Here is a 115,343-nt window from a genome sequence, read left to right on the forward strand (position 1 = left end):
CGCGCATCAACAAGCAATGAGACGCCGCCGCTTAATGAAAAATCCCCCACCGCTTTGAACTGAGGTAAAGCAATGACTTTATGCAACCTCCTGAAAACCATGTCAGCGCCCGCTTTCCCAGCTAATGACGCAGTAGTACTAAAGCGGTGGGATTCAGGCTGCCAGCCTGCGTGGCGCATACTGTCCGGCGATCGCGGTAATCGCCTCCTGCGCTTGCGCAATCATTCGCGCCGCGGTCTCGCACAACTGCCGGGATTCCGCTGTTGTCATGGTCTGCATGCGCAGCGCCTGCTCCGTCATCTCGAGCACATCGCGTTGCAGCAGACGCAGAGCGCTGCGGTGCTTTTCCGCCTCGCCGAGAATTTTTTCATGGAGCGTGTCGGTGACGGGCGTGCGCTCTTCCTGCGCTTGCGCCAGTTGCCTGACCACGTAGGCGAAAGACTGGACTGTCAAATCGATATCAGACTTGGTTTGAATATTCATGAATGATCCTGAGGCGACTGGTTGACACAGGATATTTAACGGCCTGCATCAATATTCGGCCGACTTTCTAACAATTATTTACAGTTTGCCGCAGGCATGAATGACAATCGGTAAGATTTTATTTTTAACCCGGGAATCCGGTTGTCAGGAGGGCGACGAATTGCTTCGACTTCCAGATCAACTCATGTACTGCCCGCCATTCACCGCAAACGTCGCCCCGGTGATGAAGCCCGCGTTGTCATCCACCAGAAACGCCACCATGCGCCCCACATCCGCCGGCACGCCCAGATGCCCCACCGGGATCTCCGCCACGATCGACTGCAGCACATCCTGCGGCATGGCAGCTACCATGTCGGTGTCGCTGTAGCCAGGTGCAATCGCGTTGACCGTGATGTTCTTGCGAGCGCCTTCCAGCGCAAGCGCCTTTGTGAAACCGAGAATGCCTGCCTTGGCGGCGGCATAGTTGGTCTGGCCGAACTGGCCCTTCTGCCCGTTGACGGAACTGATGTTGACGATGCGTCCGAACTCGCGTTCGCGCATGCCTTCGATGACGTGGCGGCACATGTTGAACACCGCGCCGAGGTCGTTGTTGATGACGCGCCACCATTGGTCGGGTGTCATGTGATGCAGCACGGCGTCGCTGGTGATGCCGGCGTTATTGACGAGGATGTCGACGTGGCCGAATTCCTTCTCGATGTGTTCGATGCCGCTGCGGCAGGCATCGTAATCCCCGACATCCCATTTGAAGACGGGAATCGATGTCTCCTCGCACAGTTCCAATGCCGCGCCGACGTTGTTGCAGCAGACGGCCACAACCCGGTAGCCCTTGTCGCGCAGCGCGAGCGATATCGCCTTGCCCAAGCCACGCGTTCCACCGGTGACGATTGCTGTGCGACCCATGAATCCACCTCCGTGCGCGCGATGCTTGTCATGCCGCAGGCCGCGCGCCGACATGCAGCGATGTATTGCTCCGGAGATCGCTTGTTGCAGCGCATCCAGAGCGTCCGGTACCAGATTAGTTGTCGCGTCTTCAAGTTCAATTGACTCAAGTCAACGAAAACCGAACAGCTTTGGTTGCCGTCCGGCATAACTCAAAGCATCTCGGAGCATTTTGATTCAAATCAATCAAATAAACCGGACGGATCCCTACACTCTGCTTGCTGGTTAGCAATTAATACTACCCCAGCGAGACCCGCGCATCTGACCGGCTGCGAGACATCGCGGTCGCCGTGCGCTTATCGAAAGCACACCGCCTCGTGACCAAAAGTCATTGACAGTGCGTGGCAACGAGGGTGCGCTCATAGGAGATTCGCATTGAAGCCAACTGATACCGGCCATCCCGACTACTTCCACCAGGTAGTCAACTGCCAATGGTCCTGCCCCGCCCATACTCCCGTACCTGAATACATTCGCATGGTTGCATCGGGCCGCTACAGCGATGCCTACATGCTGAACTGGGAGGCCAATGTGTTCCCCGGCGTGCTCGGTCGCGTCTGCGATCGTCCGTGCGAAACCGCATGTCGCCGCTCCCGCGTCGAGACCGATGCGAAGAAGGATCCGGTCGCGATCTGCCGCCTCAAGCGCGTGGCGGCCGACTACAAGAGCGATGTGCGCGGCCGCATGCCCAAGCCCAATCCGAAGAACGGCAAACGCATCGCCTGCGTGGGCGCAGGGCCGGCATCGCTGACCGTTGCGCGCGATCTTGCTCCGCTCGGCTACCAGGTGACCGTGTTCGACGGCGAGAAGAAAGCCGGCGGTTTCATGCGCAGCCAGATTCCGAAATTCCGCTTGCCCGACGAAGTGCTGGATGAAGAAACCGGCTACATCCTCGACATGGGTGTCGAATTCCGTGCCGGCGAACGCATCGACAGCCTGCAGGACTTGATGAGCCAGGGCTACGACGCGATCTTCGTCGGCAGCGGCGCGCCGCGCGGTCGTGATCTCGACGTGCCCGGCCGCAAGGAAGCGGCGGCGCATATCCATCTCGGCATCGACTGGCTGGCCAGCGTGTCTTTCGGCCACATCGACCGCATCGGCGAGCGCGTCATCGTGCTCGGCGGCGGTAATACCGCGATGGATTGCTGCCGCTCCGCGCTGCGCATGGGCGGCGAAAAAGTCAAAGTCATCGTGCGCTCCGGCTTCGACGAAATGAAAGCCAGCGCATGGGAAAAGGAAGATGCGCAGCATGAGGGCATCGAGATCTTCAATTACATGGTGCCGAAGTCCTTCACCCATGAAGACGGCAAGCTGACCGGCATGTGGTTCGAGAAGGTCAAGGCGGTGTATGACGAGAAAGGCCGGCGCAACCTCATTCCGACCGGCGAGCCCGATCAGTTCGTGGAGTGCGATGATGTCCTCGTCGCCGTCGGCCAGGAAAACGCCTTCCCCTGGATCGAGCGCGACATCGGTTTGCAGTTCGACAAGTGGGACATGCCGGTCGTCGATGCCAAGACCATGCAATCGACGCTGCCGCAGGTCTTCTTCGGCGGCGACGCGGCATTCGGCCCGAAGAACATCATCACGGCCGTCGCGCACGGCCATGACGCGGCGGTCTCGATCGATCGCTTCTGCCATCGCGAAGACGTGGCGCAGCGTCCGCTGCCGAAGGTCAACCTGATCAGCCAGAAGATGGGGATTCACGAGTGGAGCTACGACAACGTGGTCTCGCTCGACCATCGCCATCCGGTGCCGCTGTCGGACTTCAAGGTTGCGTTGAAGAGCATCAAGATCGAAGTGGAGCGCGGCTTCTCGCCGCAACTGGCGACGAAGGAAGCACAGCGCTGCCTCAACTGCGACGTGCAGACCGCCTTCACGGCCAGCCGCTGCATCGAGTGCGACGCCTGCCTCGACATCTGCCCGATGGATGCGCTGACGCTCACGGAGAACGGCGAGGAAGCCGATCTGCGCAGCCGCCTGAAGGCGCCGTCGCTCCATCCCCAGCAGAACCTGTTTGTGTCCGCGCCGCTCAAGACCGGCCGTGTGATGGTCAAGGATGAAGACCTGTGCCTGCACTGCAGCCTGTGCGCGGAACGCTGTCCGACCGGTGCCTGGGACATGCAGAAATTCATGCTGACAATGACCCATGCCGGCCCGGGTTGCCGCGATCGCCACATCCCCAAAGCCGTACCCACCAAGGAGCCTGCGTAATGATCCAGAAAATCCAGGCGAACAATGATTTCGTGGTCAAGTTCGCCAACGTCAACGGCTCGGGCTCGGCCTCGGCCAACGAACTTTTTGCACGATCCATCCTGCGCATGGGCGTACCCGTCAGCCCGCGCAATATCTTCCCGTCGAACATCCAGGGCATGCCAACGTGGTACGAAGTGCGCGTGTCCGAAGACACCTATCTCGGACGCCGCGGCGGATGCGACATGATGGTCGCGATGAACCCGCAGACCTGGGATGCGGACGTGAAGGAAGTGGATCCGGGCGGCTACCTGTTCTATGACAGCACGCGTTCCATCCCTTCGTCGAAATTCCGCGAAGACCTGACCGTGATCGGCATGCCGCTCACGCAGATCGTCAACGATACCTACAGCGACGCGCGCGAGCGCCAGCTGTTCAAAAACATCATCTATGTCGGCGCCCTCGCCGCGCTGTTCGACATCGATCCGAAAGTCATCGAACAATTGTTCAGCGAACAGTACAAGGGCAAGGAAAAGCTGCTTGCGTCGAACGTCAAGGCCTTGCACATGGGCCGCGATTACGCGCTGGCCAATCTCGACTGCGCCAACGTCGGACTGAAGGTGAAGCGCGCCGACAAGGTCGGCAACCGCATCTTCATCGACGGCAATCAGGCGGCGGCGCTCGGCTGCGTGTGGGGCGGCGCCAATGTCTGCGCCTGGTACCCGATCACGCCGTCCTCGTCGATTCCGGAAATGTTCGACAAGTACTGCAAGAAGCTGCGCATCGATCCTGAAACCGGCAAGCACAATTACGCCATCATCCAGGCGGAAGACGAACTGGCATCGATCGGCATGGTGATCGGCGCCAACTGGAACGGCGCGCGCGCGTTCACCGCGACGTCCGGCCCGGGCATCTCGCTGATGACCGAATTCCTCGGCCTCGCCTACTTCGCGGAAGTGCCTGCCACCTTGATCAATGTGCAGCGCGGCGGCCCGTCGACCGGCATGCCTTCGCGCACGCAGCAATCCGACCTGTTCTCCTGCGCCTATGCCTCCAACGGCGACACCAAGCACGTGCTGCTGTTCCCGCAGGATCCGAAGGAAAGCTTCGACTTCTCCGCCGCCGCACTGGATCTTGCCGACCGCTTGCAGACGCCGGTGTTCGTGATGCTCGATCTCGACATCGGCATGAACACGCGCCTGTGCGATCCCTTCGAGTGGGACGACGAGAAGCGCATGGATCGCGGCAAGGTGATGAACTTCGACGACCTCGAGTCGGGCCGCGATTTCGGCCGCTATCTCGACGTCGATGGCGACGGCATCCCGTATCGCACCTACCCCGGCACGCATCCGACCAAGGGCGCCTTCTTCACGCGCGGCACCACCAAGGACCGTTATGCGCGCTACAGCGAGGAAGGTCCGGTCTACGTCGACAACATGGAGCGCCTGGCGAAGAAGTTCGAAACCGCCAAGGAGCTGGTGCCGAAACCGATCGGACGGCTGGCTGCAAAACCGACCAAGTTCGGCGTGATCTACTTCGGCTCAACCAGCCCCGCCATGCATGAAGCGCTCGACGAACTGGAACAACAGGGCATGTATGTGGACGCGCTGCGCGTGCGCGGCTTCCCCTTCCATTCCAGCGTGGTCGACTTCATCGAGGCGCACGACCATGTGTTCGTGGTCGAACAGAACCGCGATGCGCAGCTGCGCAGCATGCTGAGCATGGAATGCGGGCTCGATCCCGCGCAACTGATCCCGGTATTGCACTATGACGGCACGCCGATCACCGCACGTTTCATCACCAAGGCCATCGCATCGCGCCTGGCGTTGTTCAGCCCGCTGAAGGAGGTGGCGCAATGACTTATATCGCAAAACCCAAGCTGCACCATCCGTCGCTGCAGACCAACAAGATCGGCTACACCCGTCGCGACTATGAAGGCTCGGTATCGACCCTGTGCGCAGGCTGCGGACACGATTCGATCTCGGCCGCGATCGTGCAGGCCTGCTTCAACCTGAACATCGAGCCGCACAAGGTGGCCAAGCTGTCCGGCATCGGCTGCTCGTCCAAGGCGCCGACCTACTTCCTCGGTGGTTCGCACGGATTCAACACGGTGCATGGACGCATGCCGTCGGTGCTGACCGGCGCCGCGCTCGCCAATCGCGACCTGATCTACCTCGGCGTATCGGGCGACGGCGACTCGGCCTCGATCGGCATCGGCCAGTTCGCGCACAGCATGCGGCGCGGCGTGAACATGACCTACATCGTCATGAACAACGGCGTGTACGGTCTGACCAAGGGCCAGTTCTCGGCAACGGCAGACTTCGGTTCCAAATCCAAGAAAGGCGTGGTCAACACCGATTCGCCGGTGGACCTGGTGGCGCTGGCGCTGCAGCTCGGCGCGACCTATGTCGCACGCAGCTTCTCCGGCGACAAGGCGCAACTGATTCCGCTGATCGAAGGTGCACTGGCGCATCAGGGCGCGGCTTTCATCGACGTCATCTCGCCCTGCGTGACCTTCAATAATCACGCCGGTTCGACCAAGAGTTACGACTATGTGCGCGAGCACAATGAAGCGGTCAACCGCATCGACTTTTTCACTCCCGGGAAAGAGATCACGGCGGATTATGCGCCGGGCACCATGCAGGAAGTCACGCAGCACGACGGCTCGGTCCTGCGCCTGCGCAAGCTGCACGAGGACTACGACGCCAGCGACCGCGTGGCCGCGATGAACCATTTGCAAAAGCATCACGCGATGGGCGAGATCGTGACCGGTCTGCTGTTTGTCGATCCGAAGGCATGCGATTTGCATGTGCACATGAACACGGTCGACGTGCCCTTGAACACGCTCGATGAGCGTGCCTTGTGTCCGGGATCGGCAGCACTGGAGACGATCAACGCATCGCTCCGCTAGGCATTTCCAGCAGTGCTCCCGCTTCCCCACAAAGGAAACGGGAGCGAAGCACGTGACGATTATCAACAGTCATCAGGAGCGCACATGCTATTTCAGGTCCGAATCCATGGCCGAGGCGGCCAGGGTGTGGTGTCTGCCGCCGAAATGCTTTCGGTTGCCGCCTTCCTAGAAGGAAAACACGCGCAAGCCTTTCCCAGTTTTGGTTCAGAACGCATGGGCGCGCCGGTGATGGCATTCTGCCGCATCGACGACAAGGAAATCCGCCTGCGCGAACCGGTCATGCGTCCCGACGCCCTGATCATCCAGGACCCGACCCTGCTGCACCAGGTCGATCTCTTTTCCGGCGTCTCCCCCGACGGCTACATCCTCATCAATTCCACTCGCAGCTTCGACGAACTCGGCATCGGCGAGTTCGTCAAAGGCTATCGCGCCGAACACCTGTGTACGGTGCCCGCCACCGAACTGGCCTTGAAGCATGTCGGACGACCCTTGCCCAATGTCGCATTGCTGGGAGGCTTCGCCGCCATCAGCGGCCGAGTGCAAATCGACTCGGTCTGCGCCGCGATCCGCGACAAGTTTCCGGGCAAGATTGCCGAGGGCAATATCGCCGCCGCGCGTGAAGCCTATCGCTACGTACAGGCAGAAATGGAGGCCAACCATGCTTAAGCAAACCGAAGGCTCTCATGCCATGGCGGAAGCCATCGCGCTATGTCGTCCGGAAGTCATTTGCGCCTATCCGATCACACCGCAAACCCACATCGTCGAGGGCCTGGGCGAGATGGTGAAATCGGGCGAACTCAAGAATTGCGAATTTATCAACGTCGAGTCGGAATTTGCCGCGCTATCCGGCGCGATCGGCGCCTCCGCCGCCGGCGTACGCACCTATACCGCGACCGCCAGCCAGGGACTGCTGTTCATGGCTGAAGCCGTGTACAACGCCGCCGGCCTCGGCTTGCCGATCGTCATGACCATCGGTAACCGCGCGATCGGCGCGCCGATCAACATCTGGAACGACCATACGGATTCGATGTCGATGCGCGACGCCGGCTGGATCCAGATCTTCGCGGAAACCAATCAGGAAGCGGTCGACCTGCATATCCAGGCTTTCCGTCTTGCCGAAGAGTTGTCCATGCCGGTGATGGTCTGCGTCGACGGCTTCATCCTTACCCACGCGTACGAGCGCGTCGACGTGCCGACGCAGGAACAGGTCGATGCCTATCTGCCGCGCTTTGAGCCTCAACAAGTGCTCGATCCGCGCGACCCGGTGTCGATCGGCGCCATGGTCGGCCCGGATGCCTTCATGGAAGTGCGTTATCTCGCGCATCAACGGCAGATGCGGGCGCTGGAGCTGATTCCGGCATTGTCGGAGGAATTCAAGCAGGTGTTCGGCCGCGAATCCGGCGGCCTGATCAAGACCTACCGTTGCGAAGATGCCAAGACCATCGTGGTCGCGCTCGGCTCGGTGATGGGCACCATCAAGGACGTGATCGACGAAATGCGCGAGCAAGGCAATTCGATCGGCGCGGTATCGATCTGCTCCTTCCGCCCCTTCCCCAGCGAGGAATTGCACGATGTGCTGTCGCATGCGAAGCGCATGGTGGTTCTCGAGAAATCGCTTGCGGTCGGCATCGGCGGCATCGTGTCGCACAACCTGCGCATGGCGCTGTCCGGCATTTCTCTGCACGCCTACACGGTCGTCGCGGGCCTTGGCGGCCGCGCGATCACCAAGTCCAGCCTGCGCAACCTGTTTGACAAGGCATTGAAAGACGAGCTCGAAGCGCTGACTTTCCTCGACCTGAACCAGGAAGTCGTCGACCGCGAACTGGAACGCGAGGCGCAACAGCGCCGTTCCGGTCCGACCGCGGAAAACGTGTTGCGCCAGATCGGCACCGTCGGCGCGACCTTGCGATAGGAGCCCACCATGGACAAGCAACCCATCAAGTTCTACCAGACCGGCACCTTCACCGTCGGCAATCGCCTGCTCGACCAGAACCAGCGTTCGGTGCAGGCCAACATGACGCGCACCAACTCGCTCAATTCCGGCCATCGCGCCTGCCAGGGCTGCGGCGAGGCGCTTGGCGCACGTTACGCTATCGATGCGGCAATGCGTGCAGCCAACAACCAGGTGATCGCAGTGAACGCGACCGGCTGCCTGGAAGTGTTCTCCACGCCCTATCCTGAAACCTCGTGGCAGATTCCCTGGATTCACTCGCTGTTCGGCAATGCCGCAGCCGTTGCCACCGGCGTGGCGGCCGCGATGAAGGTCAAGGGCCGGCGCGAGGTGCGCGTGATCGCGCAGGGCGGCGACGGCGGCACCACCGACATCGGCTTCGGCTGCCTGTCCGGCATGTTCGAACGCAACGATGATGTGCTTTACATCTGCTACGACAATCAGGCCTACATGAACACTGGCGTGCAGCGTTCATCGGCCACGCCGCCGGCCGCGCGCACCGCAACCACGATGCCGGTCGGCGAGGAACCCGGCGCGCCCTTCGGCCAGGGCAAGAACGTGCCGCTGATTGCCATGGCGCACGGCATCCCCTACGTCGCCACCGCATCGGTCGCCTACCTGCGCGACCTGGAAGCCAAGGTGCGCAAAGCAATGTCAGTGCGCGGCGCGCGCTACATCCACATCCTGGTGCCTTGCCCGCTCGGCTGGGGAGCACCGTCGCAAGATACCATTCGCCTCGCGCGGCTGGCGGTGGAAACCGGCATCTTCCCGCTGTTCGAAGCCGAACACGGCGAGGTGACACACTCGCACAAGATCCGCCACCGGGTGCCCGTCGAGGATTACCTGAAACTGCAGAAACGTTTCGCGCATCTGTTCGGCAAGCAGCCGGCCGTGGAAACGATCGCCCGCATTCAGGAAATCGCGGACAGGAACATCAGGAAATTTGACTTGCTGGAGGACCGCTGAGATGGACAAACCGTTTGCAATCACCCTCGACGTCGGTTCGTCGCTGGCGAATCACACCGGTTCCTGGCGCACCACCCGCCCCGTGTATGTCGATCGCCTGCCGCCCTGCAACAACGCCTGCCCGGCAGGAGAAAACATCCAGGGCTGGCTGTTCCATGCCGAGTCGGGAGATTATGAAAAAGCGTGGCGCGAGCTGGTGAAGAACAATCCGATGCCGTCCATCATGGGACGCGTCTGCTACCACCCCTGCGAATCCTCCTGCAATCGCGGCAAGCTCGATGACACCGTGAATATCCACGTGGTCGAGCGCTTCCTCGGCGATGAGGCCTTGCGGCGCGGCTGGAAGGTCGAGATGGCGCCGGATAGCGGCAAGCATGTACTGGTCATCGGCGCCGGACCCTCCGGCCTGTCGGCAGCCTATCATCTGCGCCTGCTCGGCCATGCCGTCACCATTTACGAAGCCGGCCCCTTGACCGGCGGCATGATGCGCTTCGGCATTCCGCAATACCGCTTGCCGCGCGATGTGCTCGATGCCGAAGTCAAGCGCATCGAAGACATGGGCGTAACCATCAAGCTCAATCACAAGGTCGACGACGTGCAGAAATCGATGATGGAAGGCGGATTCGATGCCGTGTTCCTCGCGGTCGGCGCGCACCTCGCCAAGCGCGCCTACATCCCCGCCGGCGACGCCAACAAGATCCTCGACGCCGTCTCGGTCCTGCACAGCATGGAAGGCGAAGAAAAGCCCCTGCTCGGCCGCCGCGTCGTGGTGTACGGCGGCGGCAATACCGCCATCGACGTCGCGCGCACGGCGCGCCGGCTTGGGGCAGAGGAGTCGATCGTGGTTTATCGCCGCACGCGCGACAAGATGCCGGCACATGACTTCGAAGTGGAAGAAGCCTTGCAGGAAGGAGTGATGATGAAGTGGCTTTCCACCATCAAGGAAGCGGGCGAAACCAGCTTCACGGTGGAGAAGATGGTGCTGGACGAAAACGGTTTTCCGCAGCCGACCGGCGAGATGGAAGCCATCGAAGCCGACTCGCTGGTGCTGGCGCTCGGCCAGGATGTCGACCTGTCCCTGCTCGACAACGTGCCCGGCCTCGTCATTCAGGACGGCATGGTGCAAGTCGATCGCACGATGATGACGGCGCATCCCGGCGTGTTCGCGGGCGGCGACATGGTGCCCTCGGAACGCACCGTGACGGTGGCCATCGGCCATGGCAAGAAAGCCGCACGCAACATCGATGCATGGCTGCGCGGCACGACGCTGGAAACGCCCCCCAAGCATGAACAGGCGACCTTCGACAAGCTCAATACCTGGTATTACGCCGATGCGCCGAAGACGGTGCAGCCGGTGCTCGATATCATCCGTCGTCAATCGACCTTCGACGAAGTGATGGGCGGTCTGGACGAGCACAACGCCCTGTTCGAGGCACGACGCTGCCTGTCCTGCGGCAACTGTTTCGAGTGCGACAACTGCTATGGCGTCTGCCCCGACAACGCGGTAATCAAGCTCGGCCCCGGCAATCGTTTCCAGTTCAATTACGACTACTGCAAGGGATGCGGCATCTGCGTCTCGGAATGCCCCTGCGGAGCGATCAAGACCGAGCCGGAAACGATCTGACCCGTCCTGCAAGTTCGAGCTGAAATGCCGCTCCCGCGCGGGGCGGCTACAGTCTCGACTTTTTCCGCGTTTAAGCAAAAGCAAGCGCCAAGGCTCCTGAACATCAGCGGTTTGTGCCATCATTCAAGCAGCTTGAGCCGATTGGAATGATGACGCCAAAGGAGTCGCCAATGAATCAGGTTTTCCTTTTCAAGGCCGCAGGATGCCTTGCCTGCCTTTCTGCGGCAACGCTGTTTGCGGCGGAACTTCCGCAGCCGCAGCCGCTGCCGGAGACGAACGGACCGACCACCGTCTACCGCCAAATCACCTCGGATGGCCGCATCGTGTATTCGGACAAGACCCTCCAGGGTGCGAAGGTCGATCACACCATTACCGTCGAGCCGCCGATCAAGGGGAATTTATGGTCGACCGAAGCCGGATCGAAACCGGTTGCCCCACAGCAATCGGAACGCACGCCGGTCAACAAGGTGCCGTCCATTCCCGTTCCCGGCAAGACGAAAACGATCGAGCAAGCGAACTCGGATGTCATCAAGGCCGAGATGCTGCTGGAGGACGCAAGGAAGCGGCAACAGGCCGGCGACGCCCGCTTGCCCGGTGAACCGGATGCAGCCTACGCCGCGCGCAGAAAATCGCTGGCGCGTGATGTGGCGGATTCGGAGGCGATGCTCAACAAAGCCCTCGCGGATCGCAAGGCATTGCGCAGCGTGCGTTATGGTCAGCTTCCCTAGTGCCCCGGCTGCGGTCAGCTTTAGCCCATTCATGACGTCAGCGTTTGTCCTACCGCAACGAGCATTAAGATCTTTCATCTTGTCGGCACCCGATTGCGACGTGCGAATGCTAGGAAAACAAGGGCGATTCCGTTATTCTTGACGCCTTCGCGCTCGCGCAAGGCCCGCTCAATCATCCATCGTCCCACCATATGCTGTCGCAGACGCTCTTCTCCGAACGCCGGTTCCTTAGTCAGAAAATCAGGGATGTCGTGAATGCGATTCCTGCCGCATTCTTCGTCAAGGACAGCCATAGCAAGATCATCCTCATGAACCAGGCGTGCGAGGAGCAATGGGGATTGGCATTCGACGATGTCTATGGGACAGATGCCAGTCAGTTCTTTCCTGCCGAACAGATGCAGTGGTTCCTGGAGAAGGATCGCGAAGTCTTCGCCGGCGGGCGGCAAATCGACTTTGAAGAAAATTTCTGGAACGAAAAGCGCAAGGAAAACCGCATCGGCCATACCGTGAAAAGGCCGATCTACGATAGCGATGGCAAGCCCCTCTATCTGGTCGGCATTACGGTCGATATCACGGAATGCAAGCAGGCCTCGGAGCGTCTCCGCGCCAGCGACGAGAAATTGCGCAGCCTCTTCGAACTGGCGCCGGTCGGCATTGCCCTGAACGACATGCAAGGTCGCTTCATTGAATTCAACGACGCGTTCCAGCGCATTTGTGACTATCCGCGCGATGAACTGCGAGCGCTCGACTATTGGGCGCTCACGCCCCGGGAATACGGCGAGCAGGAAGCCCTGCAATTGAAGTTGCTTGCCGAAACAGGCTGTTACGGCCCCTATGAAAAGGAATACATCCGAAGGGATGGAAGCCGGGTCCCGGTTCGCCTGAACGGCGTCCAGGTGCAAGGCACCGGCGGCCAACCCTGCATCTGGTCGATCGTCGAGAACATCACCGAGCACCGGCGCGTCGAAGAATCGATGAAACTTGCGTCGCTGATCTATCAGTCCAGCAGCGAAGGCATCATGGTCACCGACGAACTGAACCGCATCGTCGATGTCAATCCTGCATTCACCCGCATTACCGGCTACGAGTTGGCGGAAATCAAGGGGCGCAACCCCAGGCTGATGCAATCGGGCATGCACAGCACGGAGTTCTATCAGCAGTTCTGGAATGCCATCCACGGGCGGGGAAGCTGGCAGGGTGAAATATGGGATCGCCGCAAGGACGGCCAGTTGATGGCCAAATGGGTCAACGTCAGCGTCATTCGCAGCGAGGATGGAAAGATCTATCGCTACGTTGCGCAGTTCTCCGACATTACGGAAAAAAAGCGCATGGACGAACTGATCTGGCGCCAGGCGAATTTCGACCAGTTGACCGACTTGCCCAACCGGCGTCTGTTCCGTGACCGGCTGGAGCAGGAAATCAAGAAGGCCAACCGCACCGGATTGCCGCTGGCGCTATTGTTCATCGACCTCGACCATTTCAAGGAAATCAACGATACGCTCGGTCACGACAAGGGCGACATCCTGCTGACCGAAGCGTCGCAGCGCATACGGCGCTGGGTGCGCGAGACCGACACGCTTGCGCGCCTGGGCGGCGACGAATTCACCATTGTCATCCCGGACTTCGGCAATGCGGCGACCATTGAACGCATTGCCCACCATATCATTCAGGAACTCAACGCGCCGTTCAATCTCGGGAGCGGGCAAGGACAGATCTCGGCAAGCATCGGCATCACGATTTATCCAGCCGATGCCGACACCCTGGAAGACCTGCTCAAGCAGGCAGACCGGGCGATGTATCTTGCCAAGATGCGTGGACGCAACTGCTATGCCTACTATTCGGATACTCCACATGCCGCCAGTGGCGCGGCGGCCGGCGAATAGAGCGGGCGATCAATGATGATGCGACCAGCTGCCGTCCTCTGAAGACAGGTAGGATTCCACCGCGTCTTTTTGCCCTGTGGCATGGCGCATCACTTCACCGCAGCTGCAGATGCCTTGATAGGGCTGAATGTGCGAACACGCGGACACCTTCTGCAGAAATACCGTCACCGGTTTTGAACATTTTTTGCATTTGAACGTGAGCGTGCGGGATGGTTTGTTGCGCATGTTGTCGGTTGAGCCAGGCAAGAAATACGGGAGCGCAAGTGTAGCAAAAAAGAAGCAGCCTGTTCCGTGCCCCCACATCCGACCCGCGTCCACCCGCCCCCTCTTCCAACGCTGTCCATTGCGGCAAGACACTCTGCCAACAGCGAAGTAAAAATGCCAAGAAACATCCAGAATCCGGGCCGCAAATCGAAAATTTTCGCCAAATCCGGGAATTTAATCTTTGATTGAGGCAACCATTGCGCATGCGCTCTGTCGTATAAATGCTCGATCGAAACGTATGCGTGGCAGGCTCTGTGAGCTATCACCCATGCAGATCCTTTCAATGTACCAGGACAGACAATGCCAAGTTTTTCAAAAGTCTTTGAATCCACCAAAAACCTCTACGTCCGGCTCGCCCTTATCATTCTGGTAGCGCTTGTCGCGGTAGCGGTTGCCTATAAACCGATGGTGCTGCCGGAGGCCAATCCGGTCGTGCAGTCGCAGGACATTTCCGAAATCACCAAACTGGCCGCGAACAAGAACCGGCTGGAATACCTGCTGCTGGCGAATCCGCTGTCGAACTTCCCGCGCTATGTCTTCAAGTACAAGGACGCGCCGCAGATTCACGTGGTGAAGGTGCCCAGCACTTCCCACGCCAATCTCGAGCGCGAAGTGCTGCTGAAGAATGCGATTCCGTACGCCATTGCTCAGGAAGAATATCTCAACGCGCACAAGGAAGTCCTGCACGATCCGGAGGCCGACTCCAGCGCAGCCGTGGAAATCGGCGGCTTCCTCGCACGCAATGCCATCGGCCTTCTGCTGCTGGTGGCCATGTTCGTCGGCCTGCGCAAGCATCTGCCCGGCATGGGCGGCTCCAGCGCATCCGTGGTCAAGCCGGAGAACCTCAAGGGCAGCATGGACGACCTGGTCGGCATGGAAGACATCAAGGCCGAGGTTGCGCATCTGGAAGAAATGATCGCCAACCGCGACCTGTACCGCTCGCATAATATCGACAAGCCCTTCAACGTCATGCTGACCGGCCCGGCCGGCACCGGCAAGACCAAGCTCGCGGGTTATCTCGCGAAGAAGCTCGATATTCCGCTGATCCAGGCGTCCGGCTCCGGCCTCGAATCCGGCTTTGTCGGCGGCGGCGCCAAGGCGCTCAACGCGATCTACAAGAAGGCCTGCGCACAAGGCCGCTGCATCATCTTCCTCGACGAAGCGCAGAGCCTGTTCATGCCGCGCGGACGCGGCGACAAGAAGTGGGACGACGATACCGCCAACACCCTGCTCGGCCTGCTCGACGGCATCAAGAGCGACCAGGGCGCAGGCGTGATCTGGGTCGTGGCATCCAATTTCGATGATGCCAGCATGCAAATGGACGAAGCCATGCTGCGCCGCTTCGCGGTGAAGATCAACTTCCGCCTGCCGAACAAGGCCGAGCGCCGTGAGCTGATCAACGTCTTTCTGTCGCGCAAGGATGTGGAATGCGTCGACTGGGGCAACCTGAACCTGGACTATGTCGCCGAGATCACCGCGAACCTGAGCCCGGCCTTGCTGGAAACCGTGGTCGATCGCGCCAGCATGATCGCCATCCAGGAGAAAATATTGATCACGACCGACGTACTGTTCCGTGCCTTCGAGCGCGCCTCGATCGGCCTGACCGACCGCGCCACCACGGCGGAGAAGAACAAGGAACGCGAGCGTGTCGCGCTGCACGAGCTGGGCCATTTCTTCATGCAGATCGATCCGTACGTGCGCCAGGGTATGAGCTGGGACGAGGTGAAGGCGAAGTCGAATCTGTTGAAGATCAGCACCGAATCGGTGTCCAAGATCGGCGCGCTCGGCTACGTGCTGTCGGCCCAGCACGACGTCTCGCTGCGCACGCTGGAAGAACTGGAGCAGGACGTGATCCAGCTCTACGGCGGTGTCGCGGCCGAGGAGCTGTTCTACGGCGCGCGCGGCATTTCGACCGGCAGCCACAACGACATCCAGAAAGTCACTTCGCTGCTGGACACCATGGTCAACCGCCTGTCCATGTATTCGCATTCCAAGCTCGACTACAGCCAGCTCAAGCGCGAAGGCGCGGCGGAGGAAGCCATGCGCCAGGTGGAAGCCAAGGCAGACGAACTGTACAACCGCACGCTGGAAGCGATGAAGGGGTACAAGGACCTGATTGGCGTACTGGCAGGCACCTTGCTGGAGCGTTATGTGTTGTCCAAGGATGAAGTGTTCGCCCTGCTGGCCGAATTGACCGAACCACGGCGCAAGGCGGCCTGAACAAGTCCTTCCTGAACCCTTCGGACAAAAGCCTCGGCGTCGGTCTGCATTTTTCACTTGACGATTTGCTGGCGGTGAAGTGCATTGCCTTGCCTGGCGCGGTCGCACAAATGGGGCCGACCACCGCCCTGTGTATGCTGAGCCGGACCAGGTTCTCAAGCGTCGAACCCGGCAAGAACCGTCCCGGGGTTTCGTTATCGGACATCCCGGTGACGGCGAGTCCGGACTGCGTGCTGTCCGCCGTTTTCCGCATGGTGGCAGTCGTATCCTCGCTGCGCACGAGACGTAGCGCCGTGGCAAATTTGCCGTCGTGAGGTCCTGGGCGAGCTGTTGTCGTGCTACACATGCAAGATTTGTTCGTCGTTCGCCCCGCTCGCCCAAGCCAGCGCCTGATCGGGAGAGGCCGCGGGTTCGAGCACGTGCAACACCACCTGTTCGGCATGCCACTCATTGGCTAACTGGGCGCTCCGGTCCAGCGCACGGTCGCATCGTGCACTCAGGTGTTCTCGCCCAGACGGGCGTCGTTGCACAGCACGCCAGCGCGAACTGCCATCGCCAGACACACGCTGCACCGTCATTTCGTTGCGCGTCAGCGTGACGGTCTTGCCCGAGCAGATGACCGTCACCGATCCCAGCGCTTCCACCGCAGGCAGACCTTCGGGAACGGCCGAGGCGGCCAGGGCCACCGCCATCATGAACATTTCCGATGGGCTGTAATTCCGCCACAGCGTGCCAAGCACAAAGGTTGCCGCGGACACACTCAGGATGGCCAAGTCCAGTACGCGGCCGAAACGATCCACCTGACGCTGCAGAGGCGTGGTCAGGTTGCGGATGCCCGACAGCATCTGGTTGATCTTGCCCAACTCGATCGCCCGAGGCCAACACCACCACGTCGCCGGGTACCAGATCGGCGGCATCGATCTCCTGGCGCCGGCCGTTGCGAACCACGTTGGCGTGCGGCGAGAGCATGGCGCGAATGGCGTCGAGCGCCGACTCGGCATTGCCTTCCTGAATGAAGGCAATGATGGTGTTGACCACCACCGCCATTATCAGGACGCCCGCATCGATCCAATGCCCGAGCAAGGCTGTGATCACGGCGGCCCCAATCATCACGTAAATCACGTAAAGCAGGATATTGTTGAACTGCGTCAAGAAGGGCAACAGCGGGCCACGCCGCTTTGGCGGAGCCAATCGATTCGGGCCGTATTGATCCAGTCGCGAACGAGCTTCGTCCTCGATCAGACCGTTTGCGCCGGTGCACAGCTTGAGCGAGCCGATAGCAAAGATCCTCATTGAAGTATTAGGATGGGCACATAAAACTTTAACTACTGCCTGACATCCCTGTGGTCGATATCGTCAACCTTGAGGTGAATATCGTGAATCAATCAACTCGCATTCTGGCGGCAACAGACTTGTCCGCCCCGGCCCGCCATGCTGTCGAACGCGCGGCCCTGGTCAGCAAGGAAATGAGGAGCACGCTTGATCTGCTGCACGTCGCCAACCTCGCGCCTCTGGAGCGTCTGCGACAACTTATGGGTGCAACGCCGGCCGACATGGAACGGCGGCTCCTGGATACCGCATCGCAAAAGCTCCGCGACCTCGCCGCTACACTCCAGCAACGCTTTGGCGTCACGGCCGATACCCATGTGGTCGCCGGCTCGCTGCTGGCCGAACTGACCAAAAAAGCCGACAGCCTGGCGGCGGATCTGCTGGTTTGTGGAGCCAAGGGGGAAAGTATCGTTCGCCACTACACGCTGGGAACCACTGCCGCGCGCATGTTGAGCAAGGCGAAATGCCCTGTGCTGGTGGTAAAACAGCCGCCTCGCGAGCCCTACCGGAGGCTGCTGGTGCCGGTCGATTTCTCGCCCTCGTCGCTACCGGCCATCCGACACGCCCGCAGCATCGCACCATGTGCCGGCATCGTGTTGCTGCATGTCTTTGATGTGCCTTTCGAGGGGTATATGCGCTATGCCAGCGTAGACGAAGACATCATCAATGACTATCGGATCGCTGCCAGACAGGAGGCGACTCAAAAGCTCAATGACCTCTGCAACGAAGCCGAACTGGATTCCTATTGCGTCAATCAGGTGGTAATGCACGGCGATCCGCCCTTGCACATCATCGAGCAAGAACAGGAGTGGGATTGTGATTTGATCGTCATGGGCAAGCACGGAGAAAGCCTGTTAGAGGAGTTTCTGCTCGGTAGTGTTACCAAACACGTTTTGTCCGAATCCCAAGGTGATGTATTGGTTTCGGTGTGACTTCTCCACGTATTCCAAGTCAATCGCATTCGCCTTTATTCCCGAAAACGAGATTCGACTCCCCGATTTCGGGAGAAATCAGTGTCGAAGCAGGGCTATTCCCGCCTCCCGCGCGACAGACAGTCAGGTACACGGCCGATTTGATCTGGCTGGCGCGAAAGATGCTTCAGGATAAGCTTGACGTGGATCACTCCACGCACGGACGTGCGCGTCCATTTTCATTGACTCGGGAAAAACATCAAAATGAAACTCGCTAATGCCCTGTTCGCACTGACCGCTCTATTCGCTTCCGCCGCCGTCAACGCTGCTCCCCTGCCCGCCGGCCATCCCGCGCCGTCCGCGGCCGATGCGCAAGGCTTGCCGGAACTGACGCAGACCGGCAAGGTGGTCAGCACGCTCGACGCCAAGGAATATACCTACATCGAAGTTGCGCAGGACAAGAAAACCATCTGGCTTGCCGCGCCGGCGACCCAGCTGAAGAAGGATACGGTGATCCGTTTTGAAGATGGCGCGGTGATGACGAATTTCCGCAGCAAGCTGCTGAACCGCACCTTTGACAGCGTCATGTTCGTCAACCGCGTCGTGGTCGCAAACAAGAAATAAGCATTGTGGGCGCGCCGCGCCCTTTCAGGCTGCCGATGCGGCGAGTGCTTCCTCGAACCTTGAGCGCATCTCGCGCGCCACCGGCAGCAAGCCTGCTTCGGACAAGTCGTCGAGCATCAGCGTCGGCGATTTGTCGATTTCCGGGTAGTTGCGCTTGATCGAGCGCTGGTAGCTCGGGTCGTAGTGATTGCGCATCAGGCGTTCGAACAACTCCGGCACCTGGCGGCGTTCCGCCAGCGCTTTCCATTCATCGAATTCCGGTCCGCCAACCAGCGGACGCAGGTGAACAAGCCGTTCGATCAAGGCTTCCGGATCCTGCTCGAAGTGGCGGTAATCCTCCAGCAAGAGCTGCACGCGTTGCGACATCGGCGCGCTCACCGTCACCGTCATGCCCTTGCGCATGGCGTCGAGCAAGGCCTGCGGCACCTGCACCTGCCCGATCTTCTTGCTCTCGGACTCGACCCATACCGGTCGCGACGGATCGAACTCCGAAAACCGGCGCAACAGCAAACTGTCGAACATCTTCTGGCTGGGCTGGCTCTTCCCCGGCACGGCGCCGATGATGGAACCGCGATGGATCGCAATGCCCTCCAGGTCGAGCACCTGGGCGCCCTCTTTTTCCAGCGCGGTCAGCAGACGCGTCTTGCCGCTGCCTGTCGATCCGGTGACCACGATGTAACGGTAATCGGCGGGAATCGCTGCCAGTTGCTCATTGACCCAGTGCCTGTAGGATTTCCAGCCGCCCTTGAGCTTTTCGACGCGGTAGCCGATGGTGTCGAGCACGTCGAACCACACCCGGCTGCGCTTGCCGCCACGGAAGCAGTACACCAGGATCTTGCTTCGCGGGGGGAGTTTCGAGATATGCGTCTCGATGTGGCGCGCAATATTGCGCAAGGAATAGCATGCGCCGAGTTGATAGGCTGCCAATGCATCGGTCCGGTGCAGCGTACCCACTTCGGCGTATTCATCGTTGTCCACGACAGGCAGGTTGATGGCGCCGGGGATGTGATCTTCCTCGTACTCGCGCGGGCAGCGGGCATCGATGATCAGGTCATAAGAGTTGAAATCGTACATGGCGACATTTTACGGCCAAGAAGCCGCTTTTCGGCAGGTTTCATACAAGCGGCTCAAGGCGATTGCATGAAGCCACTGCGCTGTCCACGGAAATCACGGAAAGAACTGGTGTTGCATCTTTTCCGTGTCTTCCGTGCCTTCCGTGGACAATGTGTTATTTTGCCTGCTCAGAGCCGGCCTTTGTGCAAGCGCCGTGACAAGCGGCCGAATTCTATCCGTGCCGTGCGCCTACAGATGGGGGATAATTTCACCCTTCACAAGAAACCAGACCGCCACCTCGGAACCAAGCGCCATGACCATCCAAACTGCCCCTGAAATCAAACTCACCTCCTTCTCGCACGGCGGCGGCTGCGGCTGCAAGATCGCACCCGGCGTGCTGGCCGACATTCTCCGGAAATCGAGCGGGTTTCCGGTGCCGAAGGAACTGATGGTCGGCATCGAAACGTCCGACGACGCGGCCGTGTACAAGCTCAATGAAGAGCAGGCGCTGATCGCCACCACCGACTTCTTCATGCCTATCGTGGACGATCCCTACGATTTCGGCCGAATCGCCGCGACGAACGCGATTTCCGATGTGTACGCGATGGGAGGCACGCCCATCATGGCGCTGGCCCTGGTCGGGATGCCGATCAATCAGCTGCCGATCGATGTCATCGGCAAGATCATCCAGGGCGGCGAATCGATTTGCGCCGAGGCGGGTATCCCGATCGCGGGCGGGCACACCATCGATTCGGTGGAACCGATCTACGGTCTGGTGGTGATGGGTCTGGTGCATCCGTCGAAGGTCAAGCGCAACGCCGACGCGAAGGCCGGCGACAAGCTCATTCTCGGCAAGCCGCTCGGCGTCGGCATCCTTTCCGCCGCGCTGAAGAAGAATGCGCTGGATGCCGCCGGCTATCGCGCCATGATTGACAACACCACCAAGCTCAACAAGCCTGGCAAAGCCTTGTCCGAGATGCGCGGCGTTCACGCACTGACCGACGTCACCGGCTTCGGGCTGCTGGGTCATCTGCTGGAGCTGGCACGTGGCGCGAAGCTGAGCGCACGCCTGAACATGTCGCAGATTCCCTTGCTGCCCGAGGTGCACGAACTCGCCGGACAAGGCTATGTGACCGGCGCTTCCGCGCGCAATTGGGCCGGTTACGGGCAGGATGTCAGACTGGCGGACGAGATCACCGCGACGCAGAAGGCGCTGCTGACCGACCCGCAGACCTCGGGTGGTTTGCTGGTGTCATGCGAGGAGAGTGTCGTACCGGACGTGCTCGCCCTTTTTCAGCGCGAGGGCTTCGGTCATGCGGCTGTGATCGGCGACATGCTGGCAGGCCCGGCCGGTGTGCGGGTCGAACGCTGATTGCGGAAAATCGCGATCTGACGATCTAGCAGGCTGTTGAAAAACGTAGCGAGCAGGCCCCAGGATCGGCCCGCGCAGTAGTTTTTCAACAGCCTGCTAGGCCGCAGCGGCATTCTGGCTCGCATCCGGTGTTATTTCCGGATGCGGACGGCCATCCAGCCGCGGAAGGAGCTGTGTGCATGTGCGGCGCGCGGCATCGAGCGCCAGGTGGTAATGGTCGGTGTCGAAATCGTCCACCTTGTAGGCCCGCAGCAGGGAGAATTTGCAGAGCACGGCGAGTTCGTTCCAGTATTCTGCGATCCGGTTCGCCGCCTCGCCGTTGCCCTTCTGCCAGAGCATGTCGCTCATTTCGCCATAGATGCGCACAGCATTGAAGTGCTTGCACGCACGTTGAATGACATCGACACCATGATCGCGAAAACGAAACCATTGCGGCATGCCGTTGGCCATCACGGCCATCAGCGAGACGTCGGCATCAACGATGCGAAGCTGGCCGCGCAGGACCACGTCGACCAGATCGAAACCCTTATGCATCACCAGCCGCCCTACCAGGAACGCCCAACGCGCCGAAGACGCCACGACAACGACCGCTTTCCCCATGCGCAATCCTTCGGCGATGAAATAACTGACCGTCTCCGTCAACTGATCGTCATGGCGATAAAACTGGACAATGTGATCGCCGGCAACCGGCCGGCTCAGCATTGTCTGCCATGGAGTAGCGTCGCTCATGTTTGTGTCCCTGATTTCATTGTTCTTGGCGTGAAGCTCGCACCGCGGCACACCGAATCTCGCATTGGCGGCGACCCGAAGACTTGGCCACCGGAAAGAGACAACGCTTATGTGAATTCGTTCCCGGCGACGTTGTGAAAACAGACTCTCACGGACGTGATTGGCAACGCAATTGCAGCCACGGGGACGAATCGCAAGGATTCAACGTCTTGAACGTGCGTGGATGAGAAAGCCTTGATCTAGCCTAATACAAATTTCTTGCGGTTTTGCCAATAATGACGAGATGAATATCTTCGTGCGGCGAGTTTACCAAACCCGTCATCATACCGATCCGCGACTGCATTCGCCATGCTTGCCGAGCCCGCGTCCGAACAAATAAACATGAAGGGATATTGTGCTGCGTAGTGGCATCTTTGCCTGGATATTGCTGCTGATGCTGTCCCCGCTTCTTGCTTGCGCGCAAGTCGAGCAAGGCTATTCACTGGAGATCAACGGCGCCGGCGACTTGACTCCTCTCTTGAGCAAGCATCTCGACATCAACATGCGCAAGGAGGATACCAATCTGTCGGCCACGGAAGTGCAGCGACTGGTCAACAGCACTCCCGATCAGATCCGCGAACTGCTGGCGACGGAAGGTTATTTTTCGCCGCGCATACGTTCCGAATTCGACCGCAATGCGTCCCCGTGGCTGGTTCGCTTCGATGTTGAACCGGGACCGCCGACGCATATTGCGAGCGTCGATATCCGCTTCAAGGGCGCCATCGCGGAAGGGCCGCATGCCGACCAGCAACGAATGAACCGACTGCGCCGTCGCTGGCGGCTCGACAAAAACCAAGTATTCCGCCAGGCGGACTGGAACGAAGCGAAGAGCGAATTGCTGAAGGGTTTGTTGAACAAGGATTTTCCGGCCGCGACCATTGCCCATAGCGAAGCACGCATCGATCCCGCGAGCAACAGCGCGGCGCTCACCGTGGAAATCGACTCCGGCCCGGCCTTCACCTTCGGCGAGCTGGATATCCAGGGACTGAGCCGCTATTCGCGCGCCATGATCGACAGCATCAATCCGATTCATCCCGGCGAGCCCTATTCGCAGGAAAAACTGAACGAGCTGCAAGCGCGCGTGCAGGACACCGGTTATTTCCGCTCGGTGTTTGCCACCATCGACGCGGACACCGCGCATCCGCAGCAGGTACCGGTTCGCCTTGATTTGTCGGAAAATCCGCGCAAGCGTCTCGGCCTCGGCCTCGGCTTTTCCACCGATACCGGCGCACGCGCGCAGATCCGCTGGCTGGACCGCAATTTCCTGCTGCGCGACTGGCGCCTGGAATCCCAGTTGCTTATCGATCGCGAGACACGGGTCATCGGCGGGGATGTCTTTCTTCCGCCGATTTCCATCGGCTGGCAGCCCAGCGTCAGCGCGCATTTCGAGCGCACCGAAAGTGCCGGCGAAATCGACGACAAGCTGCGCGCCGGCGCCCGCCTGACCAGCCCCAACCGCTTCGATGAAAAAGCTTGGTCCATCGCATTCTTCGGCGACCGGCAGCGTATCGGCCCCACCTACCGCAACAACCGCCAGGCCTTGATCGGATCCTTCATCTACACCAAGCGCCGCCTGGACAATCCGCTCATGCCGCGACGCGGCTATCTCGCCTCGGTCGAACTCGGGGCAGGTCCGAGCGGACTCATCAACGAGGTCAACATCGGCCGCGTCGTCGGGCGCGGCGTCTATGTCCGGCCTATCGTGCGGCGCTGGCGTGCCGTCTTTCGCGGCCAGGTCGGACAAGTCTTCGGCGGCAGCCGGCTGACCGTTCCGTCCGATTTGCTGTTCCGCACCGGCGGCGATCAAAGCGTGCGCGGCTATGGCTATAACGAGCTGGGCGTCGCGCAGGATGGCGCGATAGTCGGCGGCACCGTCAGCGCGGTGGTCAGCGGCGAACTGATCTATCAAGTGACGCCGAAATGGGGCGCCGCCGTGTTTACCGACGCAGGCAACGCGGCCGACTCCTGGAAGGATTTCCGCTTCAAGCGCGGCAGCGGCATCGGCGCGCGCTGGAGCAGTCCGATCGGCCCGGTCAGCATCGACCTCGCGCATGGCCAGGCGACCGGCGAGACCCGTCTTCATTTTTCGGTCGGCTATGGCTTCTGAGCGCAAATTCCGCTGGCTGCGCACGACTCTGTTGCTTCTGCTCGGCATTGCCGGGCTGTTGATTGCCAGCGTCGCGTGGCTGGTGGCGACGGAAAGCGGTGCGCGTACGGCATTCGTCCTGGCGGATTCGCTGGCGAGCGGCCTCCCGCAAACCAGCGGCATTCACGGCCGCCTGATCGGCCCTTTGCGCATCGAGCGCGTGATCGTGGACAGTGCCGGCAATCGCGTGAGTCTGTCGGATATCACTTTCGATTGGCGCCCATCTGCACTGCTGAAGCGGAAGCTGCAGATCGATACGCTGCACGTCGCGCAACTCGCGATCACCGGCAAGATCGACGCCAAGCAAGAGCCGCCGAAGCTGCCGCAACGCATCGCCCTGCCCTTCGCCATGGAGGCAGACGATGTGCAGATCCGAAGCGGAGAATTCAACCGCGGCCCCGTCAACCTGGCGCGCTTCGGGCCGATCGCATTCAAGCTTGTCTTCGACGGCGCGGAGTACCGGCTGGACTTGCGCCAATTCGCGGCGGGCTCGACATCGGACCAACGTTCGGTCACAACCAGCTTCAACGGCACAATGCGCTTGTCCGCGGAGAAGCCCTACCCGTTGGACGCCCGGCTCGCGAGCAGCAGCAATGCCCTGTTCAAGGAGCAACGTCTCGGTGTGACAGGAGGAATTGCACTGAATGGTTCCTTGGCGGAACTCGTCGCCAAGCTCGACCTGACCGTCAACCAGGCGCCGATCAAGGGCCAGGCCACACTGCGGCCATTTTCGCCGCAAGTCCTTGGCGCGGCGCAGCTCGACACCCATGCGCTCGACCTGTCCGGATTCGACGCCCGACTGCCACAGACCGCGCTCGACATCGCGCTCACTTCAGCAGAAAACGGTGCCGGCAATTTGAAGCTGAACAACAACGCTGCCGACACCTATGACGAGCACAAGCTGCCGCTGTCGGCATTGGCCGTCTCGTTCCGACAAGACGCCGGTCAATTCGAGTTCAGCGACATCACGGCGCGGCTCGGATCGGACAAATCGCCTGCCGGCACGATCAACGGCGACGGGCGTTATGTCGGCGGCGCGCTGACACTGGCCTTGCGTACTGATGCGCTCGACCTCAAGCGCATCGACCGGCGTGTTCGTTCCACCCGTCTCGCCGGCAGCGTCAATATTCGCCATGCATCCGGGAGGCAGGAAATGACCGTCGCATTGAGCGAGCCATTGAAAGAACGCCGCATCACCCTCGACGCCCATGCCGTCCTGGCGGATGCCGAACTGTCGTTCGACAAGGCGCAACTGCAAGCCGGTCATGGACGGATCGATGCCTCCGGAAGTGTGACATTCAGCGGGCGGCAAGGCTTCAAGGCACAGGGAACGATCACGGATTTCCGTCTGCAGGAACTCGGCACCTTTCCCGATGCGCCCGCGCTGGAATTGAACAGCAGCTTTTCCCTGAGCGGCGTGCGCGTACCGCAGCTCGAAGCCGATCTTTCCTTCAAGATCACGGACAGCCGACTCGCGGGTCAGGCGCTTAGCGGCGACGGCGAGGCACAACTGCGCGCCGACCGTCTGCTGGTGCCTAGATTCTTGCTGCAAAGCGGTGTCAATCGCTTGCAGGTGGAGGGACAGCTGGCGCAAGCCGGCACGCAAGAGTCGAAACTCACCTTCGTGCTGAACGCGCCGCAATTGGCGCAACTCGGGCCGGGCTTTGATGGCATTCTCCAGGCTAGCGGCGTCGCGCGCGGAAGCCTTGTGCGGCCGCGCATCGAAGCCGAGTGGAATGCCAGCAAGGTGCGCGCGCCCGGTGCGCTGCAGATCGACACGATGCAGGGCAAGGCCGATGTACGCCTCGACCGCAGCCGCCCGTTCATTCTCGATGCAGCGGTGGCCGACGTTTCCGCAAGTGGCCTTCACTACGGCAGTGACGGAGTGGCAGCGATGACGACACAAGTTCGCTTCGCGCCGCAAGCCGATGCGCCGCTGAACGTGACCATGCAGGCCGATGGCATCGCGGCCGGGCAGATTCGCGTGCAGCGATTCAACACGTCCGCACAGGGAACGACAGGGCGTCACACACTCAATGCTGCGGTGGACGAGGATGGCCAGTCCTGGTCGCTGAAAGCCGAGGGTGGTCTCGACAAGATCGCCAGCGATGCGCGATGGCAAGGCAGTATCAATACCTTCGATGCGACAGGTCGATTCGCCGCGCATCTTGCCTCGCCGGCCACCTTGCTGCTGTCGGTACAACGTGTGCAGCTCGATCGTTTCGTGCTGGACGCCGACAGCGGCCGGATCGCCGTCGATCAGTTTGCGCGTGATGCCGGCGGTATCGCCACGCGGGGCCGCATCGAGCGTTTGCGACTGGCGGAAATACTGCAACATGTTCATCCCTCGCCCCCGGTGAACACCGATTTGCAGATGGGTGGCGAGTGGGATGTCCGGATCACGGACGCCTTGTCCGGCAGTATTAGATTGCGCCGGGATAGCGGCGATGTCACGGTGCTGGGCAACGCGCCGGTCACGCTCGGACTGCAAACCCTGACGGCAGAGGCCAATGCGGCCAACGGCCATCTGCAGCTGCAGTTACGCGCGGAAGGCCGCCAGCTCGGGCGCATCGACGTGGATGCGAGGAGCGGCATCGGCACGGCAGACAGCAAGATCGCGATCGCGCAGAATGCCCCGATTTCCGGAAGTGCGCACATTGTCCTACCGGCCCTCGGGGCCATCCTGCCGCTGGTTTCGCCGACGCTGGCCGCCGACGGTCGATTGCAGGCCGAGATCAGCGCCGCCGGGACCTTCGGCGATCCGAGGCTTTCGGGCCGGGTCGACGGCGATGCGTTGCGACTGGCGTTTGCGGATCTCGGCATCGATTTGCGCGGGGGCAGTTTGCATGGCGAGTTTCAGGGAAATCAGCTTCTGCTGCAGGAGGCCTCCTTCCAGGGCGCGGAGGGACGGGTTTCGGCGTCCGGCCCCATCAGCTTCAGCGGCGGAGACGTTGCCGCGCAACTGACTTTGCATGCGGAACACTTTGCCCTGCTCAACCGCATCGACCGTCGGGTGGTTGTGAACGGCGACAGCCAGGTCGCGCTGCGCGAGCGGCATCTCAAGGTCACGGGCGCGCTCGACATCGAGCGCGGTTTCTTCGATCTCGGCCGCGCCGACAAACCCCGGTTGTCGGATGACGTGGTGATTGTCGGTCGCACCGACAAATCCGCCTCGAAGATGGTGGCGGAAATTGACGTCGCACTCACCTCCGACGGCGGTATCGTGCTCAAAGGTCGAGGCCTGAATGGATCGCTGGGCGGAAAAATCCGCCTCCTCAGCGCTCCGGGTGAAAGACTGCACGCGCAGGGAACCCTCAGCATCATCAAGGGAACCTATACGGCCTACGGCCGCGAACTGGCGATCGAGCAAGGACTGTTGCGTTTCAACGGCGCGATCAACAATCCCTCGCTCGACATCCTTGCCATGCGGCGCGGGCAGGAAGTCGAGGCCGGCATCTCGGTGCGCGGCACCGCGCTTGCCCCGCGCGTGACGCTCGTGTCCGAACCGACCGTGCCGGATGCGGAAAAACTCTCCTGGCTGGTGCTGGGGCGCGGCCTTGCCTCGGCCGGCGAGAACGATGTCGGCGCCCTGCAAAGCGCGGCCAGTACGCTGCTATCCGAGAGCGCCGCGGCCGGCGTGCAGTCCGGCATCGCCAGCGCATTCGGGCTCGACACCCTCAGCCTCGGTACCAGCCAGGATAATTTGCAACAACGCATCATTACCGTGGGAAAACAGCTTTCGTCGCGGCTCCATCTGGCCTATCAACAGGGGCTGCAAACCGCCGAGAGCGTTGTCCAGCTGCGTTACGTGCTGTCGCCGCGGCTTTCGCTGGAAGCCGAAGGCGGCACACGCAGCGCGCTGTCGATCTTCTACAACATCACGTTTGATTAGCTTTCAAATCGCAGGATTGAACGATCAACCGCGATTTGTGACAAAGAAAGAAACCTCGTCCCGTCTTGAACCAACTTCCCGGAGGCAAGCCGCATGCATATCCCGTCGTCCGCTGTCTGCTGGTGGTTCCAATCCATGGACCGTACTCGCCGGATACGCGGCGCAACAATGGATCAGATGGGATACGGCCCAATCGAAAGTCCTTACCAGACCAGACTCACGCGGCCGGGCATGCGTCTTCGCTTCTATGGCGGCGCGGCATCGAGCCAGCAAATTGCGCTGATCATTCCCGCACCGATCAAGCGTCATTACATCTGGGACATGGCGCCCGAATGCAGCGTGGTCCAGCGCGCGCTGGCCGCCGGCATGCAGGTCTACTTGATTGAATGGACCACGCCTGAGGCTGCACGGGCAGAATTCGGCCTCGCCGATTACGGCTATCGATTGATCGATGAGTGCGTGAACGTGATTCTGTCGGCCACGCCGCACGGAAGGATTTTTCTGCTGAGCCACTCGCTTGGCGGCGTTCTCGCGGCAAGCTATGCGGCACTCCGGACGGAGCGCGTCAGCGGCATGGCGTTGATCGAGTCGCCCTTGCATTTCGCCGAGGCGAACGGCTCCTTCGCGCCATTGGCAGTATTCGGCCCGCCCGCGCACAGGCTCGTCGAGGTATTCGACAATGTTCCCGGTTCGGTGCTGAGCATGGCCAGCGTGGCGGCATCGCCGGCCACTTTCCTGGCCGAGCGCTATGCCGATTTCGTCGCAAGCCTGCAGTCGGACGAACTGATCAGGCGGCATCTGCAGGTCCAGCGCTGGACGCTTGACGAAGCACCCATGTCAGGCCGCTTGTTCGAGGAAGTGGTGGAACTGCTGTATCGCGAGGACCGCTTCATGCGCGGCTCGCTTGTCGTCAACGGGCGACGCCTCGGCCCCGCAGATATCGTCGCGCCGTTTCTCGCGGTCTACGATCCGCGCAGCCTCATCATCCCGCCCGCGTCCATCACGCTGTTTCAAGCGGCCACAGCAAGCAGCAACAAGCGACTGCTGCCTTATCACGGAGATAAGGGAGTTGCGCTGGCGCACGTCGGCGCCCTGGTCGGGGATAACGCGCACAGGCAGATTTGGCCGGAAATCTTCCGCTGGATCAGCGCGGTCTGCACCGATGAAGTTGTCGCCACCCGGCACTGAATTCAGGAAAGGTGGGCGCAGGCGCCCGCCTCCTGTTGCTGACCGATTACTTGTTGGTGCTATCCGATCCGGGGCTCTTTTGAGAATCGCCGCTGCTCGATCCCGACGTGCCGCTGCCGCTCGATCCGCTGGCGTCACCCGACTTCGCCTTGTGCGACTTGGATGTCTTCTTCTTCGCGTGCATGCGCTTGCTTGCCTTCTTCGACGTCCCGCTGTCGCCCGAGGTCATCTGTTCGGACGACTGTTGACGTGACTGTAACTCGGCTGCGTGCCGTTCGACTTCTGCTGCCTTGTCCGGATCCGTGCTTTCGCGGATTTCCGATGTTGCTTGCGCAAACGATGCGCCAGCCATTGCCATCAATGAAACGAAAATCGCCAGAGATGTTTTCCTCATTGTTGCCTCCTTTAACGAGTCGAATGGAACCGCTTGCCGCACAGAATGGTTCGCGACGATTCACGTTGCCGCGAAAATCTGCGCGGTCGCTCGAAATAGGACTCCTGGAAGCTGTTTCAGTTTCGTCAAGGTTGAAGATTATTATCAAATGAGGGAGCGTCCGGGGGTAAGTTGTGCATTTTGGCGGTCGTGGCGGGATGCGATGCTAGGCGCCCGGCGCGCCGCAGTGCGAGCACTGCTAGCGGTGGGCAACACCGCAGCGCGCCCGCGACGACCAGCAAAAATGTGCAACTTACTCCCGGACGCTCCCTCAATAATTTGTTGCATCGGAACTTGATGTCCCTGTCACCTTGCCGCTCGTCATGTCGAAATGGACGTTGAAGAAGCGTGGCGTTTGCATTGATCTATCTAGGTAGCGCCAGTCCCATACTTCTTCGTTCTTCAGCTTGAATTGCACCACGCTGCGCGGCTTGCCGAGCATCCGGCGCACCTCATCCTTGCTTAGGCCGGCCTTGACGCGTGCGAAGTTCTCCTCGATAAGAACCTGCTTGTAGTCACGCAACTTTCCGTCCGTGCCGATCGTGAAAAACCAGGTGCGCACACCTTCCGGTCCTTTCGGATATTCCAGCGTGCGCTCCCCGCTCTCCTCTTCGCGCACGATTTCTGGCTGGCCCATGACGTTGCGCACATCGCCTTCGGTGGAGACGCCCCGCTCCAGCTTGTCCAATCCGAATTCCTCGATGGGACGACCCTGCTTGTCGCAGCCGAAAAGCAGCAAACCTGAAAGAAGCAGGATCAGGGATCGAATCCATGGTGTCATTTGCATTCCTCGGTTATCCGTTAAATTGCCGGCTTGTTCTCGTTAGGAGCGCCAAGACGCGCGATATGTTCATCATTACTGTCGAGAAGAGGCTTCAGTTGCCGTGTGAAAAATGAAATATACGGGAATAGCAGATCACCCCGCCTCCTGGCAGACCAAGCGCGCAGCGCGCGGACGCCTGTGGCAATCACCGGATCCGGTATATTGCATTCTACTGCCGCCGGCGGCCCATCGTGCGTGGCGGCATTTCACGGCCACGCTGAACCACTGCGCCGACGCAGCACTCCTACTCCTGGCAAATCACTTGGGAGTACTCATGGAACAACTGGACCTGCTCGATCTGCCGCGCATCGACACATCGGATAGCTGGCTGAAAAATCCGCGCGCCGCCTTCGAAAACTGGCAACGCAATACGGTGCATTCGGACGGCTTTCTGTATTCGGAGCGTTCGATCCGGCAGCACTGTGCGATGTGGCACCGCTTCGTCGATTACCTTGGCGGATATGAACTCGACGTGCGTACTATCCAGTCGGACAAGCTCGCGCATTTCCTCGACAGTTTGCTCGGCAAGGACGGCAGTCCTGCAGAGGACTCGACCAAGCGTCGATACCTGAAACTGCTGTCCGCCGTTTTCGAGCATCTGCAGGAAGCCGGCGTGCGGCGCAGTGCCAATCCGTGCACCGTGCTGTTCAAGTATTTTCGCCCCGCGCCCGATCGGAGCCCGGTCGCCCTCGCCTCGCAGGACGACGAGAAGTTCGTCGCGATGGTGCTGGCCGAACCGGCGCGCTTCTGGCGCGACTATCGCGATCAGGCAATGATGGTGCTGATCATCGGTTCCGGCCTGTATGCGAGTGAAGTGATCAACCTCGAAATGGACCAGATCGTGCTGGACGCGGATCCGCCCTATATCAATGTGGCCGCTCACGGCAAGGTGCCGGAACGCAAGGCGCCGATCGTGCCCTTCGCGCGCGAACCCTTGCGCCAATGGCTGGCGCTGCGCGCCACGCTGCCGGCCGCTTCCGAACAGATCGTTTTCATCTCCGGCAAGGGCGGCAAGATGTTGCCGGCGACCCTGTACCGCAAAGTGCAATCCATCCTGAAGGCGAACGACACGACATTGCACCCGCGCGGCGGCTTCGGCCCGCAGGTCTTGCGCAATTCCTTCCTGATGCGCCAGCTTGCCAAGGACAAGCCGATCGACGTGGTGAAGCAATGGGCAGGACATGTCGAAACCAAGTCGACGCTGCGTTATCGGCGGCTGGTGGTCAATCCGGGCGGCGTGGAAGCGGAATGAAGGCCGCTTCCGCAAGGATCAGAAACCGATCTTGCGCTTGCATGGATCCGCCTTGAGGCGGACGTCTTCCGGCGCCAGCGAAGCGCGCCCGGCCGCAACCGCATAGCCGAGTCCGTCGAGCAGTGCCTTGCGCATCTCGCGCGGCGATACCTCGGATAATTTGTCGAGGACGCTATCGCCAAGGTCTTCGTCCATATTCTGCAGCTTCAACTCACGCAGCAATCCGACATATACGCGCCGTGCGATGCCGGCGGCCTGATCCGGCGTAGGTGTGGGAATCTCGTAAATCGCCATCCGGCTCAGCAAGGCCGGGGGAATGCCGTCCAGGCTGTTGGCGGTCAGCACCCAGAATACCTGGCTGGCATCGAGATCGACATCGATGAATTCATCATGGAAGGCGCGCGAAGTCTCGGGCTCCAGCAATTGGTAAAGCGCGGACATCGGGTCTGACTGGGTGGAACCGGTAGCCTTTTCCACCTCGTCGAGCAGGACCACCGGGTTGGCGAACTTGCCGCGCACCAGACGTTCGGCCACCTTGCCGCACTTGGCGCCTTTCCAGGTGGATGAACTCCCGGTGATGACGAAACCGGCCGACAAGGCATTCATGCTGATGAATTCGAATTCGGTGCCCAGCACTGCAGCGAGACGCTTGCCGAAATGGGTCTTGCCGACGCCGGGATCGCCAAGGAGCAGCACAGGCATCACATTGACACCGGCGCCGCCGGCGATCGACAGCCCGAGATAGCGCGCCAGGTCGTCCAGCACCTCGCCGAAATTCGGACAATCTTCATAGAGAGGGTCGAGCGCCTCGGTGGAGGAAGGGGTGGTGACGAAACGTTCCGCACCCAGTTCCAGCATGTTGTCGTAAAAAGCTTCCAGCTCTGGCGATTTCAGTGCACGCGCCCTTTCCTGGGCGCTTTCGACTGCTTTCATGCTGTAGATCGTATGAGAGCGGGCGAGTGTGATCGTCATGGTGAAAGCTCCTGATGCATGCCGGCTTCCGCAGATGCAGCATGCAAAAACGACAGTTATCCGTGCACTGTTACAAGCATTATCGAGTTCCAACGTGAAAACTTGATAATGCAGCCGCGTACCGCCGGCCAGATGCTATCGCTTATGCAAACTCTGTTCCATCCGCAGAAGATTTCCAACGACTAACTACCTTGATTATTGCAGCGAAAATGGAAAGCGATGTCAATTGTCTGCGGCACCGTTGCAGCGCGGCCACAGGAGTGCGGCCATCAGGACAGTTTATTTTTTTGCCGCCCTCGTCGCCGGAGTTTTTTTCGGCGTGGCCGGCTTGTCTTTCTCGCCTTGATCGAGGGATAACAAGGTCTCTGTGTAGGACATGAACCGGTTGAGATAATCGGGCGAGATTTCGCGCATCAAGGCCAGCGAGCGCAGCACCAGCATGTGGGAATTGATCGGTCCGGCATTCGCAGGAGCCTGTTCGAGTGCTTGTGTTACCTGTTTGTCAGCGCTCAGTTTTGACCAGGTATTTCTAAAATTCCGAATGGTCTTCAGTTCGGAACGCGCTCCGGGATTCCCTCCCGGCCGCGCGTCGGCATGGTCCGGCGAATGTTGCTCAAGCTGATGCACCAATGCTCTCAAAGCTGCGCATTGTTCACCGGCCTTCAGCTTGGCGATCAATTGTTGCAATCCTTTGAAATCACCGGCGACGAAGAACCGCTCCAGTTCCTTACCAGCGTGCGGATATTCCAATGTGCTTCGCGCGACGCTTGCCCTGGCTTCGCATCGCGCCTGGTCAAAGCGCTCCTGGAACGCTGTCAGCGTCTGCGCCAGCCTGGCGTCGAGCATGCGCTTGACGCTTCCCTGATGCGCACTCGCGCGTTTGGCCAGCACTTCAATATAGTGCAAGCGCACGGCGTCAAACCGACCCGCCCCCGCCGTGCGCAGGGAAGCGATCAGGGCGTTGAAATCAAGTGGGGAATCCGGTGGCGCCTCCCCGATTTCCCGGCGATCCGACTCATTCATGAAGCGGTGCTTTGGTATTGGAGGTTTTCGGCACGGGTGCCATTTCCACCCGCCGGTTTTGCGCACGCGCGGCGTCATCGGTATTGGGCTTGACCGGCTGTTCGGAGCCAAAGGCCGCCGCAAACACCATGGAAGACGGCATTCCTTCCTCGATCAAGGTGCGGGTGACGGTCAATGCGCGCTGCGCCGATAGCTCCCAATTGTCAGTGAAGGGGCCACCACGGATCGGCTTGTCGTCGGTAAACCCGCTTACCATCAGCAGTTCGCCGCGCGCAGTCAGATAAGCGCGCAGCGGCGTGACCAGGCTGTTTAACAGTTGCCGGCCTTCCGGTTGCAACCGATCCGAATTGAGCGCGAACAGCACCTGGCCGCTGATGCCGATGCGCCCATTGTTCAAGGTAATGCGTCCCGTCGCCAGCGGAATCGCCAGGGCTTTTTCCAGGCTCATGCGGCGCTGCTCTTCGAGCTGGCGTTTTTTCACCTCGTCTTGCAGGTGCGATGTCAATTCCATCTGCACGCCCACCACACCCACCAATATCAGCACGAAGGCGCCCAGCAAGCCCGACATCAAGTCGCCAAAAACAGCCCAGACCGGCGCGGTGTGCTCAACACCTGCGTCACTGTCATCCATTACCTGGCCTCTTCGTCAAACACGGCTTGCTTCACCGGTAGCTGGCGCAACTCTTCGAGCACTTCTTTTTGCGACATCATGCTGAGGTCGATGATTTCACGCGCCTGGGCCACGTAATAGGCGAGCTGCTCGTCGCTTCTCGACATCGACTTGTCCATTGCGCCTTCAATGCGCTGCAAGTTGGCGATCAGCTTTTCATTGGCTTCATTGAAGGACTGCACAGCAAAGCCAAAGGCATCGGACAGGCTAGAGACATCGACCGCACTGCTGGTGACGTGCGCAGCAATGTCAGTCAGTTTGGCGGCTTCCGCGGCAACATTGCCCGAGAATGCGCTGGCAGTGGCGTCGAGGGTCGTCGCGGACGAAGCGACCAGGGAATCGATTACGCTGCGCTGCTCCTGTGAAGCGTGATTGATCGCCTCGAGCAGTGCATTGAGCGTCTCCATGATGCGGCTGCGCTCTTCAAGCAGCGCATTGTCGCGCGCCACGCTGTTGGAGATTTCCTGGCGTAATTGTCCAATGACTTCTGCTGCGGCGCGCGGTGCTTCCGAGGCCGTATGGATGAGTCGCGTGATCGGCTCTTCCAGCGCGGTGCCAAGCGTTGTCAGATGACTTGCCAACGCCGCCTGCAATTGCCCCAGGCGTTCGACCGCCGCATTGCCACGCGTGGCTTCGTCATCCCTGAGCGCGCCGAGTTCTGACCGCAGCAGGCCGGCCAGTTGATCCATGCGTTCGCGATGCTGCTCGATCCATTGCGCTTCAGACGCAATGCGAGAGCGCATCAACTCTTCCGCGGCAGCAACCAGGCGCGTCGTTTCGGCGAGCGTATTGCGAGCACCGGTCTGCAACTGACTTGCCAGCTCGGTTTGCCATTGCTCCAGCCGTTCGACCGCTGCGTTGCCACGCGCAGTTTCCTCGTCTCTGAGCGTGCCGAATTCGGAGCGCAGCAGGCTGGCGAGTTGATCCATGCGTTCGCGATGCTGTTCCATCCATTGCGCTTCTGAAGCGATGCGGGAACGCATCAATTCTTCAGCACCGGTGATCAAGCGCATTATCTCGGCGAGCGTATTGCTGGCGCTGGTCTGCGCCTGCGCAGTGATATCCTGCGCGGTCCGGGTCAAGGTGTCGCAGATTTCCTGCTGTTGTAAAAGTGTTTGCGTGCCCGTTTGTTGCAATTCGCGAGCGAGCGCCGCTGCCATGGATTCCAGGGACTGCGTCCACGCCTGTTGCCGTTCTTTGTCGCGCTCGGCCTGATCGGTCTGCAGGCTGGCATATGCCTCGCCAACCTTGGCGACGAGCGCGCCCGAGCGCTGCTCGAATGTTTCGTTGAAGGCATCCAGTGCACGGTCCACGCCCGCGACAACGCTGGCGCTTGCCTGTTCATGGCTCTTCAGTGCCCCTGTCCAGGTTTCGGCCACGGTGGCGGCGGACTGGCTGAATCGCGCAGACAGCCCGTCGAGTTGCATCTGCACTGTATCGGCCACGCGTTCATGCAGCAACTTCGCTTCACGCGCGATCCCGTTCATGGCGGCCTCGACCACAGGTTTGATGCTTTCCCCGGCGGCATGCGCGCCTTGGCTCAAGCTTTCGCGCAGAGATTTATCAACCGCGCCCGCCAGATCGGTGTAGACGCCTTTGACATTGCTGTGAAAGTCTTCTTGATTGCTGAGCAAGCGCTGGTTCAATTGCTGACTCATGCTTTCCATCTGCGCCATCATCGTCTGCAATTGATCGACCACCGCAGGCAAGGCCTGCGATTGCAACTGCAGCGCCTTGAAGGTTTCCTGACGCTGATGTGTGAGTGAAAAGCGGCGCAAAACCGTGGCAATTCTGGTATCCAGCAATTGCGCCGTCAGCATTCTTTCGCGCCGGCTGAGTGCCGACATCAGGCCCAGCATGGCGGATGCGGCCACCCCTGCCACCGAGGTGCCGAACGCCAGCCCCAGTCCCTTGACCGGCACCGCGAGCGCGGAACGGATCGCCTCGAGATCGGTCGTTTTTTCCAGTGCGAAAACCGCTCCCTTGAGCGTGACGACCATGCCAAGAAACGTACCGAGCATCCCCAGCATCACCAGCAGCCCGACCAGATACGGCGTGAGAGCGGGTCCGGGCAAGCCAACACGTTCGCCCTCGATGCGCAAGCGCACCGGGTTTTGCAAGGAAGCATGCACGCTGGACAGCCACTCATTGAGGTCGGCGAGGCTTTCGGGAATCGCCGTCAACGCGGTTGCCAACGAGGACGTAGCCTGACGAAATCGATGAAGTTCGACTGCGCCAAACAGGTAGACCGCACCAATCATGGCGGTCATCAACATCGCCAGGAAGCTGGAGTCGATAAACCCGACACCTACCCAAACGATTCCGATGAAGCCCAAGAGGAAGGCGACGGTAAATAAATGTCTATTCATTGTGTATCTTGTCTGAATGCTTCGATGAGTCCCATCGCCGGTTGCAAGCGAAGCTCCACTTCGGCCAGCAGCAGCATTTGCATGTCATTGCAAAAGCGTGCCAGCCAAGCTCCCGGCTGCGTCCAGCTGGCGGGGTTGTCCGCCTGCTGTTCATCAACAAGCTTCTGCTGATGTGCCTTGAACAGTTGCTCGAAATGTTTTTTAAGAAGCACCGGTATCTTCGAGAGCAATTTGCTCTCTCGATCGCGCAGCACTCTCTCCAGCGTTGCGTCCAGCTCGGCTAGTTTCTTGAGCCGTGGCGATGCCTTTGCCAGCGATGCCCGGATATTGGTCCGCAACGGCTGCACGCTCGATTCCATGTCGCGTTGGTGCGATTCATAGAAGCGGCGATACTGCGCATAAGCCGCCCGGAGATCCAGCGGCAGCTCAAGCAGCGGTGTGGGCAAACTGATATGCGTCCTGCCCAGCCTGGGTGAAAAACTCCGCATGACGGAATTCACCAGGAAGGTCTGTATCCGCTCCAATTCGGCGCTGGCTTCAGCACACGCGGCGACGTGCCGATCATGATGCATGCTGACCTGCACTTTTGGCGGATTTGCACTGCTGTCGCTGTGCACGGCAGACAGGCTGATCGCGTCGGCAAAGTGAATCCACAGGCCCAGTTTTTCAGCAAACGCATTCCCGGGCTCGACGGCGTCTACAAGAGCCAGGTCAGCGAGGCAACGAATGAGTTTTGAACTGTGGAAATTTGTACGCGGCAACACTCGCGTCATATGCAGGAGTAATCAAAATCGAAAAAAGCAAGAGGAACTCGTTATTCACGCCGTTATCCGCATGAACACTTGTTTTCGCCAAGCCCCAGCTTTCGGCGACCGTTTCATTGCATACATGCAAGCGGCATTATATCGCGGAGGAGTAGAAACTCAAGCGAGCGGGAAATGCATCCCGCGCCCGCATGGCTTGACATATTTGTCCGATTACAGATTGCCCACTCTCATGTGTGCGTGTGCGTGTCCTGCCCGATCAAACATTCCAACCTGGCTGAACTCCCATCGGGGCAGCAGCAATCAGCGAGGCAGAACTCAGAGATTGATTGGCAGAATGGCCATCAATTCGACGGCCGCCACCGCAATCGCGTCGCTCAGGTCGATCTGATTGGACGGATGCGCGATCGTGTTGCAGCTGACGATGCGCTCGACGCCGGCGTTCTGCAAATCCTGATAGGCATTGCCAGCAAAAATCGGATGCACCGTGATGCACATCGGCGGCGGCAGCCCCGCAGCCTTCAGGCAATTCGCCGCCGCGATCATGGTTTGCGCGGTGGACGTGATGTCGTCCACCAACACCGGCGTGCCTCCCTTCCAGCCGGACATTTCGGGAGCCGCGACGGCTACATCGCGATCGCCCTTGCGGGTCTTGCTCAATACCGTGTAGCGGCAACTCACCGATTTCGCCACCCTGGCGGCCCATTGCTCACTCTCCGCATCCGGGCCGACGATGACCGGCTCCTCGACATGCTCGGCAATCCAGTCGCCGATGACGGGTGCGGCCCGAACCACCTTGGTGGGAATGCTGTAGATTTCGTTCAGCTTGTGATGCCGGTGCAGATGCGGGTCCACCGTGACCAGCCAGTCGCAGAAGTCCGACACGAAGCGCGCGAAGTGCGCCGAGGTCACGCCCTCGCCCTCTTGGAAACGCGCATCCTGCCGCATGTACGCAAGATAGGGCGCGACCAGTCCGATGCGGCGCGCGCCGAGTTCGCGCGCGATGCTGATCGCCAGGTACAGGGAAATCATCTTCTCGTCCGGATGGTCGAGCGTGCAGACGAAGATCACGTCGCGCCCACGCACCGGCGACAGCAGGCGGATGTAGGATTCGCCATCCGGAAAGTGGCGCATCTCCATCTGTCCCACTTCGCACGAGATCGCCCTGTCGAGATGCAAGGCGAAAGTTTCATTGCCTGGCATGGCAAAGAGGATCGGTATCATTATTGTTCACTCCAATCAATAAACGCCTGTCAGGCGAGAGAAATTCTATCTTTCCTGCAAGAGAATCATGTCCTCCTGCGCTTCCGCGTAGGTACACGCATAGGCAAGTTCGCCGGGCGACTCGGCATGAATCGTCATCAGCGGCTGCCCGACTTCGACCATGGTTTCCAGCGGCGCATGAAATATAAGGCCCGCGGCATGCGCCTTCGGCGCACCAGCCAGCTTCGCGATGCGCGCCAGCCGCCGATTGTCGATGTCCGCCACCTTGCCGCGATGCTTCGAAACGATCACATGCGTATGCTGCGCATGCGGCGGCTCGCGCATACCTCCCTGCGCCTCGCAGATCGCCTGAAACTTGTTCCACGCCAGCCCGCTCGCGAGTACCTCACGCGCTTTTTGCATTCCGCTTCCCGGCGCCACCTTTCCGCCCAGTTCGAGTACACGCCCCGCCAGCAGCAAGGCGCGCTCGCGCAGATTCTCCGGCGCACCCGGTGCGTTTTGCAGGACGGCGAGCACGTCCAAGGCCTCCAGCGCCGGTCCGATGCCCCGGCCGACCGGCTGCGAACCGTCGGTGATGATGGTTTCCAGTTGAATCCCGAGCGAATGCCCGACTGTAATCAGACGCGTGCTCAATTCTTCCGCCGCTTCACGCGATCGCACTTTCGCGCTCGGTCCAACGGGAAGATCGATCAATGCATGCGTGGAACCCGCCGCGATTTTCTTCGACAACACCGATGCCACCATCTGGCCGTCGCTGTCGAGACCGAGCGGCCGCTCGACGCGGATCAGGATATCGTCCGCAGGACTCAGGTTGACCGCCCCGCCCCAGGCAATGCAGCCGTTCTCGCGTTCGACCACGCGGCGGATCTGCGGGATGTCGAGGTCGACTGGCGCCAGCACTTCCATCGTGTCGGCGCTGCCGGCCGGCGAGGTAATCGCGCGCGAGGAAGTCTTGGGGATCGTCAAGCCGCAAGCGGCGACGATGGGCACCACGATCAGCGTGGTGCGATTGCCCGGCAAGCCACCGACGCAATGCTTGTCCACCACAGGATGCGCGCCCCAATGCAGGCGTTTTCCGACATTGATCATCGCCTGCGTAAACGCTGTCGTCTCAGCGATGTCCATGCGGTTGCCCGCGCAGGCGGCGATGAAGGCAGCCATCTCGATGTCCGAATACCGGCCATCGACGATGTCGCGCATGATCGCGTTCGCTCCCGCCATGGTGATCGGGTGACCGTACATCTTGGCGCGAACCTCGGAAAACGATTGCATCGGCGCGGGATGGAACAGCCGGATGCGATCGCCGTCGGCGCCGCCCAGCGCGCGCCAGGCCGCTTCCGACAGACCTGCCTCATCGATCTCCAGAAACGATGCCTTCACGACATTGAGCGTCGCGATGATGCGCTTGTGGTCGCGCCAGATTTCCACGCGGGAGAACGCCTCGAAACCTTCCGACTTGCAGATATGGCAGTCGTCGCGCATGAAGATCACCGGCTCCAGGTAGGTATCGATGCCGATGCGCCGCATGCGCAGCACGTTGCCTGCGCCGTGAGGCTTGCCATGACCTGGATGACCGGAATGCTGCTTCATTTACTTGAGTTCCACGGTTTCGAGATAATCGGGAACCGTGCAAGGCCACTGCAGTTTTTCCTCGATGCGCTTGCGCAAGGTATCGGCGGCCTCCGGTTCACCGTGGGTGATGAAAATGCGGCGCGGCGGATGCTGAAAGTGCGACAGCCAGTTCATGATCTCATCGCCATCGGCATGCGCCGAGAGGTTTTCAATCTGCAGCACCTGGGCACGAATCGGCACGTACTCGCCATGGATCTTGACCGCATCGGCGCCGCCAACCATCGACGCGCCGCGCGTGCCGCCCGCCTGAAAACCGGCGAACAGAATCGTGTTGCGCGGATCGGGGGCGAAGGCCTTGAGATGATGCAATACCCGCCCGCCGGTTGCCATGCCGCTCGCGGCGATGATGACCATCGGCATGTGCTGCAGATTGAGCGCCTTCGATTCCTCCACCGAATTCACGATCTTCGCCGCGTGGCACATCGCCCGGCATTCCTCGTCGTTCAGACGATGGTCGTCGCGATAGTGTCGATAAAGCGCCGTGACGTCCGCCGCCATCGGACTGTTCAGATAGACCGGCAACACATTGGATATCGCGCCGGACTGCTTGAGCAGGTGCATGTAGTAGAGCAGGATTTGCGCGCGACCGACGGCGAACGAAGGAATGACGACGATGCCGCCGCGATTGACTGTTTCCTGGATGGTCTTGCCGAGCAGGATCATCGGGTCGGCGGGATCGTGATGCCGATTGCCATAGGTGGATTCGACCACCAGGTAGTCCGCACGCTCGATCGTCGATGGCGGTGCCATCAAGCGATCCTCGGAACGTCCGAGGTCGCCGGAGAAAGCGATGGTCGTCTTGCCGTCGTCGAGCAGCGCGATCGCGGCACCGAGAATATGGCCTGCGCGGGCGAGCTCGGCATTCACGGTGCCCGCTACGCGAAAGCGATGTTTGAATTTAACGGGAGAAAAAAACTTCAGGCAGCGTTCGGCATCATCCTGCGTATAGAGCGGCAACGCTGGATGGTGCTTGGAAAAGCCATGCTTGTTCGCATAGCCGGCTTCTTCTTCCAGCAAGTGGCCGCTGTCCGGCAGCAGAATGCGGCACAGTTCATAGGTCGCCTCGCTGCAGTAGATCTTTCCGCGGAAACCGTTTTTGACGAGCAGAGGAATGTAGCCGCTGTGATCGAGATGGGCATGCGTCAGCACGACGGCATCGATAGCGGACGGCGCCACCGGCAGGTTGGCCCAATTGCGCAGCCGCAATTGCTTGAAACCCTGGAACAGCCCGCAGTCGACCAGGATCTTCGTGGGGCCTGCGGAGACAAGGTATTTTGAGCCGGTGACGGTTCCTGTCGCGCCGAGGAATTGAATCTGCATGTGTCTGCCTTTCGCATCTGAACTGTTGACCGCCCGTCTCCCTCCCGAATGTCATTGCGCAGCGGCAACCACAACAACACTATCCACAATATCGAATTTCCGACCATTGATGTAGATCAACCATTCCCGAGGCGCCCTCTTCGTCACTTCCGAGTGCCTCTGCAGTTATCTATCCAAACAGCGTCGACGGTGTTTGCGCATGTAAATTTTTCAAACAGGCGATATTCGTCGGACCGCGCAACGACTCGACAAACGCACATTCTCTCGCAGCAGACCATGTATTCATCATGCAGATCCTGTTTTCTCCAATTTCAGGCGTTCGTGCGCGCCAAGCATGCCCGCAGTTCGATGGCACATATGCTTGCATGCATCTTGCTACCTTCCCTTGTGCATAGGGCGCGTTTAGCGAGATCGAGCGAGTTGAATTCATTGACCATCCTCATCAATCACTCTTTTGCACGCGCCCTATACTTAAACCGAGTCCTTTGAATCGAGAGCGAGAGAAACGTAAACCGATTTCGGATGTCCATCTTTCAGGAAGCACATTCGATAACCTTACGGGGAGCACATGTCATGGCCACACATAGCGACGTCAATCATACTGAGCAGCAAGAAGATATCCTGCAGAGCCTGGTGGCTTTCGCCAAGGATCATCGCGCCGCCCACTGGTCCGGATCACTCTCGCAATTCCTTGAGCGAGTGCTGCCCGCCGATCCGCAAGGTGTGGCGCGCACCTCGCATCAATACATGTGGGACATGATTCGCTGGATGGGCGGCGAAGACCAGGACGGAAACTTCCGCTGCAAGCTGTTCGATCAGGAATTGTTCGGCGTTGATGAATCCATCGACCGCGTCGTGGATTATTTCAAGGCGGCCGCAGCCGGCTCGGAAGTCGGCCGCCGTCTGCTGTTGCTGCTGGGCCCGCCGTCCGGCGGCAAATCCACCCTGGTCATCCTGCTCAAGCGCGGCATGGAAGAATACAGCCACACCGAGGCCGGCGCCATTTACGCGGTGCAGGGTTGCCCGGTGCATGAATCGCCCTTGCATTTGATCCCGCATTCCGTGCGGCCACGCTTCCGCGAAACCTACGGCGTCGACATCATCGGCGAGGTCTGCCCGCATTGCCGCACGCGCCTGGAAAACGAATACAACGGCGACTTCCTGCGCATGCCGGTCGAACGCATATTCATTTCCGAAGCGGGACGCGTCGGGATCGGCACTTATGCGCCGCACGATCCGACCACCGCAGACCTGGCCGATCTGGTCGGGTCCGTGGACCTGTCGAAAGTCGCCGAGTATGGCGACGAAGGCGATCCGCGCGCATGGTCCTGGTCCGGCGCGGTGTATGCGGCAAGCCGCGGCATGCTGGAGATGATCGAGATCCTGAAGGTCAAGCGCGAATTCCTCTACCTGCTGCTGACGCTCACGCAGGAAAAGAATGTGAAGGTGTCGCGCTTCCCGCTGATCTATCTGGACGAAACCATTCTCGCGCATACCAACCTCGCCGAATTCCGCAAGTTCCTGCAGGAGAGCGAGAATGAAGCGCTGCTCGATCGCATGGTCATCATCCAGGTTCCTTATACGCTGAATTACAAGGACGAGGCGCGAATTTACAAGAAACTGATTTCCTCGGCTGCGCCCGCATTCCGCGAAGTGCACCTCGATCCGCATGTGCTGCACGCGGCGGCAGTATTCGCCATCTTCACGCGTCTGCATGAAGCGGACGACAAGGAACTGGAACTTAGCAAGAAAGTACGTCTCTACGCCAGTGAAGAGGTGGAAGGTTACTCGCATGCGGAAGCTGATCGGATGAAACAGAGAATGCCGGACGAAGGACTGGCCGGGATCTCGCCGCGCTTTGTCATCAATGCCTTGTCGAACGCGATCATCCAGACCAACGTGAAGAGCCTGACTACCATGGACGTGCTGCTCGCGCTCAAGGATGCAATCGAGAATGACGCGCGCATCGATCCGAAACGCAAACGTAAATGGATTGATTACCTGGTGCTCGCGCGCAAGGACTTCTACAACCGCTGGGTCAAGGAAGACGTGCACAAGGCGCTGTTCGTCTCCTTCGAACAGGAAGCGCAAGATTTGCTCGACAAGTATCTGGACGAGGTGGAAGCGATGCTCGACAACCGCCAGATCAAGGATCCGATCACCAACGAGGAGCGCAAGCCGGATGAACGCTTCCTGCGCGCGGTGGAGGAAAAGATTCACATCTCCGAATCCGGCAAGCAGTCCTTCCGCCAGGAGGTCGTGCGCAAGGCGATGGGCGCCTACAAGCGCGGCGAGAAATTCACGCTCGACAGCCACGCGCAACTTCACAACGCTGTTCAGCAATACCTGTTCGAACAGCGGCGTGACGTGCTGCGACTGGTCAGTTCCACCACGAGGCCGGACGAAGAAGTGCGGCAAAAGATTTCCGTGGTCGAAAAACGCCTGGTCGACGAATACGGCTACGACAGCCACAGCGCTCGCGAAGCGCTCAACTATGTCACGACACTGATGGCGCAGGAGTAATGCCACAGGAACTCATTTATGACTGATCACATCACGATCTCTGCTGAAACACCCTGGTACGACCTGTTCTCACGCGGGTCACGGGATTGGCTGCGCCACAACGAGAAGGTGCGCGAGGCGGTGCAGCAGAATCTGCCCAACCTGGTTGCCGGCCCGGATGTCATGACCGGCTCCCAGGACCGCACCGTGCAGGTGCCGGTGCACTTGCTGGAGCACGCACGTTTCCGGCTCGCCGATTCGGCGTCGCAGACCTATAGTAGTGCGGGCCAGGGCCAGGGCAAGCCGGGTGATGTCTTGCGCCAGGCGCAACCCGATTATGGCGAAGAAGAAGGAGAAGGCGGCAACAACGATGGCGAAGTGAAATTGCTGCTGGAATTCAAGGTCGACGACATCATCGACTGGCTGTGGGAAGAACTGCAGCTGCCCGACCTGCAACCCAAGCGCAACACCGCCGTGACCGACGACGAGTATGTGCGCGAAGGCTGGGACAAGCACGGCGCGCGCGCACGCCTCGATCGCCGGCGTACCGTGAAGGAAGCCGTCAAGCGGCGCGTGACGCAGGAAAAGACGACCGAACACCCGGTGCCTTTCACGAATGAAGATTTGCGCTTCAAGCAACTGGTGCAAAGACGCAAGCCGGCGACCAACGCGGTAGTGATCTTTGCGCTCGACGTATCGGCCAGCATGACCGATGCGGAACGCAAGCTGGCGAAGAGCTTCTTCTTCTTCGTGCTGCAAGGCATACGCCGGCGTTATGGCAAGGTCACCACGCGCTTCATTGCGCATACGACCCAGGCATGGGAGTTTTCCGAGAGTGAATTCTTCAATGTCAGCGGAACCGGCGGCACCGGTGCGTCGACCGCGTTCAAGCTCGCGCTCGAACTGATCGAAACGGAATATGACCCGTCGCAATACAACGGCTATCTGTTCTATGCATCCGACGGCGAGAACTTCACCGAAGACCGCGCCGCCGCCACCGAATATCTGACCAGGCTGGGCAAGCTGCTCAACTACATCGGCTATGTCGAGACCGTTCCCGGTTCGCCACGCACCAGCGAGACCGAAATGAAGATGCTGTGCTCCGATATCGAGCGCACCGGCGCACCGATCGGGAGCAGCATCCTGACACGCCATGAAGACGTGTGGAAGGCCATCCGCAAGTTCTTCGTTCAGCAAGAATCGGATTAAGGAAGAGCGCGCCATGTGCGACATGATTACCACCGCGGAAGCGGTCGACGACCTGAAGCAGTACGCCACGCGCATCGAGCAGTTGGCGCGCGACCTCGGGCTCGACTATTACCCGGTCGATTTCGAGCTGGTACCCAACAACTTCATGATGGAAATCGCCGTCTACGGCTTGCCGGTGCGCATGCATCACTGGTCGTTCGGCGTGCGTTACATCCATCAGCTGATCCGGCAAGGCATGGGCCATTCGCGCATCTTCGAGGTGATGTTTCCCGGCGACCCTTGCCGCGCTTATCTGGTCAACGGCAACACGCTGCCTGAAAACACGCTGGTTACCGCCCATGTGCTCGGCCATGCCGATTTCGCGAAGAACAATCATCTCTTCGCGCACTTCATGGAGATGGCCGGCGGACATATTCTGGAGCAGGCCGCCGCGCGCGCCCATCGCATTGAAACCGCCATCCAGGATTTCGGCCAGGAACGCGTGGAAGCGGTGCTTGACGCCGCGCTGGCACTGGAACCGCACATCGATATCAACCGCGAATTGCATCGGCCGCTGTATCCGCTTGAGCCGCCCAAGGCCAAGGACGAACCGACGCTCGACCAGTTTCAGCAACGCTTCCGCCAGCTTCCCGGAGAAAAGCTGCACGCCTTGCATGCCGGGTCGAAACGGGTTTCCATCCCGCCGCAACCGGAATACGATTTGCTCTGGTTCATTGCCAACTACGCGCCGGAAATGGAAGGCTGGGAGCGGGACATTTTCCTCGCCGTGCGAGAAGAATCTTTCTACTTCTATCCGGTCTTCGCCTGCCAGATCATGAACGAAGGCTGGGCATCCTACTGGCACGCGCGCCTGCTGCGCGAGGCGGATTTCCTTCCGCACGACCTGTATTTGTCAGCCATCAAGGCCCACTCCGACGTGGTGCGTCCCTATGCGGCCGAACGCCAGCTCGCCCTCGCAGTGAATCCTTATCATCTCGGCTTTTCGATGTGGGAAGACATCATCGAAAAACATGGTCTCGAAACGGCGCGCCGCATCGTGAAGGAAGAAGACGACTTCGGTTTTATTCGCAATTACCTGACCAGGGATCTGATCGAGAAGCTGGAGCTGTTCGTCTACGAAGCGCGCGACGACGGCGACATCCGGATTGCCGACAACGGCGTCCACGCCGTGCATGAAGCCATTCTTGCGCCGAAATTCAACTACGGCGCGCCGCGCATTGCCGCCAACCACCTGCATGTGGACGGCAGCCTGCAACTGGTGCACGACCACCAGAGCGATGGCCGCGGCGTTGACCTGTCGCGCGCCGAACGCGTCCTGGAATACATCGGCCGGGTCTGGCGCCGGCCGGTCACGCTGCATACCGTCGGTGAACGCGGAGAAGCCCGCGTGGTGACAAGCAAGCGGCTTTAGGAGTCTGCGCGGTGGAAGGATTTCGGGTAAAACCGCGCTGAATCCTCAGGTTCGCCACACTTGTCATTCAGATCATTTTTCGCAAGTTTTCACTGGGAAAGCCGCCGCGCGCAACCGGCCTCGCACGGCGGCTTTTGCACGTTTGTCGCATCTGACGCAGTCAATCCTGGCTCAAATACCTATTTCCGCTTTTAACATATATAATGGATCTATCTTATGTAACCAGAGGCTGATCATCATGCGCCTGACCGATTACACCGACTACTCCCTCAGGGCTCTCATGTATCTCGGCATACACCGCGATCGATTGGTGACGATTCAGGACATCGCGGATGCCTATGGCATCTCGAAAAGCCATTTGATGAAAGTGGTGCACCAGCTCGGCGTCGCCGGCCTGATCGAAACGACACGCGGCCGCAGCGGCGGCTTGCGCCTTGGCAAAGAACCGGAAGAGATCAATATCGGCGAAGTCGTGCGCGGCACCGAGCCGGACTTCATGATGGTCGAATGCTTCAACCGCGATCACAATGAATGTGTGCTGGCCCCTTCCTGCGAACTGCAGTCTGTGCTTGGAAAGGCGACCAAGGCTTATCTCGCCGTACTGAGCGAAGTGACGCTGGCCGACTTGCTGCGCAAGAGCGCCAGCCTGCAGAAGCTGGCGAAGGTGCAGATTCATTCCAGGGAAAAGGCGAAGGTCGCCTGATCCGCCACTCCCCACAACGACTCGGGCGTGCCGCAATCAAATGCGGCACGCCCGATGTCTTTTGCACGTCGGGTCAGATCAGGTCACAGCGAATCGTCGCCGGCTCGCTCCGCAGCTTCTGCAACAGATCCGCCGAAATGCCGTCGTCCACGTCCGTGACCACATAACCGATCGGTCCGCGCGTCTGCAGGTGCTGCGCGACGATGTTCAAACCGGCCTGAGCGAAATCCGCATTCATGCGCGCGATGACGCCAGGCTCGTTGCGATGAACGTGCAGCACCCTGCTCTTGGTTTCCTTCTCCAGGTACGGAATCTCCGGAAAATTCACCGCCCAGCGGGTGGTGCCGGCTTTCAGGAAGCGCGCCAGTTTCTGCGCCACTTCACGACCGATGTTCTCCTGCGCTTCCTCGGTGCTGCCGCCGATGTGCGGCGTCAGGATCACATTGTCCAGACCGCGCAGCGGCGAGACGAATTCTTCCTTGTCGTTGCGTGGTTCGACCGGGAACACGTCCAGTGCCGCGCCAGCCAGGCGCTTCTCGCGCAGCGCGGTATTCAAGGCATCAATGTCCACGACACCGCCGCGCGACGCATTGATTAGCACCGCGCTCGGCTTCATCACGGCCAGTCGCTCCGCCGTGATGAGGTTCTCGGTCGACTTGCCACCCGGCACGTGCAGAGTGACGATGTCGCACTTCTCCAGTAAGGCTTCCAGCGACGGCTCCGGCCTGGCATTACCCAGCGGGAGCTTGCTTTCGACGTCGTAATAATGCACGCGCATGCCTACGCTTTCCGCCAGGATGCCGACCTGCGCGCCGATGTTGCCGTAGCCGATGATGCCGAGTGCCTTGTTGCGCACCTCGTTGGCGCCGACCGCACTCTTCTCCCACTTTCCGCGATGCGCCCGCGCGTTCTTCTCAGGAATGCGCCGCAGCAGGAGGATCGCCTGCGCAATGACGAGTTCCGCCACCGAGCGTGTATTGGAAAACGGTGCATTGAAAACCGGGACACCATGCGCAGTCGCCGCTGTCAAATCGACTTGATTGGTGCCGATGCAGAAACATCCGATCGCCTTCAGGTGCGGCAAGCTCTTCAGCGCGTCCGCCGTGATATGCGTCGCCGAACGGATACCTACCGCATCCGCGTCGGCCAAGGCAGTTTTCAGGTCGTCAGCCTTCAGCGCGGTCGGCAGCTGCACGATGTCGGTAAAACCTTCCGCCTTGAGCAGCTCTGCTGCGCTGGCGTGGATTTTTTCAAGGAGTACGATTTTTGCCATCTCTAAGCCTCTTTTAAAAGATTCATTTATAATATATCTTAAATTCAATTTCCGTGCAGGGGAACCTCACGACCGAGGGCCAAATGCTGATCGATCCAAGAACCGCAGAGAAAGCAACGGTGGAATCCGTCACCAGGCTTGAATGGTGGAATAGCAAGCTGCTGACGTTTACGACCACGCGACCGGCAAATTATTCCTTTGCGGCCGGACAGTACGCACGTATCGGCTTGCAGGACGCTCACGGCATCATCTGGCGGGCGTATTCAATGACCTCGGCGCCGAGCCAGGACTTTCTCGAGTTCTACGGCATCCTGGTTCCCGACGGACTGTTTACGACGCAGCTGAAAGAACTCGAGCCGGGCGGCGAGTTGCTGATCGAAAAGCAGAGCTACGGTTTCATGACGCCGGATCGCTTTCCGGACGGCGACGAGCTATGGATGCTGGCCACCGGCACCGGCATCGGCCCCTTCCTCTCGATGTTGCGCGATACCTACGTCTGGCAAAAATTCCGCAGGCTCATCCTGGTGCATTGCGTACGCCAGGAGAATGAATTTTCCTATCAGGACGAATTGGAAAATCTGCGCCGTCACCCGCCAGCACCCGGCGGCGCGCAGTTGCATGTTGTCCGCTCCGCCACCCGCGAAGCGCAAACGGCAAATGGACCGCTGCATCTGAACGGGCGCATCACGACGCTGCTCGAAAACGGCGAGCTGGAAAAGGCGGCCGGACTTACGCTCAGTGTCGAATCTTCGCGCGTCATGATGTGCGGCAATCCGGACATGATCGAAGACATGCGCAAGCTCCTGCACCAGCGCGGGATGCGGCCGGTTCGCCGTACCTTGCCTGGACAGTTCGTGACGGAAAATTACTGGTGATGCGTCTTCAGCGCTCGCCCCGAATATAGTGCTCCAGCTGCTCGATGATGAATTTCTGCTCCGAGATAATGTCCTTGACCAGGTCGCCGATGGATACCAGGCCAACCAGCTTGCCGTCGTTCATCACCGGAAGATGACGCAGCCGGTTTTCCGTCATCAGCGCCATGCATTCTTCATTGGTCTGTTCCGGGCGCACGTACATTACCGGAGAACTCATGATCGCGCGTATCGGCGTCTTGTCGGACGATCGCCCCATGAGCACGACCTTGCGGGCATAGTCGCGCTCGCTGATCACGCCCACGAGTTTCTCGCCCTCCATCACCAGCAAGGCGCCGACCCCGCGTTCGGCCATCTGCTTGACCGCGTCGAGCACGCTTGCGTCCGGTGAAATCGTGAAAACGGTCTTCTGGGGTTTTTCCTGCAGAATGTGTGCAACGGATTTCATGGCAACTCTCCCTTTGAAGTCAAGCATACAGTCCAAGCCGGCACCGGACCTTTATGAATGCGAGGCCGATATGCGACGGTCCGGCATCATCCTCCTGTCGCCGTGTGTGCCCCTGCTTCGCGCCCGCAAGCGGATCGAAAGCGCCAACAGCAGCACACCGGTGACCACGGCATAAAGACTGATCCACCAGATCAGCGCCAGCGCGCCGGCGCCGGGGAAAAGAAACACAAGCGCGCCGAAAACGATTGAAGCAATTCCACTCAAGACCAGCATCCACTCGTCGCGCATCACCTTTCGCAACCGGATTGCGGCAGCGATATCAAGCACGCCGCCGACCAGCGCATTCGCGCCGATGACCAGGACGAAGATCAGCGCAGTCAGGGCCGGGTGCAGCACGGCGATGACGGCGGCACCGATGCTGACCAGCCCGAACAGCAGCGGCAGCCACCAGTCCTCATCCTGCTTCCGGTTCTGCACCGCGCCGACCAGCGACACCACGCCAGCCAGCAAGGCATAGGCCGCAAACAAGGCAACCAGGCTCAGCAGAGTCACGCCGGGCATCATCAATGCGAGCAGACCGAACGCAAGGGCAACGACGCCTCGCAACGCAAACACCCACCACGAATGCAATGCCATATTGCTCATCATCGTACCCTCCTTCCGGACAAATGTCACACTGCCATCATGGGCATTGCGAGCCATCATGATGTGATTTGATCGATCTCCAGCTTTGCGTGTTCGATGCTGTCGGTGCGGGCGGCGCCCAAATGGAAAAACCCGGGAAAGATCTTCCTGCGCACCCTGACCGTGATGCCGCGCTTCGCGATCTCGTAGCCGCCGTACCAGATATCTCCGTTTCCAACCATCGGTATGGGAAATATCGTGTAGCCCTTGTACTCCAGATGTTCGTCATTGTCGTTCATGTTGCATTCCATGGCGAAGAGCCAGGGAAACCTCACTCTCAGCAGCATCACTATGACGTCCCGCGCTTGCGCGCCTCCACCACTGCCTTGGCGGCATTCACCTTGCCGTGCCCGAACCAGTCGCAATGCCCGTCGTCATCCGCCGCAAGCGGAAATCGCACCGGCATGAATGCGCAACCGTGCGCGACGCCGACCACGCCACGTCCATTGCTTTCCGCGATGGCGACGCCCGCGCACGGCGTTCCGTGATAGTCGTCGTGTGCGGCTTCCGGGAAAGGATTGGCATTGCCATCCACATAATCCTTCGGCGAGACGATCTTGCCCGGGCCGTCGAAATCCGGATGGGAAAGATCGAATCCATCGTCGATCAGGGCCACCACGATGCTGCGCTCGCCGCGCGTAACGTTTTCGTGCACCCCCGGCGCCGTGCGCAGCTTCTCCAGCTGTTGCGGGCTGGACGGAATCACCGTAAAGCGATCCGTCTCCTTTTCCAGCACGATTTTCTTGCCGCCGCGCCAGACGTAGGAATCGAGGTCAGCAGTGCGTGATGAAGGTGCGTGTTGCATGTCGGGTTCCTTGAGTCACGGCCTCATGGTCGGTCCAGCCCCCAGAAACGAACGATATGAAAACTGGAACAGATGCCGGAGGCAAGAATGAATGGCGCGACCTTGCCGGATCGACAGGCGTGCCATGTCTCATACCGTTGATCAGAAAAGTTTCGACCATCGCATTGCCGTTCTGGTCCTGGTACACCTTGTGCGCATGGCCGTTGATCGTCTCATCCACCGCGGGCGTCTGGTTCAGCCCGTGCACATTGGTCCACTGCTCCATCAGTTCGACGGCGTCCTTGGGTTGCACGGTGGTGTCGCTGCTGCCGTGCCAGATGGACACGCGAGGAAATGGTCCTGCATGATTTGTCGCGGCGCGCACCAGATCGCCCCATTGCACCGGCGTCAAATCCTTCTCGGGTGCCAGCGCTTGTCCGAACAGGCCGCACTTTTGCTGCGCCTCGGATTCACTCGCCGCACATTGGTACGGAATGCCTGCAATGATCGCACCCCCGGCAAATACGTCCGGATACACCGCCAGCATCACCGCGGTCATGCCACCACCGGCGGACAGGCCCGTGATATAGATGCGATGCGCATCCACCTGATGGTCGGTTTTCATTTTCTCGACCATTTGCCTGATCGACATCGGCTCGCCCTGATCACGCTGGATATGTGCCGCATCGAACCATCGGAAGCACTTGGCCTGATGCACCTCTTCCTGCGGCAACAGCAACGCGAAGCCGTACTTGTCCGCAAACTTGATCCAGCCGGTTTCGTCGTCATACGCGTCAGCCTTCTGGGTACAACCATGCAGCGCCACGACCAGCGGACGGGAAGCGCCGAGCTGTTGCGGCAGATACTTGAACATGCGCAGCTTGCCCGGATTCTGGCCGAAGGAAGTCACCTCGGTAAGCTTGCTCAGTTGGCCTGGCCAGTTTCTCCACGCAAAAGCAATGGCAGGCACCAGCAGCAACAGGAGTAGCCAGAAGCGGGGGCGCCGCCTCCCCGCCGGCTTGCCGGACGAACGCGTCTTTAAGCGTGGAATTGCAGTGATCATCTCCGCCCCGCGATTGACTGTTCAGTCTATGCACCGCACTGTCTGGCGGTTTGCGGTAGATCACGGGCGCTGATCAGCGCGCCATCACCTGCACGGCTTCTGCTTTCATGCGACGCTGGCAGCGGCGCTGCGATAGGACTTCAGAAGCTTGCTGATACGCAGCGACAATTCCCACCGGTCCACCGGCTTGTTGATGAATTCGTCCGCACCGCAGCTCAGCATGCGTTCATGCGCGGCGACATCTTCCAGGGCAGTTGCCAGGATGACAGGAATCGCGCGGGTCGCGGGATTGTGTTTCAACCAGCGCGTGACTTCGAAGCCATCCATGTCGGGCATCACCAGATCCAGCAGGATCAGGTTGGGCTGCTCGGTCACCGCCAGCGCCAGCGCCTCTTTGCCATTGTTGGCGCTGAGGGTCAGATAGCCTTCTTCCCTGGCAAGGTCTTCCAGCAGTTTACGCTCGTGTTCTTCATCATCGACGACCAGAATTCTGGCAGGTACTGGACTATCCATGGCTTGCACCTCCTTCTTGCTATTCCGAATCCGCCACAGTGAAATGGCCTGTTTTCATGTTAGCAATCGCGGGGCATTTGACCAGATCTGTTTGACGATTCATCGTCAGAAAGCAAGTGCGGAAAGAATTCTGCGCGGGAACTGAAATGGTTAAGTGATCGGCGCGCTCGATTTGCAGTGAAATCGAAAAATCGAAGCCCCGCTTGCGAAGTCCAATCGACTCGCCGATGAAATTCGTTCTCTAAAAGAAATGTTGGCAACCATCGATTAAACGTTCACGCATCACAAAGTAAAGATTGACTTGATGCGTTGTTCGTCCATTTAGCCCCTCTGAAAACTTCATCCAAAGTGACCTCCTGCCGACCGTCGTCCTTGCACAATTTTGAACGATTCGACTAGTTCCACCAGGTTATTGGCCTGTGCGCGAAGCGTCTTGGCACATGATGCGGCGCTGTCCACCAGTGCCGAGTTCTTCTGCGTCACCTCGTCCATTTCGCTCACTGCCAGGCTGACCTGTTCGATCCCGGTGCTCTGCTCGTGTGCCGCCTGGCTGATTTCCGCAATGATCGAGGCGGCTTCCTGCACGACAGCGACCAGTTCCTGTATCGATGATCCCGCCTCGTCCACGACAGCGCTGCCCTCTTCGATCTGCGACACGGTGTCGCCGATCAGGATCTTGATCTCCTTGGCCGCCTGCGCCGATCGGGTTGCTAATCCGCGCACTTCATGTGCGACCACCGCGAATCCCCGTCCGTTCTCGCCTGCACGCGCCGCTTCAACCGACGCGTTCAGCGCAAGGATGTTGGTCTGGAATGCGATCCCGTCGATCACGCCGATGATGTCGAGAATCTTTCGCGATCGTGTCTTGATTTCATCCATGCTGTTGACGACGCTTTCCATTGATGCACCGCTCGCTTGCGCAGTCCGCGTGGCGTTACCCATCCGGGCCGTCGCATCCGCTGCATTCGCGGCGCTGTTCTTGACCGTGCTTGAGAGTTCATCCATGGAGGAAGCAGTTTCTTGAAGGGCACTCGACTGACTTTCAGTCCGGCTCGCCAGATCGTCGTTTCCTGTGGCGATTTCCGCCGCGCGCTGGTTCACGATGTGCGACGATTCCTTGATCTGACCGACAAGCAGTTTGACGTTTGTCTGCAGGATGCGCAGGGAATGCAGAACCATTGCGATCTCGCCCTGCCCGGCAGGAATGCGGCCGGAGAGGTCGCCGGAACTCATTTTGTCCATCTCCGCACGCACGGTGTGGAGCGGGCTCAAGAGTGTTGCACGCAGCCACCAGGGGATGAAGGCTGCGCAACCGATGCCAAACAGGGCGCAGATAGCGGCAACCATGTCGGCTTGCCCTCCAGATGCAAGAGTGTGCAGTAACGGTAAAAGAAAAAGAAGCACGAAAAGGGTAGCCAGAACCATGAGCTTGCGCTGTAAAGATATCCTCCCTAGGGCAGCAACATAGCCGAGCAGGCCACGCTGAACGACGTGCCCCTCGCACAGCGCGATCGCGGACCTTGATTCCGAAAGCTCAGCGTATATTTTGCTCGCAGCCTTTACGCTTTCAGCGGAAGGTTTGGTGCGCACCGAGGTATAGCCGACGATCTTTCCATCTTTGATTGTCGGCGCGGCATTGGCTTCGACCCAATAGAAATCGCCATTCTTGCAGCGGTTCTTGACGATGCCACTCCAGGCTTTACCCTTTTTAAGGGTATCCCAGAGATCGCGATAGGCCTCGGGCGGCATGTCGGGATGACGCACGATATTATGTGGGGCGCCAAGTAGTTCGGACTCGCTGAAGCCGCTGATGTGGACAAACGCATGGTTTACGTATGTGATCTTTCCCTTGACATCAGTCTTTGAAACGATCGTTTCATCATCTTGTAAAACATGTTCTGTTGTTGTTACCGGAAGATTTTTTCGCATAAGGCACTTTCGGTGAAGGAAGTCAGATAAATGAACAAATAAAGTCTGGTTCGGAGGAACCAAGATGCATTCATTGAGTAGCCGTATTTCGGCCGCAGGTGCACGTCATGGTTGGCTCATCCTTATGAGATCGCCGAAATGCGCTCGAACCACCGCCACAACTTCCCCGTCAAGCGCACCTCCGCTGACAAACTGGTCTAGAAGCGCAAGTGCAGCAGTTCTTGTCATTCCAGACCGATAGGGGCGGTGCTCCGAAACAGCAGTGAATACATCGGCGGCGGCGATGATGCGCGCTTCCAACGGAATTTCACTTCTTCGGAATGGGTAGCCTTGTCCGTCGAGCCGCTCGTGATGTAGCGATGCGAACGCATTGACCTCCTCTAAACCGGGCACCGTCGACAGGATGCGGTGTGTGTAGTACGGATGCTGTTTGACAATGAACATCTCCTCTCGCGTGAGCCTTTCCGGCTTGTCGAGAATCTCGGTTGGCACTGCCAGCTTGCCAAGGTCATGTAGGAAGCCGGCAATTCCAATGATTTTCGTCCGATAGGTATCGACTCCCAGCAGTTGTGCGATCCGCTCCGCACGCGCGGCAACCATGCTCGAGTGGATAGCCGTAAAGGGGCTGCGAAAGTCGATGATGCGACCAAAGAGTCGTGCGAGTTCGTACAACTCGTCGAGATCAAGCACCACATTGTGCTGCCCGAATCGTTCACGAATAATTTCTTCCTTGTGTTGGCTAACAACGTCGAGCCAGAATGCCTCCGACAAGGACACCGCGTCGAATGCTGACACGACCCGCGGGTGAAACCGCAAGTGAACGCCGTCAACTATCTTCCGGCGGATATTGTCGCACTGCTGCAGGATATGCACACCGCTCTCAGGCAGCACCGCAATCCGGTCTGCGAGGTGGAGGATATGACTTGCCAGCGGCACAGGTTCACCGTTGAACTCGCTTCCCCGCTCATTGTTCCATTCGACGTGATGGTACCGGATCGCTTCCGCCGCCCTGGTAAACGGCGGGAATTCACGAAGTAGAAGATAGCCCTCCATGCCATGGACATGGATGTTCTCAAGTTGGTCGCCGACGGCATAGTCCTGCAGTGCAAGGCGGTATGTCGTGGATAAGGCCCCGACGTCGTGGAGCGCTCCGGCAATTACCACGTCCTGCTTCTCCACGACGCTCAAGCCGATCTCTTCCGCCAGTCGAGCGGCCACATACGCGGTCCTTAAATGATGATCCGAAAGGTGGGGAGAAAGGAGATCAAGGGCTCGGGAGACGCAAAGAACGACGTCGAAAAACCGCACGTTAATATTGCTTGCGTTCATTCCTGATATTGCCTCGATTGTGAACAGCTTCGGAATTTACGCGAAGTTGATGCGGATCAATATCTCAACCGCATTATTTGTCAGGGAGATTTGACTCATGTCAAAAAAGGAACCTTGCGTGAAGTTTGCGTCAGAAAATCACCGACGACGACAAGTTGTTTGCTCTCATGATTGATTGCGACTTTGTCTTTAACGAATTGCTCTTCGTCGTCGACACGCCACGCCATAATCATTGCAAACAGATAGTTGGCGACAAGGTGCTGAATTTCAGTGAATGTCCACCGGGCATCGTCGAGCCGCGAGGTGTATCTGGCATTGTTGAGCCAAGATTTAGGCATCAGCGACATAATGGCGCCGAAAACAAAAAAGCCCGGAGGATTTCCACCGGGCTTTTTGGGATAGCAGAAACGCGATCAGTTGAAAGTCTTGCCTTCGGCTGCCAGTTTTGCCAGCAGCGGAGCCGGTTTCCAGGCGACGCCTTGATGACCCTTCGCGTATTTTTCGATCGACATCATCACGTTCTGCAAGCCGACGGTGTCGGCGTAGAACATGGGGCCGCCGCGGAACAGCGGGAAGCCGTAGCCGGTCAGGTACACCATGTCGATGTCGGAAGCGCGCATCGCAATGCCTTCCTCCAGGATGTTCGCTCCTTCGTTCACCAGCGCATACACCAGGCGCTCGACGATTTCCTGATCGCTGATCTTGCGGCGCTCGATGCCGAGGTCGGCCGAGTGCTTGATGATCATGTCATTCACCACTTGCGAAGGATACGGCTTGCGATCGCCCGGCTTGTAGTCGTACCAGCCGGCGCCGGTCTTCTGGCCGAAGCGTCCCATCTCGCACAACAGGTCGGCGGTCTTCGAATAGGTGACCTCCGGCTTCTCGATGTAACGGCGTTTGCGGATATACCAGCCGATATCGTTGCCGGCCAGGTCGCCCATGCGGAACGGACCCATTGCAAAGCCGAATTTCTCGATCGCCTTGTCCACCTGCTCGGGCAGGCAGCCTTCTTCCAGCAGGAAGCCGGCCTGGCGACTGTACTGCTCGATCATGCGGTTGCCGATGAAGCCGTCGCAAACGCCGGAGACAACGCCGGTCTTCTTGATCTTCTTCGACAGTTGCAGCGAAGTCGCCAGCACGTCCTTGCCGGTCTTCGCACCGCGCACGATTTCCAGCAGTTTCATCACGTTGGCCGGGCTGAAGAAGTGCAGGCCGATCACGTCCTGCGGACGCTTGGTGAAGCTGGCGATCTTGTCGACGTCCAGCGTCGACGTATTGGATGCCAGAATCGCGCCCTGCTTCATCACTTCATCCAGCTTCTTGAACACCTGCTCCTTCACGCCGATGTCTTCGAACACGGCTTCGATCACGATGTCGGCCTGGCCGATCTCTTCATACGAGAGCGTGCCCTTGATCAGGCCGACGCGCTGTTCGAACTTCTCGGGCGTGAGCTTGCCCTTCTTCATGGTGTTTTCGTAATTCTTGCGAATCGTCGCCAGGCCTTTGTCGAGCGCTTCCTGTTTCATTTCCAGGATGGTGACCGGGATGCCTGCGTTGGCGAAGTTCATCGCAATGCCGCCGCCCATGGTGCCGGCACCGATGACGGCTGCCGACTTGATCGGACGCGTCGGCGTATCTTCCGGAACGTCCGGCACCTTGCTGGCAGCACGCTCGCCGAAGAATGCATGGCGCAGCGCCTTCGATTCGGTGGTCTGTACCAAATCGACGAACAGGTCGCGCTCGAACTTGATACCGTCGTCGAACTTCATCGTCACGGCAGCAGCAACCGCTTCGACGCACTTGAGCGGCGCCGGGAACGGACCCGCCATGGCTTTGACGGTGTTGCGGGAGAACTGCAGGAAACCTTCGTAATTCGGATAGTCGATCTTGATGTCGCGTACCTTCGGCAGCGGACGCACGTCGGCGATCTTGTTGGCGAACGCGATGGCAGCTTCCATCAGGTCACCTTCGGCCAACTGGTTGAACAGTGCGGTCTTGGCCAGCTTCTCCGACGGTACCGGAGTGCCGGAGACGATCATGTTGAGCGCCATTTCCAGTCCCACCACGCGCGGCAGGCGTTGCGTACCGCCGGCGCCCGGGAGAATGCCCAGCTTGACTTCCGGCAGCGCGATCTGCGCACCCGGCGCAGCAACGCGGTAATGGCAGCCGAGCGCAAGCTCAAGGCCACCGCCCATTGCGACGCTGTGGATTGCCGCGACCACCGGCTTGCTGGACGTCTCGATGACGTTGATGACGGTGTGCAGCGACGGCTCGGCCGATGCCTTGGGCGAATTGAATTCCTTGATGTCCGCGCCGCCGGAGAATGCCTTGCCGGCACCGGTGATCACAACTGCCTTGACGGCGTTGTCGCTCAACGCCTTTTTCATGCCTTCGACGATCGCGCTGCGCGTGGCGTGGCCCAGTCCGTTGACGGGCGGATTGTTGAGCGTAATGACGGCTACCGCGCCGTTAACCTTGTATTCGGCAGTCATATCTCTTCCTTTTAAATTAGATGTAGTGGGACGCTGAAGCGGGTTTTGAATTGTTCGAGTGCCTTACTATACCCCAAAATAGAACGATCGTATTATTTTTACATAAAAAAATCCGGCACGTCCTGCAACGTGCCGGATAGCTTGTCTGCAACGCTCTTTATTGCGCTTTGAGCCGTAGCAGCGCGCCGCGTTTCTGATCATCAGCATAGGCGTAATCCACCCGCCCTGCCGACACCACGCCCATCAGCAACATGTTTTGCGTGATTGCATCGTGGTCTTCCTTCGAGAAGGGACGGCTGTAGCTGGTAATGACGCCCTGATAGCGGCTCTTGAGGTTTTCCAGCGCCTCCTTGATCCGTACTCCGTCGGTCGAATTGGCCTGACGCAGCGCGAGATACAGCAGGTGCATGCCGTCATAGCCCTGCGCCGCGCTCATGGGCGAAGCAATCAGACTGGTCTTGAAGACACGCTTGTAGGCAAGCAGAAAACTGTTCTTGCTGCTGGAACCGAGATCCTGGATGAAGGTTTGTGGCATCAGGGCACCCTCGCCCGCCTTGCCGGACTGCTCGATGAAATTCCGCATTGAAAAGGTCCAGCTGCCCAGCATCGGCACCTTCCAGCCCAGCGATTCCTTGTTGCGCGCGATCACCGCCAGTTCCGGTCCGATTCCCCATACGACAAGAGCGTGCGCGCCGCTGGCCTTGGCATGCCTGACCTGCGCGCCCATGTCCTGCTCGCCGATCTTGAAGCGCTCCACGGAGCTGACCTCCACGTCCGCCAGCTTTGCCTGTTCCTGAAAGGCCTTCAGGCCGGCATCGCCGTACGCGGTGGTGTCGGCCAGTACCGAAACCTTGCCCAGTCCCTTGCGCTTGAGATCGGCCGCCACCACCTTCGCCTCCAGATCGAGCGTCGGAGAAATCCGGAAGATATAGTTTTCCGTGGCTGCCGGCGGCGCATACTTCTTCGTAAGAGAGGTGCCGGTCGACACCGCAATCAGCAAGGGAATCCGCGCCTTCTGATAGGCGTCGATCGAGGCGAGGCCGACGCCCGTATTCACGATCCCGATGGCGGCCACGACCTTCTTTTGTGTGAACTCCTCGGCGATTTTCGCGCCGATGTCGTTGTTGGCCTCATCGTCGCGTTCGATCAGTTCGACTTTCCGGCCGTTGATGCCGCCGATGTTATTGATCTCTTCGACGGCAAGATGGATGCCATTGCGCATGCTCACGCCCATGGGGCTGGAGCCGCCGGAGAACGGACCGGAAACGCCTATCCTGAGCGGCTCATTGTCCGCGCCTTGCGCAAGACAAATGATCGGGACAAACGAAATTGCGCAGAAAAACAAGGCACGGCAGCGACGGGTGGGCCACATGGTTTGTCTCCTTATTGAATATTTTTGCCGTAACGGCCATCCTCTGATCGGGAATGTTGCGAAACAGCGTCCGCGCAGTATTCAGCCCGCCGGGCGCGAGCACAAGCGCAGAACTGCGTAGATTCGAGTCAGTGTAACTACCTAGATCCAGGCGCTACAAGATAAAGATATGAGGGCGAACGGTGAATTTATTTCAAGGCTGGCGGCCGCCATTGCGGGACGCGTCAGAACTTGGTCGTCGTCAGCCTTGGGAAGTGGTCTGCGTAGTGCCAGGCGCGGGAAGCTCGACCGACAGCGCATTCAGCCGCTGCATCTCCGCCATGACTTCCGCGGGAATTTCCGGGCGCGCCCACTCCCTGTACCGGCCGGCGGCATAGGCAAGCGCATTCTTGTAATACATGAATGCGTTGAGCCGGTTGCGCACGAAGTTGTTCTGCGCGCGCACCACTTTGCCGGGTGTCCCCATCACGATCGAGTTGGGCGGAATGACGGTGCCTTCCTTGAGGAAGGTGTGGCCGGCAACGATGCTGTTCTCGCCAATGACGCAGCCGTCCATAATGGTCGAATTGATGCCGATCAGGCAGTTATCACCGATCGTGCATCCGTGAATGGTGCAGTGATGCGTGATCGAGCAATGACTTCCGATGATGGTCGGCGTGGCATCGCCGATATGCAGCATCACGAAGTCCTGGATATTGGAAAATGCGCCGATCACAATCTCCTTGTGCTCGGCGCGCGCGACGACGTTGATCCAGATCGATGCGTTCTCCTCCACCGTCACCTTGCCATACAAATGCGCGGTGTCGTGCACGTAGGCCGGCTTGCGGAGAACGACATCGGGACCGATCACTGCCATGCCGTCACACTTCCAGCCATTCCTTGCGCACGTTGGCATTCTTGCGCAAGTCGTCCGGCGTCCCTTCGAACACGATGGATCCATGGCCCATCACGTATACCCGTTGCGAAATCTCCAGTGCGATCGCCAGTTTCTGCTCGACCAGCAGCACCGAGATCCCGCGGTTCTTCAGCTCCTTCAGGTACTCCGCCACAAGATCGACGATCTTCGGGGCCAGACCTTCGGTCGGCTCGTCGATCATGATCAGGTCAGGGTCGCCCATCAAGGTGCGGCACAAGGTCAGCATCTGCTGCTCGCCGCCGGACAACACGCCGGCCGCCGTGTTTTGCCGCTCCCTCAGGCGCGGGAACATCTTGTACATGTCCTCCATCGTCCAGCGCGCACTCTTCTTCGAACCCTTCGCTTTCTTTTCGCCCAGCATCAGGTTCTGCTCCACCGTCAGCGTCGGAAAGATATCGCGGTTCTCCGGAACGTAACCAAGTCCCTTGTGCGCGATTTCGAAGGATTTCATACCGGTGATCTCCTCGCCCTTGAAACGGATCGATCCGGTGACGTCGACTTGTCCCATCGATGCCTTGACCGTGGTTGACCGCCCTACGCCGTTGCGCCCCAGCAGGCTGACAATTTCCCCTTCGTCGACATGCATGTCGACGCCGTGCAGGACATGGCTCTTGCCATAGAACGCATGCAGATTTTTGATGTCCAGTAATGCCATTTATGCTGCCTCCACCGGCGCGTGGCCGCCCAAATACGCTTCCTGAACCTTCTGATTGGCGCGAATGTTGGTCGGTGTATCGCAGGCGATCACTTCGCCATACACCACCACCGCAATCTTGTCGGCCAGGCCGAATACCACGCTCATGTCGTGCTCCACCATCAGCAGCGTTTTGCCCACCGTGACCTTGCGGATCAGCTCCACCGCCGCGTCCGATTCCGAACGGCTCATGCCTGCCGTCGGCTCATCCAGCAGAATGACTTCTGCTCCGCCTGCAATCGTGATGCCGATTTCCAGTGCGCGCTGCTCCGCATACGTCAACAGCCCGGCCAGCGTGTCCCTGCGGCGCCTCAGACCAATCTGCTCCAGCACCTGTTCCGCGCGCTCATGCGCATCCTTGAGCCCGTTGAGCCGATGCCAGAAAGAGTACTTGTAGCCGAGCGACCACAGCACGGCGCAGCGCAGATTCTCGTATACCGACAGGCGGTGAAAGATGTTGGTGATCTGAAAACTGCGCGACAGGCCACGCCGGTTGATTTCGAACGGACGCAAGCCGACGATGCTTTCCCCATTCAGCAGCACGTCGCCCGAGCTGAGCGCGAAACGCCCCGATATCAGGTTGAACAAGGTCGATTTGCCGGCGCCGTTCGGTCCAATGATGGCGAATCGTTCCCCTTTCGGAACTTTGAGATTGGCGCCGCGGATGATTTCGGATTTGCCGAAGCTCTTGCGCACGTCTTTCAATTCGAGGGACAGGACGTTCATGCTTCTGCCCTCCGGATCAGTTCTTCGATTTCGGTACTCACTTCGCCCCACGCATGTTGAAATGCCTTCCTTGCATGCCATACGCCAAATCCGCCGATCGCCACCAGCACCAGCGCCGCAAACCAGCCGGACGGCCCTGCAGTGTCAACGACAAAACCGAGCAGCTTCATCTCGGTCCCGTTGACCGATTCCAGCGTCAAGTGGTACAGCATCTCGATCATCATCACCACGCCAAGCAGCGCAACCGCTCCCATTGCGCATACTGCCCACAAATGCGGCCACACGCGCTTGAACTTGCCGTATTTTGCGAGTCTCAGATTGAGCATGAGAATGCTCGCGACACCGCCGGGCGCATACATCACGATGATGATGAAGAACACGCCGACATACAATTGCCACGCATTGGTGTAATCGGACAGCATCACGGTCAGGAATACCCCGATGATCGCGCCCAGGATCGGCCCGAAGAAAAAGCCGATGCCGCCAATGAAGGTAAACAACAGTACGGCGCCGGAACGGACCGCACTGACGTTCTCCGCCGTGACGATTTCAAAATTGATCGCCGACAGGCCGCCGGAGATGCCCGCAAAGAACGCGGACAGGATCAAGGTCAGGTAGCGCGCCCATTGCGTGTCGTAACCGATGAACTCGACGCGTTCCGGGTTGTCCCGCACCGCGTTGATGATGCGCCCCAGCGGCGTCTGCGTGAACGCATACATGCCCACGGTTGCCAGGAACAGCCAGAACGCGATCAGGTAATACACCTGAATTTGCGGGCCATAAGTGATGCCGAGGAAAGGGTCGCCATAAACCCGGTTCGTGGAAATGCCGCCTTCGCCGCCAAAGAATTCAGGGAACATCAATGAACAGGCGAACACCAGTTCCACGATACCCAAGGTAATCATCGCAAAGGTCGTGCCGGATTTCTTGGTGGTGACGTAGCCGAACAATATGCCGAAGACCATCCCGGCCAGCCCGCCGATCAGCGGGATCATGGTCACCGGCATCCAGATCTTGCCCGCCGTCGCCAGATTCATTGCATGGATGGCGAAGAACGCACCCAGACCGGAATACACCGCATGGCCAAAGGAGAGCATGCCGCCCTGCCCCAGCAACATGTTGTAGGACAGCCCGAAAATCATCAGCGTGCCCATTTGCGACAGGATGGAAAGCGAGGCACCCTTGTTGAAAATCAGAGGCGCGACGATCAGGATCACAGCGAACATGCCCCAGATGATCCAGCGCGCCAGATTCATCGGTTTGTAGGACAGGCTGTTTGTCATTGCTAAAGTATTCATTGGTTCAGCCCTCACGCGTGCCCATCAAGCCACGCGGCCTGAAGATCAGAATCAGTACAAGCAGCAAGTACGGCAGGATTGCAGCGACCTGAGAAATTGTCAGTTTCCATAGTGGATACCCGAACGTATCGCTGGTGATTTGCGCACCGACCAACGAAAACAGATTGATAAAGGAATAGTCCAGCGCCACCGCGAAGGTCTGGATCACGCCGATCAACAGCGAAGCCAGCAAGGCACCGACGAGCGAGCCCATGCCGCCGACCACCACCACCACGAAAATGATGCTGCCCACCGTTGCCGCCATCGCCGGCTCCGTCACGAACGCATTGCCGCCGATGACACCGGCCAGGCCTGCGAGAGCGCAACCGCCCCCGAACACCAGCATGAACACACGCGGAACGTTATGCCCCAACGCCTCGACCATGTCGGGATGCGTCAGCGCCGCCTGGATCACCAGTCCGATACGGGTCTTGGTCAGCACCAGGTAGATTGACAGCAGCATCAGCAGCGCAATCAGCATCATGAATCCGCGATAAGTCGGGAACGTGGTGGTGTAGAGGGTGAACAGCGGACCGTCCAGTTCCGCGGGAATCGGATACGGTACGGCAGCGCGGCCCCAGACCAGTTGCACCAGTTCGACCATCACATAGGACAGGCCGAAGGTAAACAGCAACTCGGGAATCGGGCCGTATTTGTGTACCGAACGCAGGCCGTAGCGTTCGACCAGCGCGCCGATCAGGCCGACCGCCAACGGCGCAATCACCAGCGCCGGCCAGAAGCCGACCACCGAGCTGATCGCATAGGCGAAGTAAGCGCCGAGCATGTAAAAGCTGGCGTGCGCAAAATTAAGCACGCCCATCATGCTGAGAATCAAAGTCAGACCTGCCGACAACATGAACAGCAAGAGCCCGTAGCTCAAGCCGTTAAGTAAGGTAATTAATGTGAACTCCACGAAGCAACCCCTATTTCAAAATTCTTGTACGGCCGTACTATTTTCAACCCGCAAAAAAGCAGCGTGACGACGCATGCCGGCACGCTGCCCCAACAAAAAAATCAGGACGGACGTTTCATCTGGCAAGAGGTCGGCTGTGTCGCGACATAGGAGTCGAGCTTCACATCCGTCTTCCAGCCATAGCCGGTGTTTTCCTGATCGTACTTCACATCCTTGCCATTCACCTTGGTCCATGTAGCGATATAAAGAGGCTGCTGCAACTGGTGATCCGTCTTGCGCATTTCGACTTCGCCATTCAGGCTTTGTACCTTCATGCCTTCCAATGCAAACGCAACTTTCACAGGATCGGTCGACTTGGTTTCCTTGATAGCCTTGCCCAACATCAGCAAGCCGGTATAAGTCGCCATGACATAGTAATCGTCGTTGTACTTCTTCTTGTACGCTTCGACCAGGTCCTTGCCGACAAACTTCTCGTTGTTCACGTTCCAGTAGCCGGTATATTTCACGCGTTCGGCGCCTGCGGCACCCATTGCGGTCGGCACACCGGTGGTACTGGCATAGTAAGTGTAGAAGTTCGTCTTCAGGTCGGCTTCCTTCGCCGCCTTGATCAGCAACGCCAGATCAGCGCCCCAGTTGCCGGTGATGACCGTATCCGCACCCGAAGCCTTGATTTTCGCCACGTACGGCGAGAAATCCTTCACCTGTCCGATGGGATGGAGGTCATCGCCCACGATCTGGATGTCCGGGCGCTTGCGTTTCAGGTATTCCTTCGCGGCGCGGGTCACCTGGTGGCCGAACGAATAGTTCTGGCCGATGATGTACACCTTCTTGATGTTCGGATCCTTGGCCATGTAAGAGGTCATGGCCTCCATCTTCATGTCCGAATTGGCATCAATGCGGAAGTGCCAGAAACTGCATTTGCTGTTGGTCAGATCGGGATCGACGGCCGCATAGTTGAGGAACAGAACCTCCTTGCCGGGATTGCGCTCATTGTGCTTGTTAATGGCATCAACCAGCGCCAAGGCGACACCCGAGCCATTGCCCTGGATGATGTAACGGTAGCCCTGGTCGATCGCCGACTTGAGCTGGCTGAGCGATTCCTGCGGGCTGCCTTTATTGTCGAAGCCGACAATTTCAAACGTGTTCGGGCCCGCCCACTTTTCTGCGTTGGCCTTCTCCGCAATGAACTGCCAACTCTTGAGAATGCCTTGCCCGACTGGCGCGAAGGCCCCGGACAGCGGATCGATGAACGCCATCTTCACTACATCGGCACTGGCTGTCGCGGGGATGGCCAACGCGGCAGCCAATGAGACCGGAAAGATCAGGGATTTGAAGTGAGTAGCCATTTGTCTCTTCCTTATAGGTTTTTTGCGTACAGCTTATCGATGGATATACCCCGTGTAAAGCATTGAAATTGCGAGGTTTCAGCTAGGGCGTGTCATGGTCTTTTCCCTTCACGTGTACATCAGCATGGTGTAGTCTGAAAGGCCGTGAGCCGACCGCCGTATCGCTCCTCCCCGACGGCTGCATCGCTTGCATCGCAGTGCATCCCGGATATCAGGCGGCACTGCGCGATAAGGTGTGGCTATATTTTTTTGCCCACCGTTAGACGGTGGAGATCGGCATGGACTGCTTCAGTACCATGCCGATTTTGATGTGAGTATTTAGGACGGACGGGCCGGACGCTTCATCTGGCATGAAGTTGGCTGAGTGGCAACGTAGCTTTCGATCTTCTGATCGTTGCTCCAGCCGTAGCCGGTATTTTCCTGGTCGTACTTGATCTTCTTGCCGTCGACCTTGGTCCACGTGGAAATGTAGAGCGGCTGCTGCAACTGGTGGTCCACCGCGCGCATTTCAACGTCGCCGTTGATGGCCTTGACCTTCATGCCTTCCATTGCATAGGCAACTTTCACCGGATCGACAGAATTGGTGTCCTTGGCTGCCTTGGCGACCATCTGGATCACTGTGTACAGGTCGGCGACATAGAAGTCGTCGTTGTACTTCTTCTTGAATGCTTCGACAATTTCCTTGCCGGAGAAGGATTCGTTATTCGGGACCCAGTAGGCAACCTGCTTCACCATGCCCGCAGTCGCGCCACCCATTGCAGTTGGCACGCCCGAGGTGCCGGCATAGTAAGTGTAGAACTTGGCAGTCAGACCAGCATCCTTCGCGGCTTTGACGAGCAAGGCGAGGTCGGCGCCCCAGTTACCGGTAATGACCGAATCTGCACCGGATGCCTTGATCTTCGCGATGTACGGCGAGAAGTCCTTGACGGTTGCAATCGGATGGAGATCATCGCCGACGATCTGGACGTCAGGACGCTTGCGCTTCAGGTATTCCTTCGCCGCGCGTGTGACCTGATGGCCGTGCGCATAGTTCTGGCCGATGATGTAGACCTTCTTGATGCTCTGATCTTTCGCCATGTAGGAAGTCAGCGCTTCCATCTTCATGTCGGAGTTTGCATCGAAGCGGAAATGCCAGAAGCTGCACTTGCTGTTGGTGAGATCAGGGTCAATCGCAGAGTAGTTGAGGAAAACGATTTCCTTGCCCGGGTTGCGCTCGTTATGCTTGTTGACCGCATCGATCAACGCCAGTGCGACGCCCGACCCGTTGCCTTGCGCAATGTAACGATAGCCTTGATCGATCACCGTCTTGAGTTGATTCAGCGACTCCTGCGGGCTGCCCTTGCCATCGAACGCATTCACCTCGATGGTATGGCTGCCACCCCACTTCTGCTGGTTGGCCATCTCGGTAAACATACGGAAGGTATTGAACTGGTTTTGGCCGATAGGAGCAAATGCGCCAGACATCGTTTCGATCATTGCGATCTTGATGGTGTCGGCATGGACGGACGGCGCAAATGCAGCTGCCACGGAAAACGCCAGTACGAGGGGACGAATCTTTTTCATCATTTGTCTCTTTTCCTTACGAAGGTGCTTGTAGTTATAGAACGATGGCTGATTGGCTTCTGCTTTTCTACTTCATCATCTCAGGTAGTGGGTAGTTTGTACTCCTTGAATTGCTCGCGAATCCGGTTCTTCAAGACTTTGCCGGTGGCGCCGATTGGCAGGGCATCGACAAAAGCGACGTCGTCGGGTGTCCACCATTTTGCAATCTTGCCGTCATAGAATTTGATCAGCTCTTCCTTGGTGACTTCCGCGCCGGGTTTCTTCACCACGACGAGCAGGGGGCGCTCGTCCCATTTTGGATGGAAGACGCCGATGCACGCAGCCTGTTGCACCGATGGGTGCGCCATTGCGATATTTTCCAGGTCGATCGAGCCTATCCACTCTCCCCCCGACTTGATCACATCCTTGCTGCGGTCGGTGATTTGCATGTAGCCGTCAGGGCTGATGGTCGCGACGTCGCCCGTCGGGAACCAGCCATCCTGCAGTACATCACCGCCCTCCCCCTTGAAATAGCTGCTGATGATCCATGGCCCCTTTACCAGCAGGTTGCCATAGGTCGTGCCATCCCAGGGCAGTTCCTTGCCTTCGTCGTCGACAATCTTCATGTCGACGCCGAAGATCGCATGCCCTTGCTTTTCAAGGATAGCCTGCTTCTGCTCTTCCGGCAAATCGTAATGATGGCCCTGCAACGTACATGCAGTCCCGAGCGGCGACATCTCGGTCATACCCCATGCGTGAACCACTTCAACCCCGTACTGATGACGGAAGGTTTTCATCATCGCAGGAGGACAGGCGGAGCCACCAATGACGGTACGCTTGAAGGTGGAAAACTTGAGGTTATTTTGTCCTACGTGATTCAGCAGGCCAAGCCATACCGTCGGCACGCCGGCGGAGAACGTGACCTTCTCCTGCTCGAACAATTCATAAATCGATTTGCCGTCCAGAGCCGCTCCGGGAAACACCATCTTCGCTCCGGTCAACGGTACGGAATATGGCAGACCCCATGCGTTCACGTGGAACATCGGGACAACCGGCAGCACCGAATCCCGCGCCGAGACGTTCAGCGCATCCGGCATGCAGGATGCGTAGGAATGCAGCACCGTCGAGCGGTGCGAATAGAGGGCGCCCTTCGGATTGCCGGTAGTGCCCGAGGTGTAGCACAGACTGGAAGCCGAATTCTCGTCGAATACCGGCCATGCATACTGATCCGAGTTGTTGTTGATCAGATCCTCGTAGCACATCAGATTGGCGATCCTGGATTCCTTCGGCATGCGATCCCGGTCGCACATCATCACGAAACCCTTGGTCGTCTTGCAGCTTGCGGCAAACGCCTCGACCAGCGGCAGGAAAGTCATGTCGAAGAACAGGTATTGATCTTCCGCGTGATTGACGATGTAGGCAATCTGTTCGGGATGCAGACGCGGATTGATGGTGTGCATGACAGCGCCGGAACCGGAGATCGCGTAATACAACTCCATGTGGCGATAGCCGTTCCAGGCCAAGGTCGCAACACGGTCTCCCATCTTTACACCAAATCCGGTGAGTGCGTTCGCCATTTGACGTGCACGCTTGTGGCAGTCGCGATATGTGTATCGATGAATGTCACCTTCAACGCGGCGAGACACGATTTCATTGCCACCGAAGTAGCGGTCCGCGTGCTGAATGATGCTGGAGATGAGCAACGGCTGGCTCATCATTTGGCCCATCAAGGGGCTCTTTACATACTGCGACATGCTGCCTCCTGCTTCTAGTTAGAGTGTTGCCACTAAATTTATAGCGTGATTTTTGAACGACCGTACTAATATCGTCAATGACTTTCGATGGTGCGTCGCATCAATGTCCCTTACGCGACGTTTCATTCGGCAACTTTCTTGTAGATGGTATTTTTGGGACGGGCCATTACGCGGCGCAGCATGGGTTCGAAAAAGTCCAGCGGCAAGGTGTCGTATGTCGGATCGAAAGCCGGCGCGTCATACTTTTCACAAAACTCCAGCGTCGTGTCGTAAAGCGACTGGCCGGCGAATTGATCGCGAAGGTTGCGGTTCATGCCGAGATGATGGAAGAAATAATAGCCCTGGAAAATGCCGTGCTTCTCCACCATCGCGTGATTCTCCGGACTCACAAAAGGCTTCAGGATCGCGGCCGCGATGTCGGGATGATTAAAACTGCCGAGGGTGTCTCCGATGTCGTGAAGCAATGCGCAGACCACGTATTCCTCGTCTCTATCGTCGCGCCAGGCGCGGGTGGCAGTCTGCAGGCTGTGCGTCAAGCGATCGACCGGGAAGCCGCCGCAATCTCCATCCAGCAGGCGAAGGTGCGCAAGCACACGGTCGGGCAGCGCTGCTGCATAGGGTTTGAATTCGTCTGAAATGATTTTCCAGTCTTCCGCGGTACTCTCCTGCATGTCCCGGAATGCGGCGCGAGCGTGCATGCGTGTCTCCATGTTTTGTTTTCCTGTTCAAGTTCGATACGAAGGATCGATGCGATCCAGCCGCCGGAGCAAACCGGGCCAGGCCAGCATGCCGCCCTGGGATTTGGTCACGGTCTTTGCCTGCTTTTTTGCGCCGTTGACGATCTCCGGAGGGATAGGAATGAGATCGCCTCCGCCGGATTGCGCACGTATCTGGATCATGCAGGCCGCCTCGAACACATACATGTTGACAAACGCATCGGCAACCGTTTTGCCCAATGTCAACAATCCATGATTGCGAAGCATTAAATAATTTTTCTCGCCCAGGTCGGCGACAAGGCGAGGCTTTTCCTCGGCGTTCAGCGCTACGCCTTCATAGTCGTGATAGGCGAGACTGGACAAAACAAAAATGGACTGCTGCGAGATCGGCAGCAGTCCGTTCTTCTGGGCGGATACCGCAACGCCATTGATGCTGTGAACGTGCAGCACACACTGGGCGTCATGCCTTGCCGAGTGAATCGCCGAGTGGATGGTGAAACCGGCGGGATTGACCGGAAATGGCGACTCGTCGAGTTTGTTGCCATCAAGATCGATCTTTACCAGCGAAGATGCTGTAATTTCGTCGAACATCAATCCGTAAGGATTGATCAGGAACTGGTCTTCGGTTCCCGGGACACGCGCGGTGATGTGAGTGAAAATCAAGTCACTCCAGCCAAAATTCGCGACGAGCCGATAGCATGCGGCCAGATCGACACGGGCCTGCCATTCTTCGGCGGAGACCCTGTCCTTGACCGACGGGATGGTAAGCGTTTCAGGTGCGTTCATATGGGTGATGCCCTTCTCTGTCAAAATAACGTAAGGTGCCGTGGCTCATTGACGACCAAGCCAAGACGCTGAATGCAGTATCAGCAGATCGCACTACCCAACACTGTCAACTTTTTAACATTTCTCATGCCAATCAGAACCGTCGATGACATCGATAAGGCCGCCCTGCTGCGCAAGTCATGGCTCGCCGGCTTGCCTGAACAGGCCATCGTGGAAGCGGTGGATTGCGGAAGGCTTCGGGCAGTCGAGGACGGCACGCTCGTCCTCGCCCGCGGTGCTGCGGCCGACGGCCTGTACACGATCGCACGTGGTTCGGTACGTTTTACCCGCACCACCGCTGACGGTCACGCCACGACGATTGCCGTGTTCGATGCACCCAACTGGTTTGGCGAAATGTCGCTGTTCGATGATATGCCGCGTTCGCACGACGGACACGCTTTCGGACCGACGGTCCTCCTGTTTCATTCAAAGGCTGATTTCAAGCGCCTTGTGGCGCGCTACCCGGCAATCTGCGAACGGTTTGCGAAGATACTCAGCATGCGTCTGCGCGCAACATTTGACCTCGTGGAGGAAGCCTCGATCGCGCCATTGCAGCAGCGCCTTGCCCGACGCTTGCTGGAGCTGGCGCATATCAAGCCGTCGCCAATGAACGTGGCTACCATTCCAGGGGGACGCGAAGTGCCATTGACGCAGGAAGAGCTGGGACATCTGTTGGGCAAGTCGCGACAAAGCATTTCCAAATTGCTTCACATATGGGAACAGAAAGGCCTGGTGCAGACGCAATATGGCCGCATCTCCATCAAACAACCGGAGGCCCTGAACAAAGTCGCCTATCCAGACCACGCTGCATCGGTCTCCGCCAGGAAGCAAGCGGCGCACAAACGCGCCTGAGGACATGGAATCGCTATGAATGCACCTGAATGTAATATCGGCCTCCATCGCGTGGACGGCTTGCCGATTGAAAACTCTTTCGCGCGACTGCCGCCGGCGTTTTATACGCAACTGCGGCCCACCCCGGTTTCTTCACCTTATTTGGTTGGTGCAAGTGCCCGCGCAGCCGAATTGATAGGATTGGACCCCGCCGAATTCGCCAAAGAGAATTTTATCGAGGTGTTTGCCGGCAATCGCCTGATGCCCGGCTCGATCCCGCTCTCGGCCGTCTATTCGGGCCATCAGTTTGGCGTGTGGGCTGGGCAGCTTGGAGACGGCCGCGCAATTCTCCTGGGCGACGTGCCAGCCTGCGACACGGGCGAATCGGGCACATCGGGCCGCATGGAGTTGCAGCTCAAGGGTTCCGGCCTCACTCCCTACTCCCGTATGGGTGACGGTCGCGCGGTGCTGCGCTCTTCTATCCGCGAATTCCTGTGTTCGGAAGCGATGGCGGCGCTTGGTATCCCGACTTCGCGCGCGCTCTGCGTGGTCGGTTCGGACATGCTCGTGATGCGCGAGCTGCCGGAATCCAGCGCGGTTGCAACTCGCATGGCGCCGAGCTTCGTTCGATTCGGCTCATTCGAGCACTGGTATTACACGGATCGCCACGCAGAATTGAAGACGCTCGCGGATTACGTGATAGACCGGTTTTATTCTGACCTGCGTGACGCACCGAATCCATATCAAGCCCTACTCACAGAAGTGACGCGTCGTACCGCCGAGCTGATCGCGCAATGGCAGGCTGTGGGCTTCATGCATGGCGTGATGAATACGGACAATATGTCGATACTCGGCCTCACCATCGATTACGGGCCGTTCGGTTTCATGGAAGCCTTCGACTCGCGACATATCTGCAATCACAGCGACCAGCAAGGACGGTATGCCTATCACATGCAGCCGCAAATCGGACAGTGGAACTGCTTCGCGCTGGCCCAGGCGCTGCTGCCGCTGATCGGCGAGCCTGACGATGCACACGCCGCACTGGAAATCTACAAGCCGTCCTTCGACGCCAAACTGGATGATCTGTTGCACGCAAAACTTGGTCTGCAGACCAGGGAGCCGGACGACAGCACTTTGGTCGAAAGCATGTTCTCGCTGTTGCAGAACACACATGCCGATTTCACCTTGTTCTTCCGTCGCCTCGGCAACCTGGAGGTCGACAATCCATCCGCCGACGAGCCATTGCGCGACCTGTTCATTGATCGCCCCGCATTCGATGCGTGGGCAATCCGGTACCGGGCACGTCTGCGCAAGGAGAACAGCAAGGACACCGAACGCCGCCAGCGCATGCATGCGCTCAATCCGAAATTCGTGCTGCGCAACTATCTTGCCCAAATCGCGATAGAAAAGGCGCAAAATAAGGACTTTTCGGAAGTTGCAAAATTGCTCGCAGTGCTGGAAAAGCCCTTCGACGAGCAGACGGAAAACGAAAAATACGCCGATCTCCCGCCCGACTGGGCCAGCGAACTTGAAGTGAGTTGTTCATCATGACCGACAAGAAAATCGTCAAGACCGATGCAGAATGGCGCGCGACGCTCGATCCGCTTGAATACGAGGTCACCCGGCATGCCGCGACCGAGCGCGCATTCACCGGCCGATACTGGGATCATCATGAGCATGGCATTTACACCTGCGTCTGCTGCGGCACGCCACTCTTTGAATCGGATACCAAGTTTGATTCCAGCTGTGGCTGGCCCAGCTATTTCAAGCCGCTCAACCCGGAACATGTTTCCGAGCGCGTCGACCGCAGTCATGGCATGATACGCACCGAAATTCTGTGCAATGTCTGCGACGCCCACCTCGGGCACGTATTTCCGGACGGCCCTCCGCCAACCGGATTACGCTATTGCATCAATTCCGCATCCTTGCGTTTCGAACCCAAATGATGAAAGATCCTAACCCGACATGAAGTTTCTGTTCGATCTCTTCCCGGTCATCCTGTTTTTCTCCATGTTCAAATGGGGCGAAAGCAACCCGGATGCGGCCCAGGCGCTGGCGCAGCAATATTTGTCCGGCCTCGTGAACGGCGGCGTCGCCAGCGCAACGCAGGCGCCGATCATGCTGGCCACCGCCATTGCGATACTCGCCACCCTTGCGCAAATTCTCTATCTGCTACTCCGCGGCAAGAAAGTCGACACAATGCTGTGGGTGTCGCTCGCCATCATCACCGTATTCGGCGGCGCCACGATTTACTTTCATAACGAAACCTTCATCAAGTGGAAGCCGACCGTGCTTTACTGGTGCTTCGGCGGAGCGCTGCTGGTGAGCCAGGCATTGCTGGGAAAGAATCTGATTCGCATGATGATGGAAAAGCAGGTCAGCCTGCCGGATTCGGTGTGGCAGCGCCTCAGCCTTTCCTGGGCCGGCTTCTTCGGCGTGATGGGTTTGATCAACCTGTATGTCGCCTATAATTTTTCCACTGCCGCCTGGGTCAATTTCAAACTGTTCGGCTTCACCGGCATGATGTTCGCGTTCGTGATTGCTCAGAGTCTGTTTTTGTCGAAATATGTAAAGGATTCACGATGAGCAATCGTATCGAAAAAATGCGGACCAAGCTGATTGCAACTTTCGCCCCCCTCGAATGTCAATTGGAAGACGAATCGTACCTGCACGTCGGCCATGCAGGCGCCGCCTCGGGTGCCGGTCACTATAAAGTCAGGATCGTTTCCGAGCGTTTTGATGGCTTAAATCGCGTAGCGCGTCATCGGCTGGTGTATGATTGCCTCCGTGACATGATGCACAGCGATATACACGCTCTCAACATCATCGCATTCGCGCCGTCTGAAGCATCACAAGTATTAAAATAGACGCGCCCTTATTTCTCAACCTCACTCTTACACTGTAATTTTAGGAACAGATAATGACATTACAACCTGCTCGCTTGCTGATGCTGCTTGTTGCCGCCGTTGCGCTACCCGTCATGGCCCAGAACCTCGCCGTCGTCAATGGCAAGCCTGTCCCCTCTTCGCGTGCTGATACGATGATCAAGCAATTGGCAGCACAGGGCCAGCCGGATTCCCCGCAGCTACGCGCGATGGTCAAGGAAGAGCTGATCAACCGCGAAGTCCTGATGCAGGAAGCGGACAAGCAAGGCCTGAGCAACAGCCCGGATGTCAAGAACCAGGTTGAAATCGCCCGCCAGTCCATCGCGATTCGCGCTCTGGTCCAGGACTTCCTGAAGAAGAACCCGGTCAAGGACTCCGAGATCCAGGCTGAGTACGACAAGTTCAAGGCACAGGCCGGCGACAAGGAATACCATGCACGTCACATCCTGGTCGAAAAGGAAGACGATGCCAAGGCGATCATCACGAAGCTGAAAGGCGGCGCGAAGTTTGAAGAACTCGCGAAGCAATCGAAGGATCCGGGCTCGGCCAGCAATGGCGGCGATCTGGATTGGGCATCGCCGGCCTCATTTGTGAAGCCGTTCTCCGATGCGATGGTCGGTCTGCAAAAAGGCCAGATCACCGAAACCCCGGTCAAGACCCAATATGGCTATCACGTGATCAAGCTGGAAGATGTACGCCCCGCAAAGATCCCGACGCTCGATGAAGTGAAGCCGCAGATCGCGGAATCACTGCAGCAGAAGAAACTGCAGGCATACCAGGAAGGCCTGCGCAAGAAAGCCAAGATTCAATAAGCTGTCCAGCCATGAAAAAAGGCGCTTCATTTGAAGCGCCTTTTTTATTGTCGTGCGATTGACCGGCAGAGTTCGCCGCCGGCCGTTAGCATCAACCCACCCACTTGCGCGCGTTGCGGAACATGCGCATCCATGGCGAATACTCGCCCCACGAATCCGGATGCCATGAATGCTGCACCGAGCGGAATACCCGCTCCGCATGCGGCATCAACACCGTGAAGCGGCCGTCCGGCGTCGTCACCGAGGTGATGCCCTGCGGCGAGCCATTCGGATTGTACGGATACGCTTCGGTGACCTGCCCCTTGTTATCGATCCAGCGCATCGCGACGATCGCCTCCTTGACATCGCCGGTCTGCGAGAAGTCGGCAAAACCTTCGCCGTGCGCCACGGCAATCGGGCTTTGCGTTCCCGCCATATCCTGGAAGAAGATGGAAGGCGAATCGGCAACTTCCACCATCGCGAACCGCGCTTCGAACTGCTCGGATTTATTACGCGTGAATTTCGGCCAGGCATGCGCACCGGGGATGATGGACTTCAAATTACTCATCATCTGGCAGCCATTGCAGATGCCCAGTGCGAAGGTATCGTCCCGGTTGAAGAAGCCTGCGAACTGCTCGGCCAGCCTGGCGTGGAACAGGATCGTCTTGGCCCATCCCTCGCCGGCGCCGAGCACGTCGCCGTACGAGAAGCCGCCAACCGCAATGAACCCCTTGAAATCATCCAGCCGCGCACGCCCCGCGATCAGATCGCTCATGTGCACGTCTACTGCCGTGAATCCGGCCTTGTGCATGACGTAGGCGGTTTCGACATGCGAATTGACGCCCTGCTCCCGCAGAATTGCTACCTTGGGCTTGACGCCGGTCGCGATGAACGGCGCGGCGACATCGATCTGCGGATCGAAGCTGATCTTCGGTGTAATGCCGGGGTCGGCTGCGTCGAGAATACGGTCGTATTCTGCATCGGCGCACGCAGGGTTATCGCGCAAGCGCGCAATGCGCCAGCTTGTTTCGCTCCACAGGCGCTGCAAATCGATGCGCGGCTGATTGTAGATAACCTTGGCGTCGCGGGTGAATTCGATGACATCACGGTTGTTGAGCTTTCCGATGATATGGCTGCAGGCACCGAGATTGTAGGAACGCAGCACGTTCATCACGTCGGATTTTTCCTCGGCGCGCACCTGGATCACCGCGCCGAGTTCTTCGCTGAACAACGCGCGCAGCGTCATGTCATTGCGACGCTCGGCAATCTGACCCGCCCAGTTCTTCGCCTCGCCTGAATCGGAGGCATGCTCGCCCTCCATTGCAAGGATATCGAGATTGACCGACACGCCGGTGCGGCCCGCAAATGCCATTTCAGACAAGGTCGCGAACAAGCCGCCGTCGGAACGGTCGTGATAGGCGAGCAGCTTGCGCTCCTTGTTGAGCAACTGAATCGCGTCGAAGAATGCCTTCAGGTCTTCCGCACTATCGACATCCGGCACCTCATTGCCGATCTGCTGCATGACCTGCGTCAGCGCGGAAGCGCCCATGCGGTTCTTGCCGCGGCCGAGGTCGATCAGGATCAAGGCCGTATCACCAACATCCTTGCGCAATTGCGGGGTCAGCGACAGGCGAACATCGGACACCGGCGCAAAAGCCGACACGATCAACGATACCGGCGAGCTTACCGACTTGCTGCCTTCCGCGTCCTTCCATGTCGTGCGCATCGACAGTGAATCCTTGCCGACCGGGATGCTGATGCCGAGCGCCGGACACAGTTCCATGCCGACCGCCTTCACGGTATCGAACAAGGCTGCATCCTCGCCCGGCTGGCCGCACGCGGCCATCCAGTTGGCGGACAGCTTGATGTCGGAGATATCGACAATCGGCGCCGCCGCGATATTGGTGATTGCCTCGCCAACAGCCATGCGGCCGGATGCGGCAGCGTTGATCACCGCCAACGGCGTACGTTCGCCCATCGACATCGCTTCGCCGCGATAGCCTTCGAGGCTCATGGTCGTAATCGCGCAGTCTGCCACCGGCACTTGCCACGGCCCGACCATCTGGTCGCGCACCGACATGGCGCCGACCGTGCGGTCGCCAATGGTAATCAGGAAGGATTTGTCAGCCACCGTAGGCAGGCGCAAGACACGCTGAGCGGCTTCGATCAAGTCTATGCCGGTCAGGTCGACCGGCGGATAGGCATTGACGACATGGCTGACATCGCGATGCATCTTGGGCGGCTTGCCGAGCAGCACATCCATCGGCATATCCACCGGATTGTTGCCGTGTTCGGGATCAACCACCTTCAACTGGCGTTCTTCCGTTGCCGTTCCGATGACGGCAAACGGGCTGCGTTCGCGTTCGCACAAGTATTGGAACAGGGGCAGGCTTTCGGGTGCAATCGCGAGCACATAACGTTCCTGCGACTCGTTGCTCCAGATTTCCTTCGGCGCCATGCCGCTCTCTTCCAGCTGCACCTTGCGGAGATCGAAAATCGCGCCGCGTCTCGCATCGTTGGTCAATTCCGGGAAGGCGTTGGACAAGCCGCCCGCGCCCACGTCATGGATCGACAGGATCGGATTGTCGTCGCCCATGGCCCAGCACGCGTTGATGACTTCCTGCGCACGGCGTTCCATTTCCGGATTGCCTCGCTGTACAGAATCAAAATCCAGATCGGCCGTATTGGTGCCGGTCGCCATCGATGATGCCGCGCCGCCGCCCATGCCGATACGCATGCCGGGGCCGCCGAGCTGAATCAGCAGACTGCCCACAGGCAGGTCATTCTTCCTGGTGTGCTTGTCGGAGATATTGCCCATGCCGCCGGCAATCATGATCGGCTTGTGATATCCCTTCACGGATCCGGCCACGTTCTGCTCATACGTGCGGAAATAGCCACCGAGATTAGGCCGGCCGAATTCATTGTTGAAGGCTGCGCCGCCGATCGGCCCGTCGATCATGATCTGCAAGGGTGAAGCAATGCGGTCAGGCTTGCCGTAGATGCCGCTCTGGCCGTGCGATACGCGCTCCGCAAGGGGTTCGGTCACATCGCGCGCGTTTTCCCACGGTTGAACGGAATGGGTCAGCATCAGGTTGGAGACGGTGAAACCGGTCAGACCGGCCTTCGGCTTGGCGCCACGCCCGGTCGCGCCTTCATCGCGGATTTCGCCGCCGGCACCGGTGGATGCGCCGGGGAAAGGCGAGATCGCCGTCGGATGGTTGTGCGTCTCGACCTTCATCAGGATATGGGTCAATTCCTCCGACGCTTCGTATACGTTGCCGCTGGCCGCACCACGCGGATAGAAGCGCGAGACGGTCGCACCTTCGATGATCGACGAGTTGTCGCTGTAGGCGACGATCGTGCCCCTGGGTTGCAATTGATGCGTGTTCTTGATCATCGCAAACAACGACTTGTCCTGCCTCACGCCGTCGATGGTCCAGTCGGCATTGAAGATCTTGTGGCGGCAGTGTTCGCTGTTGGCTTGCGCGAACATCATCAGCTCCACGTCGGTCGGATTGCGCTTGGCTTGAGTGAACGCGTTCAGGAGGTAATCAACCTCATCGTCGGACAAGGCCAGGCCGAGTTCGATATTGGCCCGCTCCAGCGCCTTGCGACCGCCGGTCAACACATCGATGAATTCCAGCGGTTTGGCGTCGAGCTCGCGGAACAAGGCAGAAGCATCGTTGGCATTGCGCAGAACCGTTTCGATCATGCGATCGTGCAGCAGGCCAGCCACTTGCTGCGCAGCGGCCTCCGACAATTTCTTGCTGCCACCCAGCAGGCCGGATTTCATCTTCACGTGATAGGACACGCCGCGCTCGATACGCTTGATGTGCACCATGTCGCAGTTGTGCGCGATATCGGTCGCCTTGCTCGCCCATGGCGAGATCGTACCGAAGCGCGGGATCACCACGAACTCTTCGCCCTCGGCAGCGCCGGTGAAAGCTTCGCCATAGGTCAACAACGCATCCAAACGGCCAATATCATCCTGGCTGGGAGCGCTCGCAGCATCGATGAAGTGCAAGAAGCGCCCTGTGACACCAACGATAGCGGGCTCGACTTCTTGCAATTGTGACAAAAGACGCTGGGTACGGAAGGCAGACAGGGCATTGGAGCCCGGCAGAATCAACATGGCGATGAGAAATTTGAGGCAGCGCAAGCGTCCCGGAGCACGGCTTGACCGCGGGTTAAATCAGAAAGCGTGATTATACCGCGACGCTGCCCCATGGCAGCTTGTCAATGTTCGCTCTGAATCGCCATGCCCCACGCGCTCGGATTGCATTCACGCCCTGCCCTTCATGACATGCGGTTCGGTATGCTATTGTTCCGCTGCCCCGACACCCTTCATGAGCATCCAGAGCATGGCACCTCCCGTCACCCAACCGATCCTTGCGCTTGCCAGTCAATCACGTCGTGCATTGGTCGACGCCTGCCTGACCGAAGCAGCGAAATCGTCCTCGGTCTTCACCACACTTTATCCGGAGGCCGCGCGTGCTGCCGCATGCTGTGCCGACGCCATGCGCAAGGCCGGCGTGGAGACCTCTCCGCTGGCCGGGCTCCCGATATCGCTGAAGGATCTGTACGACGTTGCTGGCGAGGCAACGCTTGCGGGGTCGACCGTCCTCAAGGACGCCACTCCAGCCACATCCGACGCGACGGCTGTAAAACGCTTGCGCATGGCAGGCGCCGCGATTATCGGCAAGACCAACATGACCGAATTCGCCTTTTCGGGTGTCGGCATCAACCCGCATTACGGTACACCGGCAAATCCGGCCGACTCCGAGGTGGCACGAATTCCGGGCGGCTCGTCGTCCGGCGCAGCGGTCTCCGTGACGGCCGGTCTATGCGTTGCCGCATTGGGATCGGATACCGGCGGGTCGATCCGGATTCCGGCCGCGCTCTGCGGCATCGTCGGATTCAAGCCCACTGCCCGCCGTGTTCCCACAACAGGGGCGCTGCCCTTGTCGACCACATTGGACACCGTATGCGCAATGACACGCTCGGTGGACGACTGCATCCTTGTCGACAGCGTTATTGCCGATCAGGCCTTGTCGGTTCCGTCTCTGCCGTTAAGCGGCCTGCGCCTCGCGGTTCCCGGCACGCTCATGCTGGACGGGCTGGATCCGCATGTCGCAGCCTCTTTTTCGGCGGCTCTCACGCGCCTGTCGGCATCCGGCGCAAGCATCGTCGAAGCACCGTTCACCATGCTGGCCGACGCGGCAGGACTGAACAGATTTTCCAGTGCCGAGGCGTTTGCATGGCACCGCTTCTTGCTGGCCGATCATGAATCCGAATACGATTTCCGCGTTGCCAAACGCATCAAGATGGGCGCGGGAATGAGTGCAGCCGACTATATCGATCTGCACCGCAGACGGCGCGATTGGATATCCAGCATGGAAGCCGCACTGGCGCCTTACGACGCACTCATCATGCCGACGGTACCGATCGTCGCGCCGCCGATTGCGGATCTCGAATCGTCCGAAGACGAGTTTTTCAAGGTGAATGGGCAATTGCTTCGCAACCCATCCACGATCAATCTGCTCGACGGATGCGCAGTGTCCTTGCCTTGCCATGCGCCCGGCACCCTGCCGGTGGGATTGATGATCGCCGGTCCCGCGATGTCGGATGGCAGAATCCTCGCCGTTGCACGCGCGATCGAACGCGCATTGCACGGCGGCTGACAATCGCCGCTTCGCAAAAGAACAAGTTTCGAACGATCTCGGATAATCCCGCACCTGCCCCCATTTCAACACCGCTCCATGCATCGAATTTCAACCCCTCTGCTGATGGCGATTGCCGCCTGCGTCGCCAGCAGCGTTCTCGCCGAGCCTGTCTGCAGCCGAAGCGTTCCCGTTGATGCCAAGTGTGAAATCGCGCTCTCCGCGCTGCATCCCACGCAGCCAGCGGTCGGCATGATTCCGGTGGAAGAACGAGCGGCGCGATTCAAGGGCGACACGGACTTCGTCCGCTACACGAGCAAGCGGCCAATGCCGGTGGTGCAGGCGCCCGACGGCACATTTTATTTGACTGATGGCCATCATCTGGCAAGCGTGCTCTGGCGCGTTGGCGCGGACAAGGTCATGGCCCAGGTCATCGGCCGCATCGACAATCCGGCGACTTTCTGGCAAGAGATGCAAGCACGGCACTGGGTCTATTTGCATGATCCGAAAGGCAACCCGATTCCGCCGTCGGCGCTCCCGCAGAAAATTGCCGATCTCGCCGACGACCCGTACCGTGCGCTAGCGACCTATGCGCAGGCAGCCGGATATTTCAAACGTACCGACGCCTATTTCATGGAGTTCGAGTGGGCTAGGTATTTCGGCTCACATATGGGCTGGCAGCCGATCGATCGCATGAACCTGCTGGCAGCCATCCAGGCTGCGGAGCAATTGGCCTGCCAGCCGGCGGCGAAGGATCTGCCCGGTTATGCCGGCCCATGCAATCGAGACAAGACCGGCGCTCTCCCGCTCGGGGAACAGCAATAAGCATGTTGTGGGAAAGATGCGATCGCCATGGAACCGGCTACGGAATTCCCCACACTTCCCGCCAAGAAATTAAAATGGTGTCCTCGAACTAGAAATGTGTCCGGTGGTCTACGATTCCTTGCGTTAAGGAACATGAGTTCGCCGAGCTCTCAACATATCCTCTCGTTCACAGCACATCGCGTGCTGCAATGACGTTCCAAAGTAATCAGGTAAATAAGTGACACAAAAACAAGTGGCTGTAATCGGTGGCGGCGTGGTGGGCGTCTGCACCGCCTATTTTCTGGCTGCGGCGGGGCATGATGTCTCCGTGATTGAACGTCATCACAATGTTGCACAGGAAGCCAGCTTCGCCAACGCCGGAATCGTCGCACCGGGCCACGCCACCCCCTGGGCCGCGCCCGGCATGCCCGCGAAGATTCTGTCCCATCTGTTCAGCGCCGAAGCGCCGGTAATGCTGAAGCCGACGCTCGACCGCGCACTTTGGCGCTGGGCACGCCGCTGGCTCGATGAATGCGAACTGGATCGCTATCGGATCAACAAAAATCGCATGCAGCGCGTTGCCTTTTACAGTCGCGATATCCTGCGCCAATTGCGAGAGCACTATCAACTCGAGTATGAACAGACCCAGGGCGTGCTGCAGTTGTTTCGCACCGAGAAGGACGCACAGATGGCCGAACCGGCCATTGCCGCACTCGCGGAGAACGACGTGCCGCACCGTCTGCTCGATCCCGAAGGCGTGCGCGCGATTGAGCCCGCCATCGCGGCGGATACGTCGTTGGCGGGCGGCCTGTATCTGCCGCAGGACGAAGCAGGCAACTGCCCACTGTTTGCCAAGCGCATGAAACAAATTGCCGCTTCAATCGGCGTTCAGTTTCACTTCACCAGCGTCGTGCATGCCATCGAGCCGGAAAACGGCGGCGTCGCCTTGCAGATCGACGGCGAAAAATATAGTGCCGATGCGGTTGTGCTCGCAGCTGGCGTGGATAGTGTTCAATTGCTCAAGCAGCTTGGCATTCAATTGCCGATCTATCCGGTGAAAGGCTATTCGGCGACCGCGCTCATCAAGAATTTCGATCAGGCACCGCAGGCCGCGGTGCTCGACGGAACCTACAATGCAGCGATTACCCGCATGGGCGGACGCATTCGCGTGGCCGGTACCGCCGACTTTGTCTCGCGACCGGACGAGCAGCTCGAACGTGCGTTGCGCACGCTGATTAAAGTCGGTAACGACTGGTTTCCGGATGCCGCCAATTATGCACAAGCCACCTTCTGGAGCGGAGCGAGTGCGATGCTGCCGGATGGTGCGCCCCTGCTCGGCGCCTCGCCGATTCGCAATGTCTACCTGAACGTTGGCCACGGTTCATCCGGATGGGCCATGGCTGCAGGCGCCGGGAAAGTGCTGGCAGATATCATCTCCGGATACGCTCCGGATATCGACATGGATGGATTGACGCTGGCACGTTATGGATAAGCTTGACTGTGTAGTGATTGGCGCCGGAGCCATCGGCTTGGCGGTTGCAAGATTCCTCGCGATGGCCGGGCGCGAAGTCGTCATCCTCGAGAAGCATCGCGCAATCGGCATGGAAACAAGCTCGCGTAACAGCGAGGTGATCCATGCCGGGATCTACTACCCGACCGGCAGCCTGAAAGCGCGCTTGTGTGTTGCCGGCCGCGACGCACTGTATGCCTACTGCAATGAGCGTGCCATTTCGCATCGACGCTGCGGCAAACTGATTGTCGCCACCTCCGAGGCGCAAAGCACCAGGCTCGCTGCCCTGCACTCCCAGGCGCATGCGAACGGATGCAACGAAGTCGGCTTTCTCACGGGACCAGAGGCGATGTCGCTTGAACCGGACCTGTCATGCGTTGCTGCCTTGTCCTCGCCGAATACCGGCGTCATCGATAGCCATGCATACATGCTTGCATTGCAAGGCGATGCGGAAAACGCGGGCGCCATGATTGCTTTCGGAAGCGAGGTCACGTCCGGTGCAGCGACTGAAAACGGCATCGTATTGCAAGTGACTTCAATCGATGGCACGCAAAGTGAACTTCAAGCGCAGACCGTCGTGAATTGCGGCGGCCTGTGGGCTTCGCATATTGCCAGACATGTCGCCGGCCTGCAGCAGGAAAGCATTCCCACCGCCTGGTTTGCCAAGGGCAATTACTACTCGCTCGCGGCCAAGGCGCCGTTTTCCCGTTTGATCTATCCTGTTCCCGAACCGGGCGGACTCGGTGTGCATCTGACGCTGGACCTCGGCGGACAGGCGCGCTTCGGACCCGATGTCGAATGGCTGGAAAACGTCGCGGACAATATTGATTACACCGTTGATCCAGGACGCGCAGAGCGCTTTTACCGCGAGATCCGCGCGTATTGGCCCCAACTGCCTGACGCATCCCTGCAACCCGCCTATTCAGGCGTACGACCGAAGATCAGCGGGCCTGGCGCGCCGGCTGCGGATTTTCTGTTTTCCTCGCACGGCAGCGCACATTACCTCGGCTTGTACGGCATTGAATCGCCCGGACTGACCGCATCGCTTGCGATTGCAGAATACGCAGCCAATCTCATCGCGCAAAAATGAAAACGGGCATGGCGGGTTTCCCCGCGCATGCCCAATTCTCGCGAAAAAAGCGATCAGCCTTCGGTCACCAGGAAGTCGATCACGATTTCGCCGGGTTCGCGCTGCACGTAAGAAATCTTGACGCGCGGCCCGAAATAACCGTTGATCTGTGCCAGCAGCGGCAAGGGATCATGGTCGTTGCAGAAGCGCATCGTCTCGCCGGGCTCCAGCGCGTCAAGTGCGCCGAAGATCGCGGCATGGCGGAAACGCTTTGCGATGCCACGCGCATCAAACGGGTAGACGCCTTCGGAAACTGAAGGACGGGAACAATCGTGTGCCATGTGAAAACTCCTTGTGTGAAATGAATTTGCTGAAGGGGCAATCCGCCCCTTCAGTCTTTTACTGCAATCAAGCCCTGAACGCCTGCGTCACAGGAATGGACTGACCTGCCTTGCTCGTGCCCTTTAACAGGCGCAGCGCAAACAGCATCAGGAATACGGTGCCGGCGGCGAATACGATATCGCCAGGAACACGCAGCCATACCAGGGTCTCCATCAGCGGCGAGTGCACCACTTCAGGCGAACGTGCATACCACATGCCGCGTGAAATGCTTGCCCAGGCCTGATAGATGCCGGCCGGAGTCAGCGACATGAACACCATCATCGCCAGACCGATATTGAGCAGCCAGAATGCCGGCTTCAGAAGGTTGTCAGCCCATGCGGCACGCTCCGACATTCCGCGCAGGCAGAACAGCATCAGACCGATACCGAGCATGCCGTACACACCAAACAACGCTGCATGGCCGTGACTTGCCGTCAGGTTCAAACCTTGCATGTAGTACAGCGAGATCGGCGGATTGATCGAGAAACCGAGCAGGCCCGCACCAATGGTGTTCCAGAAACCGACGGCGATGAAGCAAAGGATCGCCCACTTGTACGTCTGGACCCACGGAGCCGCCTTCAGGCGCTGGTAGTTGCGATAGCCCTCAACACCCATCATGGTGAGCGGAACAACTTCCAGTGCCGAGAACATGGCGCCCAGTGCGATCACCGACGTCGGCGTGCCGGTGAAATACAGATGGTGCAAGGTACCAAGAATGCCACCGAACAGGAACACAATGGTTTCCAGCACAATCGCGGTGTTCGCAGTCGATGCCCGAATCAGGCCAAGACGCGAGAACAGCAAGGCAATGACAGCCGTCGCAAACACTTCGAAGAAGCCTTCCACCCACAGGTGGACCAGCCACCAGCGCCAGTACTCGATCATTGAGTAATGGGTATGGCTGCCCCAGGTCAGCGAGGTCGTGTAGAACAGCCCGATGCAGGTGGCCGACAGGAATACCATGGCTACCAGGCCGCGGCTTTCCGACGGACGCTTGAGCGCAGGCATCAACGCCCGGCCCATCAGGAACAGCCAGATCATCAGGCCGACGAACAGCAGGATCTGCCACACGCGTCCCATGCTGGTGAATTCCAGACCCTGGTTGCCGATCCAGAAGCTGAATTCCGTGCCTGCATGCTGCAGGCTGCCCAGCCAGCCGGTCACGGTCGATCCGACAACAATGAAAATCAAGGCCCAGAACAGGACATCAACGCCCAGTTTCTGGAACTTCGGTTCATGTCCGGACAGCGCGGGCGAGATGTAAAGACCCGTAGCCAGCCATGCCGTCGCAATCCACAACACGGCAAACTGCGTGTGTATCGTGCGGCTGATCTTGAACGGCAGGATATCGCCCAGTGGCAAGCCGAAGAAGCTGGTGCCTTCCACAGAATAGTGCGCAGTGATGACGCCCATCGCCACCTGCGCGAGGATCAGACCGATGACGACGAAGAAGTACTTCTTGGTGGCCTTCATCGAAGGCGTCGCTTTCAGGTCGAACAAGGGATCGGCCTTCGGCGGCGTCGGATCGCTCTCTTCGCCGTGTGTGCTGTGGAACAGCACCATCGCGGCAATCGCGGCGATCAGCAGGATCACACTGGCGACCGACCAGATGCCGGTGCCGGCAGTCGGTGTATTGCCGATAAGCGGTTCATGCGGCCAGTTGCTCGTATAGCTCAAATTTTCTTCTCCCGGGCGGTCGGTTGCTGCCGACCACGACGACCAGAAAAAGAATGCCGCCAACGCCTGGCGATCCGCGGCATCCGGCAAGGAGCCTGACGTCATTGCGTATTGCTCGCGCAGCTTGTTCAGCGAAGATTCGTCGCCGAATAATCCGATATAGTGCTGCGCAACCTGCTCAATCGCGGCGGCGCGCTCCGGCGACACGGTAATCGTGCCGGTCTGCGCGTCATAGGTATTGCGCCGCATTTCTTCCTTGAGCAAACCGGTCAATTGCGCCTGCTGCGGAGCGGACAGTTGTTCGAACGACTTGCCGAAATCACGTTGCGCCCAGACGTCACGCAACGCCACCGCTTCACGGTGTAGCCAATCGGCGGACCAGTCCGGCGCAACATAGCTGCCGTGCCCCCATACGGACCCCAGCTGCTGGCCGCCGGCCGAGAGCCACGCCTGCTGCCCTCGATCGACCTGCCCCTCGGAGAATAGGAGCAGTCCTTTCGTGCTGACTACCTGTTTCGGGATCGGCGGCGCCTTCACATAGATTTCAGTCCCGACCCAGCCTAGTACGGCAAAGGAAAGAACACAGATAACGGCCAGCCAAGTCCAGAGTCTTTTTGATGCGTGCATGGCAACAGTCCTCCTGCAGGTTGGTATTGATACGAGTTGGTGGAAATTTCGATTTAAGATTCATTCTAAATCCATCTTTTAAATGATGCAAACGAAATGTATGTTTTGGCGCAAGCCGGTAAACCGTGCGCCTCGCGCCGATACGTCAGATGGCATAAAATCAAGACACCTGCGAATTCCGCCTCCCCCGCACACCTTCATGGACCTTCCACCATGCCTTCCCCGACAGCGCTCTACTCCGTAGCGGAGATCCGTGCCCTCGAACAGGCCGCGATGGCCGCGCTGCCGCCGGGCGCACTGATGCAACGCGCCGGTCTGGCAGCTGCCCGCCTGGCAATGACCATGATTCCGGAGCCGCGTCGTGCAGCAACCGTGCTGATTCTGGCCGGTCCTGGAAACAATGGCGGCGACGCACTGGAAGTTGCGCATCTGCTGGCGGATGCAGGCGTAGAGGTGGTGGTCATGTTGTGCGCACCTGGCACTTCTCACACGACCGATGCGCAGCAGGCCATGGAGCGCGCCAGGCATAGTGCCGTACAGTTCATCGATGCGAATGCGGCATCGCTCGATCAATCGAGCTGGCATCTCATCGTCGACGGCCTGTTCGGGATCGGACTGACAAAGCCGATAACCGGCGAGCTGCGGAGATTGGTCGAAGCAGTCAATGCCTTGCCCTGCCCCATTCTCGCACTCGATGTTCCCAGCGGGCTGGATGCGGATACGGGGGGTATTGTCGGCGATGAAGGCATCGCCATCCGAGCCAGTCATACCATCACCTTCATTGCAGACAAGCCGGGCTTGCATACGCAGTACGGACGAGACGTCGCAGGCGAAGTTCAGGTCGCTGATCTGGAAATCGATCGCGAACATTTTCGCGAATCGCATACGCACCTGAATTCCGTCGAAGCGTTTGCAAGCTTTCTTCATCCCCGCTCCCACAATTCCCACAAAGGCAGCTACGGCGATGTGATCATTCTTGGTGGCGCGCACGGCATGACGGGCGCCGCAATACTCGCCGCCAGGACGGCCGCAAAATGCGGCGCTGGACGCGTGTTCGCGGCGTTTCTCGTCGAGCCCCCTTTGTATGACAGCGGACAACCGGAACTGATGTGCCGCGCTGCGAGCGAAATCGATTTATCGTCCGCCACAATCGTCGCCGGCCCCGGCCTCGGCATGTCACGCCAAGCACATGACCTGCTGGCCAAGGCCTTGCACACACCGCAACCATTGGTGCTCGATGCCGATGCGCTGAATCTCATCGCCGCCGAGCCCGGGCTACAGCAAATACTCTCGCAGCGCCGCGCAGCGACCCTGATGACGCCTCATCCCCTTGAAGCGGCACGACTGCTTCAACAGACAACCAAAGAAATTCAGGCAGACCGCCTGTCGTCCGCACGTCAACTTGCCCGGCAATTCAACGCCACCGTCATACTGAAAGGCACGGGTAGCGTCATCGCCCGAGCCGACGGCGAAGTCATGATCAACACCACCGGCAATCCCGCGCTGGCGACCGCCGGCACCGGGGATGTCCTTGCGGGGATTTGCGGTGCATTGCTGGCCCAGCATTTTCCTGCCTGGAACGGCGCCCTCGCCGCATGCTGGCTGCATGGGATGGCAGCCGACAAACTCGTCAGCGAGGGAGTCGGCCCTATCGGCCTCACGGCGAGCGAGCTGATTCCTGCGGTACGCATTCTCCTGAACCGACTGACCGAACAGCATGCGCCACGTCACACCGCGCGCTAGTCTCTGGCTCGGCATCGCCATTCTGGTATCAGGACAATGGACCCTGTCCTTGCTCGACACGGCTGGCAAGCTGTTGGTGCAGGCGGGTTATCACGTGGTGATGATCTCGTGGATGCGTTATACGATCAATACGCTCTTCATGGCTGTCACGCTTGCGCCCTATTACCACAAGCGTTATGGGAAAAGCCTCCTCCATGCACGGCAGCCCGGCCTGCAGATATTCCGTGCAGCGCTACTGCTCTTATAGACGATCGTATTTTTTTCGGTGCTCAAGATCGTTCCGCTGGCCGAGGGAACGGCAATGAACTTTTGTGCCCCACTGATCGTTCTGGCGACATCGCCCTGGTTACTCAAGGAAAAGGCTAACCCTTCCCGTTGGGTTGCCGTTGCAATTGGCTTTTGCGGAATGCTGATCGTCATTCGACCCGGCGGCGGTATTGTTCCGACCGGCGTCATGCTCGGGATTGCATCAGCGCTTGTCTTTGCCTTGGTCGTGGTATTGACCCGCAAGATAAACCAGTCCGATCACCCCCTGGTGACCTTGTTCTATGGCGGCGTGGTGGGCATGGTTCTAAGCAGTCTGATCGTGCCTTTCTTTTGGTTTTCTCATATGCCCAGCCAGCGCGAATGGCTGATTCTGGCATCGACCGGTGTCACGAGCACCATCGGCCATTTTTTTGTCAACAGCGCCTACAAGCATGCCGAAGCATCGCTGCTGGCGCCCTTCGCCTACCTGCAAATCATCTCGGCTACCACGATGGGATGGATCGTCTTCAATCAACTGCCCGACAGCCTGACTTCGCTCGGCATCACGGTCATCTGTGCCAGCGGCATGGGTATCGGCTACATCGAACATCGTCGGACTCACCTTGGCAGAACTGGATGAATTAGCGTCTGCGGGAGCGCTTAGTTCAGCGCAAGCGCCCCGCAGCGATCGTAATCGTCCGACCGCAGCGCGCTGCAATCAGCGGATCGTGCGTGACGAGCACCAACGTGGATCCGCGCTCCTCGTTCAGTTCAAACATCAGCTTGATCACCGCCTCACCCGTGGCGGCGTCCAGACTGCCGGTGGGCTCATCCGCAAATAAAAGTGGTGGCTCGGTAACAAAGGCGCGTGCAAGTGCAACACGCTGCTGCTCGCCGCCGGACAGAAATTTCGGATAGTGTCGCAGGCGACTGGAAAGGCCAACTCGCTCAAGCATGGCCTCCGCCTTGTCACGGGCGTCTTCATCGCGCCGCAATTCCAGCGGCAACATGACATTTTCCAGTGCCGTCAGGTGCGCCAGCAATTGAAACGACTGGAACACGAATCCGAGCTTCGCTTGCCGCAGTACGGCACGCTGATCCTCGCTCAAGGCAAAGATATCGACGCCGTCGAGCCTGACCGTTCCATCGGACGGCATATCCAGGCCGGCGAGCAGCCCGAGCAAAGTCGACTTGCCGGATCCGGATGCGCCGACGATAGCCAACGTCTCTCCCGGCCGCACTGTAAAATCGATATCACTCAAAATGGTCAGCTCACCCGTTGCATCCGCAACGCGCTTGCTCAGGTGGACCACTTCAATGGCGGCAGAAATCGAGGAAGGCTCGGGCATGCAGGATTATTGGAAGAAATATGGAAAAGAAATGCGCCTGTTAAGGTCGACGTTGGCACTCTTGCTCGTCTTCTACGCAACGTGCGCCTATTCTGCATCAAAAACCGTGCTTGTGCTCGGAGACAGTCTCTCGGCGGAGTATGGCATTGCGCGCGGCACGGGCTGGGTCGCATTACTTGGGAAGCGCCTGCAAGTCGATAAAATCGATGCCAACATCATCAACGCGAGCATCAGTGGCGAAACGACAAGCGGAGGAAGAGCGCGCTTGCCCGCGCTGCTCGAACAGCATCATCCTGATGTCCTTGTCCTGGAACTCGGCGGAAACGATGGCTTGCGCGGCTTGCCTCTCGCCAGCACGGAAGCGAACCTGCGGACCATGATCAAGGACGCACAGAAAGCGAAAGCGAGGGTTCTTTTGGTCGGCATGCAGATTCCACCGAATTACGGACGCGACTATGCCGAGAAATTCTTCGGGCTGTACGCAAAGCTTTCCAAGGAAATGAAAGTTTCACTTGCCCCTTTCCTGCTCGAGGGCGTCGCCGACTCACCACAACTGCTTCAGCCGGACCGGATTCACCCTCTCGCCGAGGCAGAGCCGATCATGCTCGACAACATCTGGCCACATCTAAAACCATTGCTGATATCGAAATAGGACAATCGCAAAATCTCGTGCCCCACCCACCAATATATGCGCCTTTGTCTTCGACGATGGCGCTGCAAGAACCCGCATATTGAATCGGCCGCGTTTACTCAGTGTACTCGATCTAAACTGCAACCTTGAAAGGTCCGAAAGAAAAAAGCCGCTCAATGAGCGGCTTTTTTGTATGGCGTTCAGACGCAGCTAATTCTTCTCATTCGCGTCAACATCGCTCTTCTCAGTGATCGGCTTGGTTACCTGTACCTTCGCCTTCTTCTTCAATACTTCAAGATACGCCAGCGTTTCCTGCTGAGCCAGTGCATTTGCAACTTGCTGTTGCTCCGCCTGACGACGTGCCGTATCAAGAGTGGCAGGTTGCGCAATCTTGTTGATCCGGAACACGCCATACCCTTGGCCCGGCACCTCCACGCCGACATAGCTTGGCAGTTTGGATACATCGGCCTTCATCACCGCGCCAAGCGCTACGGGGTTCAAGCCCGCACTCTTCACGCGCGACACCGTCTTCGCTTCGGAAAAGCCTCCAGCGTCACCGCCGGATTTCAGTGCCGCAAGTTTGGTTTCCCCAGCTTTCTTGGCGAGATTCTCCGCCTCAGCTTGCGTGACGCGCTCCCGGATGACGCCCTTGACCTCTTCAAACGGGCGTTTGCTTACAGGCTTGTATGCAATCACATGCCCGGCAATCAGCGTGTTCGGCGCAACCTCAATCGCATCGGTATTGCGTTTGTTCTTGATGGCATCGTCCGAGAACAACGCTGCCAGGAACTTTGGCTGATTGAATGGCGCATTCGGCGAAATTGCCGGATTCGGTGTTCGTGTCAGATTGTTTACCGTTTCGATCTTCAGCTTCAGTTTTTCCGCAACCGGCTTCAGGCTCTCGGACTGCTCATACACGGTGTTGGTGAACTGCTCGGCCATTTCCGTGAACTTCTTTGCCGCCAGCTGTTTCTTGATGTCCGCAGCGATCTGGCCTTTCACCTCATCGAGGCTCTTCGCGGCTGCCGGCTTGATCGCAGTCAGTTGAATGATGTGGTAGCCAAAATCCGACTCAACGACGTCGCTGATCTCACCTTGCTTCAGCTTGAAGACAACATCCTCGAACGGCTTGACCATCATTCCTCTACCGAAGAAGTCGAGGTCACCACCACGCTCGGCCGATCCAGGATCCTGCGAGAACTCTTTCGCCAGCTTGGCAAAATCACCCGGATTCTTGCGAACTTGCGCGAGCAGTTTTTCAGCTTTTTCCCTGGCAGCGGTCTTCGCCGCAGCCGACGCATTCTTGTCCACCTTGATCAGGATGTGGCTTGCGCGGCGCTGCTCCTCCTCCGTGTACCGCTTCGCATTCTGCTCGTAGTAGGACTTGATATCCGCGTCGCTGACAGAAATCTGTGACGCAACCGTGTCGCTGTTCAACACAACATATTCGGCTGTTACCTGCTCCGGAATTTCAAACTGGCTGCCGTTCTTCTCGTAATAGGCTTTCAGCATCTCGTCCGTAACTTTAGTCTGCGCCGCAAAGTCCGAAGCCTTGAACAGCATTTCCTGCACTTCGCGTTCTTGATCATTCAGATCGGACAAGCGGCCAGCCACAGTCTTCGGCGCAAATGCGGTCGACTGAACTGCGGCATTGACTTGCTGCAGCGTCAGGTCATGACGCAGACGTGCCTCGTACATCTCGGGAGTCATGCCTTGCGCGGCAAGCAGCGACTTGTATCGCTCCACATCGAACTTGCCGTCGGGGCCAGTCAGGCCAGGCACTGCGAGGATCGTTTGCTGCAAGGTCTGATCGCTCACCGAAAGGAGATTGCGGGATGCCTCCGCTTCCATCACGCGTTGCGCGATCAACCCATCAAGAATATTTTTCCTTGCTTCGGGCGTATCGAGCATTTTGGAATCGAACTTCCCGCCGAACATCTGGCGAAAGCGCTCCATCTGCTCGCGCTGAGCTGCGTCGAATTCTTGTTGGGTGATTGAGCGGCCCGCCACTTTTGCGATTGAATTGTCGCCTTCGCGAAATCGCGAGTAACCTTCAATCCCGAAGAACGTGAACGAAGGCAAGATTAATAGCATCAGCACCAATTGCATCAAGCGCTGGTGCGTGCGAATAAATTCAAACATGGTCAATCACAGTTCCACAGATACGAAAACGCAGACCCAACGCGACACAAGATGCAATGCAAGGATTGTGAACGTCGGCTGCAACCGAAGCAAAAGTGCCACCACATATGAAAAAAGGCGAACTCACGTTCGCCTTTTTCGTTTTTTGGCGGAGTGGACGGGACTCGAACCCGCGACCCCCGGCGTGACAGGCCGGTATTCTAACCGACTGAACTACCACTCCTGAAACTTCTGCTGCATTATAAGTATGGCTGATCTGGTGGGTGCTGAGAGGCTCGAACTCCCGACCTACGCCTTGTAAGGGCGCCGCTCTACCAACTGAGCTAAGCACCCTGTTCCACACTTAGTCAGCCAAACTTCTCGGGCGTTTGTCACCACGCCCCGAAAAAACAAAATTATATAGCATCTTTTATTCAGATGCACTATCTAATCATTAGTTGACAGCATCCTTGAGTGCTTTACCCGGACGGAACTTGGGCACCTTGGCCGCCTTGATCTTGATAGCATCGCCGGTGCGGGGATTGCGACCGGTACGTGCGGCGCGCTTGCCGACGGAGAACGTGCCGAAGCCCACCAAGGTAACGCTTCCGTTCTTCTTCAACGTGGTCTTGACTGCGCCGATCAACGCATCAAGTGCGCGAGTAGCTGCTGCTTTGGAAATGTCTGCTGATCCGGCAATGTGATCAATTAGTTCGGTCTTATTCACTGACGCCCCCTCAAAAAAGTTGGATTCTGCGAAGCTTGCTTATTGCTCTTCTTGGTAGCACAAGCGACACAAAATGCAGAGAAGAAATTTTCTGCAGCCCGTATTAAACAAGTCGCAAAGCCTTGTGTCAAGCGGTTTCCCAGCCGGTCGGCTATTCGCAATCAACTTTTACAAATTAAATCCTGCATATATTTTCATGTCTCGACGGAAATAAAAAAAGCGCTCCGAAGAGCGCTTTTCCATCCTGCGATTTGCTGCGTTTAATGTTTCACGACATTGGGATCGGCCTGCCCCGTTGCCTGTGCAACCGCCGTATCAACCGGCGTATCAACATCCGTCAGTGCAACCGGATGACGTTCCAGAGCCACTTCCAATACCTTGTCGATCCAACGAACCGGCACGATCTCAAGCTTGTTCTTCACGTTGTCAGGAATATCCGCAAGATCTTTCACATTCTGTTCAGGAATCAGCACTGTCTTGATACCACCGCGATGCGCTGCCAACAGCTTTTCCTTCAAGCCGCCAATCGGTAACACTTCGCCTCGCAACGTGATTTCACCGGTCATCGCAACGTCGGCCCGAACGGGAATCCCGGTCAACACCGAAACCAGCGCCGTCGTCATGGCAATGCCTGCGGACGGACCATCCTTCGGCGTCGCACCTTCCGGCACGTGAATATGTATATCGCTCTTTCCGAACAACTCGCTCTTGATGCCGAGACGCTTTGCACGACTGCGCACCACGGTGCGTGCCGCCTCAATCGACTCTTTCATCACGTCGCCGAGCGTACCGGTGCGGATGATGTCACCCTTGCCAGGCATCGTCATCGCCTCGATCGTCAGCAAGTCGCCGCCGACCTCGGTCCACGCCAATCCGACTACCTGTCCGACCTGGTTTTCTTTCTCTGCCATGCCGAAATCGTAGCGACGAACGCCAAGGAACTTGTCCAAGTTCTTCGCGGTGACAGTTATCTTGCGCTCCTTGTCCTGCTTCTTCAGCAGCAGCATCTTCACGACTTTGCGGCAGATCTTGGAGATTTCGCGCTCAAGGGAGCGGACACCGGCCTCGCGTGTGTAGTAGCGAATGATGTCGCGAATCGCAGACTCTGACACCGTGATTTCGTCGTCTTTCAATCCATTGTTGGTGATCTGCTTCGGTAGCAGATAACGCTGAGCAATGTTGGTTTTCTCGTCTTCGGTATAGCCTGAGAGACGAATAACCTCCATGCGATCCAGCAGTGCCGGCGGAATGTTATACGAGTTCGAAGTGGCGACAAACATTACGTCGGACAAGTCGAAATCGACTTCAACGTAATGATCCGAGAACGTATGGTTCTGTTCCGGATCGAGCACTTCAAGCAGTGCGGACGCCGGATCGCCGCGAAAATCCTGGCCGAGCTTGTCCACTTCGTCGAGCAGGAAGAGCGGATTGCGCACGCCGGTCTTCGCAAGGCTCTGCAAAATCTTTCCGGGCATTGAACCGATATAGGTCCGGCGATGACCGCGGATTTCCGCTTCGTCGCGCACGCCGCCGAGCGCCATGCGCACGAACTTGCGATTGGTCGCGCGTGCAATCGATTGACCAAGCGAGGTCTTGCCGACACCCGGAGGTCCAACGAGGCAAAGAATGGGCGCCTTCACCTTGTCGACGCGCTGTTGCACGGCGAGATATTCCAGAATGCGTTCCTTCACCTTCTCGAGGCCGTAATGATCGCCTTCGAGCACTTTCTCCGCATTCGTCAGATCGTTATTGATCTTGGATTTCTTCCTCCAAGGCAGACCCAAGAGCGTGTCGATATAGTTGCGCACGACCGTTGCTTCAGCAGACATCGGTGACATCAGCTTGAGCTTTTTCAATTCGGACTGAGCCTTTTCGCGTGCCTCCTTCGGCATGCGGGCGGCAACGATCTTCTTCTCGAGTTCCTCGAGGTCCGCGCCCTCTTCGCCTTCGCCAAGTTCTTTCTGAATGGCTTTGACTTGTTCGTTCAAATAATACTCGCGCTGCGACTTCTCCATCTGGCGCTTGACGCGGCCGCGAATGCGCTTCTCCACCTGAAGGATATCGAGCTCGGCCTCGAGTTGCCCGAGCAAGTGCTCGTGGCGCTTCGCGACGTTGAAGATTTCAAGAATGATCTGTTTTTGCTCAAGCTTCAGCGGGAGGTGCGCTGCTATGGTGTCTGCTAGGCGGCCTGCGTCATCGATCCCTGCTAACGACGTAAGAATTTCCGGCGGAATTTTCTTGTTCAGTTTGACGTATTGATCGAATTGCTGAACGATCGCGCGGCGCATTGCTTCCACTTCCGATTCATCGCCCGGCTCGGATTCGATCGGGGTCAGTTCCGCAATGAAGTGCGTTTCCAGTTCACTGATGTGATGAATGCGTGCGCGTTGTGCGCCTTCCACCAGGACTTTGACGGTGCCGTCCGGCAGCTTCAACATCTGGAGGATATTGGCGACACAGCCGATTTCATAAATGTCGTCGGCCGATGGTTCGTCCTTGGCTGCTGCTTTCTGGGCGGCGAGCATGATGCTCTTGCCTTGTTCCATCGCAGCTTCGAGAGCCTTGATCGACTTGGGGCGGCCAACGAAAAGCGGGATCACCATATGCGGGAAGACAACAACGTCCCGCAACGGCAATAGCGGCAGTTGGGTGTGGTCAGTTAGTGTTGTAGAAGTCGTCATGGCGAACCTTATTTAAGAGCTTGTTAATGATGTAGGCACGGCAGCCTAAAACTCAAGTCCAAGCAGCAACAAAAATCACTCCCCTTCAAAATATGTAATAAAAAAAGCCACACACGAAGTCGCCCTCGGGTGGCTTTGCGATGGTTACCTGAAGTGATTCCCGTATTTCAAATTGTACTGCTTCTAGGAAAAGAGCGGACTCAGCAGGACAGCCATCAGACGCAGTTGCCGGCCTGCGGCGGTATCGCTTTCGCATCGTCCGCATCTTGAGTACAGTTATTTACTTTGCTCCGGATACCTTTGGCTGCTCGTGATAAATCAACAAGGGCTTCGCTCCATTAAGGATGGTATTTTCATCAATTACCACCTTTGCGACATTTTGCTGGTTCGGCAATTCAAACATCACCTCCAGCAAAGCATGTTCAAGAATAGAGCGCAACCCACGTGCACCAGTCTTGCGTTCAAGCGCTTTTTTCGCAATTGCATGCAATGCTGCTGGCCGAACTTCCAATTCCGCCCCTTCCATCTGCAGCAACTTGGCATACTGCTTAATGAGAGCATTCTTGGGTTCAAGCAATATTTGGATTAGTGCTTCTTCGTTTAGTTCACTGAGCGTGGCAACAACCGGCAGGCGGCCGACAAGCTCCGGAATCAAACCGAACTTGATCAAATCTTCTGGCTCCGCATCCAACAGCATTTCACTTGCATTGCGTTCCTGCTGGCTCTTGACGCTCGCTGAAAAACCGATCCCGCTCTTCTCCGAACGATTGGAAATGATCTTGGCGAGCCCGTCAAAAGCACCGCCGCAGATGAACATGATATTGGTGGTGTCTATCTGCACGAAATCCTGGTTGGGGTGCTTGCGCCCCCCTTGTGGAGGAACCGAAGCCATCGTGCCCTCGATCAGCTTCAGCAGCGCCTGCTGCACGCCTTCGCCGGAGACGTCACGTGTGATGGATGGGTTATCCGACTTGCGCGAAATCTTGTCGATCTCGTCAATATAGACGATACCCTTTTGCGCCTTCTCGACTTCGTAGTTGCAGTTCTGCAAAAGTTTCTGAATGATGTTCTCGACGTCTTCCCCCACATAACCCGCTTCGGTCAAGGTGGTGGCGTCTGCGATGACGAACGGCACATTAAGCATGCGCGCCAAGGTTTGCGCAAGCAAGGTCTTGCCGGAACCGGTCGGCCCAATCAGCAAAATATTGCTCTTGGCCAATTCAACATCATCCTTCTTGCCGAGATGTTTCAGACGCTTGTAGTGGTTGTAAACGGCCACCGACAGGATGCGTTTTGCAGTTTCCTGGCCAATGACATACTGTCCGAGCAGCTCGAAGATTTCCTGCGGCGTAGGCAGATCCGACTTGGGGCCGGCGACAGACTCGATACTGGACGCTTCATCACGAATGATGTCATTGCAGAGATCGATGCATTCGTCGCAAATGAATACGGACGGGCCCGCGATGAGCTTCTTTACCTCGTGTTGGCTCTTACCGCAGAAGGAGCAGTAAAGCAATTTTTCGCCGCTGGAGGATTTTTTGTCAGACATAGAGCAATGTGTGGATGGAGATTGATCCGATATTACCTGCGAATTCCGAATTCGTCACGACGACGCTCAAGAAATTGAGCAAACTGACAAAAATTCGTCACCATAAAACAAAACGCCCGAACGAGCCTGCGTCCGGGCGTTTTCCGATTGGATAACCGTCTCAGACGCGGGTGGTCAGCACCTTGTCAATCATGCCATACTCAGCCGCTTCCGCAGCAGACATGAAATTATCTCTGTCTGTATCCTTGCTGATTTGTTCCACGGTTTTACCGGTTTTTTCAGCAAGAATGTGGTTCAGCCGGTCTCGCAGATAAAGAATCTCGCGCGCCTGGATTTCGATATCCGTTGCCTGGCCTTGCGCACCGCCCAAAGGCTGATGAATCATGATACGCGAATTCGGCAAAGAGAAACGCTTGCCCTTCGCGCCTGCGGCCAGCAAGAACGCGCCCATCGAAGCGGCGAGTCCAGTGCACAGGGTCGAGACGTCCGGCTTGATGAACTGCATGGTGTCATAGATTGCCATGCCTGCAGACACCGAACCGCCCGGCGAGTTGATATAGAGCGAAATATCCTTGTCCGGATTTTCGCTTTCCAGGAACAGCATCTGCGCAACGATCAGATTCGCGGTCTGGTCGGTGACCGGGCCGACCAGAAAAATAACGCGTTCCTTCAACAGGCGCGAGTAGATATCGTACGCGCGCTCGCCGCGGCCGCTCTGTTCAATCACTATCGGCACCATACCGAGCATTTCGGTATCAAGCGCTGAATTTTTCATCATGCGTGACATGTGCTTTCCTCATGGAGTGCGCACCGGCCGATCAAGCTGATCAGGCCTGCGCGTTGTTGCCCATCAATTCGTCGAATGCGACCGGCTTTTCAGCTACCTTTGCCTTGCCCAGCACGTAGTTAACGACGTTTTCTTCCAAAACAAGGGCTTCCACTTCCGCCAGGCGACGACGGTCGCTGTAGTAGAACTTGAGCACTTGCTGCGGATCTTCGTAGCTCTGCGCGAATTCTTCGACCTGACTCTTCACCTGCTCGGGCGTTGCATCCAGCTTGTTGGCCTTGACGACTTCAGCGAGGATCAAGCCGAGGCGAACGCGACGTTCGGCCTGTGCCGTGAACAGCTCCGGCGGGAACGGCATGTCGTTGACCTTCATACCGCGTTGCGCCATGTCCTGGCGAGCCATTTCAATCAAGCGTTCGACATCCTGGTCGACCAGCGCCTTCGGCACGTCCAGTTCCGAAGCCTTGATCAAGGCGTTCATCACGCTGTCCTTGGTCTTCGACTTGACGCGGCCGTTCACTTCGCGTTCCAGGTTGACCTTGATATCTTCGCGCATCTTTTGCAGATCGCCATCTGCAATTCCCAGCGACTTGGCGAATTCTGCGTCCACCTCCGGCAGATGCGCCCATTCGATCTTCTTCATGGTGATCGTGAACTCGGCGGTTTTGCCAGCCACATCTTTGCCATGGTAATCAGCGGGGAAATTGAGCGGGAAAGTCTTCGACTCGCCAACCTTCAAACCGATTGCAGCGTTTTCGAACTCCGACAGCATGCGGCCTTCGCCGAGAACGAACGGATAGTCTTCCGCCTTGCCGCCCTGGAATTCGACACCGTCGATCTTGCCGACGAAGTCGACCGTGACGCGGTCGCCGTTCTGTGCCGTTTGATCGGCACCGCCATCGCCATGCGCACCCTGCTCGCCTTTGACGTGGTAGTGCACACGCTGTTTGCGCAGGATGTCGATGGTCTTGTCGATTTCGGCGTCGGTAACCTGACTTGTGACCTTCTCAACCTCAACCTGGGACAGATCGCCGATCTTCACTTCCGGGTAGACCTCGAAGGTCGCATCGAAGGCGACAACGCCTTCGGGAGCTCCGTCGCCGGACTTCGGCTCGATCTTCGGGTAACCGGCTACCTTGAGATTGTTTTCGCTGGCTGCCTCGTTGAACGCGCGTCCTACCTTGTCATTCAGCACTTCGGTCTCGACCTGGTAACCATACTGCTGGGCGACCATCTTCATCGGGACCTTGCCCGGGCGGAAACCCGGAGCCTTTGCGCTACGGGCGCGAATCTTCAAGCGCTTTTCAACTTCTGCCTGTACATCCGCCAGCGGCACGGTAATGGTGATGCGGCGCTCGAGTTTGTCCAAAGTTTCGACTGCAGTTGCCATGTGAATCGTCCAAAAAATTAACTATTTTGTGGTGCGAGGAGGGGGACTCGAACCCCCACACCATTGCTGGCGTCAGGACCTAAACCTGGTGCGTCTACCAATTTCGCCATCCTCGCCGGGATTTGTATTGATTATGCACAAAAGCAAAGGGCGACCATGAAGTGAAAATTTGGTCGCCCCACAAAGCTCTTGTTAGTAGCTCTTCAACTTCAACCCGGCATTTTACTGCATTTTTTCCCTTGCCTGTCCCGATTTTTGATGGCTCGGGAGGACTTGAAATGCGGCCGGACCGTTTGCGAACATCTCTTAAGGAATGATCGCGACCTCGGGCTCCGGTTTCTTCACTCTGAACCATGCTGCATAGAGAGCGGGCAGGAACAGCAGCGTCAATGCCGTTGCGATGATCAAACCGCCCATGATTGCCACGGCCATCGGCCCCCAGAACACTGAGCGCGACAACGGGATCATCGCCAGCACCGCTGCAGCCGCCGTCAGGATGATCGGACGGAAGCGCCGCACCACGGCTTCGACAATGGCGTTCCAGGGCGCGGCGCCTTGCGCAATATCCGATTCGATCTGGTCGATCAGGATCACCGAATTGCGGATAATCATGCCGAACAAGGCGATCACACCAAGCTGCGCAACAAATCCGAAGGGCCTGTGCAGGATGAGCAATGCCATGGCTGCGCCCGCGACTCCCAACGGTCCGGTCAGGAATACCAGCAAGGATCGCGAGAAGCTGTGCAACTGCAGCATCAACAGCGTGAAGATGATGAAGATTACCAGTGGCACATTGGCGGCAATGGACTCCTGCGCTTTCCCGCTATCGGCGGCAGCCCCCGCAAGTTCGATGCGATAACCAGCCGGAAGCTGTGCCCGCAATGCGTCCAGCTTGGGATTGAGCTGGCTCGACACAGTCGGCCCCTGGACGCCGTCGACGACATCCGACTGCACCGTGATCGCCCATTCGCGCCCTTCGCGCCAGATCACACCCGGCTCCCATACGAAATGCGGGCGCGCCACCTGCAATAGCGGCACGGCTCTTCCGCTCGCCGTCTGAATGTTGGCTTCATTCAGAGCCGAAATCGTCGAGCGCTCTTCGACCGGCTGGCGAGCCACGATGTCGATCAGCTTGTTGCTGTCGCGATATTGGCCAATAGCCGTTCCGGTCAGGATGGTATTTGCTGTACGCATCACGGTTTGCGAACTGATACCGAGCGCGCGCAACTTGTCCTGGTCGAGGTCAAGCCGCAAGACTTTGACCGATTCGTTCCAGTTGTCATTGACCCCAACCGCGTTCGGATTGGCGCGCATGATTTCCTTCACCTGGTCGGCAATCGCGCGGACCTTGGGGACATCCAGACCACTGACGCGAAATTGCACTGGATATGGAACAGGCGGCCCGTTCGGCAACAACTTCACGCGGCCACGCACTCCGGGAAAATCATTCTTGAATGCGTCGATGATCTTTAGACGCAAGGCTTCCCGCGCCTTCAGATCCTTGGGCAGAACCACCAGTTGCGTTACATTACTCTGCGGGAAAATCTGGTCCAGCGGAAGATAAAAGCGAGGGCTGCCGGTGCCGACATAAGCGGTAATGCTTTCGACGCCTTCTTGCTTGCGGATGAAACTTTCGAATTTCTTCGTTTGCGCTTCCGTTGCCGCAAAAGCAGTCCCTTCCGGCATCCAGAGTTCGACCATCAGTTCAGGCCGGCTCGAATCCGGGAAGAATTGCTGCTCGATGAAGCGAAAGCCGAATACACCGAGCACAAAGACACCGAGCGTCAGCAGGATGGTGGTCTTGCGCCACTCCACGCACCAGTTCACGAGGCCACGGAAGCGCTTGTAGAACGGGCCATCGAACAGTTCATGGTGACCGTCCGCATTCGTCGCTGGCTTCACCTTGAGCAACATATAACCGATGTAAGGTGTAAACAGCACGGCGACCACCCAGGAGATGAGCAGCGCGAGCGCATTGACCGAGAACATCGAGAATGTGTATTCGCCAGCCGCGGATTTTGCCAAGCCGATCGGAAGAAAACCGGCGGCGGTAATCAGCGTCCCTGTCAGCATCGGCATGGCGGTCGAGGTATAGGCGAAGGTCGCGGCGTCGAAGCGCGAGTAACCCTCTTCCAGTTTGCGCACCATCATTTCGACTGCGATGATGGCATCGTCAACCAGCAGGCCGAGTGCAATGATCAGCGCACCGAGAGAAATCTTGTGCAAGTCAATGCTGAAAATCCGCATGAAAAGGAAGGTAACCGCCAGCACCATCGGAATGGTCAGGGCCACTACCAGCCCCGGCCAGATATCGAGACGGAATGGCTTCGTGTGCAGACCGAGGGACAGGAAACTGACCCCGAGGACGATCAACACGGCTTCGGTCAGCGTACGCAAGAACTCATTCACCGAGGAAGACACAGCTTTCGGCTGATTCGAGACATGCTCCAGCTCGATGCCGACTGGCAGCTTATTCTTGATGTCGCTGACGGTCTTTTCCAGATTGTGCCCGAGCTGGATGATGTCGCCACCCTTCTCCATCGAGATGCCCAGACCGATGACTTCCTTGCCGTTGAAGCGCATCTTGTCTTGCGGCGGATCCTTGTATTCCCGCTTGATGGTCGCAAAGTCACCGAGCCGGAAGGTGGTCCCGCCAGCGCGCAACTCAAGGTCTTCCAGATCCTTGACGCTTTTCATGGCGCCCGTCACACGCACCTGGAGATTATCCGTCGGAGTCACCAGGACACCGGTCGATTCGACGGTATTCTGGGCGTTCAGTTGAGCGACGATCGCATCGAACGGAATGCCGAGCTGAGCAAATTTCTTGTGCGAGAACTCGATGTTGAGCTTCTCATCCTGCACGCCGAACATTTCGACCTTGGCGACGGACGGGACTTTCAACAATTGCTGTCGCACGAAATCGGCGTAGTCCTTCACTTCGGCGTAACTGAAGCCATCGCCAGAGATCGCAAAAATGGAACCGTAGGTATCGCCAAATTCATCATTGAAAAACGGGCCGACCACGCCGCCAGGCAAAGTCGGGCGGATATCGCCGATCTTCTTTCGCACCTGGTACCAGGCCGAGGGCACATCCTTGGGCGGTGTTGACTCGCGCAGTTGCAGGATGATGACGGTTTCGCCCGGCTTCGAATAGCTGCGGATCTTGTCGATGTAAGGCGTTTCCTGCAGCTTCTTTTCCAGCTTGTCGGTCACCTGCTCGGCCATCTGCAGCGCGGTGGCGCCGGGCCAGACGGCGCGCACAACCATCGCGCGGAAAGTAAACGGCGGGTCTTCGTCCTGGCCAAGGCGGGTATAGCTCAGGATGCCGCCGATCAGGAGGGCAACGATGAGGTAACGCGTCAGTGGAATGTGCTCGAGCGCCCAGCGGGAGAGGTTAAAACCGCCCTTCATTTGGCGACTCCGTCAGCGATGCCGGAGTTTGCGGTTTGGGTGCTGGTGCTTGTGATCGCGACGGCGCTATCCGGCTTGGCAATCGCTTCATCGCCAAGGATTTTGACCTTTTGGCCGGGCTTGAGGAGATTCACGCCGGCAGTCACGATCGTCTGGCCAGGCGCGATGCCGCCGGCGACCAGGATGTCGTTGCCGGAAGTGCCGCCGACCTGAATCGGAACGAGCTTGACGCTGCCGTTTTCCACTACCCAGACTGCTGTTGAGGATTTGTCCTGAAACAGCGCCGTCAAGGGCAGCTTGATCATTTCATTTGCCGTCTTTCCCGCGAAGGCGACGTAGGCCGTCATGCCGAGCTTGATGCCGTCAGGTGCATTCGGGATCGATATTTTTGCCGTGTACGTACGTGTTGCAGGATCGGCAACCGGCGACAATTCGCGCAATTTCCCGGGGATGATCTGCGTGGGGTTCGCCCAGGTGCGCACTCGAACGTCGGAAACACGGCGCAATGCATCCACCTTGTCTTCCGGGATGCCGATCACGATTTCCTTGTCGCCCGTCTTTGCTACGCGGACCACCGGGCTGCCTGCGGCGACTACCTGGCCGACTTCTGCATCGACGCCGGTGACGACACCGTCCACGTCAGAAACCAGAGTGGTATAGCCGGCCTGATTGGACTGGTTGCGGTAGCCCGCCTGCGCTTGTTCAAAGCTTGCTTGAGCGGCCTTGTACGCCGTTTCCTTGGCGTCAAGCACTGCCTGGCTGACGAAATTCTTGGCTCGCAGTTCCTGATAACGCTTCAGCTCGGCCCTGGCAAGATCGCGATTGCTTTCTGCCGCCCTCAGGCCCGCGTTGGCCTGGGCTTGCGCGAGCTGCAAGTCTTGCGGATCGAGTTGCATCAATACCTGCCCGCGCTTGACGGTTGATCCGACATCGACTTTGCGCGAAACGATCTTTCCGCCGACCCGGAAACCCAGGCGCGACTCAACCCGTGCACGAACGTCGCCGGAGAACTCGGCAATGACGTCGACATTGTCGGCGGACAACTGCATCGCGCGGACCGGACGAATTTCCTCTACCTTTTCAACCGGCTTCGAGCATCCCGCTAGGAGAAGACCCGAGAGGACGAAAGCCGCAACAGGGCTTGGCCGCGGGCGGCCTTGCGACGGTTCAGTTTGATTTATCAGAGCGGCCACGTTCTTTTCCTTTACTATTCGGGCTGCATGCTGGCCCGGAAAACGTTATTCAATGTGCACGGATATTAATGACTGACTGGTTAGTAATTATAAGCACGAGACTCTTACTTTGCATATGACTTTTTAGTCAGTTACCCCTAAAAATGTCAATTGACCATTACGAAAACTTCCCAGTTGCCTCGCTTTTGATGCCGGCCCGCCTGCGTCCCGCGGTCGAAACAATCTATGCTTTTGCGCGCAGTGCCGATGATCTTGCTGATGAAGGAGATGCGGCGCCCGACACGCGGCTTGCGGCGCTGACACGTTATGAACTGGCGCTGGACGCGATTGAGCGCGGGACTCCGCCTGACATTCCACTGTTTCAGCGCCTTGCCAAAATCATATTGGATTTCGGCCTACCGATTCAGCCGTTTCGCGATTTGCTGTCGGCGTTCAAGCAAGATGTCGTCACCACGCGCTATGCCAATTTCGGATCCCTGATCGACTATTGCCGGCGTTCGGCCAACCCGGTTGGGTATTTGATGCTGCACTTGTACGGTGCTGCGAATCCGGCAAACATGCGCGACTCGGACGCGATTTGCAGCGCTTTGCAATTGATTAACTTTTGGCAGGATGTTGCCGTTGACTGGGCCAAGAAGCGCATCTATCTACCCCAACAGGATTGTGAGCGCTTCTGCGTTTCCGAAACGCATCTGGCGGCTGGCAATGTTGACGACTGCTGGCGCAATCTGTTGCGACATGAGGTGGATCGCGCACGCGCCATGATGCTCTCGGGCGCCCCGCTTGCCCTGAGGCTGCCGGGACGCATTGGCTGGGAATTGCGGTTGGTGATTCAAGGTGGATTGCGCATTCTCGAGCGCATCGAAGCCGTCGACTACGACGTCTTCCGCCATCGCCCGCAATTGAGCGCTGGGGATTGGCTTCGCATGGCATGGCGGGCAGCCGGAATGAAATTCAGTTTGGCGCAGACCGCCCGCGTCGGCTAGCATAGCGGGTTTCGATCAGCATCCAAGCAAGGCCACATGTCGCCCGACGAATATTGCCAACAAAAAGCCGTGCAAAGCGGCTCCAGCTTTTATTACAGCTTCCTGTTTCTGCCGGTTGAACGCCGTCGTGCGATCACGGCGCTGTACGCATTTTGTCGGGAAGTCGACGATACCGTCGACGAATGCAACGACGTCACGATTGCCCGCAACAAGTTGATGTGGTGGCGCAAGGAGGTCCAGGACATGCTGGGCGGGACGCCGTCGCATCCGGTCACGAAGGCCCTGCAACCGCATATGGCCAGTTATGCGTTGGATGGAAAGCACTTGCAAGCGATTATCGACGGCATGGAAATGGATCTCGATCAGACCCGCTATCTGGATTTCGCAGGATTGAAACGGTATTGCTGGCACGCGGCAAGTGTCGTCGGAATCATGTCGTCGCGGATCTTTGGTGTAACGCAGCAGGAAACCTTGCAGTATGCGGAAAAACTGGGCCTCGCTTTCCAGCTCACCAATATCATCCGTGATGTCGGTGAAGACGCGCGCAAGGGACGGATCTATCTGCCCGTCAATGAACTGCAACAGTTCAATGTGACCGCCGCGGATATCCTGAATGCGCGTCACAATGAAAATTTTGAGAACTTGATGCGCTTTCAGGCCGAGCGCGCGCAAACGACTTATGAAGAAGCCTTTGCACTGCTTCCGAACGCTGATCGTCGTTCGCAACGACCGGGGCTGATGATGGCTGCGATCTACCGTGCACTGCTGGATGAAATTCAGCGCGACGGTTTCCACGTATTGAACCAGAAGATTTCCCTCACGCCGATCCGCAAGCTTTGGCTGGCATGGAAAACCTATGTGCGCGGATAAGTTCGGCACAACGGTCACGTATTCGTCATGCGTCGCATTGCGGTCGTAGGCAGCGGCTGGGCGGGCTGCGCCGCAGCGGTCGAGCTCGCGCATAAAGAGTATCCGGTTACCCTGTTCGAATCGGCCCGATCGCTGGGCGGCCGGGCACGTGCCGTCGAGATCAATGGACTGACGCTCGACAACGGCCAGCATATCCTGCTTGGCGCCTATAGCGAAACCTTGCGGCTGATGCGCGTCACCGGCATGGATCCGTCTGATGCATTACTGCGCTTGCCGCTTCAGATGCGCTATCCCGCCAACAGTGGCGGAATGGACTTCATCACGCCACGCCTTCCGGCTCCCTTGCACGTACTGATCGGCCTGCTGCGGGCGCGCGGTTTGGCACGGGAAGACAAACTTGCGCTGGCGCGCTTTTCGACAACAGCGCGCTGGATGGACTGGCAATTGCATACGGATTGCAGCGTTGCCGAATTGCTGGAGCGTTTCGATCAAACCGATCGCTTGATCCGTCTGATGTGGCGTCCGCTGTGTATTGCCGCCTTGAATACACTGCCGGAACAAGCCTCGGCGCAAGTCTTTCTCAATGTGCTGCGCGACAGTCTCGGCGCGCGCCGGGCGGCGTCCGATATGCTCATCCCGCGTGCCGACCTGACTGGCGTCTTTCCGAAGCGCGCAGGCTCGTTCGTCGAACAGCACGGCGGCGAGGTGCTGTGCGGGACGACAATCACGAGAATCGAAACGGCTGAAAACGGATGGCGGCTTCATGCGACAAGCGCGTCCGGCGTGGAACAGGTGCAATTCGACGGCGTTGTGATCGCCACGCAGGCAAGTCATGCGAGCGGCCTGCTCGAAGGACTTGTCGAAACTCCGCTGCCGACATTTGAGTACGAGCCGATCAGCACCTGCTATCTGCAATACGCGCAGGATTTCAGGCTGGCACAAGCCTTCTACGCGCTGCTGGATGATGCCGCCGGCGAACAATGGGGGCAATTCGTTTTCGATCGCGGACAGCTTGATTCGAAGCACGCCGGCCTGCTGGCGGTGGTCGTGAGCGCATCGAGCGAGGCCATCGCTGCCGGACACGACGCGCTTGCAACGGCGATCGCCAGGCAGCTTGCGACAGTCTTTCAGGAGCCCGCATTGGCCCGCCCGCAATGGACGAAAGTCATCAGCGAGAAGCGCGCCACCTTTTCATGCGTGCCGGCCCTCGCCCGGCCGTCGAACCAGATTGGCCTCAAGAGATTGGTGATCGCTGGCGACTATACCGCGAGCGATTATCCGGCAACGCTGGAATCCGCAGTGCGGAGCGGCGTGCAGGCGGCGAGCTGCCTGATCGACTGAAAATCAGTCCTGCTCCCGGGCGCGATTGAGCGCTTCATCGATGCGCTCGACGCCGATGACGGTAAGGCCTTCGATCTTTTGCTTGGGTGCGTTAGCCTTCGGAATCAAGGCGATCGAGAAGCCGAGCTTGGCGGCTTCGCGCAAGCGCTCCTGCCCGCGCGGCGCCGGACGAATTTCTCCCGCAAGTCCTACTTCGCCAAAAGCGACCAGGCCGCGCGGAAGCGGCTTGTTGCGCATCGATGAATGAATGGCAAGCAAGACAGCGAGATCCGCGGCCGGTTCCGTGATTTTCACGCCGCCGACCGCATTGATGAACACATCCTGGTCGAAGGCTGCGACGGCGGCATGTCGATGCAGCACTGCAAGCAGCATGGCCAGACGATTCTGCTCCAGGCCGACCGACAAGCGACGCGCATTGGGCACGTGCGAGGTATCCACCAGCGCCTGGATTTCCACCAGCAAGGGACGCGTTCCTTCCTGCGTCACCATCACGCACGACCCGGGAACCTGGTTGTCGTGTTGCGACAAGAACAAGGCTGAAGGATTGGACACGCCCTTCAAGCCTTTTTCGGTCATTGCGAACACGCCCAGTTCATTGACCGCACCGAAACGGTTCTTGAACGCGCGCACGAGACGGAAGCTGGAGTGTGTGTCGCCTTCAAAGTACAGCACCGTATCGACAATATGTTCGAGCACACGCGGTCCGGCCAATGCGCCCTCTTTCGTCACATGGCCAACCATGATGATGGTGATGCCGGATTGCTTCGCCACGCGGGTCAGCTGAGCGGCGCATTCGCGCACCTGCGCCACCGAGCCGGGCGCGGACGTCAATGCATCGGAATAGATAGTCTGGATCGAGTCGATTACCGCAACCTGCGGTTTGTGGTCAGCCAGCGTATTGAGGATCTTCTCAAGCTGGATTTCTGCCTGCAACTGCAATTCTTTCGCATCTACGGCAAGCCGTTTTGCACGCAATGCAATCTGCGAACCGGATTCCTCGCCGCTGACATATAAGGTCTTCTTGATACGCGACATATTGGCCAATGCCTGCAGCAGCAATGTCGATTTGCCAATGCCGGGATCTCCGCCGATCAGAACCACGCCGCCGGCTACCAGTCCGCCACCAAGTACACGGTCGAACTCTTCAATACCTGTGCCAAAGCGCGGAACGTCGATTGCTTCGATATCGGCGAGGCTGAGCACCGGCGAAGTCTGCGCCAGGCCCTGATGCTGACCCGAGAAACGATTTCCGGCCGCCTCAATCACAGTCTCGACCAATGTGTTCCATTGGCCGCACGATGCACACTGCCCTGCCCATTTGCTGGAAACGCCGCCGCACTCGGTACAGGTGTAATTGGTTTTCTGTTTTGCCATGGATATTGATTCGTTATTCCTCGACCACCTGCACGCGCGGCGCCAATGCGCACATCAACTCATACCCGAGCGTGCCGGCAGCGTCCGCAACCTCATCGATCGGCAAGCCGTTCCCCCACAGGATCGCCTTGCTGCCGATTCCGGCCCCGGGAATGCCCGTCAGATCAACGGTAATCATGTCCATGGAGACACGCCCGATCAATTTGGTTCTCTGTCCTTCGACAACGATCGGCGTTCCGTTGGGCGCATGACGCGGATACCCATCCGCATAACCGCATGCCACCACACCGATTGTCATCGGTCTGTCCGCCACGAAGCGACTGCCGTAACCGACCGCTTCTCCGGCACCGACTTGCTGCACACCGATGATTTCGCTGGCAAGCGTCATTGCCGGTCGCAATCCAAAGGCTTCAGCCGTCTTGCCGCCGGGCGTGCCGCCATAAAGCATGATGCCGGGGCGCACCCAATTGCTGCGCAGATCCGGGCGTGTCAGCACCGCTGCCGAATTGGAAATGCTGCGCTCGCCGGGCAATCCCTCCGTGCCGCGCTCGAAGCGTCGGATTTGTTCGCTCAACGGGAGCCGGGCGTTGACCGCATCGTCGGCGTTCGCGAAGTGGGTCATCAAGGTGATGTGGCGAATTGCTGGAATCGCACGAAGTCTTGCATGCGCGGCGCGATATGCGTCCGGTTGAAATCCGAGGCGATTCATGCCGCTGTTCATTTTCAAATGCACATCGATCTGCGATGTCAGCGCGGCGCGCTCAAGCATGTCGATTTGATCATTGCAATGAATGGCGGTCTGCAGGTGGTATGCCGCGAGAACGGGCAGATCCGTTTCGTCGAAAAAACCTTCCAGCAGCAGGATAGGTTTTTGCCAACCCAGTTCCCGCAAGCGCACGGCGGCGTCGACCTCAATCAGCGCCAAGCCATCGGCAGCGGCAAACGCTCGCATGCCGCGCGCGAGTCCGTGCCCGTAGGCGTTGGCCTTGACGACGCCCCATACCTTGGCATTCGGCGTGCACTGTCTGGCAAGGGCGAGGTTGTGCTGCATGGCAGAAAGATGAATGGTTGCGACAAGCGGTCTGGGCATGAAAATAAAACAATCTTGAAGAGTCAACAACAATGAATCGGCGCAGTGATTCATTTTACCGGATGGGCCTTGCCCACCGTTCAGGAATTCCACTGTAGGCACCTGTTTTCATGGTATAAAGCTTGCCGGAGACATACTGGCACACCTCAACATGCGGATGAATCGCGGTTTTTTCACTATCATGGCAGCGCAGTTTTTCTCGTCGCTTGCCGATAATGCACTCCTGATCGCAGCTATCGCCCTGTTGACCACCATGAAATCGCCGGCGTGGATGACGCCGTTGCTCAAGCTGTTCTTCGTTCTGTCCTATGTCCTGCTCGCGGCCTTTGTCGGCGCCTTCGCCGACTCTCTGCCAAAAGGCCGCGTGATGTTCATTACCAATCTCATCAAGATCGGCGGCTGTGCGATGATGTTCTGTAACGTGCATCCGCTGCTCGCCTACGCCGTGGTGGGATTCGGCGCAGCAGCCTACTCTCCCGCCAAATACGGCATCCTGACCGAACTGCTGCCGCCCGAAAAACTCGTCGCAGCCAATGGCTGGATCGAGGGTTTGACAGTGGTCTCAATCATATTGGGCACCGTCATGGGCGGTGCGCTGGTCAATCCCCAGATTTCCGCGGACCTCCTGAGCATCGATTTTCCGATGGTCGACACCGGCGTCAACACGCCTGCCGAGGCCGCCTTGTCGGTCATCATGGCGGCCTATTTCGTGGCCGCCATTTTCAACCTGAGAATTCCGGATACCGGGGCCCGTTACCCGCACCAGGAGCGTAATCCGATTCGGCTGGTTGCGGATTTCGCGGGTTGTTTTATCACGTTATGGAAAGACAAGCTGGGGCAGATTTCCCTGGCGGTCACCACATTGTTCTGGGGCGCAGGCGCGACGCTGCAGTTCATCATGCTGAAATGGGCGGAGCAATCGCTTCACATGCCGCTCGACCAGGCGGCGACATTTCAAGGAATATTTGCATTGGGCATTGCAATCGGCGCGGCAGCGGCCGCACGCTTTGTGCCTTTGAAGAAATCGCTCAGCGTCATGCCGCTCGGCGTCGTCATGGGTTTTATCGTGATGGCGATGACCCTGGTACACAGCGCCTGGATGGCGTATGTCCTGCTGGTCCTGGTTGGCGGATTGTCGGGATATTTCGTGGTTCCGATGAATGCCCTGCTTCAGCACCGCGGCCATGTCCTGTTGAGCGCCGGACACTCAATCGCCGTGCAAAACTTCAACGAGAATCTGTCTGTGCTGACGATGCTCATGCTCTACGCAATGATGGTGAAGCTGAATCTGAATATCAATGTCGTCATCGTGTTGTTCGGGCTGTTCGTCGCGGGCACCATGAGCCTTGCCATGCGGCGGCATGCGGCGAACCAGCGTGAACATGATTCGCTGGCGCTGATCGGAGAGCACAAGCACTAAGATTGCAGAAATGGCAATCTAACCGCCCCCGTTAGGTCCCGCGTCTGATGCGCAGTTCGGCCCGGTTACGCCAGTCATTTGGTACGACGAATCCCCGATCCACTTCGAGCATGTGACTACCACGCGGCTCCAGCACTGCCACCAGTGCCGGCGTTGAGCTTCCGCCAAAATGGCGCATCAATTCTTCCTTGAGTGCATCGCGCTTCAACGTGGCGCCCATTTCGGTCTTGGCCGGCGCCAGCCAGCTCAGTCGCGACAAGACGAGGAAATGTTCGCCGGCAACCCGATCCAGTTCCTCCAAGGCACACCAGAAACCACGGCAATGTGCGCGTGAAATCCCCGGCGGCAATGCCGGCGGCGGCGTCTGGCCGTAGTAGAACAACCAGCCTTTGACCAGGGCCAGGGCGGCGGCGACAGGTTCCGTCAACTGAAGCAGCGCAGCAGGGTGCTGCGAAAGCGACAACTGATGGTCCATGATCTTGCGGATCTTGGTGCCCAGCGTGTCAGCCAGGCCGGGGCCAACGAAATAATCGGCCTCGCGTCCATGGCCACTCGATTCCAACAGATACAACTTGGTGGCGAACTCCCAATGAATGAGTGACGTGCCCTGTCGCAGCAGGAAATCAAATTCGCCGACGGTGTCATTCTTGCCTGCACGAACCTGCACGCCATGCGCCACCAGCCCCCCCTGATGGTCGAGATAGAAGGCCATCAACTTTTCCGCATAGCGCCCGAGTCGGGCGAACGGTTGCAGGTCGAGGTAGGCATGCAGTTCGCCCGGCGCGCAGTCAAGTTCGGCAAGCCAGTTGCTTGTGTTCTCGTCAATGACGCCGATGCTCGCAATCCGACCATGCCATTGGGCAGCACCTGCATCCAGCAGGTCGGGAGCGTCGAGCAGCCATGCCAGCGTCCGTACATGCGGGTCGTTCAGGTGGTTCCACCGCCGGTGGAACTGGCTTTGAAAATTCTCGCCCGTGAAATCAGCGGACGCCTGCATAGGCTGTCATGGCGAGACAAATGTCGGCCCATGCCTTTTTCTTGTCGGCCATATTGCGCAGCAAATAAGCGGGGTGATAGGTGACCACAAGTGGGCGGTCGGCGTAGCGGTGGACGGTGCCGCGCAGCTTGGAAACGGGTGTCTCCGCGTCGACTCCAAGCAGGGAAATTGCTGCAGTCTTGCCGAGCGCAACAATGACCGTCGGCTGAATCAGCGTGATCTGTCTTTCGAGGTAGGGCATGCAGGCGGCAGTTTCAACAGGTGTCGGCACGCGATCGCGTCCGGTCTCATCGGTCGGACGGCATTTGACGATGTTGGCGATGTAGGCATTTTCTCCGCGTTTCAGCCCCATCGCGAGCAGCATGTTGTCGAGCAATTTGCCTGCCTGTCCGATGAAAGGCTCCCCACGCAGGTCTTCATTCCGGCCCGGCCCTTCCCCGACAAACAGCCATTTCGCCTTTTCGTCGCCAACGCCGAAAACGGTCTTGGTGCGTCCGGTGCACAAACCGCACTTGGTGCATGCTGCAACCGCTGACTGGAGCTGTTCCCAGTCCATCGACGACACTTCAGGCACCGATACATCGCGTGCCATAGGCTTGTCCGTTTCCGGTAGAGCCAGCGGCGGCATATCAATTGGCATGTCATCGAACGCGGCCGGTTGGCTCATCCCCACAGCAAATTCCGTCGACGGATGCTGTTGCGGCGGCACCGCGGTGCGACGCTGCCATAAGGGCCCCACACCGATTTCCTGCAAAAAAACTGCGCGGCGTTCTGCTGAACCGGTCATAACTGAAATCTCATGACAATGGCGTCCTCGCGGGTGTTTCCCTGCGCCGGATAGTATCCCTTGCGCTGTCCGATCTGGACAAAGCCGTAATGCTGGTAGACGGACAGTGCCCGCTGATTGGATGGCCGGACCTCAAGAAGGACGGAGGACATCCCCTTTTCTCTCGCCACAGCGGCCACCTTGTCGAGCTGCATGCGGCCGATGCCACGACCATGCAGATCGCGGCGTACGCTGATATTGAGAAGATGCGCTTCGTCCACCGCCAGCATCAGCAGGAAATAGCCGACCAGCACACCGGAAGCATCGCGCAACACCCATGTTTCATAGCCGCTGTAGAGCGAATCGAGGAAATTGCCGCGCGTCCAGGGATAAGGATAGACGTCATTTTCGATTGCCAGCACGTCCGGCAGATCGTTGACCTGCATGGGCGCGAAATGCAGGGATGGCAAGGACGGCGACTCGCCGACCGCTTTGTAAACGGCACTCATGCGGCCGTCCTTGCCAGACGTTCTGCTGTCGTCATGGCGACTTTGTTGCGCAGGTAAACCGGTTGTGCGTCGCGCGCATTGACGGCGCGTCCGGCGGCGAGTTCAAGCTGTGCCAAGCGGGCAATCTGCGCCGCATGCGGCACGATGTCGCGCTGCGCGCTGCCGACAAACGGCAACCCTTCGAAGACGGACGCAAACGCAACCAAACCATTGCCGCAGGCGACGACATCGCCAACGGCGACCACTGCCGAGGGTGCGGACAATGCCGGGGCAGTAACAGTTTGCCATCCATCCTGATAACGATATTGTGCCCAGTAGACCTCTTCCATGCGCGCATCGAGCACGACCAGCACATCCGTTGCGCCACAAGTCTCGCGGCAGGCTAGCGCCATTGCCTGCAAGGTGACCACCGGCACAACCGGCAAATCCGCCCCGAAGGCCAGTCCTTGCGCCACGCCACAGGCCGTCCGCACGCCGGTAAACGATCCCGGACCGGCACCGAAGGCAATGGCATCGCACTGTTTCAATGCCACGCCGGCCTGCGCCAGCAAGACCTGCGCCATCGGCAACACGGTTTGTGAATGGGTCTGCACGCCGGACGCCTCATGTGCCAGGACTTTCCCTTGGTGAAGCAAGGCGACTGAGGCCAGATC

General features: G+C 58.5%; 96 protein-coding genes, 3 tRNA genes and 1 pseudogene (1 of these 100 running past the window's edge). 40 read left to right on the forward strand and 60 right to left on the reverse strand.

The genetic code is table 11. The features are described 5' to 3' along the window. Nucleotides 1-153: 153 nt before the first annotated feature. Complete coding sequence (locus tag VJ651_RS11175) at nt 154-483, reverse strand: hypothetical protein (RefSeq protein WP_324107531.1); 330 nt, start codon at nt 481-483, stop codon at nt 154-156. 177 nt (nt 484-660) lie between these two features. Next, the gene (gene phbB / locus VJ651_RS11180) at nt 661-1,383 is read right to left on the reverse strand and encodes an acetoacetyl-CoA reductase (protein ID WP_324107532.1); all 723 of its coding nucleotides are present in this window, start codon (nt 1,381-1,383) and stop codon (nt 661-663) included. 414 nt (nt 1,384-1,797) lie between these two features. On the opposite strand from phbB, the gene VJ651_RS11185 reads away from it, so the two are divergent. The 9 genes from VJ651_RS11185 to VJ651_RS11225 all read left to right on the forward strand — a co-directional run bounded on the left by VJ651_RS11185 (nt 1,798) and on the right by VJ651_RS11225 (nt 13,672). Further along, on the forward strand, nt 1,798-3,630 hold the full coding sequence (locus VJ651_RS11185) for an FAD-dependent oxidoreductase (protein WP_324107533.1): 1,833 nt from the start codon (nt 1,798-1,800) through the stop codon (nt 3,628-3,630). Continuing rightward, on the forward strand, nt 3,630-5,468 hold the full coding sequence (locus VJ651_RS11190; RefSeq protein ID WP_324107534.1) for a 2-oxoacid:acceptor oxidoreductase subunit alpha: 1,839 nt from the start codon (nt 3,630-3,632) through the stop codon (nt 5,466-5,468). The genes VJ651_RS11185 and VJ651_RS11190 overlap by 1 nt, the downstream gene beginning before the upstream one ends. Next, a complete protein-coding gene (locus VJ651_RS11195) occupies nt 5,465-6,520 on the forward strand; it encodes a 2-oxoacid:ferredoxin oxidoreductase subunit beta (RefSeq protein WP_324107535.1) in 1,056 nt (351 codons plus the stop codon). The genes VJ651_RS11190 and VJ651_RS11195 overlap by 4 nt, the downstream gene beginning before the upstream one ends. Before the next feature lie 84 nt (nt 6,521-6,604). After that, nucleotides 6,605-7,186 (forward strand): 2-oxoacid:acceptor oxidoreductase family protein, encoded by a 582-nt coding sequence (locus tag VJ651_RS11200; RefSeq protein WP_324107536.1) that lies wholly within the window; start codon nt 6,605-6,607, stop codon nt 7,184-7,186. Beyond that, nucleotides 7,179-8,432: a pyruvate ferredoxin oxidoreductase gene (gene porA, locus VJ651_RS11205; protein ID WP_324107537.1), complete on the forward strand. Its 1,254-nt coding sequence runs from the start codon at nt 7,179-7,181 to the stop codon at nt 8,430-8,432. The genes VJ651_RS11200 and porA overlap by 8 nt, the downstream gene beginning before the upstream one ends. Before the next feature lie 9 nt (nt 8,433-8,441). Then, complete coding sequence (locus tag VJ651_RS11210; protein WP_324107538.1) at nt 8,442-9,437, forward strand: thiamine pyrophosphate-dependent enzyme; 996 nt, start codon at nt 8,442-8,444, stop codon at nt 9,435-9,437. A 1-nt stretch (nt 9,438) separates the two neighbouring features. Next, nucleotides 9,439-11,061 carry an NAD(P)-binding protein gene (locus VJ651_RS11215; RefSeq protein ID WP_324107539.1) on the forward strand — a complete coding sequence of 541 codons (1,623 nt, stop codon included), beginning with the start codon at nt 9,439-9,441 and terminating at the stop codon, nt 11,059-11,061. Nucleotides 11,062-11,231: 170 nt separating this feature from the next. Beyond that, the gene (locus VJ651_RS11220; RefSeq protein WP_324107540.1) at nt 11,232-11,789 is read left to right on the forward strand and encodes a hypothetical protein; all 558 of its coding nucleotides are present in this window, start codon (nt 11,232-11,234) and stop codon (nt 11,787-11,789) included. Between the two features lie 191 nt (nt 11,790-11,980). Continuing rightward, a complete protein-coding gene (locus VJ651_RS11225; RefSeq protein ID WP_324107541.1) occupies nt 11,981-13,672 on the forward strand; it encodes a PAS domain S-box protein in 1,692 nt (563 codons plus the stop codon). A 9-nt stretch (nt 13,673-13,681) separates the two neighbouring features. On the opposite strand, the gene VJ651_RS11230 is transcribed toward VJ651_RS11225, so the two are convergent. Next, nucleotides 13,682-13,897 (reverse strand): hypothetical protein, encoded by a 216-nt coding sequence (locus VJ651_RS11230; protein WP_324107542.1) that lies wholly within the window; start codon nt 13,895-13,897, stop codon nt 13,682-13,684. Nucleotides 13,898-14,236: 339 nt separating this feature from the next. Between VJ651_RS11230 and VJ651_RS11235 the strand changes: the two genes are divergently transcribed. After that, nucleotides 14,237-16,156 (forward strand): AAA family ATPase, encoded by a 1,920-nt coding sequence (locus VJ651_RS11235; protein ID WP_324107543.1) that lies wholly within the window; start codon nt 14,237-14,239, stop codon nt 16,154-16,156. 338 nt (nt 16,157-16,494) lie between these two features. Here VJ651_RS11235 and VJ651_RS11240 read toward each other — a convergent pair whose 3' ends face one another. Further along, nucleotides 16,495-17,019: a hypothetical protein gene (locus VJ651_RS11240; protein ID WP_324107544.1), complete on the reverse strand. Its 525-nt coding sequence runs from the start codon at nt 17,017-17,019 to the stop codon at nt 16,495-16,497. 43 nt (nt 17,020-17,062) lie between these two features. Beyond that, a pseudogene (locus tag VJ651_RS23565) lies at nt 17,063-17,449 on the reverse strand (cation-transporting P-type ATPase); the annotation flags it as partial. 50 nt (nt 17,450-17,499) lie between these two features. Here VJ651_RS23565 and VJ651_RS11250 point away from each other — a divergent pair. Together VJ651_RS11250 and VJ651_RS11255 are read left to right on the forward strand one after the other, a co-directional pair. Further along, nucleotides 17,500-18,417, forward strand: a complete 918-nt coding sequence (locus tag VJ651_RS11250; RefSeq protein ID WP_324107545.1) for a universal stress protein — start codon at nt 17,500-17,502, stop codon at nt 18,415-18,417. A gap of 243 nt (nt 18,418-18,660) precedes the next feature. Continuing rightward, a complete protein-coding gene (locus tag VJ651_RS11255) occupies nt 18,661-19,020 on the forward strand; it encodes a hypothetical protein (RefSeq protein ID WP_324107546.1) in 360 nt (119 codons plus the stop codon). Nucleotides 19,021-19,044: 24 nt separating this feature from the next. Here VJ651_RS11255 and mnmH read toward each other — a convergent pair whose 3' ends face one another. Next, nucleotides 19,045-20,094 carry a tRNA 2-selenouridine(34) synthase MnmH gene (mnmH, locus tag VJ651_RS11260; protein ID WP_324107547.1) on the reverse strand — a complete coding sequence of 350 codons (1,050 nt, stop codon included), beginning with the start codon at nt 20,092-20,094 and terminating at the stop codon, nt 19,045-19,047. A gap of 292 nt (nt 20,095-20,386) precedes the next feature. Here mnmH and selD point away from each other — a divergent pair, with 292 nt between their 5' ends. Further along, nucleotides 20,387-21,445 carry a selenide, water dikinase SelD gene (selD, locus tag VJ651_RS11265; RefSeq protein WP_324107548.1) on the forward strand — a complete coding sequence of 353 codons (1,059 nt, stop codon included), beginning with the start codon at nt 20,387-20,389 and terminating at the stop codon, nt 21,443-21,445. Nucleotides 21,446-21,541: 96 nt separating this feature from the next. Here selD and VJ651_RS11270 read toward each other — a convergent pair whose 3' ends face one another. Continuing rightward, nucleotides 21,542-22,174 (reverse strand): MEDS domain-containing protein, encoded by a 633-nt coding sequence (locus VJ651_RS11270; RefSeq protein WP_324107549.1) that lies wholly within the window; start codon nt 22,172-22,174, stop codon nt 21,542-21,544. A 433-nt stretch (nt 22,175-22,607) separates the two neighbouring features. Between VJ651_RS11270 and VJ651_RS11275 the strand changes: the two genes are divergently transcribed. From VJ651_RS11275 to VJ651_RS11285, 3 genes are all read left to right on the forward strand, one after another. Continuing rightward, the gene (locus tag VJ651_RS11275; RefSeq protein WP_324107550.1) at nt 22,608-24,320 is read left to right on the forward strand and encodes an autotransporter assembly complex family protein; all 1,713 of its coding nucleotides are present in this window, start codon (nt 22,608-22,610) and stop codon (nt 24,318-24,320) included. After that, nucleotides 24,310-28,251: a translocation/assembly module TamB domain-containing protein gene (locus VJ651_RS11280; RefSeq protein ID WP_324107551.1), complete on the forward strand. Its 3,942-nt coding sequence runs from the start codon at nt 24,310-24,312 to the stop codon at nt 28,249-28,251. Before VJ651_RS11275 ends, VJ651_RS11280 begins: the two co-directional genes overlap by 11 nt. 135 nt (nt 28,252-28,386) lie before the next feature. Next, nucleotides 28,387-29,439 carry an alpha/beta fold hydrolase gene (locus VJ651_RS11285; RefSeq protein WP_324107552.1) on the forward strand — a complete coding sequence of 351 codons (1,053 nt, stop codon included), beginning with the start codon at nt 28,387-28,389 and terminating at the stop codon, nt 29,437-29,439. 46 nt (nt 29,440-29,485) lie between these two features. On the opposite strand, the gene VJ651_RS11290 is transcribed toward VJ651_RS11285, so the two are convergent. Together VJ651_RS11290 and VJ651_RS11295 are read right to left on the reverse strand one after the other, a co-directional pair. Beyond that, nucleotides 29,486-29,833 carry a hypothetical protein gene (locus VJ651_RS11290; protein ID WP_324107553.1) on the reverse strand — a complete coding sequence of 116 codons (348 nt, stop codon included), beginning with the start codon at nt 29,831-29,833 and terminating at the stop codon, nt 29,486-29,488. 310 nt (nt 29,834-30,143) lie between these two features. Further along, the gene (locus VJ651_RS11295; RefSeq protein WP_414691337.1) at nt 30,144-30,653 is read right to left on the reverse strand and encodes a hypothetical protein; all 510 of its coding nucleotides are present in this window, start codon (nt 30,651-30,653) and stop codon (nt 30,144-30,146) included. A 316-nt stretch (nt 30,654-30,969) separates the two neighbouring features. Between VJ651_RS11295 and VJ651_RS11300 the strand changes: the two genes are divergently transcribed. After that, on the forward strand, nt 30,970-31,947 hold the full coding sequence (locus VJ651_RS11300) for a site-specific integrase (protein WP_324107555.1): 978 nt from the start codon (nt 30,970-30,972) through the stop codon (nt 31,945-31,947). Nucleotides 31,948-31,965: 18 nt separating this feature from the next. On the opposite strand, the gene VJ651_RS11305 is transcribed toward VJ651_RS11300, so the two are convergent. From VJ651_RS11305 to VJ651_RS11340, 8 genes are all read right to left on the reverse strand, one after another. Continuing rightward, the gene (locus VJ651_RS11305) at nt 31,966-32,919 is read right to left on the reverse strand and encodes an AAA family ATPase (RefSeq protein WP_324107556.1); all 954 of its coding nucleotides are present in this window, start codon (nt 32,917-32,919) and stop codon (nt 31,966-31,968) included. A gap of 279 nt (nt 32,920-33,198) precedes the next feature. Next, nucleotides 33,199-33,942, reverse strand: a complete 744-nt coding sequence (locus tag VJ651_RS11310) for a DUF2894 domain-containing protein (RefSeq protein ID WP_324107557.1) — start codon at nt 33,940-33,942, stop codon at nt 33,199-33,201. Further along, a complete protein-coding gene (locus tag VJ651_RS11315; protein ID WP_324107558.1) occupies nt 33,935-34,573 on the reverse strand; it encodes an OmpA family protein in 639 nt (212 codons plus the stop codon). The genes VJ651_RS11310 and VJ651_RS11315 overlap by 8 nt, the downstream gene beginning before the upstream one ends. Beyond that, nucleotides 34,573-36,981 carry a DUF802 domain-containing protein gene (locus VJ651_RS11320; RefSeq protein ID WP_324107559.1) on the reverse strand — a complete coding sequence of 803 codons (2,409 nt, stop codon included), beginning with the start codon at nt 36,979-36,981 and terminating at the stop codon, nt 34,573-34,575. Before VJ651_RS11320 ends, VJ651_RS11315 begins: the two co-directional genes overlap by 1 nt. Further along, complete coding sequence (locus VJ651_RS11325; RefSeq protein ID WP_324107560.1) at nt 36,978-37,742, reverse strand: DUF3348 domain-containing protein; 765 nt, start codon at nt 37,740-37,742, stop codon at nt 36,978-36,980. Before VJ651_RS11325 ends, VJ651_RS11320 begins: the two co-directional genes overlap by 4 nt. Before the next feature lie 321 nt (nt 37,743-38,063). Next, nucleotides 38,064-38,969 (reverse strand): ribose-phosphate pyrophosphokinase, encoded by a 906-nt coding sequence (locus VJ651_RS11330; protein ID WP_324107561.1) that lies wholly within the window; start codon nt 38,967-38,969, stop codon nt 38,064-38,066. Nucleotides 38,970-39,014: 45 nt separating this feature from the next. Further along, the gene (locus tag VJ651_RS11335) at nt 39,015-40,559 is read right to left on the reverse strand and encodes a thymidine phosphorylase family protein (protein ID WP_324107562.1); all 1,545 of its coding nucleotides are present in this window, start codon (nt 40,557-40,559) and stop codon (nt 39,015-39,017) included. Then, the gene (locus tag VJ651_RS11340) at nt 40,560-41,921 is read right to left on the reverse strand and encodes an MBL fold metallo-hydrolase (protein WP_324107563.1); all 1,362 of its coding nucleotides are present in this window, start codon (nt 41,919-41,921) and stop codon (nt 40,560-40,562) included. A gap of 573 nt (nt 41,922-42,494) precedes the next feature. Here VJ651_RS11340 and VJ651_RS11345 point away from each other — a divergent pair. The 4 genes from VJ651_RS11345 to VJ651_RS11360 all read left to right on the forward strand — a co-directional run bounded on the left by VJ651_RS11345 (nt 42,495) and on the right by VJ651_RS11360 (nt 47,746). After that, nucleotides 42,495-44,444, forward strand: coding sequence for a serine protein kinase (locus tag VJ651_RS11345; RefSeq protein ID WP_324107564.1), 1,950 nt, complete (start codon nt 42,495-42,497; stop codon nt 44,442-44,444). Between the two features lie 18 nt (nt 44,445-44,462). Continuing rightward, nucleotides 44,463-45,632, forward strand: coding sequence for a DUF444 family protein (locus VJ651_RS11350; protein ID WP_324107565.1), 1,170 nt, complete (start codon nt 44,463-44,465; stop codon nt 45,630-45,632). A gap of 13 nt (nt 45,633-45,645) precedes the next feature. Next, entirely contained in the window at nt 45,646-47,043 is a 1,398-nt protein-coding gene (locus tag VJ651_RS11355; RefSeq protein WP_324107566.1) for a SpoVR family protein, read from the forward strand. A gap of 238 nt (nt 47,044-47,281) precedes the next feature. Continuing rightward, nucleotides 47,282-47,746, forward strand: a complete 465-nt coding sequence (locus tag VJ651_RS11360) for an Rrf2 family transcriptional regulator (RefSeq protein WP_324107567.1) — start codon at nt 47,282-47,284, stop codon at nt 47,744-47,746. A 73-nt stretch (nt 47,747-47,819) separates the two neighbouring features. Here the strand turns inward: VJ651_RS11360 and serA are convergent, their stop codons facing one another. Further along, entirely contained in the window at nt 47,820-49,019 is a 1,200-nt protein-coding gene (gene serA, locus VJ651_RS11365; RefSeq protein ID WP_324107568.1) for a phosphoglycerate dehydrogenase, read from the reverse strand. An 83-nt stretch (nt 49,020-49,102) separates the two neighbouring features. Here serA and VJ651_RS11370 point away from each other — a divergent pair, with 83 nt between their 5' ends. Further along, nucleotides 49,103-49,894, forward strand: a complete 792-nt coding sequence (locus tag VJ651_RS11370) for a ferredoxin--NADP reductase (RefSeq protein WP_324107569.1) — start codon at nt 49,103-49,105, stop codon at nt 49,892-49,894. A 7-nt stretch (nt 49,895-49,901) separates the two neighbouring features. Here the strand turns inward: VJ651_RS11370 and VJ651_RS11375 are convergent, their stop codons facing one another. The 21 genes from VJ651_RS11375 to VJ651_RS11475 all read right to left on the reverse strand — a co-directional run bounded on the left by VJ651_RS11375 (nt 49,902) and on the right by VJ651_RS11475 (nt 71,235). Beyond that, nucleotides 49,902-50,339 (reverse strand): CBS domain-containing protein, encoded by a 438-nt coding sequence (locus VJ651_RS11375; protein ID WP_324107570.1) that lies wholly within the window; start codon nt 50,337-50,339, stop codon nt 49,902-49,904. 51 nt (nt 50,340-50,390) lie between these two features. Beyond that, nucleotides 50,391-50,987, reverse strand: coding sequence for an HdeD family acid-resistance protein (locus VJ651_RS11380; RefSeq protein WP_324107571.1), 597 nt, complete (start codon nt 50,985-50,987; stop codon nt 50,391-50,393). A gap of 53 nt (nt 50,988-51,040) precedes the next feature. Beyond that, nucleotides 51,041-51,262, reverse strand: a complete 222-nt coding sequence (locus VJ651_RS11385) for a hypothetical protein (protein WP_324107572.1) — start codon at nt 51,260-51,262, stop codon at nt 51,041-51,043. A 50-nt stretch (nt 51,263-51,312) separates the two neighbouring features. Next, a complete protein-coding gene (locus tag VJ651_RS11390; RefSeq protein WP_324107573.1) occupies nt 51,313-51,828 on the reverse strand; it encodes a S8 family serine peptidase in 516 nt (171 codons plus the stop codon). Then, nucleotides 51,797-52,870 (reverse strand): PHB depolymerase family esterase, encoded by a 1,074-nt coding sequence (locus tag VJ651_RS11395; protein WP_324107574.1) that lies wholly within the window; start codon nt 52,868-52,870, stop codon nt 51,797-51,799. The genes VJ651_RS11390 and VJ651_RS11395 overlap by 32 nt, the downstream gene beginning before the upstream one ends. 105 nt (nt 52,871-52,975) lie before the next feature. Continuing rightward, entirely contained in the window at nt 52,976-53,383 is a 408-nt protein-coding gene (locus VJ651_RS11400) for a response regulator (protein WP_324107575.1), read from the reverse strand. 339 nt (nt 53,384-53,722) lie between these two features. After that, the gene (locus tag VJ651_RS11405) at nt 53,723-55,312 is read right to left on the reverse strand and encodes a methyl-accepting chemotaxis protein (RefSeq protein WP_324107576.1); all 1,590 of its coding nucleotides are present in this window, start codon (nt 55,310-55,312) and stop codon (nt 53,723-53,725) included. A gap of 105 nt (nt 55,313-55,417) precedes the next feature. Next, nucleotides 55,418-56,641 (reverse strand): HD-GYP domain-containing protein, encoded by a 1,224-nt coding sequence (locus VJ651_RS11410; protein WP_324107577.1) that lies wholly within the window; start codon nt 56,639-56,641, stop codon nt 55,418-55,420. Nucleotides 56,642-56,736: 95 nt separating this feature from the next. Then, a complete protein-coding gene (locus VJ651_RS11415; protein WP_324107578.1) occupies nt 56,737-56,988 on the reverse strand; it encodes a hypothetical protein in 252 nt (83 codons plus the stop codon). 66 nt (nt 56,989-57,054) lie between these two features. Next, nucleotides 57,055-59,133, reverse strand: a complete 2,079-nt coding sequence (locus tag VJ651_RS11420; protein WP_324107579.1) for a 3-hydroxyacyl-CoA dehydrogenase NAD-binding domain-containing protein — start codon at nt 59,131-59,133, stop codon at nt 57,055-57,057. A 157-nt stretch (nt 59,134-59,290) separates the two neighbouring features. After that, nucleotides 59,291-60,505, reverse strand: coding sequence for an ABC transporter substrate-binding protein (locus tag VJ651_RS11425; RefSeq protein ID WP_324107580.1), 1,215 nt, complete (start codon nt 60,503-60,505; stop codon nt 59,291-59,293). Nucleotides 60,506-60,746: 241 nt separating this feature from the next. After that, nucleotides 60,747-61,361 carry a gamma carbonic anhydrase family protein gene (locus VJ651_RS11430; protein ID WP_324107581.1) on the reverse strand — a complete coding sequence of 205 codons (615 nt, stop codon included), beginning with the start codon at nt 61,359-61,361 and terminating at the stop codon, nt 60,747-60,749. Nucleotides 61,362-61,365: 4 nt separating this feature from the next. After that, nucleotides 61,366-62,076, reverse strand: coding sequence for an ABC transporter ATP-binding protein (locus tag VJ651_RS11435; protein WP_324107582.1), 711 nt, complete (start codon nt 62,074-62,076; stop codon nt 61,366-61,368). Then, complete coding sequence (locus tag VJ651_RS11440) at nt 62,077-62,841, reverse strand: ABC transporter ATP-binding protein (RefSeq protein WP_324107583.1); 765 nt, start codon at nt 62,839-62,841, stop codon at nt 62,077-62,079. Beyond that, entirely contained in the window at nt 62,838-64,124 is a 1,287-nt protein-coding gene (locus tag VJ651_RS11445) for a branched-chain amino acid ABC transporter permease (protein ID WP_324107584.1), read from the reverse strand. Before VJ651_RS11445 ends, VJ651_RS11440 begins: the two co-directional genes overlap by 4 nt. A 19-nt stretch (nt 64,125-64,143) precedes the next feature. After that, on the reverse strand, nt 64,144-65,091 hold the full coding sequence (locus tag VJ651_RS11450) for a branched-chain amino acid ABC transporter permease (protein WP_324107585.1): 948 nt from the start codon (nt 65,089-65,091) through the stop codon (nt 64,144-64,146). A gap of 101 nt (nt 65,092-65,192) precedes the next feature. After that, nucleotides 65,193-66,437 (reverse strand): branched-chain amino acid ABC transporter substrate-binding protein, encoded by a 1,245-nt coding sequence (locus VJ651_RS11455; RefSeq protein ID WP_324107586.1) that lies wholly within the window; start codon nt 66,435-66,437, stop codon nt 65,193-65,195. Between the two features lie 318 nt (nt 66,438-66,755). Continuing rightward, the gene (locus tag VJ651_RS11460) at nt 66,756-68,000 is read right to left on the reverse strand and encodes a branched-chain amino acid ABC transporter substrate-binding protein (RefSeq protein WP_324107648.1); all 1,245 of its coding nucleotides are present in this window, start codon (nt 67,998-68,000) and stop codon (nt 66,756-66,758) included. A gap of 80 nt (nt 68,001-68,080) precedes the next feature. Next, nucleotides 68,081-69,733, reverse strand: a complete 1,653-nt coding sequence (locus VJ651_RS11465) for a 3-(methylthio)propionyl-CoA ligase (RefSeq protein WP_324107587.1) — start codon at nt 69,731-69,733, stop codon at nt 68,081-68,083. Between the two features lie 122 nt (nt 69,734-69,855). Then, nucleotides 69,856-70,431: a phosphohydrolase gene (locus tag VJ651_RS11470; RefSeq protein ID WP_324107588.1), complete on the reverse strand. Its 576-nt coding sequence runs from the start codon at nt 70,429-70,431 to the stop codon at nt 69,856-69,858. Nucleotides 70,432-70,458: 27 nt separating this feature from the next. Then, a complete protein-coding gene (locus VJ651_RS11475) occupies nt 70,459-71,235 on the reverse strand; it encodes a class II aldolase/adducin family protein (RefSeq protein WP_324107589.1) in 777 nt (258 codons plus the stop codon). A gap of 72 nt (nt 71,236-71,307) precedes the next feature. Here VJ651_RS11475 and VJ651_RS11480 point away from each other — a divergent pair, with 72 nt between their 5' ends. The 6 genes from VJ651_RS11480 to VJ651_RS11505 are packed head-to-tail and all read left to right on the forward strand — an operon-like array spanning nt 71,308 to nt 75,802. Continuing rightward, a complete protein-coding gene (locus VJ651_RS11480) occupies nt 71,308-72,126 on the forward strand; it encodes a Crp/Fnr family transcriptional regulator (RefSeq protein ID WP_324107590.1) in 819 nt (272 codons plus the stop codon). Between the two features lie 15 nt (nt 72,127-72,141). Beyond that, a complete protein-coding gene (locus VJ651_RS11485) occupies nt 72,142-73,656 on the forward strand; it encodes a protein adenylyltransferase SelO (protein WP_324107591.1) in 1,515 nt (504 codons plus the stop codon). Further along, nucleotides 73,653-74,051 (forward strand): peptide-methionine (R)-S-oxide reductase MsrB, encoded by a 399-nt coding sequence (gene msrB / locus VJ651_RS11490; protein WP_324107592.1) that lies wholly within the window; start codon nt 73,653-73,655, stop codon nt 74,049-74,051. The genes VJ651_RS11485 and msrB overlap by 4 nt, the downstream gene beginning before the upstream one ends. A gap of 19 nt (nt 74,052-74,070) precedes the next feature. Next, nucleotides 74,071-74,691, forward strand: coding sequence for a septation protein A (locus VJ651_RS11495; RefSeq protein WP_324107593.1), 621 nt, complete (start codon nt 74,071-74,073; stop codon nt 74,689-74,691). Beyond that, entirely contained in the window at nt 74,688-74,972 is a 285-nt protein-coding gene (locus VJ651_RS11500; protein WP_324107594.1) for a BolA family protein, read from the forward strand. Before VJ651_RS11495 ends, VJ651_RS11500 begins: the two co-directional genes overlap by 4 nt. A gap of 53 nt (nt 74,973-75,025) precedes the next feature. After that, entirely contained in the window at nt 75,026-75,802 is a 777-nt protein-coding gene (locus VJ651_RS11505) for a peptidylprolyl isomerase (RefSeq protein WP_292931612.1), read from the forward strand. 91 nt (nt 75,803-75,893) lie between these two features. Here VJ651_RS11505 and purL read toward each other — a convergent pair whose 3' ends face one another. Further along, nucleotides 75,894-79,913, reverse strand: coding sequence for a phosphoribosylformylglycinamidine synthase (purL, locus tag VJ651_RS11510; protein WP_324107595.1), 4,020 nt, complete (start codon nt 79,911-79,913; stop codon nt 75,894-75,896). A 229-nt stretch (nt 79,914-80,142) separates the two neighbouring features. Between purL and VJ651_RS11515 the strand changes: the two genes are divergently transcribed. The 4 genes from VJ651_RS11515 to VJ651_RS11530 all read left to right on the forward strand — a co-directional run bounded on the left by VJ651_RS11515 (nt 80,143) and on the right by VJ651_RS11530 (nt 84,845). Beyond that, nucleotides 80,143-81,462 (forward strand): amidase, encoded by a 1,320-nt coding sequence (locus VJ651_RS11515; RefSeq protein WP_324107649.1) that lies wholly within the window; start codon nt 80,143-80,145, stop codon nt 81,460-81,462. 78 nt (nt 81,463-81,540) lie between these two features. Next, a complete protein-coding gene (locus VJ651_RS11520) occupies nt 81,541-82,266 on the forward strand; it encodes a ParB/Srx family N-terminal domain-containing protein (RefSeq protein ID WP_324107596.1) in 726 nt (241 codons plus the stop codon). Nucleotides 82,267-82,483: 217 nt separating this feature from the next. Next, nucleotides 82,484-83,737 (forward strand): D-amino acid dehydrogenase, encoded by a 1,254-nt coding sequence (locus VJ651_RS11525; RefSeq protein ID WP_324107597.1) that lies wholly within the window; start codon nt 82,484-82,486, stop codon nt 83,735-83,737. Beyond that, nucleotides 83,730-84,845 (forward strand): NAD(P)/FAD-dependent oxidoreductase, encoded by a 1,116-nt coding sequence (locus tag VJ651_RS11530; protein WP_324107598.1) that lies wholly within the window; start codon nt 83,730-83,732, stop codon nt 84,843-84,845. Before VJ651_RS11525 ends, VJ651_RS11530 begins: the two co-directional genes overlap by 8 nt. 53 nt (nt 84,846-84,898) lie before the next feature. Here VJ651_RS11530 and VJ651_RS11535 read toward each other — a convergent pair whose 3' ends face one another. Then, a complete protein-coding gene (locus VJ651_RS11535; protein ID WP_324107599.1) occupies nt 84,899-85,165 on the reverse strand; it encodes a DUF2249 domain-containing protein in 267 nt (88 codons plus the stop codon). 67 nt (nt 85,166-85,232) lie between these two features. After that, nucleotides 85,233-87,509 (reverse strand): nitric-oxide reductase large subunit, encoded by a 2,277-nt coding sequence (locus VJ651_RS11540; RefSeq protein WP_324107600.1) that lies wholly within the window; start codon nt 87,507-87,509, stop codon nt 85,233-85,235. Nucleotides 87,510-87,722: 213 nt separating this feature from the next. Between VJ651_RS11540 and VJ651_RS11545 the strand changes: the two genes are divergently transcribed. The 3 genes from VJ651_RS11545 to VJ651_RS11555 are packed head-to-tail and all read left to right on the forward strand — an operon-like array spanning nt 87,723 to nt 90,138. Further along, nucleotides 87,723-89,252: an NAD(P)H-hydrate dehydratase gene (locus VJ651_RS11545; protein WP_324107601.1), complete on the forward strand. Its 1,530-nt coding sequence runs from the start codon at nt 87,723-87,725 to the stop codon at nt 89,250-89,252. Continuing rightward, complete coding sequence (locus tag VJ651_RS11550; RefSeq protein ID WP_324107602.1) at nt 89,227-89,499, forward strand: hypothetical protein; 273 nt, start codon at nt 89,227-89,229, stop codon at nt 89,497-89,499. Before VJ651_RS11545 ends, VJ651_RS11550 begins: the two co-directional genes overlap by 26 nt. Nucleotides 89,500-89,517: 18 nt before the next feature. After that, complete coding sequence (locus tag VJ651_RS11555; RefSeq protein ID WP_324107603.1) at nt 89,518-90,138, forward strand: DMT family transporter; 621 nt, start codon at nt 89,518-89,520, stop codon at nt 90,136-90,138. A 25-nt stretch (nt 90,139-90,163) separates the two neighbouring features. Here VJ651_RS11555 and VJ651_RS11560 read toward each other — a convergent pair whose 3' ends face one another. After that, a complete protein-coding gene (locus VJ651_RS11560) occupies nt 90,164-90,847 on the reverse strand; it encodes an ABC transporter ATP-binding protein (protein ID WP_324107604.1) in 684 nt (227 codons plus the stop codon). 31 nt (nt 90,848-90,878) lie between these two features. Between VJ651_RS11560 and VJ651_RS11565 the strand changes: the two genes are divergently transcribed. Further along, a complete protein-coding gene (locus VJ651_RS11565; protein WP_324107650.1) occupies nt 90,879-91,499 on the forward strand; it encodes an arylesterase in 621 nt (206 codons plus the stop codon). Nucleotides 91,500-91,688: 189 nt separating this feature from the next. Here VJ651_RS11565 and VJ651_RS11570 read toward each other — a convergent pair whose 3' ends face one another. From VJ651_RS11570 to VJ651_RS11620, 11 genes are all read right to left on the reverse strand, one after another. After that, on the reverse strand, nt 91,689-93,620 hold the full coding sequence (locus VJ651_RS11570; protein WP_324107605.1) for a SurA N-terminal domain-containing protein: 1,932 nt from the start codon (nt 93,618-93,620) through the stop codon (nt 91,689-91,691). Nucleotides 93,621-93,766: 146 nt separating this feature from the next. Then, nucleotides 93,767-93,843, reverse strand: a tRNA-Asp gene (locus tag VJ651_RS11575). Between the two features lie 34 nt (nt 93,844-93,877). Then, nucleotides 93,878-93,953, reverse strand: a tRNA-Val gene (locus VJ651_RS11580). A gap of 100 nt (nt 93,954-94,053) precedes the next feature. Continuing rightward, a complete protein-coding gene (locus VJ651_RS11585) occupies nt 94,054-94,326 on the reverse strand; it encodes an HU family DNA-binding protein (protein WP_324101693.1) in 273 nt (90 codons plus the stop codon). Nucleotides 94,327-94,586: 260 nt separating this feature from the next. Next, nucleotides 94,587-97,007 (reverse strand): endopeptidase La, encoded by a 2,421-nt coding sequence (lon, locus tag VJ651_RS11590; RefSeq protein ID WP_324107606.1) that lies wholly within the window; start codon nt 97,005-97,007, stop codon nt 94,587-94,589. A 280-nt stretch (nt 97,008-97,287) separates the two neighbouring features. Further along, a complete protein-coding gene (clpX, locus tag VJ651_RS11595) occupies nt 97,288-98,556 on the reverse strand; it encodes an ATP-dependent Clp protease ATP-binding subunit ClpX (RefSeq protein WP_136419498.1) in 1,269 nt (422 codons plus the stop codon). Between the two features lie 160 nt (nt 98,557-98,716). Continuing rightward, the gene (clpP, locus tag VJ651_RS11600; RefSeq protein ID WP_136419499.1) at nt 98,717-99,343 is read right to left on the reverse strand and encodes an ATP-dependent Clp endopeptidase proteolytic subunit ClpP; all 627 of its coding nucleotides are present in this window, start codon (nt 99,341-99,343) and stop codon (nt 98,717-98,719) included. A gap of 40 nt (nt 99,344-99,383) precedes the next feature. Further along, entirely contained in the window at nt 99,384-100,733 is a 1,350-nt protein-coding gene (tig, locus tag VJ651_RS11605; protein WP_136419500.1) for a trigger factor, read from the reverse strand. 29 nt (nt 100,734-100,762) lie between these two features. Beyond that, nucleotides 100,763-100,849 (reverse strand) — tRNA-Leu (locus VJ651_RS11610). A gap of 190 nt (nt 100,850-101,039) precedes the next feature. After that, nucleotides 101,040-104,144 carry an efflux RND transporter permease subunit gene (locus VJ651_RS11615; RefSeq protein WP_324107607.1) on the reverse strand — a complete coding sequence of 1,035 codons (3,105 nt, stop codon included), beginning with the start codon at nt 104,142-104,144 and terminating at the stop codon, nt 101,040-101,042. Further along, complete coding sequence (locus VJ651_RS11620) at nt 104,141-105,193, reverse strand: efflux RND transporter periplasmic adaptor subunit (RefSeq protein ID WP_324107608.1); 1,053 nt, start codon at nt 105,191-105,193, stop codon at nt 104,141-104,143. Before VJ651_RS11620 ends, VJ651_RS11615 begins: the two co-directional genes overlap by 4 nt. A 287-nt stretch (nt 105,194-105,480) precedes the next feature. On the opposite strand from VJ651_RS11620, the gene hpnC reads away from it, so the two are divergent. From hpnC to hpnE, 3 genes are read left to right on the forward strand one after another with little or no spacing between them, the layout of a single operon-like run. Next, complete coding sequence (gene hpnC, locus VJ651_RS11625; protein WP_324107609.1) at nt 105,481-106,323, forward strand: squalene synthase HpnC; 843 nt, start codon at nt 105,481-105,483, stop codon at nt 106,321-106,323. 36 nt (nt 106,324-106,359) lie between these two features. Then, nucleotides 106,360-107,193, forward strand: coding sequence for a presqualene diphosphate synthase HpnD (gene hpnD / locus VJ651_RS11630; RefSeq protein WP_324107610.1), 834 nt, complete (start codon nt 106,360-106,362; stop codon nt 107,191-107,193). A 27-nt stretch (nt 107,194-107,220) separates the two neighbouring features. Then, the gene (gene hpnE / locus VJ651_RS11635) at nt 107,221-108,534 is read left to right on the forward strand and encodes a hydroxysqualene dehydroxylase HpnE (protein ID WP_324107611.1); all 1,314 of its coding nucleotides are present in this window, start codon (nt 107,221-107,223) and stop codon (nt 108,532-108,534) included. Between the two features lie 3 nt (nt 108,535-108,537). On the opposite strand, the gene radA is transcribed toward hpnE, so the two are convergent. Continuing rightward, nucleotides 108,538-109,908, reverse strand: a complete 1,371-nt coding sequence (gene radA, locus VJ651_RS11640) for a DNA repair protein RadA (protein WP_136419549.1) — start codon at nt 109,906-109,908, stop codon at nt 108,538-108,540. A 13-nt stretch (nt 109,909-109,921) separates the two neighbouring features. Next, entirely contained in the window at nt 109,922-110,998 is a 1,077-nt protein-coding gene (gene alr / locus VJ651_RS11645) for an alanine racemase (protein WP_324107612.1), read from the reverse strand. Nucleotides 110,999-111,155: 157 nt separating this feature from the next. On the opposite strand from alr, the gene lplT reads away from it, so the two are divergent. Continuing rightward, nucleotides 111,156-112,418, forward strand: coding sequence for a lysophospholipid transporter LplT (lplT, locus tag VJ651_RS11650; RefSeq protein WP_324107651.1), 1,263 nt, complete (start codon nt 111,156-111,158; stop codon nt 112,416-112,418). Nucleotides 112,419-112,449: 31 nt separating this feature from the next. Here lplT and VJ651_RS11655 read toward each other — a convergent pair whose 3' ends face one another. The 4 genes in view from VJ651_RS11655 to tsaB are tightly spaced (each overlapping or abutting the next) and all read right to left on the reverse strand, a layout consistent with a single transcriptional unit that may run on beyond the window. Beyond that, nucleotides 112,450-113,415, reverse strand: a complete 966-nt coding sequence (locus VJ651_RS11655) for a DUF1853 family protein (RefSeq protein ID WP_324107613.1) — start codon at nt 113,413-113,415, stop codon at nt 112,450-112,452. Then, entirely contained in the window at nt 113,399-114,211 is an 813-nt protein-coding gene (locus VJ651_RS11660) for a uracil-DNA glycosylase (protein ID WP_414691339.1), read from the reverse strand. Before VJ651_RS11660 ends, VJ651_RS11655 begins: the two co-directional genes overlap by 17 nt. Beyond that, nucleotides 114,199-114,690, reverse strand: coding sequence for a ribosomal protein S18-alanine N-acetyltransferase (rimI, locus tag VJ651_RS11665; RefSeq protein ID WP_324107615.1), 492 nt, complete (start codon nt 114,688-114,690; stop codon nt 114,199-114,201). Before rimI ends, VJ651_RS11660 begins: the two co-directional genes overlap by 13 nt. Further along, nucleotides 114,687-115,343: the 3' portion of a tRNA (adenosine(37)-N6)-threonylcarbamoyltransferase complex dimerization subunit type 1 TsaB gene (tsaB, locus tag VJ651_RS11670; protein ID WP_324107616.1), read on the reverse strand. Its footprint extends 33 nt past the window's final position; only the last 657 of its 690 coding nucleotides appear in the window; its start codon lies off the right edge, out of view; the stop codon is at nt 114,687-114,689. Before tsaB ends, rimI begins: the two co-directional genes overlap by 4 nt.

It is taken from the genome of Noviherbaspirillum sp., assembly GCF_035254865.1.
In the GTDB taxonomy this organism is placed as follows: domain Bacteria; phylum Pseudomonadota; class Gammaproteobacteria; order Burkholderiales; family Burkholderiaceae_D; genus Noviherbaspirillum.

Coding starts and splice junctions, on each gene's coding strand:
- VJ651_RS11175 (WP_324107531.1), bottom strand. CDS start 483: ATGAATATTCAAACCAAGTCTGATATCGATTTGACAGTCCAGTCTTTC.
- phbB (WP_324107532.1), bottom strand. CDS start 1,383: ATGGGTCGCACAGCAATCGTCACCGGTGGAACGCGTGGCTTGGGCAAG.
- VJ651_RS11190 (WP_324107534.1), top strand. CDS start 3,630: ATGATCCAGAAAATCCAGGCGAACAATGATTTCGTGGTCAAGTTCGCC.
- VJ651_RS11195 (WP_324107535.1), top strand. CDS start 5,465: ATGACTTATATCGCAAAACCCAAGCTGCACCATCCGTCGCTGCAGACC.
- VJ651_RS11200 (WP_324107536.1), top strand. CDS start 6,605: ATGCTATTTCAGGTCCGAATCCATGGCCGAGGCGGCCAGGGTGTGGTG.
- porA (WP_324107537.1), top strand. CDS start 7,179: ATGCTTAAGCAAACCGAAGGCTCTCATGCCATGGCGGAAGCCATCGCG.
- VJ651_RS11210 (WP_324107538.1), top strand. CDS start 8,442: ATGGACAAGCAACCCATCAAGTTCTACCAGACCGGCACCTTCACCGTC.
- VJ651_RS11215 (WP_324107539.1), top strand. CDS start 9,439: ATGGACAAACCGTTTGCAATCACCCTCGACGTCGGTTCGTCGCTGGCG.
- VJ651_RS11220 (WP_324107540.1), top strand. CDS start 11,232: ATGAATCAGGTTTTCCTTTTCAAGGCCGCAGGATGCCTTGCCTGCCTT.
- VJ651_RS11225 (WP_324107541.1), top strand. CDS start 11,981: ATGCTGTCGCAGACGCTCTTCTCCGAACGCCGGTTCCTTAGTCAGAAA.
- VJ651_RS11230 (WP_324107542.1), bottom strand. CDS start 13,897: ATGCGCAACAAACCATCCCGCACGCTCACGTTCAAATGCAAAAAATGT.
- VJ651_RS11235 (WP_324107543.1), top strand. CDS start 14,237: ATGCCAAGTTTTTCAAAAGTCTTTGAATCCACCAAAAACCTCTACGTC.
- VJ651_RS11255 (WP_324107546.1), top strand. CDS start 18,661: ATGAAACTCGCTAATGCCCTGTTCGCACTGACCGCTCTATTCGCTTCC.
- mnmH (WP_324107547.1), bottom strand. CDS start 20,094: ATGTACGATTTCAACTCTTATGACCTGATCATCGATGCCCGCTGCCCG.
- selD (WP_324107548.1), top strand. CDS start 20,387: ATGACCATCCAAACTGCCCCTGAAATCAAACTCACCTCCTTCTCGCAC.
- VJ651_RS11270 (WP_324107549.1), bottom strand. CDS start 22,174: ATGAGCGACGCTACTCCATGGCAGACAATGCTGAGCCGGCCGGTTGCC.
- VJ651_RS11275 (WP_324107550.1), top strand. CDS start 22,608: ATGCTGTCCCCGCTTCTTGCTTGCGCGCAAGTCGAGCAAGGCTATTCA.
- VJ651_RS11280 (WP_324107551.1), top strand. CDS start 24,310: ATGGCTTCTGAGCGCAAATTCCGCTGGCTGCGCACGACTCTGTTGCTT.
- VJ651_RS11285 (WP_324107552.1), top strand. CDS start 28,387: ATGGACCGTACTCGCCGGATACGCGGCGCAACAATGGATCAGATGGGA.
- VJ651_RS11290 (WP_324107553.1), bottom strand. CDS start 29,833: ATGAGGAAAACATCTCTGGCGATTTTCGTTTCATTGATGGCAATGGCT.
- VJ651_RS11295 (WP_414691337.1), bottom strand. CDS start 30,653: ATGACACCATGGATTCGATCCCTGATCCTGCTTCTTTCAGGTTTGCTG.
- VJ651_RS11300 (WP_324107555.1), top strand. CDS start 30,970: ATGGAACAACTGGACCTGCTCGATCTGCCGCGCATCGACACATCGGAT.
- VJ651_RS11305 (WP_324107556.1), bottom strand. CDS start 32,919: ATGACGATCACACTCGCCCGCTCTCATACGATCTACAGCATGAAAGCA.
- VJ651_RS11310 (WP_324107557.1), bottom strand. CDS start 33,942: ATGAATGAGTCGGATCGCCGGGAAATCGGGGAGGCGCCACCGGATTCC.
- VJ651_RS11315 (WP_324107558.1), bottom strand. CDS start 34,573: ATGGATGACAGTGACGCAGGTGTTGAGCACACCGCGCCGGTCTGGGCT.
- VJ651_RS11320 (WP_324107559.1), bottom strand. CDS start 36,981: ATGAATAGACATTTATTTACCGTCGCCTTCCTCTTGGGCTTCATCGGA.
- VJ651_RS11330 (WP_324107561.1), bottom strand. CDS start 38,969: ATGATACCGATCCTCTTTGCCATGCCAGGCAATGAAACTTTCGCCTTG.
- VJ651_RS11335 (WP_324107562.1), bottom strand. CDS start 40,559: ATGAAGCAGCATTCCGGTCATCCAGGTCATGGCAAGCCTCACGGCGCA.
- VJ651_RS11340 (WP_324107563.1), bottom strand. CDS start 41,921: ATGCAGATTCAATTCCTCGGCGCGACAGGAACCGTCACCGGCTCAAAA.
- VJ651_RS11345 (WP_324107564.1), top strand. CDS start 42,495: ATGGCCACACATAGCGACGTCAATCATACTGAGCAGCAAGAAGATATC.
- VJ651_RS11350 (WP_324107565.1), top strand. CDS start 44,463: ATGACTGATCACATCACGATCTCTGCTGAAACACCCTGGTACGACCTG.
- VJ651_RS11355 (WP_324107566.1), top strand. CDS start 45,646: ATGTGCGACATGATTACCACCGCGGAAGCGGTCGACGACCTGAAGCAG.
- VJ651_RS11360 (WP_324107567.1), top strand. CDS start 47,282: ATGCGCCTGACCGATTACACCGACTACTCCCTCAGGGCTCTCATGTAT.
- serA (WP_324107568.1), bottom strand. CDS start 49,019: ATGGCAAAAATCGTACTCCTTGAAAAAATCCACGCCAGCGCAGCAGAG.
- VJ651_RS11370 (WP_324107569.1), top strand. CDS start 49,103: ATGCTGATCGATCCAAGAACCGCAGAGAAAGCAACGGTGGAATCCGTC.
- VJ651_RS11375 (WP_324107570.1), bottom strand. CDS start 50,339: ATGAAATCCGTTGCACACATTCTGCAGGAAAAACCCCAGAAGACCGTT.
- VJ651_RS11380 (WP_324107571.1), bottom strand. CDS start 50,987: ATGATGAGCAATATGGCATTGCATTCGTGGTGGGTGTTTGCGTTGCGA.
- VJ651_RS11385 (WP_324107572.1), bottom strand. CDS start 51,262: ATGAACGACAATGACGAACATCTGGAGTACAAGGGCTACACGATATTT.
- VJ651_RS11390 (WP_324107573.1), bottom strand. CDS start 51,828: ATGCAACACGCACCTTCATCACGCACTGCTGACCTCGATTCCTACGTC.
- VJ651_RS11395 (WP_324107574.1), bottom strand. CDS start 52,870: ATGATCACTGCAATTCCACGCTTAAAGACGCGTTCGTCCGGCAAGCCG.
- VJ651_RS11400 (WP_324107575.1), bottom strand. CDS start 53,383: ATGGATAGTCCAGTACCTGCCAGAATTCTGGTCGTCGATGATGAAGAA.
- VJ651_RS11405 (WP_324107576.1), bottom strand. CDS start 55,312: ATGCGAAAAAATCTTCCGGTAACAACAACAGAACATGTTTTACAAGAT.
- VJ651_RS11410 (WP_324107577.1), bottom strand. CDS start 56,641: ATGAACGCAAGCAATATTAACGTGCGGTTTTTCGACGTCGTTCTTTGC.
- VJ651_RS11415 (WP_324107578.1), bottom strand. CDS start 56,988: ATGTCGCTGATGCCTAAATCTTGGCTCAACAATGCCAGATACACCTCG.
- VJ651_RS11420 (WP_324107579.1), bottom strand. CDS start 59,133: ATGACTGCCGAATACAAGGTTAACGGCGCGGTAGCCGTCATTACGCTC.
- VJ651_RS11425 (WP_324107580.1), bottom strand. CDS start 60,505: ATGTGGCCCACCCGTCGCTGCCGTGCCTTGTTTTTCTGCGCAATTTCG.
- VJ651_RS11430 (WP_324107581.1), bottom strand. CDS start 61,361: ATGGCAGTGATCGGTCCCGATGTCGTTCTCCGCAAGCCGGCCTACGTG.
- VJ651_RS11435 (WP_324107582.1), bottom strand. CDS start 62,076: ATGGCATTACTGGACATCAAAAATCTGCATGCGTTCTATGGCAAGAGC.
- VJ651_RS11440 (WP_324107583.1), bottom strand. CDS start 62,841: ATGAACGTCCTGTCCCTCGAATTGAAAGACGTGCGCAAGAGCTTCGGC.
- VJ651_RS11445 (WP_324107584.1), bottom strand. CDS start 64,124: ATGACAAACAGCCTGTCCTACAAACCGATGAATCTGGCGCGCTGGATC.
- VJ651_RS11455 (WP_324107586.1), bottom strand. CDS start 66,437: ATGGCTACTCACTTCAAATCCCTGATCTTTCCGGTCTCATTGGCTGCC.
- VJ651_RS11460 (WP_324107648.1), bottom strand. CDS start 68,000: ATGAAAAAGATTCGTCCCCTCGTACTGGCGTTTTCCGTGGCAGCTGCA.
- VJ651_RS11465 (WP_324107587.1), bottom strand. CDS start 69,733: ATGTCGCAGTATGTAAAGAGCCCCTTGATGGGCCAAATGATGAGCCAG.
- VJ651_RS11470 (WP_324107588.1), bottom strand. CDS start 70,431: ATGCACGCTCGCGCCGCATTCCGGGACATGCAGGAGAGTACCGCGGAA.
- VJ651_RS11475 (WP_324107589.1), bottom strand. CDS start 71,235: ATGAACGCACCTGAAACGCTTACCATCCCGTCGGTCAAGGACAGGGTC.
- VJ651_RS11480 (WP_324107590.1), top strand. CDS start 71,308: ATGCAGTATCAGCAGATCGCACTACCCAACACTGTCAACTTTTTAACA.
- VJ651_RS11485 (WP_324107591.1), top strand. CDS start 72,142: ATGAATGCACCTGAATGTAATATCGGCCTCCATCGCGTGGACGGCTTG.
- msrB (WP_324107592.1), top strand. CDS start 73,653: ATGACCGACAAGAAAATCGTCAAGACCGATGCAGAATGGCGCGCGACG.
- VJ651_RS11495 (WP_324107593.1), top strand. CDS start 74,071: ATGAAGTTTCTGTTCGATCTCTTCCCGGTCATCCTGTTTTTCTCCATG.
- VJ651_RS11500 (WP_324107594.1), top strand. CDS start 74,688: ATGAGCAATCGTATCGAAAAAATGCGGACCAAGCTGATTGCAACTTTC.
- VJ651_RS11505 (WP_292931612.1), top strand. CDS start 75,026: ATGACATTACAACCTGCTCGCTTGCTGATGCTGCTTGTTGCCGCCGTT.
- purL (WP_324107595.1), bottom strand. CDS start 79,913: ATGTTGATTCTGCCGGGCTCCAATGCCCTGTCTGCCTTCCGTACCCAG.
- VJ651_RS11515 (WP_324107649.1), top strand. CDS start 80,143: ATGGCACCTCCCGTCACCCAACCGATCCTTGCGCTTGCCAGTCAATCA.
- VJ651_RS11520 (WP_324107596.1), top strand. CDS start 81,541: ATGCATCGAATTTCAACCCCTCTGCTGATGGCGATTGCCGCCTGCGTC.
- VJ651_RS11530 (WP_324107598.1), top strand. CDS start 83,730: ATGGATAAGCTTGACTGTGTAGTGATTGGCGCCGGAGCCATCGGCTTG.
- VJ651_RS11535 (WP_324107599.1), bottom strand. CDS start 85,165: ATGGCACACGATTGTTCCCGTCCTTCAGTTTCCGAAGGCGTCTACCCG.
- VJ651_RS11540 (WP_324107600.1), bottom strand. CDS start 87,509: ATGCACGCATCAAAAAGACTCTGGACTTGGCTGGCCGTTATCTGTGTT.
- VJ651_RS11545 (WP_324107601.1), top strand. CDS start 87,723: ATGCCTTCCCCGACAGCGCTCTACTCCGTAGCGGAGATCCGTGCCCTC.
- VJ651_RS11550 (WP_324107602.1), top strand. CDS start 89,227: ATGCGCCACGTCACACCGCGCGCTAGTCTCTGGCTCGGCATCGCCATT.
- VJ651_RS11560 (WP_324107604.1), bottom strand. CDS start 90,847: ATGCCCGAGCCTTCCTCGATTTCTGCCGCCATTGAAGTGGTCCACCTG.
- VJ651_RS11565 (WP_324107650.1), top strand. CDS start 90,879: ATGCGCCTGTTAAGGTCGACGTTGGCACTCTTGCTCGTCTTCTACGCA.
- VJ651_RS11570 (WP_324107605.1), bottom strand. CDS start 93,620: ATGTTTGAATTTATTCGCACGCACCAGCGCTTGATGCAATTGGTGCTG.
- lon (WP_324107606.1), bottom strand. CDS start 97,007: ATGACGACTTCTACAACACTAACTGACCACACCCAACTGCCGCTATTG.
- clpX (WP_136419498.1), bottom strand. CDS start 98,556: ATGTCTGACAAAAAATCCTCCAGCGGCGAAAAATTGCTTTACTGCTCC.
- clpP (WP_136419499.1), bottom strand. CDS start 99,343: ATGTCACGCATGATGAAAAATTCAGCGCTTGATACCGAAATGCTCGGT.
- tig (WP_136419500.1), bottom strand. CDS start 100,733: ATGGCAACTGCAGTCGAAACTTTGGACAAACTCGAGCGCCGCATCACC.
- VJ651_RS11615 (WP_324107607.1), bottom strand. CDS start 104,144: ATGAAGGGCGGTTTTAACCTCTCCCGCTGGGCGCTCGAGCACATTCCA.
- VJ651_RS11620 (WP_324107608.1), bottom strand. CDS start 105,193: ATGCAGTTGTCCGCCGACAATGTCGACGTCATTGCCGAGTTCTCCGGC.
- hpnC (WP_324107609.1), top strand. CDS start 105,481: ATGTCAATTGACCATTACGAAAACTTCCCAGTTGCCTCGCTTTTGATG.
- hpnD (WP_324107610.1), top strand. CDS start 106,360: ATGTCGCCCGACGAATATTGCCAACAAAAAGCCGTGCAAAGCGGCTCC.
- hpnE (WP_324107611.1), top strand. CDS start 107,221: ATGCGTCGCATTGCGGTCGTAGGCAGCGGCTGGGCGGGCTGCGCCGCA.
- radA (WP_136419549.1), bottom strand. CDS start 109,908: ATGGCAAAACAGAAAACCAATTACACCTGTACCGAGTGCGGCGGCGTT.
- alr (WP_324107612.1), bottom strand. CDS start 110,998: ATGCCCAGACCGCTTGTCGCAACCATTCATCTTTCTGCCATGCAGCAC.
- lplT (WP_324107651.1), top strand. CDS start 111,156: ATGAATCGCGGTTTTTTCACTATCATGGCAGCGCAGTTTTTCTCGTCG.
- VJ651_RS11655 (WP_324107613.1), bottom strand. CDS start 113,415: ATGCAGGCGTCCGCTGATTTCACGGGCGAGAATTTTCAAAGCCAGTTC.
- rimI (WP_324107615.1), bottom strand. CDS start 114,690: ATGAGTGCCGTTTACAAAGCGGTCGGCGAGTCGCCGTCCTTGCCATCC.